This window comes from Pseudomonas nitroreducens (assembly GCF_024170165.1).
Classification (GTDB): Bacteria; Pseudomonadota; Gammaproteobacteria; order Pseudomonadales; family Pseudomonadaceae; genus Pseudomonas; species Pseudomonas nitroreducens_C.
Genome location: NZ_JALJXP010000001.1, coordinates 56596 through 170663, shown reverse-complemented (window position 1 = coordinate 170663; position 114068 = coordinate 56596). Strand labels below are relative to the sequence as shown.

The window sequence follows — 114068 nt, the reverse complement described above, 5'->3', positions numbered from 1 at the left end:
CAGCGACACAACTCATCGTGGCAATTGTGGCGGCTGCGGCTGGCGGCATCGCTGCAGCCGGAGCTCTGAGCGCTGCAGGCGCTGGAACCGTTGTCACCGGTATTGGCGTGGGCGCTGCGGGAAGTTTGGCGGGAACCGCTGGCGTCAGCTTTATCAACAACAAGGGCAACCTTGGTCAAACCCTAAGTGACACCTTTGGCAATGACAGCTTGAAGCAGGCCGCGATTGCCGGTGCTGTCGGCGGTGCCACAGCGGGTTGGTTCAACGATTGGAGCGGCGCTGACACGCACATCAAGATCGTCAACGGAAAGACCGTTGCTGATCTAAGTAGCTGGAGTGGCATAGGTAGTTTTGCGGCAAACCAGGCAATGCAGAACACCACCTCTGCTCTACTGAGTCAGGCGCTGGGACAAGGCGGTGGACTGGGCGACGCACTGCAGAACAGCCTCTACAACACTTTCGCTGCCGCCGGTTTCAACGCTGTAGGCGACTTTGGCGGCACCTATGATCTGCAGTCTGGCAGCCCCTCCATGATTGCTCTTCATGCCTTGATGGGCGGCATGGTTGCGGAAGCCAGTGGCGGTAGCTTTGCCACAGGTGCTGCAGCTGCAGGCGCCAACGAAGCTCTCGTGGCAAGCCTGGATGGGGTCTTTAAGAACTTAAGCCCAGATAATCGCGAAGCACTGGTCACCATGAGTGCACAGGTCGTAGGTGTCCTCGCCGGAGCCTTGCAGAGTCCTGATGCGGATAGCAAAACCCTTGAGAGTGCGGCTTGGGTAGCCAAAAACTCGGCGCAATACAACTACCTTGCGCACGAGCTGGAAGACTTTGAACGTGAAGCCGCAACGTGCCGAGCAAAGAACAATTGTGATGAGGTGAAGGAGAGGTTTAGGCAGCTGAGTGTCGCCAATGATGACCAGTTGGCAGCCGTCTGCTCTGTGAACCCGGGCGGATGTGTCAACGCGTTCGGCTACCTTGTCACTGAGCGGCTGGAGCTCCAACAGAAAATTGAGGCTCTGTACGTCAACGATCAGATTCCACTTGATATGAAGGCGGATCTGCATCGGTACAACATGCAGAACATCGCCGCTGTCGGGCAGTTGATCAAGGCAAGCAAGACGCTTGACCTAGAGTCCATGGGGATCTCGGCGGAAAAAGCTGATTGGGGTGCGAGCTTAGCAGCTGCTATTGTAGGTGTCGCACTAGGTAATAAGGGCGGTGCTGCAAAAGGGGCTGTAGGTGGTAAGGCTATTGAGTTTGACGGCCAGTTCTACTCAGTTGACGGACTTAAGTTCAGCAAGAGCTACTATGACCGACTGTGGGAACAAGGTAGACCTGCACCCTTTGTTCAAGCGAAAGAGGTTTTGGCAAGTAGTCCTAAAATCACTCCTGATCCGCGAGGCGCTGAAGGGTACTTCCGTTATGAAGGTGCGGGCCTGGAGATGATTTACAATCCGTCAACAGGACAGGTTGGGCACATTCAACCAATAAGGCCTAAATAATGGATATCTGGGAAGTTTTGCAGGATGAACTGGAGCGCTATAGAAGCAGCGCTCTTGCTGTTCGGCATTGCACGAATGCTTACGAAGCTAGGTGTGTGGTGCTAATTAAGGAGATTTCAAGTAAGTCTTTCGATGAGGCTCAAGGCTTTTTTGATGAGCTTTATGAAATACAGAGTAAGTTGGCAATTGCCAAGTATAAGTATGAATTCAAGCTTGCTGATAGGCTTGACGAGTTTGTGTATTGCTTTGAAAGAGATGACTCTCTCTCAAGGGAATATTGGTATAAGAATTTTAGAGCGGGGTTGGAGTGGCCCCATGAAGAATAGAGAATCTCAAAATAAGAAACCCCAGCCACCGAGCTGGGGTTTTTATTGCCTGTGATTTACCGCCGCCTACCTCGCTGCTCATGATCCGCCTGGTACAACGACTGCGCATCGGACACCAGCAACAACAGCGCGCGGCTGATCTGGAAAACGTTGCTGATGGGTATGTCATCCACATCGACCCTTTCCAGCACAGCGAGCAGGTCGAGCACGGCACCGAGCCGATCTTCCGCCGCGTCATACAAGGCCTCGGCGGGCGCATCGGTGTTCAGGAACAGCGTGGCGTCACGAAGAAAGTGACTGTGCTGTGACGCCGTTGCCAGCGGGATAAACCCGTGGACGGCGGGACGTGTGGACGGGTGTGACGTATGATTCGCGTCAGCCATGGGTCAGCTCCTAATTAGCTGCTTGTGGTTAGCGGGCCGGCGGTGTTGACGCACCGTCGGCTCGCGTCTTTTTCGTTCTGTTGAAACTCCTTTACGTGATCCGTGCCGCTCGGCAGTTCAGGATCATGCTCTGTTTATACGCCGCTGGCCGAAGAGTCGATCTTGCGATAAACGGTCGTCAACCTGCTGCGTACTTTCGAAAATATGTGGTTATTTTATCGTTTTCAGATGGCGGCTTTCTACGCCTCTGCGCGCATTCCACCGCGTCCCGCAAGGTCTTGGGAAACGGCTGACGGGTTTCCCGATTGAGTTCGCTAAGGTCGGAAATTCGTCTTTTCGATCTTTAACAACAAGAGCTTTTAAAGGGTAGGAAGCTCGGCGCAGACATCCCTGTCACAACTCCGTTGCTCGCCTGCACCCCCGGCCCCGCCATCCCTGGCGGGTCGCTCGCCGGGGCAACGCACGCGTTGCCAAACCCCGGCTCGCCCTACAAGGACAGCCTGCAGCTCTCCGTCGGCGTAGGCCTCTCCGCCGAACAGGTCGCGGCCCTGACCCACGACATCGTCTGGCTCGAAGAAGCCGAGGTGAACGGCGAGAAGGTCCTCGTCCCGGTGCTCTACCTCGCCCAGGCGGAAAACCGCCTCGGCCCCACCGGCGCGCTGATCCAGGGCCAGGACGTCACCCTCATCAGCGGCGGCGAACTCAACAACGCCGGCACCCTGCGCGCCAGCAACAACCTCAGCGCCAGTGCCAGCAACCTGAGCAACAGCGGGCTGATCCAGGCCGGCAATCGCCTCGACCTGCTCGCCGACGACAGCATCCGCAACGCCGCCGGCGGCATCATCGCCGGGCGCGACGTCAGCCTCATCGCACTGACCGGCGATGTGATCAACGAACGCAGCGTCACCCGCATCGACAGCGCGCAGAGCGCCAACCGCACCTGGACTACCAGCTTCGCCGACAGCGCCGCCCGCATCGAGGCCGCCAACAGCCTCGACATCAGCGCCGGCCGTGACGTCAGCAACCTCGGTGGCGTGCTGCAGAGCCGTGGCGACCTGTTCATCGGCGCAGACCGCGACGTCAACATCGCCTCGGTAGAAGTCACCAACGGCCAGCTCAACGGCCGCCGCTACTACAGCGAAACCACCACCCAGCTTGGCGCCGAAGCCAGCGCTGGCCGCGACCTCGACATCAGCGCCGGGCGCGACCTCAACGCCGTCGCCAGCCGCCTCGACGCTGCCCGCGACGCCGCCCTGAGCGCCGGCCGCGACGTCACCCTCGCCTCGGCGGCGGATGAGAGCCACAGCTATAGCAACACGCGCAAGACCAAGAGCAAGAGCGATCTGGTCGAGCAGCAATCCACCGTCCTCACGGCCGGTGGTGATGTGTCCCTGTATGCGGGACAGGACCTGGGCGTCATCGGCAGCCAGGTCAAGGGTGGCGCAAACGTGGCCCTGGACGCCGAGCGCGACGTCGCCATCGTCGCCGCGCAGAACGAGCAGTACGCCTACCTGTACAAGAAGAAGGAAGGGTCGTTCGGCAGAAGCAAGACCAAGACGTCCGAAAGCTATGCCGATACCAACGTCGCGTCAGTGATCCAGGCCGGTGGCGATCTCACCGTCAACGTCAGCCAGAACGCCAGCGGCGCAGTCAGCCTGAATGGCGGGCGCGACGTTACTGTCGTGGGCAGCCAGCTCAACGCCGGCCATGACCTGCTGGTCGGTGGTCAGGGCAACGTTGCACTGCTGTCCGGTAGCGAAGAGCACGGAGCCAGCAGCAGCAAGACGAAATCCGGCTTCGCTGGTCTGTCCAAGAAAGGCGAAAGCCAGCTGAAAACCAGCACCACCCAGGTAGGTAGCGAGCTGAATGCCGGGAATGATCTGGTAGTCGTCGCCGGCAAGGACATCGTCATGCAGGGCAGCACCGCACGCGCCGGCCAGGATGCTGACCTGCGCGCCGGGCTGATCGACGCTACCGGCGACATCCGCCTGGAGTCCGCCACTGAATCCAGCTACAGCCACTCCGAGGAGTATCGCAAGAAGTTCGGCTTACCCAGCATCGGGGAATCTTTGAAGGTTGGTCTGCCCTTCGTGAAGAACGACATAACCCTGGGCGAGAACAAGCAGCAGGGTAACAAAGGGGCGACCACCACCAGCGTAGGCAGTCAAGTCATCGCCGGTCGCGATGCCAACCTCAACGCAGCACGTGATATCGACCTCGTGGGCAGCAGCGTGGCCGCCGGACGCAATGCCAACCTGAATGCAGGTCGCGACGTGAATATTGTCGCGGCCGCCGACAGTGCGGAAAGCAGCAACTGGTCCAAGCGCAAGACTATCGGCATCAGTCAGGACAGTGACCGCAATGGCTTCAGCTCCTTCGCCGGTGAGGAGAAGACGCGGGATACCAACAAACAGACCAGTCAATTGGCTGCCGAAAGTGCGATCACGGCTGGCAATGACGCGAGCATCGTCGCCAAGCGTGACATCAACATCTTGGGCTCCGACGTTGATGCCGGCAGGGACATCACTCTTCAAGCGGGCCGGAACATCGCCGTCGCGGCCATGCCGGAGCTCAGCACCTCCGCCAGCACCCACAGTGTCGAGCGCAATGGCGCCTCCGGGAAGATCAGCCATAACTACGGCGATACCGTCGATGCCATCCAGGGCGCGGGCAAGGGCGACAACAACGTCAGCAAGGGTTCCAGCAGCCTCAAGGCCATCGACAGCATTGGCCAGTTCTTCAATGGCCCCACAGGGGCGGGCCATATCGGCAACGCTAAGGAGTCGTCGAGCAGCACCCAGGTAATCCAGGGCAATCGTGGTTCGAACCTGGATGCCGGGCGCGACGTCACGATGATCGCCGGCAATGATCTGCTCGTGCAGGGTGGTTCCATTCAGTCGGGGCGCGACATAGCACTGGCCGGCAACAACGTGACCATCGATGTGGCTCGCGGCAGCAACGTCACCGAGAGCCAGCAGAAGCGCAGCCAGGGCGGCATCAATGGCGGCACAAGTGGGGGTATCAAGGCCGGCATCGGCGGCAGCAGCGGCACGATCGACGATCAGGGAACCCAGGGCACGTCCTCTTCCGCGCAGCTGGCAGCCGGGCGTGACCTGCTGATCGATGCGCGCAACGACCTGACCATGACCGGCACCCAGGCCACGGCCGGGCGGGACATGACCCTCTCGGCCGGTAACGACCTCACCATCCGTGCCGCTCAGAACGACTCCAGCAGCGACAGCAACCGTCACAGCGGTGGTGGCGAGGTTGGCTTCACCTTCAGCAACGAGGGCGTAGGCGTCTACGCCAGCGTGGATGTCGGCAAAGGCAAGCTTGACCGGGACGGCGCCAAGCAGCAGCAGGCCAACTTGCAGGCCGGCGATCAACTCGCGTTCATCAGCGGCCGGGACACCACCATCGCGGGGGCAACGCTGCGCGGCGAAGACGTCATCGGCCGGGTCGGACGTGACCTCACCGTCGCTTCCGTACCCGACACCGGCAGCGCCAGCGGCCGCCAATTCGATCTCAGCGTTACCGCCACCATCGGTCCGGGCGCGGGCGTCAGCGGCTCGGTGGGTGTCGGCAAGACCACCGGCACCACCAATTGGGTCGAGCGGCAAACCAGCATCACCGCTGCCGACAAGGTGGACATCCGCACCGAAAAGCACACCCAGCTCGACGGCGCGTTGATCGCCTCCGATCGCGGCAACCTCAAGCTCGACACCGAAACCCTCGGCTACAGCGACATCGCCGGCAAGGACAAGGAGCACAGCTACTACGTCAACGTCGGTGGCAGCACCAAGGCCGCCGGTGGCAAGGAGCTCGCCCTGCAAGACAAGACCCAGGTTGGCAAGGGCGAACCTGGTGAATCCGGCTGGAGCATCAGCGGCTACGACTACGAGAAGGACCGCCAACAGATTGTCCGGGCCACCGTGGGGGATGGCGAGATCGTCGTGCGCGGCGACGCGCAGAGCGGCACCGACTCCACGGCGGGGCTGAACCGCGATGTGGATAAGGCCTATGAGGTCACCAAGGATCATGAAGAGCGGACGGACATCTATGCCAGTAAGTCTTCGCTGGAGGCGGTGGCTGATCCGGTAGGCACCGTCACTGCCTGGAAGGAGAGCGTTGAGAACACTCCGGAGCACATTGCAGAGCAGGTCAAGCAAGTGCTGGAGCCAATCGAGACGTTGACGACGGGGTTCAAGGAAGGTGTTCGCCAAGCCGAGTTGATCGACAAGTTTGCCTCGGGTACGCCTACGGAGCGTGCTGAGGCATCGCGAGAGCTTCTCAGGAACGTGACGAGGGGCGAAAGCGATACGGCAAATGGAAAAGTACTGGCCGATGCCTTGGCCAATCTTGCACAAACCAACCCTGCGGCCGCTGCCGACATTCTCGTACTTCTGGGTCAGCAGAATGGCAACGGTATTCAGCAAAACCTAACAGCGAAGGGCGGTGTAAGCGGCCTGTTCGCTGCGGTTGCAGAGGTCTTGATTGCGAGTGGCGCCAATCAGAACCGGCCATATGCTGATCCAGCCGGCGGGGACAATATTGATCCAACCACGCAGCTCCCAAGCTGGACGTCTGGAGCTACTGACGCGGCGACGCTATTCCTGGCGAAGCGGATTATCCTCACCCTGTACCCGGGACTCTACGCAAACCCGATCTTCCAGCCAGATAACTCACCGCTGACCACACCTGTCGTTGATACGACTCCTTGGGTGCCTGGGAGCAGTGGCTACGGGGCAGGTGGGAAAATAGAGCTGCCCACGCATACCGGCGGAGACCAGATTCCGCAGGTTGAGAGTGGGAATACTGGGTTCCCGGTGAGTGAGTTGCCGTCGCCGGGGATTATGCATAAAGATCAGGATGATCTTTATGCCGGAAGGAGCGATGCATTTAATTCAGCCAAGAAAGACTTAGGGATTCCACGATATAAAGAGCCAGATTCTATAGATCGGGCTTTAATGCAGGACATAAATGGCAAAAATATACTTGACGCTAATGGTAGGCCGATTTGGACTAGGGAATATACCTTTAAGAGATCTGATGGTAGCGTAGTTGTTATTCAAGAGCACTCGGCTGGCCATCAATATGGTCAAGGTGGTGTTGGGGATCAGGGGGCTCATTTTAATGTTCGGCCAATTGAAAACACTAGAACAGGATCTGTTCCTGGGACAAAGGATCATTACTCATGGTAACTGATATGAATAACTGGCTTGAATGCCTGATGAGCGATAAAGAGATTAAGGCCGTATATGGAGAGGATATACCTGATCTTAAAGGCTTAAGCTTTCATGAGGTTGCCATTAGCAGGGATGGTCCTAAAGTTTCGATTAGATTTGACTTAGGGGATTTTCCTAGTGATCCGCCTAAGAAATGGGTAGCAAACGGATTCAACTGCGTTCAAATTGTCCTAGCCTTCTCTGGTGTTACGGATTTTGAAATGAAGGGTTGGGGGTTGGATAACGTTGGGGGGATACATGTTTTTAGGGAAAATGATCTGGTGATATTGGAGTTGTTTGGGGATGGTCTGTATATGAGGCTTAGGTCTGATTTTTCTTATGTTGAAAAAATATCTGCGTATAAGAATTGAACTAACGAAATGAGGCGGTATGTAAGTCGCGGGGGTAAAGAAAGAAGGCTGAAAAGAGGCTGAAAAGGGGACAGATTTATTTTTCTACTCTAAAGCTAGATGCAGAGTCAGGATTAGAGCATCGAAAATAAATCTGTCCCCTTTTTCTTGGGTGGAGTAGCCAGAAACGAGAAAAGGGACAGATTTATTTCTCTACTCTGAAACTGGGCCCGGACTGAAAAGGGGATAGGTTTGTTTTTCTACTCTAAAGCTGTCTGGCGAGTCGGGATTAGAGTGAAGAAAATAAATCTGTTCCCTTTTTCTTCTTTCTTCTTAAAGATTACGCTTAGAAATTTCTCCACGTCTTCTCAATAAACAGGCGCCAGCTGGACTATTGATGTCGTAGATAAAGCAATTAACGGTGGTCGAACTGTGGAGATTAAGTTCAAGTGATTGAATCAATTTATAAGGCCGTATTGAAGAGTGCGTTTGGGCTTTCAATGGGTGTCATATGGCAGCATATGGCGGTTGAGTTGTCCGGCGTATCTGTCGATTACAAAAAACGAGCTGAGACTTTCTTTTCTCTTGTCGAGTGGCTCATGTCAGAGGGACATCTGAAGCTAGCGCATGATGGTGTATTCCTTCAGGGCAGCATCCAAGATCAGTTGGCTGTTCTTAAGGGAGCGTGGCCTGACAATCCTGGCGAGGATGATCTTGATGGGTTCGGTTTTTGGTTTTTAACTGAGGCCCCTGCTGGAGCGGTTTGGATAGACTCCGATGGGAAGGAGTTCTGGACATAGGGCGAAAAGGGGACAGATTTATCTTTCTACTCTAAAGCTGGCTGGCGAGTCGGGATTAGAGTGCAGAAAATAAATCTGTCCCCTTTTTTCTCTGAGGTCAGATAGTTTGACGGTGACCTATACTTTCGAGGGAAAAACTAGGACTCGGATTTTTGAAAATGAAGCCAATAGAGTTCCCAGAGAATTGTGATGGTCACTGAAGATATTGAGCTGGTTAAAGATATATTTTCTATCCTGGATGCCGGGATTGTTGAGGGATACGACACCTTCATTTTTGAGGTGGAAATAGGCGATGGCTATATTGATGTTGAATTATCTGTTGAGTTAAATGGCTCAAAGACGACCAATGCAAAAACAAACTTCAATTATTCGATTTTGTATGGGCTCGTGAAGAGGTTGCGAGCTAACGCTGATCAGCGGGGAGAGTGCTGGGACTCATTTGTCATGTCTTATAGTAAAGGCGGGCAGGTTCATACAAGTTTCAAGTATGCATAGCTGTTGTGCCCCGCCAAGGAATAGAAAAGTGGGCAAATTTATTTTTCTACTCTAAAGCTGGCTGATGAGTCGGGGCTAGAGTTTGAAAAATAAATCTGTCCCCTTTTTCTCTTCAAGCATTGTTCCGACTAGTCCAACTCCAAAATTGGTTGATTAAATGAATTTAAATATTAGAAATTCTGTGATTGTTGCTCTTGTTCAGGCGCTTTTGGGTGCTGTATCTGAAAATTTTAGAGTTGTTCTCGTAAGGTTCTCTGAAGGGCTGCACGTAGAGTTTTATATTGATCAGAAGCTTGAGGAGGATATGGAGGAGATTGACGATGTGATTACTGAATTTGATTCATTGGTCATGGGTATTTGTGCTGTTTCTATAACTTTTGAAGTGAATGTGGGTGTGGAGAAAGTGGATTTTTCTGGGGCGGATGTTGTTCCTGTATATATCCGGCGTGGATAGAGAAGTGGACGGAGGAAGGGGTGGATTTATTTTTCTACTCTAAAACGATCTAGCGGGTCAGGATTAGAGTGAAGAAAATAAATCTGTCCCCTTTTTCCTTACGGCTATGGTTCAAATGGGAAGGAGACGCGAATAAATAATGAATAAAATTGTGGAATTGAATGAAATTCTTATTGCTCACAACTGCTTGAATGAAATTAGTATTGGCATGAGTGATGATAGGATGGCCTATGATTTATATTTATCAATATCGGACTCTGAAAGAATAGGGGCTAATGTTGTGCGTATCAGATTCTCTGATGTCAGCCAATTTACGGCCCGTGATTTTGGTGGCGGACTGACCCAGTTGATGCATATGCGCGTGGATAAATTGAATTCTGGATTTGATAGGATGCGTTATCAACTGAGCGATATTGAAGATAAAAAGCTTTCATTTTATTTCTCATCATTCTCGGTTGATTAGACACCGGAAAAGACTCAGCGAAAAGAGGACAGATTTATTTTTCTACTCTAAAACTGGCTGGCGAGTCGGGATTAGAGTACAGAAAATAAATCTGTCCCCTTTTTCACTTCGCTTATTCCTGGCGCACTTCCTCCGCTAGCTCGGGGTGCGTCTTGAGGATGCCGAACAATTTGACCAGAGCGACCGGAGGCTCGGTTTCGCCACGTTCGTAACGGCTGAAAGCGTTCGGGCCGCCACCGAACAGCTCTCCCGCTTCACGCTGGGACAGGTGCAGGAGTTCCTTGCGGACTTCGCGGATCAGCGTCTGGTGGCCGGCTGCCTGATTCACCTGGCGGCGATGCTCGGCCATGGCCTGCATGACACGCTCGCTCTCGGTTGGCCCGGTGATGGACTCGCCGCAGGCGTCGCACCAGTCAGCCCCGACCTGGGGGATGGTGGTGAGCTGCCCCTTGTACGTGTAGGGCAAGTCGCGGATGGCGTGGACCAGGTCGGCCTGGCCGCAGACCGGACATAGCATGGTCACTTCTCCTTGAATGAAACGATGAGCAAGTCGCCCTGCAGGGTGAGCTTTACGTACGCCCGTTGGCCGTTCACCCACGGGTGATAGACGTCCTGCCAGATGCTGTGGTCGGCGTAGGTGGTCATGCTCTTGTAGAAGTCCGCCGAGGTTAGGCCGGTAATGACCGCCAGGACCTGTTCTGTGGACTCCAGCCCCAGTTCGAGGGCGCCTTCCAGTGCCACGCGGGTGAAGCGATATCGCCGCCCGGCAATGGCGAGCCTGATCAGCGGAAGCTTGTGGTGAGGCGTGCGCTTTTCCATCGAACGAAATTAACCTTATAGGTTAATTTCAGCCACGGCAATCCGGTCGTTTCGGAATCACCTTACCGATGTCCTAGACTGGCCCCTTCCCTTCGCAGGAGAGCCGTCATGACTACAGCCACTCCCTTCCTCATGTTCCAGGGCGGCGTCGCGCAGGCGGCGCTGGATTTGTATCTCGCTACTTTTCCCAACTCCCGCGTGGTGCACGTGGAGCGCTATGGCGCCGGGGAGCCGGGGCCGGAGGGGACGATCAAGGTGGCGCGGTTCGAGGTGTGCGGGCAGGCATTCCTGTGTTCGGACAGCCCGGTGAAGCATGACTTCGATTTCACGCCGTCCAGTTCGATCTTCGTGGAGGTCGAGTCGGGGGAGGTGCTGGAGCGGATTTTCGCGGTGCTGGCGGAGGGTGGGCGCGTGTATATGCCGTTGGGCGACTACGGCTTCAGCCCGCGCTTTGGCTGGGTGAGCGACAGGTTCGGGGTGTCGTGGCAGCTGAGTCTGGTGCGCTGAGGGGCAACCTGCAGGAGCGCCCCATGGGCGCGGTCGCGGGCATGGCCCGCTCCTGCAACGACCCCCTCTCCCAGTGGGAGAGGGGGTGTACGGTGCGAGGGGACGGCGTGGCGTCAGAGCACGCGCACGCTGGCGAAGGTGGATTCGCCCTGGGCCTGGCTGAGCGCGGAGATGGCCGAGGAGTTGGGCATGAGGGCGAGGTCCTGCGGGATGGGCATGACCATGACCGGCTGGCCGATCGGCTGGCCCTGGCGCTCGTCGCGCGGCGGGATGCCGAAGTATTCGCGGTAGCACTTGGAGAAGTGCGGGGTGGAGACGAAGCCGCAGACCGAGGCGACTTCGATGATCGACATCGAGGTCTGCTTGAGCAGCTGGCGCGCGCGGATCAGGCGCAGTTTCAGGTAGTAGCGCGACGGCGAGCAGTGCAGGTACTTCTGGAACAGGCGCTCGAGCTGGCGGCGCGAGACGTTGACGTAGACGGCCAGTTCGTCGAGGTCGATGGGCTCCTCGAGGTTGGCTTCCATCAGCGCGACGATTTCCTGCAGCTTGGGCTGGTTGGTGCCGAGCATGTGCTTGAGTGGCACGCGCTGGTGGTCCTGCTCGTTGCGGATGCGCTCGTAGATGAACATCTCGGAGATCGCCGCCGAGAGTTCGCGGCCGTGCTCGCGGCCGATCAGGTGCAGCATCATGTCCATCGGCGCGGTGCCGCCGGAGGAGGTGAAGCGGTTGCGGTCGATGGAGAACAGGCGGGTGCTCATGGCCACGCGGGGGAAGGCTTCCTGCATGGCGGCCAGGCATTCCCAGTGCACCGAGCAGTCATAGCCGTCGAGCAGGCCGGCGCGGGCCAGGGCCCAGCTGCCGGTGCACACGGCGCCGAGCTTGCGACCCAGGCGCGCCTGGGCCTGGAGGAAGGTGGTGTGTTCGCGGGTGACGCTGCGCTGGATGCCGACGCCGCCGACCACGATCAGCGTGTCCATCTGCGGGGCGCTGTCGCAGGCTGCGTCGGGGGTTATCTGCAGGCCGTCGCTGGCCCAGACCTGGCGGCCGTCGAGGCTCAGGGTGTGCCAGCGGTAGAGTTCGCGTCCGGAGAGCTGGTTGGCCATGCGCAGCGGTTCCACCGCCGAGGCCAGGGAGATCAGGGTGAAGTTGTCCAGCAGCAGGAAGCCGATGGACTGCGGAGCTCGGTTTTGCGGGGGAACTCCGGGGTTGAACGCGTTCATTCAGTCACCTCACGCTAGTCACAGTCGCCTCACGGGAGGCGTTTCTTATGCTTGTTGTTCTGTTCGGGAGTCGGCCTCGGGGTTGGCCCGGGCGGCTCCTCTGTTCTCGCTGCCTATGACAAGGCAAATGCCGTGCCTAGGTTGAATGGGCGTTCAACTAAAAAAGAAAACGGCATGGGAATGCCGTTTTTGCAGGCCTGGATTGCGACGCCTCGCAGGTCGCAAATACGCATGGATCGTGGCCTGGGGTTTTTGGTAGCACTCACCGGTCACGGGGCTGGTGGTGCTGTGCCCGGAACGGTAACGCCCGCTGTCTGGTCGGGACGGGCGTACCGCTTGCGCCATCAGGGGGCGCGCCGGGGCTGGCGTGGTCGATTGAGGGTCAGCACTCGATGATGCTGACGGCCAAGCCGCCGCGCGAGGTTTCCTTGTACTTGTCGTGCATGTCGGCGCCGGTGTTGCGCATGGTGCGGATCACCTGGTCGAGGCTGATGAAGTGCTGGCCATCGCCGCGCAGGGCCATCTGTGCGGCGTTGATGGCCTTCACCGCGGCGATGGCGTTGCGTTCGATGCAGGGCACCTGGACGAGGCCGCCGACCGGGTCGCAGGTCAGGCCCAGGTTGTGTTCCAGGCCGATCTCGGCGGCGTTCTCCACCTGTTCGGGGGAGGCGCCGAGCACTTCGGCGAGGCCCGCCGCGGCCATGGCGCAGGCGGAGCCGACTTCGCCCTGGCAGCCGACTTCGGCGCCGGAGATGGAAGCGTTCTTCTTGCACAGGATGCCGACCGCGGCGGCGGCCAGCAGGTAGTTGGTGACGTCGTCGTCGCTGGCGTCGGGGTTGAAGCGCATGTAGTAGTGCAGCACCGCCGGGATGATGCCGGCCGCGCCGTTGGTGGGCGCGGTGACCATGCGCCCGCCGGCGGCGTTTTCCTCGTTCACCGCGAGGGCGAAGAGGTTGACCCATTCCATCGCCGAGAGCGTCGAGCCGATGACGTTGGGCTTGCCGATTTCCTGCAGGTTGCGGTGCAGGCGCGCGGCGCGGCGTTGCACGTTGAGCCCGCCGGGGAGGATGCCTTCGTGGCGCAGGCCGTTTTCCACGCAGTCGCGCATGGCCTGCCAGATGCTCCTGAGGCCCTCGCGGATGTCGGTTTCGCTGCGCCACATGCGCTCGTTGGCCATCATCAGCTCGGACACGCGCAGGTTGTGGCGGCGGCAGAGCATGAGCAGTTCGGCGGCGCTGGCGAAGTCGTAGGGCAGTACGGTGTTGTCGGTGTCGAGGCTGCCGGAGGCTGCCTGTTCCTCGTCGACCACGAAGCCGCCGCCGATGGAGTAGTAGGTGTCGCTGTGCAGCACGTGATCGTCTTCGATGGCGGTCAGGCGCATGGCGTTGGGGTGGTAGGGCAGGTTCTCTTCGAGCAGGCGCATGTCGCGGACCCAGTCGAAGGGGATCGCCCGGCTGCCGGCCAGCCGCAGTTCGCCGCTGCTGCGCAGCTGCGCCATGCGCGGTTCGATCTGGCTGGGGTCGATGCGGTCCGGCCATTCGCCCATCAGGCCCATGATCACTGCGCGGTCGGTGCCGTGGCCGACGCCGGTGGCGGACAGCGAGCCGTACAGGCGCACCTCCACGCGGCTGGTGCGTTCGAGCATCTGCCGTTCGCGCAGGGCGCCGACGAACAGCGCGGCAGCGCGCATGGGGCCGACCGTGTGCGAACTGGAAGGGCCGATACCGATCTTGAACAGGTCGAACACACTGATTGCCATGCCGGACTCCGGTCGAGCTGCACGTCCATGAAAAGGGGGGATGGGCACGTCCCTGTGCCCGCGATGCCCGGCCATCATCGACCCAAGTCCGGCGCCGGCTGCGTCCATCGGCGACGCGGCCGTATCCAATAACGCCGCTGGCGCGCCCCTCCTGTGCGGGGTGCGCAGTCACCTGTTCCGGCGCCGACGAAAGCTTGCCTCTTTACGACGCGAGCGCCGCGAACCACGACCGGTCGATAGGCGCAGGCGGCTTCGCTGTTCCATGATCCGCCACCGACGAACGGCCGCGTTCGCCCGTATCCACCCCCATTCTCCGCAGTCAGAGGCTGGTCTCATGAAGAGTCTTGTGTCGTCGCTGTTGGCGTTATCCGTGGTACTTCCGGGCGTCGTGCGCGCCGCCGAACCCGAATCCTGCGCCGTGGTGCGCTTCGCCGATGTCGGCTGGACCGACATCACCGTGACCACCGCGGTGACCCGCCTGGTGCTCAGCCACCAGGGCTACCGCACGCAGGTGGTGCGGCTGTCGGTGCCGGACACCTACAAGGCGATGTCGGAGAAGAAGATCGACGTGTTCCTCGGCAACTGGATGCCGAGCATGGCCAACGACCTCAAGCCCTTCGCCGACAAGGGCCAGGTGGAAACCATGGGTGCCAACCTCGAAGGCGCCAAGTACACCCTGGCGGTGCCGCGCTATGCCTATGAGGCGGGCCTGAAGACTTTTGCCGATATCGCAAAATTCAAGGAGCAGCTGGGCGGGCGAATCTACGGCATCGAGCCGGGCAACGACGGCAACCAGCTGATCCAGAAGATGATCAAGGAAAAAGCCTTCGGCCTGGGCGACTTCAAACTGGTGGAATCCAGCGAGGCCGACATGCTGGCCTACGTCAAGCGAGCCGGGGCCTTGAAGCAACCCATCGTGTTCCTGGGCTGGGAACCCCACCCGATGAATACCCGAATCCAAATGAACTATCTGGAGGGAGGGGATTCCTACTTCGGTCCCAACTATGGCGGTGCGACGGTCTTCACCAACGTCAGAGCAGGCTATCTTCAGGAGTGCCCCAATGTCGCGCGGCTGCTGAAGAACCTGAAATTCGACCTGGCGATGGAGAACCAGCTGATGGATGCGGTGCTCAACGAGCGACGCAATCCCCGCCAGGCCGCCAAGAGTTGGCTGAAGGCCAACCCGCAGGTACTCGACGGCTGGCTGCAGGGTGTCGCTCCCAGCACATCGGGCGCGGTGCCAGGGGGCCAGAAAACCGCCGCCATGGAATGATCCGGGCCTCTGCAAGTCGCTGGAACCGGGCCTTTCCACTGGATGCGACATGCCAGGTGCTGAATACGACTTCGCCTGCACTGGATGCGACCCACCCGGTAGGCGACGAAATTTTCCTGCTCCATGATCGTTTACGAAATGACAACAAAAGGACCTGTGCCTGAGGTCCCACCAATAATTTTCAGACCGCCGCGCCCCATGCGCGCAGCGCCGTCGCCCCACCCCGCAGAGGAGTACGCTCATGAAAGGTTGCAAGTCTTTGCTGCTGGCTGCTGTGTCCGTTTGCGCACCGCTGGCGGTTCAGGCCGCTGAACCTGACTCGTGCGGCACGGTACGTTTCTCCGACGTCGGCTGGACCGACATCACCGTGACCACCGCGACTACCCGACAGGTGCTCGAATCCCTTGGCTACAAGACCAAGGTGACCATGCTCTCCGTGCCGGTGACCTACAAGTCGCTGGCGAACAAGGACCTCGACGTCTTCCTCGGCAACTGGATGCCGAGCATGGCCAACGACATCAAGCCCTACGCCGACAACGGCTCGGTGGAGACGGTGAAAGCCAACCTCGAGGGCGCCAAGTACACCCTGGCCGTCACCCAGGCGGCCTACGACGGCGGGCTGAAGTCCTTCGCCGACATCGCCAAGTTCGCCGACAAGCTCGACAGCAAGATCTACGGCATCGAGCCGGGCAACGACGGCAACCGCCTGGTCCAGGGCATGCTGGACAAGAACCAGTTCGGCCTGGGCAAGTTCAAGCTGGTGGAGTCCAGCGAGGCCGGCATGCTCTCGCAGGTCGGGCGCGCCGACCGCCGCAACCAGTGGATCGTGTTCCTCGGCTGGGAACCGCACCCGATGAACACCCGCTTCAAGATGAAGTACCTCGAAGGCGGGGACGACGTGTTCGGCCCCAACTACGGCGGCGCGACCATCTACACCAACGTGCGCAAGGGTTATGTCCAGGAATGCTCCAACGTCGGCAAGCTGCTGACCAACCTGACCTTCACCCTGGACATGGAAAACAAACTCATGGACGCCGTGCTCAACGGGGGCAAGAAGCCCGAAGAGGCGGCAAAAGCCTGGTTGAAGGACCATCCGGAACTGCTCGACGCCTGGCTCGCCGGCGTGACCACCCGTGACGGCAAACCGGCCTTGGCGGCAGCCAAGGTGGCATTCGCTAAGTAAGTGCCGAAAGCATTGCCGTTGGCCGATTCCTCAAGCTTCTGATGGGCCCGCATTATGTTTCTGACTGACCACAAGTTACCGCTGGGCGAGCATATCGCCGCCTTCGTCGACTGGCTCACGCAACATGGCGCGTCGGTGTTCGACAAGATTTCCGACACCCTCGAGTTCCTCATCCACGGCGTCACCAACAGCCTGCTCTGGTTCAACCCGCTGGCGCTGATCGCGCTGCTGGTCTTCCTGGTGTTCTACATCCAGCGCAGCTGGGGCCTTGCCGTCTTCGCCCTGGCCTCGCTGCTGCTGATCCTCAACCTGGGGTACTGGCAGGAAACCATGGAGACCCTGGCGCAGGTGATCTTCGCCACGGTGGTGTGTATTGCCGTCGGGGTGCCGCTGGGCATCCTGGCGGCGCACAAGCCCTGGTTCTACACCGGGCTGAGGCCGCTGCTGGACCTGATGCAGACGGTGCCCACCTTCGTCTACCTGATCCCCACCCTGACCCTGTTCGGCCTGGGTGTGGTTCCGGGTCTGATCTCCACGGTGATCTTCGCCATCGCCGCGCCCATCCGCCTGACCTGCCTGGGTATCCAGGACGTGCCGGCGGAACTGATGGACGCCGGCAAGGCCTTCGGCTGCTCGCGCTGGCAACTGCTGACGCGCATCGAGCTGCCGCATGCCATGCCGAGCATCGGCGCGGGGATCACCCAATGCATCATGTTGTCGCTGTCGATGGTGGTTATCGCCGCGCTGGTGGGTGCTGATGGCCTCGGCAAGCCGGTGGTCAACGCGCTCAACACCGCGGACATTTCCCTCGGCTTCGAGGCCGGTCTGGCCATCGTCCTGCTCGCCATCCTGCTCGACCGGGTGTGCAAGCAACGTTCGCTGCGGGGGAGGTAAGCACTATGTCGGCGATTCGATTCGAACATGTGGATGTGATTTTCGGCACCCACACCAAGGAAGCGCTCAAGCTGCTGGACCAGGGCCTGGGCCGTGAGGAAATCCTCAAGCGCACCGGCCAGGTGCTGGGTGTCGAGGATGCCTGCCTGGATGTCGAACGCGGCGAAATCTGCGTGATGATGGGCCTGTCGGGCTCGGGCAAGTCCAGCCTGCTGCGTTGCATCAACGGCCTCAACCGGGTCAGTCGCGGCAAGCTGCTGATCGAGCACGAAGGCCAGCAGGTGGATATCGCCAACTGCTCGCCGGCGGCGCTCAAGACCATGCGCACCAAGCGCATCGCCATGGTGTTCCAGAAGTTCGCACTGATGCCCTGGCTGACCGTGGCCGAGAACATCGGCTTCGGCCTGGAGATGCAGGGCCGCCCGGCCAACGAGCGGAAGAAGGTGATCGACGAGAAGCTGGAGCTGGTCGGCCTGTCGCAATGGCGCGACAAGCGCCCGGACTCGCTCTCCGGTGGCATGCAGCAGCGCGTCGGCCTGGCCCGCGCGCTGGCGATGGATGGCGACATCCTGCTGATGGACGAACCCTTCTCCGCACTGGACCCGCTGATCCGCCAGCAGCTGCAGGATGAACTGCTGGTGCTGCAACGCCAGCTGCACAAGACCATCGTCTTCGTCAGCCATGACCTGGACGAGGCGCTGAAGATCGGCACGCGCATCGCGATCATGAAGGACGGCCGCATCATCCAGCACGGCAAGCCCGAGGAAATCGTGCTCAGCCCGGCGGACGACTACGTGCGCACCTTCGTCGCCCACACCAACCCGCTCAACGTGCTGTGCGGCTCCAGCCTGATGCGGGGCCTGGACCAGTGCCGCCGCCAGGCCGACGAGGTGTGCTTCGACCAGGGCCGCGACTGCTGGCTGGGCCTGACCGAGTCGAACCAGATCAAGACCGCTCGCCAGGGCAGCAACATCATCGACCTGCAGCAATGGCGCCCGGGCGACCCGGTGGAGAAGCTCAAGCACGAGCCGACCCTGGTGGACGTCAACATCCGCATGCGCGACGCGCTGCAGATCCGCTACCAGACCGGCCACAAGCTGGTGCTGCAGGAGCAGAGCCGCGTCGTCGGCGTGCTCGGCGACAGCGAGCTGTACCACGCGCTGCTGGGCAAGAACCTGGGCTGATTGTTCGCCTGAATGAAAAACGCCGGCTCCCCGTGAGGGGAGCCGGCGTTTTTGTTGGGGTTGGCGACGGTATTCATCTGCTGGTGCGCCCTGCGGGCGCAATCGCGGGCGTGGCCCGCTCCTACAGGTCAGCGCCGGAGCGCTTTTGTAGGATGGGTATCGCTTCGCTCCACGCCATCCTGCGTTCAACCAACTCGGCACATCGATCAGTGCTTGAGGTCCGCCAGGCCCTTGAGCAGCGCGTCGTGGAAGCGCTTCGGGTCCTGGATCTGCGGCGCGTGGCCCATGTCGTCGAACTCCACCAGGGTGGCGTTGGGGATGGCCTTGGCGGTGGCCTTGCCCAGTTCGGCGTAGTTGCCCAGCTTGGGCTTCAGGTCGTCCGGAGCGAGGTCCTTGCCGATCGCGGTGTTGTCCCTGGTGCCGATCAGCAGCAGGGTTGGCATCTTCAGCTGGCCGAATTCGTAGACCACCGGCTGGGTGAAGATCATGTCGTAGAGCAGCGCCGAGTTCCACGCCACGCGCTCATGGCCGGCGCCGTTGAACAGGCCGGCGAGCATGTTCACCCACTTGTCGTACTCGGGCTTCCACTGGCCGGCGTAGTAGGTCGCCTGCTCGTACTGGCGGATGCTCTCGGCGCTGGTCTTCAGCTCGCGCTCGTACCACTGGTCCGGGGTGCGGTAGGGCACGCCCAGGGCCTTCCAGTCTTCCAGGCCGATGGGGTTGACCATGGCCAGCTGCTCGACCTGCTGCGGGTACATCAGTGCGTAGCGGGTGGCGAGCATGCCGCCGGTGGAGTGGCCCAGCAGGGTGATCTTGCCGATCTTCAGGTGCTCGAGCAGGGCGTGGGTGTTGGTCGCCAGCTGCTGGAAGCTGTACTGGTAGCGCTCGGGCTTGGTCGATTTGCAGAAGCCGATCTGGTCCGGCGCCACCACGCGGTAGCCGGCGTCGCTCAGCGCGGCGATGGTGGTTTCCCAGGTGCCGGCGCAGAAGTTCTTGCCGTGCAGCAGCACCACGGTGCGGCCGTTGGGCTGCTTCTTGGGCTTCACGTCGATGTAGGCCATGTGCATGTGGTGGCCCTGGGACGCGAAGCTGTAGTGACCGACCGGGTAGGAGTAGTTGAAGCGCTCCAGTTCCGGGCCGTAGGTGGGTTTGGTTTCGGCGGCGTGCAGCGGCAGGGTGGCGGCCAACAGCAAGGCGGGTAGCCAGCGGCGGGGCATCGGGGAGCTCTCCTGGTGGTGGGGCACGGGTCAGACAGCGGGAAAGTCCATAGGTTGGCAGATTTCCGGGCGCGCCGCCGCATCGGTTGGTATCGAAATCCGTACGGTCGTGAGCTTGGCGGGAGTCGCAGGTTTCAGGCCGCGCTCACGCCGCCGGTGAGCCAGTCGATGAACAGCGAGAACAGCTCCGCCTGGGAGTTGATCTCCAGCTTGGTGTAGAGGTGCTTGCGGTGCATGCGCACGGTTTCCGGCGAGATATCCAGCACCCGCGCGCTGGACTTCACCGAGTGGCCGCGCAGCAGCAGGTGGGCGATTTCCCGTTCGCGCTCGGTGAGGCGGTCGGCGCCAAAGTTCATGAACGCGGCGCGGATGTGCCGGTTCAGCGGCGCCTGGTCGTCCGGCGCGGCGACTTTCACGCCGCGCCCGGCCAGCAGCAGGTCGAGCCCGCCATTGCGCTCGAACTGGCGGAACAGCTCGCGCACCAGCGGCAGGGCGGTGGCCAGCAGGTCCAGCTGGGTTTCGCTGAAGCGCGCGCCGCTCTCGCCCTGGTACAGGCACAGCGAGACCTTGCGTGTCTCACCCAGGTCGATGATGAAGTGGCAGTCCTCGGTGCAGCCGAACTTGAGGTAGTAGGTCTTGTAGTACTCGCTGGCGAAGAAATCGTCCGGGGCGATGTCGGCCAGCGGGTAGAAGCCTTCGGTGAGGCCGTCTTCCATGGCCAGGCAGAAGGGGTCGAGCAGGTAGCCGCGGGCGTAGTAGCGGTCGACCAGCGCCTCGTGATGCTCCGGGTGGACGCCGCGGTGGTACAGCGGTTGCGGCGGCTGGCCGCGCTGTTCCAGGCCGAGCATCACCGATTCCACTGGCACCAGGCAGCCGAGGGCGTCGGCCAGGCGTTCGACGAAGACGACTTCGCCGACGCTGGCCAGGGCGCGCGCCAGCCCCGCATGCCAGGCATGCAGGGCGGGTGCGTCGGAGGTTTCGCTCAGCGCCTGGGATTCGCTCATGTCCGGCAGTCTAAAGGGCTGCCGGGGTGTAGGCAAAATCCTCGGATCGATCATCAGTGCCCCGCGTAATCACCGCTGCGCTTGAGGTCTTCGGCGGCCTCCAGGATCGACTCGCGCAGGGTGTCGACGATCTCGTCGACCTGCTCGCGGGTGATGGTCAGCGGCGGCGACATCACGTTCAGGTGCACGATCGGCCGCACCAGCAGGCCCTTGGCCTGGGCACGCAGGTGGATCTTCTCGCCGATGTTCAGCTCCTCGGGGAAGAGCACCTTGCTGCGCTTGTCGGCGACGAACTCGACGCAGGCCATCAGCTTCTGGCAACGCACGCTGCCCACCAGCGGGAGGTCGGCCAGTTCCTGCAGGCGCTGCTCCAGGTAGCCGCCGACGTCCTTCACATGCTCCAGCAGATTCTCACGCTCGATGATCTCGATGTTCTTCAGCGCCGAGACGCAGCTCACCGGGTGCCCGCTGTAGGTGAAACCGTGGGCGAAGCAGCGGCCCTTGTCGGCTTCGCCGATCACCTTCCAGATGCGGTCGGAGAAGATGCACGCGCCCAGCGGCAGGTAGCCGGAGGTCAGGCCCTTGGCGGTGGTGATGATGTCCGGCTGCATGCCGAACACGTCCTCGGAGGCGAAGAAGGCGCCGAGGCGGCCGAAGGAGGTCACCACCTCGTCGGCGACGTAGAGCACGTCGTACTTCTGGCAGACCTGCCACATGCGCTGGTGGTAGCCCTTGGGCGGGATGATCACGCCGCCCGAACCCATGATCGGCTCGGCGAAGAAGGCGGCGACCTTGTCCTGGCCCAGTTCGAGGATCTTGTCTTCGAATTCCTTGACCAGGAATTCGAGGAAGTCGCCCTCGGTCATCCCTTCCGGCGCGCGGTAGGGGTTGGGGCAGGAGATGTGGTGGATGACGTCCTTGAGGAAGTCGAACTCGGCCGGGTGGTCGGCGACCTTGCCACCGAGGGACATGGTGAGGAAGGTCGAGCCGTGGTAGGCGTTGACGCGGCTGATGATGTGCTTCTTCTCATGCTTGCCGCGGCAGTTCTGGTAGTACTGGATCAGGCGGTAGGCGGTGTCCACGGCGGTGGAGCCGCCGGTGGTGAGGAATACGTGGTCAAGGTCGCCCGGCGCCAGTTCGGCGAGCTTCTCGCAGAGCTGGATGGCGGTGACGTTGGCCATGTCGCAGAAAGGGTTGGAGTAGGCCAGCTTGCGCACCTGTTCGGCGATGGCGTCGGCCATTTCCGCGCGGCCCAGGCCGATGTTCGTGCACCACATGCCGCCCACGGCATCCAGGTAGCGATTGCCCTTGGTGTCGTAGATGTAGGCGCCCTCGCCGGCGGCGATGTTCAGCGCACCGTTGACCCGGTGATCGTCGAACACGTGGTAGCCGTGCATGTAGTGGGCTTTGTCGGCGGCGACCAGCTGCTCGTCGTTGAACTGGGCGAAGAAGGCTGGGGTTGGGGTGGTCATCTGCTTTACCTCGAAATTTCGGTTCGTCTTGCGAGTCCTTGCCCTCTCCCTGACCCTCTCCCTGAAGGGAGAGGGGACCGTTCGGAGTACTCGGCGACTACGGCGGTCATTGCGGGCCCGCTGTCAGAGGAACATCAGGAAGATGACTTCCATGAACCCTGTTGCGGGCTGCCCCCTCTCCCTTCAGGGAGAGGGCTGGGGAGAGGGGGCTCTTGAACGACTGAAACTCAGGTCCCGGTCTTCACCGCGTTCCAGGTACGGGTGATCAGGCGGGTGGCCTGGGGGTTCTGCACTTTCTGGGTGAACAGGCGGGCGCGGGTCTCGGCGTCGGGGTAGATCGCCGGGTCGTTGCGCACTTCGGCGGCCAGCAGCGGGGTGGCGGCGGCGTTGCTGGAGGCGTAGCGGATGTAGTCGGCGACGCCGGCGGCCACCTTGGGCTGCAGCATGTATTCGATGAACTTGTGGGCGGCTTCTACGTGCGGCGCGTCGGCCGGGATGTAGAAGTCGTCGAACCAGATCAGCGAGCCTTCCTTGGGCACGAAGTAGCCCAGCTTGACCTTGGCGCCGGCTTCGTCGGCGCGGGCCTGGGCGGTGGCGTAGTCGCCGGACCAGGTCATCGCCATGCACTGGTCGCCGTTGGCCAGGCCGTTCAGGTAGCTGGTGGAGTCGAACTTGCGAATGTACGGGCGGATCGATTGCAGCAGGTCCTGGGCGGCCTTGAGGTCCTCGGGCAGCGCGCTGTTGGGGTCGCGCTTGAGGTAGGTCAGGGCCAGCGGGATCACGTCGGTGGGGGAATCGATGATGGTCACCCCGCAATCGGCGAATTTCGACACGATCTTCGGATCGAACAGCATCGCCAGCGAGCCGATGGGCGCATCGGGCATGCGCTGCTTGATCTTGTCGATGTTGTAGGTGATGCCGTTGCTGCCCCAGGTGTAGGGCGCCGAGTACTTCACGCCCGGATCGTAGTGGTCCAGGTGCTTGAGCACGTCCGCATCGAGGTTGTTCCAGCTGGGCAGCCTGGACTTGTCCAGCGGCTGGAACACGCCCGCCTTGAGCAGCGGCGGCACCAGGGCGGCGTTGAGCACCACCAGGTCGTAGCCCGAGCGGCCGGGCAGCAGTTTGCCCTGCACGGTCTCGTAGGAATCGAAGGTGTCGTAGACCACCTTGATCCCGGTTTGCTTCTCGAAGTCGGCGATGGTGTGTTCGCCAATATAGTCGGACCAGTTGTACAGCCGCAGCGTCTTCGCGCCGTCGGCTTCCTCCCCGTGACCCAGTGCCGGCAAGGTCGCCAGCGCCGCGCTGAGTACTGCTGCGAGCATTTTCTGCATGTCAGTCCCACCTTTGATTTTGTTATGGATTGGAGATGTCGCGGATGAAGCCACTCTCGGCCAGCGCCTGTTCCCCGGCCATTCCCCGAACGGGTAGGTACTGGCGCCTAATCGAACAATCGTTCAGATTGGCCACCTGATTCCCAGGAGCGCAGGCATGAACGAGGAAGTCCGCTTTACCCGACTGGAGCCGGAACAGCGCAAGGCGCTGCTGATCGAGGCCACCCTCGCCTGCCTGAAACGCCATGGCTTCCAGGGAGCATCCATACGCAAGATCTGCGCCGAGGCCGGGGTCTCGGTGGGACTGATCAACCACCACTATTCGGGCAAGGACGAACTGGTGGCCGAGGCCTACCTGACCGTCACCGGGCGGGTGATGCAGCTGTTGCGCGAGGCCATCGCCGAGGCGGCGCCGGATGCCCGTGCGCGGCTGTCGGCCTTTTTCCGTGCGTCGTTCTCCTCGGAGCTGCTCGACCCGCAGCTGCTGGATGCCTGGCTGGCGTTCTGGGGAGCGGTGAAGACGGCCGAGGAAATCAACAAGGCCCACGACCATTCCTACGGTGAGTACCGCTCATTGCTGACACAGGCGCTGAACGAATTGGCGAAGGAGCAGGAGTGGGCTGATTTCGATGCGGAACTGGCCGCGATTGCCCTCAGCGCCCTGCTCGATGGCCTGTGGCTGGAGTCCGGTCTGAACCCCAATACCTTCACCCCGGAGCAGGGCGTGCAGATCTGCGAAGCCTGGGTGGATGGCCTGCAGTACGGCGGCCGGCAGCGCTTCTGTCGGGCGTCGGGAGTCTGTTGATCGATTGTTCAGCGGGCGGTAACCTGCCGCCATCTGCAGGACGGTTCCTACAGCTCTACCTCCACGCATAACAAGAATGGCCCCGCCACGAGCGGCGGCCTCAGCAGGGTATTGCGATGACTTCCCGTGTACTGATCGTCGACGACGATCCGGTGATTCGCGAGCTCCTTCAGGCCTACCTCGGCGAGGAGGGCTATGACGTGCTCTGCGCCGGCACCGCCGAACAGGCCGAGACAACGCTCGCCGAAGCCGAACAGGCCGAGCAGCCCATCGACCTGGTGATGCTCGACATCCGCCTGCCCGGCAAGGATGGCCTCACCCTGACCCGCGAGCTGCGCGTGCGCTCGGAGGTCGGCATCATCCTGATCACCGGGCGCAACGACGACATCGACCGCATCGTCGGCCTGGAATGCGGCGCCGACGACTACGTGATCAAGCCGCTCAACCCCCGCGAGCTGGTGTCCCGCGCGAAGAACCTGATCCGCCGCGTGCGCCACGCGCGCCAGCCCGCCGCCATTGCGGCGCCCGCCAGCCGGCAGAACCACAAGCGCTTCGCCCACTGGACCCTGGACCCGGACCGCCGCCGCCTGATGGACCGCGACGGCAGCGAAACCCCGCTGACCCACGGCGAGTTCCAGCTGCTCTGCGTGTTCCTGCGCAACACCGGCCATACCCTGAGCCGCGACCAACTGATGGATCAGATCCGCAACCGCGAGTGGCTGCCCAACGACCGCTCCATCGACGTGCTGGTCGGCCGCCTGCGCCGCAAGCTGCGCGACGACCCGGCCGAGCCCGAGCTGATCATCACCATCCACGGCGCCGGCTACCTGTTCACCGCCACGCCTGCCGACGCCTGAGCCAGCACGGTGATTTCAGCGGGCGCAGGACAGTCCCCTCTCCCTTCGGAGCGGGGCGCGCAGCCAGGGTTAGGGAGAGGGAAACCCTTGCTCCGATCCCTCCTGTATCTCCTGCCCCTGCTCTTCTGCACGCTCTCGCACGCCGCCCAACCCATCCGCTACTGCGACTACCCCGTCTACCCGCCCATCTCCTGGAGCGACGGCCATGAAGTGCGCGGGCTGGCGCCGCAGACCGTGCGCAGCGTGCTCGGCGAGCTGGGCTACGAGGTGCAGACCGTGGTGCTGGGCAACTGGAAGCGCTGCCTGCTGGACGCCGCCGAGGGCCGCGTCGACGTGGTGCTCGCCTACCAGACCCCGCAGCGCGACGACGGCCTGCTGTTCTCCCGCGTGCCGGTGCTGCGCGAGGAAGTCGCGATCTTCTACAACCGCCGCAAGCCGGTGCGTTTCGACCAGCTCGGCGACCTCGCCAACTACCGCGGCGGGCTGCTGTTCGGCGAGAGCTACGGGCCGGAGTTCGACCGCTTCGTCGCCGAACACGGCAACGTCGAATGGGTCTCCGATAGCCGGCAGAACTTCGGCAAGCTGATCCGCCAGCGCATCGACTTCATCGCCCACGAGCGGCGCACCGGCACCCTGTTCGTCGAGCAACTGGCCGGCGGCCAGGACATCGCCGCGCTGCCCCGGCCGCTGACCGTGGACTACCTGCGCATCGCCGTCTCCCGCCATTCGCCACTGGCCGCGCGAATGGACGAGATCGACGCGCTGCTGAACAAGCGCGTGGAGGATGGCAGCGTTGCCCGCTGGCTGCAGCAGAGCGAGCACGACTACCGCGCCATGCTCGCCGGCGACGGGGTGCCACGATGAGGCTGCCCGGCGGCCTGGCCCGGCGCCTGCTGCTGCGGGTGCTGCTGTTCAGCCTGTGCTTCACCGTGCTGGCCAGCGCGGTGCAGCTGTACTTCGAATACCGCCGCGAGATGCGCGATATCGACACCCGGCTGGAGCTGATCCGCGTCGGTTATCTGGCCAGCTTCGAGCGCAGCCTCTGGGACCTCAACCAGGAGCAGCTCAACGTGCAGTTGCACGGCCTGGCCGACTTCCCCGACATCGCCCAGGTGCGCCTGCGCAGCGCCGACTTCAACCTGGTGCAGGACGCCGACGACCCGCGCGGGCCGTTCCGCGTCGAGCGTTACGCACTGGCCTTCCAGCCGCCGGACGGCGAGCGCCGCGACCTGGGCGAGCTGGAAATCAGCATCGACCTCGGCGCCGTCTACCTGCGCCTGCTCCACGGCGGGATGACCAGCCTGCTGTGGATGGGCGTGTTCCTCTGTGGCCTGGCGGTGGCGCTGAGCTGGCTGTTCCACAGCCTGGTCACCCGCCATCTGCGCGCCATGGCCGACTTCGTCCGTGGGCTTACCGGCGGCGACCTGGGTACCGAACTGGAGCTGGCTAAAAAACGCTCAGGCGAAGAGGACGAGATCGATACCGTTGCCGATGCCCTCGACGGTTTGCGCCGGGCCCTGCGCGCCGAACTGCGCCGGCGCGAAGCCGACCGCGAAGCGCTGCAGAGCAAACGCGACGAGTTGCAGCGCCGGGTCGAGCGGCGCACCGCCAGCCTGCGCCGCGCCAAGGAAGAAGCCGAGGCCGCCAACCGCGCCAAGAGCCGCTTCCTCGCCACCATGAGCCATGAAATCCGCACGCCGCTCAACGGCATCCTCGGCATGGCCGAGTTGCTGCGCAGCGCGCCGTTGGGCGAGCAGGACCGGCGCCGCCTGCAGGCGTTATCCACAGCCGGCGAAGGGCTGCTGGCGATCCTCAACGAGGTGCTGCACTTCGCCAAGCTGGAAGACGGTGCCAGCCAGCCCGAGCCGGTGGATTTCTCCCTGCGTCGTCTGCTCGACGATGTGGTGACCCTGCTGGAGCCGCGCGCCGAGGACCACGGCACCTGCCTGCGCCTGCGCATCGAATCCGAAGTGCAGGACGGTTGCCGCGGCGCCGAGCAGTTCCTGCGCCAGGTGCTGAGCAACCTGCTGGCCAACGCGGTGAAGTTCACCGAAGAGGGCGAGGTGTTGCTGGAAGTCCTGCTGCTGGAAAGCAGCGATGCCGGGCAGCGCCTGCGCTTCAGCGTGACCGACGACGGCATCGGCATTTCCACCGAGCAGCAGGAAAAGATCTTCCAGCGCTTCACCCAGGCCAGCGACGAGGTAGCGCGGCGCTACGGCGGCACCGGGCTGGGGCTGGCGATCAGCAAGCGCCTGGTGCAGGCCATGGGCGGTGAGATCGGCGTGGAGAGCCTGGAAGGCGAGGGCAGTACCTTCTGGTTCGAGATCGTGCTGGCGCCGGGCGTGGTGCCGCCCTCCAGTACGTGCGTCGATCAGGCGCCGGCCCTGGATGTGCTGGTGGTGGAAGACGTCGCCCTCAACCGCGAAGTCGCCCAGGCCCTGCTGGAGCGCGACGGCCACCGCGTGCAGCTCGCCGGTGACGCCGAGCCTGCCCTGGCGCTCACCGCCGCGCGGCGCTTCGACCTGATCCTGCTGGACATGCACCTGCCGGGGATGACCGGCCTCGACCTGTGCCGGGCGATCCGTGCGCAGGCTGATGGGCTCAACGCGACCACACCGATCCAGGCCTTCACCGCCAGCGTGCAGCCGGGCATGGTCCGCCGCTATTTCGAGGCCGGCATGCAGGGCGTGCTGGGCAAGCCGCTGCGCCTGGACGACCTGCGCCGCGCGCTGTCCGGCGTGGCCGGGGAGCTGCTGCCCGAGGCTGTGGATAACGGCCCGCTGGATCGCCAGGTGCTCGACACCCATCGCCGCCTGCTGGGCGAGCACAAGTTGAACGAACTGCTCGCCAGCCTGTGGAAGCTGCTCGACGAGCAGTGGCCGCTGCTGCTGGATGCGTTGCGCCAGGATGATGCCGTGGAAGCGGCCAGCCTCGCGCACCGCTTGGCGGGGAGTTGCCGGTCCATGGGCTTGCGCGGGTTGGGGGATTGCCTGGGTGAGCTGGAAGCGGCGGCGCTGGTGGGCTCGTTAGCCGGTGACTGGGTGGCGCGGTTGGAGCGGGAGAGGGTGGTTGCCGCTGAACTCCTGGCAAGCTCGACGGCGTAGGGCGCATAACCTGGAACAGGTTATCCGCCGATTCCCTGACGGCGGATAACGCTGGCGCGTTATGCGCCCTACGAACACAAGTAGCAGGGAGCGCCAAACCATGTAGGAGCGAGCTTGCTCGCGAACCCGCCCAGCTTCGGCGTCTCCGTGAGTACCGTTCGCGAGCAAGGGCTAGGCGCCCCCCTCGGTCCTACGAAAAACAACTGCCTGAAAGCCCCGCCCCACAAGCCCTGCACAAAATCCTTACATCTTTCTACAACTTCGATCCTGGCGAACAACCCCGTCTTACATCGCCTTCCAATAATCCGGTGGCATCCGTGCCCGAGCCACGGCCTCTGATTGATTGGAGATAACAATAATGATCCAACGTAGAGTTCCGCTCAGCCGCGCCCGCCGTTCCCTGGAGGTGCGCCATGTCTGAGACCCATCACGCCGGCAGCGGCGAGAAGATCCAGCTTACCCGCGCGCTGAAGAGCCGCCACATCTTCATGCTGTCCCTGGGCGGCGTCATCGGCACCGGCCTGTTCATGGGCTCGGGCGTCACCATCAGTTCCGGCGGCCCCATGGGCGCCATCCTCGCCTACCTGGTCGCGGGCCTGCTGATGTACCTGGTGATGGTCTGCCTGGGCGAGCTGTCGGTGCAGATGCCCGTCTCCGGCTCCTTCCAGGCCCACGCCACGCGCTTCATCGGCCCGGCCACCGGGTTCATGATCGGCTGGGTCTACTGGATGAGCTGGGCCTCCACCGTCGGCCTGGAGTTCACCGCCGCCGGCATGCTGATGACCCGCTGGTTCCCCGAAGTGCCGATCTGGCTCTGGTCGGGTTTCTTCGTGGTCGTGCTGTTTTCCCTCAACGCCCTGGCCACCCGCGCCTTCGGCGAGGCCGAATACTGGTTCTCCGGGATCAAAGTCGCGGCCATCCTCGGCTTCATCGTGGTCGGCCTGCTGGTGATCTTCGGCGCCATCCCGCTGAACAGCGGCGCCACCGCGCCGGGGCTGTCCAACCTGGTCAGCGACGGCCTGTTCCCCAACGGCCTGTCCGCCGTGTTCGCGGTGATGATGACGGTGGTCTACGCGTTCCAGGGCTGCGAGATCATGGGCGTCGCCGCCGGCGAGACCGACCAGCCGGAGAAGAGCATCCCGCGCGCCGTACGCAATGTGGTGTTCCGCGTGCTGATCTTCTATGTGCTGGCGATTGCCGTGCTCTCCTGCATCGTGCCGTGGAAGCAGGCCGGGCTGATGGAAAGCCCCTTCGTGCAGGTGTTCGACATGGTCGGCATCCCCTACGCCGCCGACCTCATGAACTTCGTGATCCTCACCGCGATCCTCTCGGTGGGCAACTCCGGCCTTTACGCCTCCACGCGCATCCTCTGGGCCATGTCCAAGACCGGCATGGCGCCGCGCAAGCTGTCCAAGCTCAGCGCCCGTGGCGTGCCGCTCTATGCGCTGCTGATCAGCCTGGCCTTCGCGCTGCTGTCGCTGCTCACCAGCGTGGTCGCCGCCGACACCCTGTTCATGGTGCTGATGGCGGTGAGCGGCATGGCCGGCACCGTCACCTGGATCGTCATCGCCTACGCCCAGTACCGCTTCCGCCGCGAGCACATGGCCAAGGGCGGCACCGTGGCCGACCTGAAGTACGCCGCGCCCCTGTTCCCGCTGATCCCGCTGGCGTGCATCGCGATCTGCTGCTCGCTGTTCGTGTTCCTGGCGATGGACCCGACCCAGCGTCCGTCGCTGTACTGGGGCTTCGGCTTCATGGCGGCCTGCTACCTGGCCTACTACCTGCTCAAGCGCAAGCGTGGGCAGGTGCTGACCGACGAGGCGGTGCCGAGCCTCGGCTGAGTCCTTACCTGCTGCTCAGAAGCCCCGCCTTGCGGGGCTTTTTCTTTGGCTTTGCGGCCCTTCGTAGGAGCGAGCTTGCTCGCGAACCCGCCCAGCTCCAGAGCAACCGGGTAATCCGTTCGCGAGCAAGCTCGCTCCTACAGGTGCTCCACCAGCCCCATCTCTTGCTGAACGATTGTTCGAAGTTGTAACAAACCCGCCACGACTTCCCCGCAAAACCCCTCAGCCCCCGCGCCGCGCGGCCTTCCCGTCGATTGGCGGAGCGTTACAAGCCCCCCTTTCGGGTGGATTGCCGTCTTGCTGAACACTTGTTTAGTATTGGCTCCAACGCTTCATCCGCCTCAGCAAACGACTACAAGAACGAGGGCAGCATGACTCAGCCATCCCCGCTCAGCCGGGTCCAGGACGGTATCGCCTGGATCACCCTGAACCGCCCCGAGCAGCGCAACGCGCTCGACGTCCCCACGCTCAGGAACCTGCTGGCCCTGCTCGACGCCTATGAGGCCGACGAGGCCGTGCGCGTCATCGTGCTCAGCGGCGAAGGCCGCAGCTTCTGCGCCGGTGCCGACCTCGCCGAATGGGCCGAGGCCGAAGCCCGCGGCGAACTGGAAACCTACGGCTGGACCGAAACCGCCCACGCCCTGATGCGCCGCCTGCATGGCCTGGACAAGCCGACCATCGCCGCCGTCAACGGCACCGCCGTCGGCGCCGGGATGGACCTGACCCTGTGCTGCGACTTCCGCATCGCCGGCGCCTCCGCCCGCTTCAAGGCCGGCTACACCGGCATGGCCTACTGCCCGGACGCCGGCGCCAGCTGGCACCTGCCGCGCCTGATCGGCAGCGAAGCGGCCAAGCGCCTGCTGTTCCTCGACGAACTGTGGAACGCCGAGCGCGCGCTGAATGCCGGGCTGGTCGGCGAAGTGGTTGCCGACGATCAGCTGCAGGCCCAGGTCGGCGAATTCGCCGCACGCCTGGCCGCTGGCCCGACCTACGCCTTCGCCCAGACCAAGCGCCTGATGCGCGACGGCGCCGCCCGCACCCTGGCCCAGCAGCTGGAAGCCGAACAGGCCGCCGGACTGCTCTGCGGCCGCAGTGAAGATGCCGCCGAGGCGCTGCGCGCCGTGGCCGAGAAACGCTCCCCCCAATTCAAAGGCCGCTGACGGCTGCAGGTGATGTGATGGATTTCCAACTGACCCAGGAACAGGAAATGCTCGTCGAGGCGGTCAAGGCCTTCGTCGAGAAAGAGCTGCTGCCCTACGAAGAGGAAGTGGACCGCGCCGATGCGGTGTCCCCGGAGCTGGCCGCGAAGATTCGCGGCAAGGCCCTGGCGGCCGGCTTCTACGCCTTCAACATGCCCGAGGAAGTCGGCGGCGGCGGTCTGGACTACCTGTCCCAGGCGCTGGTCGAGCGCGAACTGTCCAAGGTCTCCTGGGCGCTGCACGTGTTCGTCGCGCGTCCCTCGAAGATCCTCATGGCGTGCAAGGGCGAGCAGATCCAGGACTACCTGCTGCCGGTGGTACAGGGCGAGAAGATCGACTGCTTCGCCCTCACCGAACCGGGCGCCGGCTCCGACGCCAACTCGATCAAGACCCGCGCCGTGCGTGATGGCGAGGACTTCGTGATCAACGGCTCCAAGCACTTCATCAGCCACGCCGGCCACGCCGATTTCGCCATCGTCTTCGCAGTGACCGATACCTTCGAGCGCAACGGCAAGAAGCGCAACGCCGTGACCGCCTTCCTGGTGGACAAGGGCACCGCCGGCATGACCGTGCGCCGTGGCCCGAAATGCGTGAGCAACAAGGGCTACCACACCTACGAAATCTTCTTCGACGACTGCCGCGTGCCAGCCTCCAAGGTCCTCGGCGAAGTCGACAAGGGCTGGGAAGTGGCCAACGCCTGGCTCACCGCCGGCCGCGTGATGGTCGCCGCCAACTGCGTCGGCCAGGCCCAGCGCGCGCTGGACCTGGCGCTGCAATGGTCGGCCGACCGCAAGCAGTTCGGCGCCGCCATCGGCAGCTACCAGGGCATCTCCTTCAAGCTCGCCGACATGGCCACGCAGATTCGCGCCGCCGAGCTGATGACCCTGCACACCGCCTGGAAGATGGACCGCGGCAGCATGACCGACGGCGAGGCCGGCATGGCCAAGCTGTTCGCCAGCGAAGTGCTGGGCAAGGTCGCCGACGAGACCGTGCAGATCTTCGGCGGCATGGGCCTGATGGACGAAGGCCCGGTGGAACGCATCTGGCGCAACGCGCGCATCGAGCGCATCTGGGAAGGCACCTCGGAAATCCAGCGCCACATCATTTCCCGCGAACTGCTGCGTCCGCTGCTGCGCTGATTGCGGGTGTTCTTCGGGGAGTGGCCGGCGCTGCCGGATAGACCCTCTCCCCAGCCCTGGCTGCGCGCCCCGCTCCGAAGGGAGAGGGGGCAAGAGCGATTCGGCGCCTGGGCTGACACCGTGCGTTGAAGGATGAACCCGAAAGCTCCCCTCGCCCTTCAGGGAGAGGGGCTGGGGGAGAGGGCAGAGCCCTGTACCGAGACTCGACATGAAAAGAGAAAACCTCCAGCGCCTGCTGGCGCCCCGGCACCTGGCCTTCATTGGCGGCCGCAGCATGGCGCGCGCGCTCAAGCGCTGCGCCGAAGGCGGCTTCGCCGGCCCGATGTGGCTGGTCAACCCGCAATACGACGAACTCGAAGGCGTGCCCTGCGTACGCAGCATCGCCGATCTGCCCGAAGGGCCGGACGCGGTGTTCGTCGCCACCAACCGTGACCTGACCCTGCAGGCCGTCGCCGAACTGGCTGCGAAGGATGCCGGCGGCGCCATCTGCTACGCCTCCGGCTTCGCCGAGACCGGCGCCGAGGGCGAAGCCCTGCAGCGCCGCCTGCTCGCCAGCGCCGGCGACATGGCCCTGCTCGGCCCCAACTGCTACGGCCTGCTCGACTACCTGCACGGCTCCGCGCTGTGGCCGGTGGCCCACGGCGGGCACCTGGTGGAGAAGGGCGTGGCGGTGCTGACCCAGAGCGGCAACTTCGCCTACAACCTGTCCATGAGCGACCGCTCGCTGCCCATCGCCTACATGGCCTCGGTGGGCAACCAGGCGCAGCTGGGCGTGGCCGAGCTGATGGACGTGCTGCTCGACGAGCCGCGCGTCACCGCCATCGGCCTGCACCTGGAAGGCCTGAAAAACGTCCCCGGCTTCGCCCGCGCCGCCTTCAAGGCGCTGCAGAAAGGCATCCCGGTGATCGCCCTGAAGACCGGCGTTTCCGAGATCGGCGCCGAACTCGCGCTCAGCCACACCAGCTCCCTGGCCGGCTCCGACGCGTTGTACGACGCGCTGTTCGACCGCCTCGGGGTGATCCGCGTCAGCGGCCCGGTGAGCTTCATCGAAACCCTCAAGGCTGCTGCCTGCGGCAACCTGCCGGCCGGCCCCAGCCTGGCCGCGCTGGCCTGCTCCGGCGGCGACGCCGGGCTGATCGCCGACTATGCCGAACGCAACGGCCTGAGCCTGCCCAGGCTGGTCGACGCGCAACGCGCCGAGCTGGCCCAGGTGCTGCCGGACTACGCCAATATCGCCAACCCGCTGGACTTCACCACCGCCATCTGGGGCGACGGCCCGGCGCTCGAGCGCATGCTCGACAGCGCCCTGCAGACCCCGGCCGATGCCGCCCTGCTGGTGCTGGACTATCCCGGCGAAGAAACCGGCGAGCGCCCGCAGTGCGACCTGCTGCTGGAGCTTTACTGCGCGGCACTGAAGCGTCACGACAAGGTCGGCTTCATCGCCTCCGCCTTGCCGGAATTGCTGCCCAGGCACGCCCGCGAGCTGCTGCACTCCCACGGCGTTGCCGCGCTGCAAGGCGTGGAAGATGGCCTCGCCGCCTGGGGCCGCATCGCCCACTACCGCCAGCGCCGTGACGCGCTGCTGGCCCGTGGCGAAGCCGCGCTGGTGCCGCTCTGTCCGCAGGCGCTGGACAGCGAAGGCCGGCTGCTGGACGAGTGGCAATCCAAGCAGGCGCTGAAACCCTTCGGCCTGCCCCTGCCGCGTGCTGCCCTGAGCACGCCGACCCAGGCCCGTGAAGCGGCTGCCGATGTCGGCTTCCCGCTGGCGCTGAAAGTGGTCAGCGCACAGCTGCCGCACAAGACCGAAGCCGGCGGCGTAGCACTCAACCTGCGCAACGAGGCAGCGCTGGAAGCCGCGCTGTTCGACATGCGCGAGAACATCGCCCGCCACGCCCCCGGCGTGCCCTTCGATCAGGTGCTGCTGGAGCGCATGGCCAATCCGCCGCTGGCCGAGCTGATCGTCGGCATCAAGCGCGAGAACGGCTTCGGCCTGGCGCTGGTGCTGGGCGCCGGCGGCATCCTCGTCGAGCTGCTCAAGGACAGCCGCAGCCTGCTGCTGCCGACCACTGACGCGGCGATCCGCGACGCCCTGCTGAGCTTGCGCAGCGCGCCGCTGCTTACCGGCTTCCGCGGACGCCCGGCGGTGAACCTGGAGGCGCTGGTGGAAGCCATCCGCGCCGTCGCCGACTACGCCTGCGAGCACGTGGACAACCTGCTGGAACTGGACGTGAACCCGCTGCTGGCGGACGCCGAGGGCGCCGTGGCGGTGGATGCGCTGATCCGCACCGCTGAATGACCGGCAGCAGGACCTGAAGGAAGAACACCAACGCTCCCCTCTCCCGCTTGCGGGAGAGGGGCTGGGGGAGAGGGTGGTGGGCCCGGAACTCGGTGCCACCGACAAGAGCCCCTCTCCCCAGCCCTCTCCCTGAAGGGAGAGGGAGCAAAAGCGGCGCACGCCGGAGGCTCGGCGTAGGCCTCAACGAGTAGGGCGAATAACCGCTTGCGGTTATCCGCCGAAGAACAGTTCGGGAGATCGTTCATGCAAAACGACAAAACCCTCACCGGCGGCCAGGCCCTGGTCCGCCTGCTGGCCAACTACGGCGTCGACACCGTGTTCGGCATTCCCGGTGTGCACACCCTGGAGCTGTACCGTGGCCTGCCTGGTAGCGGCATCCGCCATGTGCTGACCCGTCACGAACAGGGCGCCGGCTTCATGGCCGACGGCTATGCGCGCGTCAGCGGCAAGCCCGGCGTGGCCTTCATCATCACCGGGCCGGGGGTGACCAACGCCGCCACCGCCATCGGCCAGGCCTACGCCGACTCGATCCCTATGCTGGTGATCTCCAGCGTCAACCACACTGCCAGCCTGGGCAAAGGCTGGGGCTGCCTGCACGAGACCCAGGACCAGCGCGCGATGACCGCGCCGATCACCGCGTTTTCCGCCGTCGCCCTGAGCGCCGAAGACCTGCCCGAGCTGATCGCCCGCGCCTACGCCGTGTTCGACAGCGAGCGCCCACGCCCGGTGCATATCTCCGTGCCGCTGGACGTGCTGGCCAACCCGGTCGCCCGCGACTGGACCCACGAAGTGGTGCGCCGCGCCGGCCGTGGCCTGCCCAGCGCCGATGCACTGAAGCAGGCTGTGGATAAACTCCAGGCTGCCCAGCGCCCGATGATCATTGCCGGCGGCGGCGCGCTGCATGCCGCCGATGCCCTGGCCGCGCTGAGCGAGCGCCTGGCCGCGCCGCTGTTCACCAGTGTTGCCGGCAAGGGCCTGCTGGCGCCGGAAGCTCCGCTGTCCGCGGGCGCCACCCTGTGCACCCAGGCCGGCTGGGACATGATCGCCGAGGCCGACGTGGTCCTGGCCATCGGCACCGAGATGGCCGACACCGACTACTGGCGCGATCGCCTGCCGGTCACCGGCGAAGTGATCCGCGTCGACATCGACTCGCGCAAGTTCAACGACTTCTACCCGAGCGCCGTGGCGCTGCTGGGTGACTCCAAGGCCACCGCCGAGGCGCTGCTCGCCGCGCTGCCCAGCGCGACGCGCGACTCCAGCAAGTCGCAGTCGCGCATCGCCGAGCTGCGCGCGCAGATCGACGGCGGCCACGCGCCGCTGCAACTGATCCACAAGTCGATCCTGGAGCGCATCGCCAAGGTCCTGCCGGACAACGCCTTCATCGCCAGCGACATGACCCAGCTGGCCTACACCGCCAACTATCTGTACCCAAGCAAGGCGCCGCGCGGCTGGCTGCACCCCACCGGCTACGGCACCCTCGGCTACGGCGTGCCCGCCGGCATCGGCGCCAAGTTCGGCGCGCCGGAGCGCCCCGGCCTGGTGCTGGTCGGCGACGGCGGCTTCCTCTACACCGCGCAGGAACTGGCCACCGCCACCGAGGAGCTGGACAGCCCGCTGGTGGTGCTGCTGTGGAACAACGATGCGCTGGGGCAGATCCGCGACGACATGATAGGCCTGGACATCGAGCCCATCGGCGTCCTGCCGCGCAACCCGGACTTCGCCCTGCTCGGCCGCGCCTACGGCTGCGAGATGCGCGAGCCGCAGAGCCTGGACGAACTGGAGCGCGACCTGCGCGCCGGCTTCGCCCACCCCGGCGTCACCCTGATCGAGCTGAAACACGCCTGCGCGAAGTAAGCCCGCCGTACCCGCCGGGGCCGTGCAGGCTCCGGCGCCGCAAGGAGATTCCCATGCGCTACTCGAACTTCACCCAACGCATCGCCGGCGACGGCGCCGCCGCCTGGGACATCCACTACCGCGCCCTGGCGCGCATGGAACAGGGCGACGACATCCTGCTGCTGTCGGTCGGCGACCCGGACTTCGATACCCCGGTACCCATCGTGCAGTCGGCCATCGACAGCCTGCTGGCCGGCAACACCCACTACGCCGACGTGCGCGGCAAGCGTTCGCTGCGCGACGCCATTGCCCGCCGCCACAGCCAGCGCAGCGGCCAGGCCGTCAGCGGCGATGACGTGATCGTACTGGCCGGCGCCCAGTGCGCGCTGTATGCCGTGGCGCAGTGCGTGCTCAATCCGGGCGATGAAGTGATCGTTGCCGAGCCGATGTACGTTACCTACGAAGCGGTGTTCGGTGCCTGCGGCGCCAAGGTCATCCCGGTGTCGGTGCGTTCCGAGCACGGCTTCCGCGTGCAGGCCGAGGACGTTGCCGCGCTGATCACCCCGCGCACCCGTGCGCTGGCCATCAACAGCCCGCACAACCCGTCCGGCGCCAGCCTGCCGCGCGCCACCTGGGAAGCACTGGCCGAGCTGTGCATAACCCACGACCTGTGGATGATTTCCGACGAGGTCTACAGCGAACTGCTGTTCGACGGCGAGCACATCAGCCCCGCCAGCCTGCCGGGCATGGCCGAGCGCACCGCGACCCTCAACAGCCTGTCGAAATCCCACGCCATGACCGGCTGGCGCGTGGGCTGGGTGGTCGGCCCGCAGGAACTCTGCGCGCACCTGGAAAACCTCGCCCTGTGCATGCTCTACGGCTCGCCGGACTTCATCCAGGACGCCGCCTGCACTGCGCTGGAAGCCAGGCTGCCGGAACTGGAGGCCATGCGTGAGGCCTACCGCCAGCGCCGCGACCTGGTGCTCGACTGCCTCGCCGATTGCCCCGGCGTGCGCGCCCTGCGCCCGGACGGCGGGATGTTCGTGATGGTCGATATCCGCGCCACCGGGCTCTCCGCCCAGGATTTCTCCGACCTGTTGCTGGACCGCCACGGCGTCTCCGTGCTGGCCGGCGAAGCCTTCGGTCCCAGCGCCGCCGGGCACATCCGCCTGGGCCTGGTGCTCGGCGCCGAACCGCTGCGCGAAGCCTGTCGCCGCATCGCCCTGTGCGCCGCCGAACTGCTGAAGGAAAAACGCTATGCGTGACCGTACACAGCTCTACATCGACGGCGCCTGGGTGGCTCCGCAGGGGCAGGGCATGGCCGAGGTGCAGAACCCGGCCACCGAGGAATGCGTCGGCCGCGTGCCGCTGGGCGGCGAAGGCGACGTGAACCGCGCGGTGGACGCCGCGCGCCGCGCCTTCCCGGCCTGGTCGCAGACCCCGTCACACCTGCGCGCCGGGTACATCCGCGCGCTGGCGGAACAACTGAAGAACCGCGCCGACGAAATGGCCGCGCTGATCACCGCCGAACTGGGCATGCCGGTGCAGTGGTGCCGCATGGTGCAGGTCGACGGGCCGATCGAGGGCCTGGAAAGCTACGCCGCCATGGCCGCCCACATGGACGAAGTGCGCGAGGTCGGCAACTCGCTGGTGGTGAAGGAAGCGGTGGGCGTCTGCGCCTTCATCAACCCCTGGAACTACCCGCTGCACCAATTGATCGGCAAGCTCGCCCCGGCACTCGCCGCCGGCTGCACCGTGGTGGTCAAGCCGAGCCAGGACACCCCGCTGCACGCCTTCCTGCTGGCCGACATGGTCCACGCCATCGGCCTGCCAGCCGGCGTGTTCAACCTGGTCAGCGGCCCTGGCTCCAAGGTCGGTGAAGCCCTGGCGCGCCACCCGGACGTGGACATGGTGTCCTTCACCGGCTCCACCGGCGCCGGCGTCAAGGTCTCCGCAGCGGCGGCGCCGACGGTCAAGCGCGTGTGCCTGGAGCTGGGCGGCAAGTCGCCGTTCCTGATCACCGCCGAGGCCGACCTGGCCGCTGCCGTGCGCCATGGCGTGCAGGACGTGATGATCAACTCCGGACAGACCTGCACCGCGCTGACCCGCATGCTGCTGCCGGCCCATCGCTATGCCGAGGCCGTGGAAATCGCCCGCGCCGAAACCCTCGCGCTGAAGATGGGCGACCCGCTGGACGCCGACAGCTTCCTCGGCCCGATGTGCTCGGGGGGCCAGCGTCGCACTGTGCTCGATTACCTGCGTGTCGGGCAGGAAGAGGGTGCGCAGCTGGTCTGCGGCGGCGCCGAGCGCCCGGCTCATCTGGAGCGCGGGCATTACGTGCAGCCGACGATCTTCGCCGGGGTGAACAACCAGATGCGCATCGCCCGCGAGGAAATCTTCGGCCCGGTGCTGTGCCTGATTCCCTACGCCGACGAGGCCGAGGCGATTGCCATCGCCAACGATTCGCCGTTCGGCCTCTCCAGCGCCGTATGGGCGGGCGACCGCGAAGATGGCCTGCGTCTCGCCCGGCACATGCGCGCCGGCCAATGCTTCGTCAACGGCGGTGCCTTCAACTACCGGGCGCCGTTCGGTGGCTACAAGCAGTCCGGCAACGGCCGCGAATGGGGCGAGCAGGGCCTGCACGAGTTCGTCGAACTCAAGGCCATTCAACTCTGAGCGCCTGAACAGCACCCTCTCCCCAGCCCTCTCCCGCAAGCGGGAGAGGGGGCAAAGCGGTTCGGCGCGGCGGCGAGATTTCGCGGTGGCACGGATGGCTCCCCTCTCCCTTCAGGGAGAGGGGCTGGGGGAGAGGGCAGCCACAAGCGCCGAAGTCCGACCATCAAGGAATTCCCATGAACGTACTGATCGTCCACGCCCACAACGAACCGCAATCCTTCAGCACCGCGCTGTACCAGCTCGCCGAGGAAACCCTGCGTGGCCAGGGCCATGAGGTGCAGGTCTCCGACCTCTACGCGATGAACTGGAACCCGGTGGCCAGCGCCGCCGACTTCGGCGCCCGCGCCAACCCCGAATACCTGGTCTATGCGCTGGAACAGCGCGAAGGCGCCAAGGCCAGGACCATCGCCGCCGATATCCAGGCCGAGCTGGACAAGCTGCTCTGGGCGGACCTGGTGATCTTCAACTTCCCGATCTACTGGTTCTCCGCGCCGGCCATCCTCAAGGGCTGGTTCGACCGCGTGCTGGTCTCGGGCATCTGCTACGGCGGCAAGCGCTTCTACGATCAGGGTGGCCTGGCCGGCAAGAAGGCGCTGGTGACCGTGACCCTCGGCGGGCGCGACCACATGTTCGGCGACGACGCCATCCACGGCCCGCTGGAAGACATGCTGCGGCCGATCCTGCGTGGCACCCTGGCCTACACCGGCATGAGCGTGCTGCCGCCCTTCGTGGCCTGGCACGTACCCTACATCAGCAACGAGGCGCGCCAGGACTTCCTGCGCCAGTACCAGGACCGCCTGCAGCACCTGGAGGGCGACCAGCCGCTGGAGTTCGTGCGCCTGGAGCAGTTCGACGAGCGCCTGTATCCGCTGCCGCGCTGATTGGCTCTTCGTAGCAGCGAGCTTGCTCGCGAACCCTGCTTTACTCCGGTGTTTTCGGCCGCCCTCTCCCTAACCCTCTCCCTGAAGGGAGAGGGGACAGTTAGGTGCAGGATGAAACCATGGCGTCAGCTGGCACGATCGGCTCCCTCTCCCTTCAGGGAGAGGGCGGGGGAGAGGGAAAGCCCTGGCACGGATTTTCAGAAGAAGGCAGTTGCACCTACAGGGATACCTCAGCGCTCAAACTGCGGAAACGAAAAAGGGCGGCCATCCGAAGATGACCGCCCCTGGAGAAAGAATCAGTCGCTGCAGCGGATATGCGCGGGGGAGATAGCCGTCGATTGGTGTATCGGCGGCCGTACGATGAGCCTGGTATGCCCAACGTTGCTGCAGCGACCTGGCCGGCACTATACGTGGTAACAATCGGCAAAAAACGACCCTATACTGCGATTCAGTTTTGCGGCGCGGACAACAATGGTTGTCGTCTCCTACAGGCGCCTACGACAAGATCAACAGGCAGGGGGGAAGCATGGACGTACTTCACGCGATGCGGGCATTCGTCCGGGTGGTGGATGCCGGCAGTTTCACCGCCGCCGCCAACGCCCTGGGGTTATCCACAGCCCAGGTCTCGCGGGTGGTCTCCGACCTCGAAGCCCAGCTCGAAGCGCGCCTGCTGCACCGCACCACGAGACGCCTGGCGCTGACCGAAACCGGTGAGCGCTACCTGCTGCGCTGCCGGGAAATCCTCGCCGATGTCGATGAAGCCCAGGCCGAAGCCAGCGGCGCGCACCTCAATCCGCGCGGTCGCCTGCGCGTGCATTCGCTCACCGGGCTGGGCCAGCAGCACCTGATCCCGCTGATCTCGCGCTACTGCGAGTCCTTCCCCGAGGTCTACATCGAGCTGACCCTGGCCCAGCGCCAACCGGACATCCTCGAGGAAGGCCAGGACGTGGTGATCACCCGCGACCGCGAGCTGCCCGACTCCGAGTTCGTCGCCCAGACCCTGGGCACCATCTACAGCGTGCTCTGCGCCAGCCCCGAGTACCTCAAGCGGCGCGGCACCCCGACCAGCGTCGCCGACCTGCACCAGCACCAGTGCCTGCGCCTGCAGGACCCGACCTTCCCCGAAGGCTGGGCCTTCGAGGAAGGCAACGAGGAAAGCGTGATCCGTCCGCGCGACACCTTCATGGTCAACGTTGCCGAGGCGCTGACCGGCGCCGCCGCCGCCGGCATGGGCATCTGCCTGCTGCCCAGCTACGTCGCCGCACCTGCGCTGCGCCGGCGCTCGCTGGTACGCGTGCTGCCGCGGCACAGCCTGCATGTGCGGCAGATCTATGCGCTGTACCCGTCGCGGCGTTTCCTCGACGCGAAGATCCGCACCTGGGTGGAATTCCTCAAGGCGGAGCTGCCACGGGTCTTCGAGGAAGACGAAGCAGCGCTCAACGATCCCGTCAACTGGGCATAAGGCCAAGAGCCAGCGTGGCGGATCGTCGCAGCCGCTCTATATCGGCGTTCCCGGACGATCGGCGCGGATTGTTGCTTTTTAGGCAATGCTTTGTTGGTTAGCTAGCTATTTTTCGAGGGACTGTTGCGCCGTAACCTTTCATCAACCCCGACCAATCGGGTGTTCAGAAAGGATCACCGTCATGTCCCGTTCGCTTTATGTTGCTGCCCTGCTGTCCGTCTGCTCGCTGTCCTTCACTCAGCTGAGCTTCGCCGAAGAATCGCGCCTGATGACCGACAAGATGGTCAAGGCCAACGAAGCAGTGATTGCCCAGCAGCAGGCCCAGTCCGCCGAGCAGACCGCCAAGGCCGCCGCTGTGAGCAACGCCGATTCCTGATCGGCCGCTTCCCCCGGGAGGCCCGGAGCGTGAGCCGGGCTTCTCAACACCTTGCGCCGCATAAGACATGCGGCGTTTTTTTTGCCTGCGATTCGAGCATCGGCCAGGGGACTGTTACAGATTCTGAAACAGTCTTTCGCAGTGGCCGATCTGTATTCCTGTCCAATCGGTCAATATACTTGACCCAACAGCGCGGCTCCCGGCGGCGCTGTTACCGGCCTCACCGCCGGCAAGCTTCCCGACGTCGATTCTTGATTGCTCCAGATCGATGTCCGTCTCAAGGCCGCTGCTGTCAGCGGCCTTTTTTTATGCCGGTGGAAAAGCGCTGACGGACTGCTAGGCTGGGCGCACTCCGCGCCTCGGGCCGGATTCGACAAGGATGCCGAGATGACCACCGATAATCCCTTCGCGACACCCCATGCCCCTCTCACGGCGCAGTCCGCCGCAGCACCGTCGACCGCCGGCCAGCCCCTGCAGTTTGTTGCCGCGATGATCGTGGCGGCGGCGGTGGCCTTCATCGGCGGCAACGCCGTGCAATGGATCGGCGACCTGGGCAACTACCGCGAGCGCCTGCCGCAGTACCTGCCGATGATGCTGGGGAACTGGCTGGGCGGGCTGGTCTTCTATGCCGCGGCAGTCCTGCTGCTGGTGCACTACCAGCGCGAGCGGCACAACATCGCGCGTTTCCAGCCGATGGCCGGGTTGCTGGTGGGCTTTGGCGTGGTCTATCTGATCGCCACCATGGTTGTCAGTACGCTGGTGTCCTACCTGAGCGTGTCGTTCTATCAGTGGGCATTCGAGCAGGACACCCGGACCTTCTGGATGGCCCTGTATGGCCAGGCCACGTCGTTGATCAGCCTGGTCCTGGGTTGCCTGTTGCCGCTTTGGCTCGCCCTGTACCTGGCACGGTCCCGCTCCGTGCGCCTGGCAGCGGATCAGATCCCGCGTCTGCCGTCCTGGCACCTGTCGCTGGGCGTGGCGCTCTGCTTCAGCGCGTTGATCTACAAGGTGTTGGCCGTGCTCAGCTACGCGGTGCTTTACCTGTACAGCGGGGCAGACAGTTGGTTTCTGTTGACCGGTTGCCTGCTGCCCTTCGCCATCGTCATGGCGGCCGTGCAGACGCGCCTGCCGGCAGAGGTTTCGCGCTTCGCCGCCGGCCGGGTGCTGGCCTGCGCGCTGGTCCTGCTGGTGATGTGGGCGATTGCGATCATGCTGGTATCGACTCTGGTGGCCCTTGCCACCTACAGCTCACTGAACGCCAACCGCCTGCCGCTTTACCTGGTGCCGCCGGCGATTCTGCTGCTGGCGCTGCTCTGGCCGCTGGCGCGCTGGTGCACCGGCTGGTTCTTCGCCGAACAGCTGGCTCAGTCCTCGCCCAGGTAATCCCCGCGGCTCAGCCCGTGGCGCTGCATCTTTTCGTTGAGGGTGCGGCGCGGCAGGCCGAGCAGCTCCATCACCGCTTTGATGTCGCCCTTGCACTGGCCCAGCGCCTGGCGGATGCACTGCGCCTCGTAGGCTTCCATGCGCTCGAACAGGCCGTTGCCGGCCGGCTCTTCCGGCAGTTCTGCGCGGTCCAGGCCGAGTACGTGGCGTTCCGCGGCGTTGGCCAGTTCGCGCACGTTGCCCGGCCAGTCGTGGGCGAGCAGGCGCGCCAGTTCGCTGGCCGACAGCGGCGCGGCTTCGCGGGCGAATTTCTCGCTGGCCAGCAGTGCGTAATGCTCGAACAGCAGAGGGATGTCTTCGCGGCGTTCGCGCAGCGGCGGCAGGCGCAGTTCGGCGACGTTCAGGCGGTACACCAGGTCCTCGCGGAAACGTCCGGCGCGGGCTTCTTCGAGCAGGTCCGGCTTGGTCGCGGCGATCACCCGCAGGTCGACCTTGATGCTCTGGTTCGAGCCCAGGCGCTCCAGTTGCTGCTCCTGCAGCACGCGCAGCAGCTTCACCTGCTGGGCCAGCGGCATGCTCTCGATCTCGTCGAGGAACAGGCTGCCGCCGTTGGCATGCTCCAGCTTGCCGATGCGCTTGCCCTGGGCGCCGGTGAAGGCGCCGCTTTCGTGGCCGAACAGTTCGGTTTCGAACAGCTGCTCGGGAATTGCCGCGCAGTTCAGCGCGACGAAGGGCTTGCCGGCGCGCGGGCCGAAGTCGTGCAGGCAGCGCGCGACCAGCTCCTTGCCGCTGCCGGTGTCGCCGCGGATCAGCACGTTCACCGGCGTGCCGGCCAGCGCCATGATCTGCCGGCGCAGGGTTTCCATGGGCCGCGAGACGCCGAGCAGGCGCGATTCGATCTGGTCCTTGAGCGCCGCCTGTTCGCGCAACTGGCGGTTCTCCTGCACCAGCCGGCGTTTCTCCAGGGCGCGGCGCAGGCTGTCGAGCAGGCGCTCGGGGGTGAAGGGTTTCTCGATGAAGTCGTAGGCGCCCTGGCGCATCGCCTGCACCGCCATGGGCACGTCGCCGTGGCCGGTGACCATGATCACCGGCAGGTCGCGGTCGATCTGCTGCAGGCGTTCGAGCAGCGCCAGGCCGTCGGTGCCGGGCATGCGCACATCGCTGATGACCACGCCGGGCAACTCGCGGGAGACGCTTTTCAGGCACTCGTCGGCGCTGCTGCACAGGCGCACTTCGAAGCCGGAGAGTTGCAGCCATTGCTGCACGGCGTCGCGGATGGCGGCTTCGTCGTCGACGAAAAGAATGGTCTCGCTCATGGTCTTCTTTCTTCGCTGGCGGCCGGCAGGCTCAGGCGGAACACCGCGCCGCCGGTGGGCTGGTTGGCAGCGCCGAGGCGCCCGCCGAGTTCGTGGACGATGCCATAGGATACCGCCAGCCCCAGGCCCAGTCCTTCGCCCACCGGTTTGGTGGTGAAGAAGGGGTCGAAGACGCTGGCCAGGTGTTCTTCGTCGATGCCCGGACCATTGTCGGCGACTTCCAGGCACCAGTGCTCGCCATCGCGGCGCAGGGTCAGGCGGATCTGCGGCGGGTCGGTGCGGGACACCGCGTCGAGGGCGTTGCGGATCAGGTTGACCAGCACCTGCTCCAGGCGGATCGCATCGCCCAGTACCCAGGCGGGCAGGTCGAGGTCCTGGCTGATCTCGACGCTTTCGGCGCGGATGCGCACGGCGAGCAACTGCAGTGCCTGTTCGATCACGTGGCCCAGTTCGATGCGCTCGCGCAGGCCGCCGGGGGTCTTGCGGGCGAAGGTCTTCAGGTGGCCGGTGAGCGCGGCCATGCGTTCGAGCAGCTCGTCCACGCGCACCAGCGCGGCGCGGGCGTCGTCCTGGCGGCCGGCGTCGAGCAGCAGGCGCACGCTGGCCAGCTGCATGCGCTGGGCGGTGAGCGGCTGGTTGATTTCGTGGGCCAGCGCGGCGGACATCTGCCCCAGCGCGGCCAGCTTGGCGGCCTGCACCAGGCCGTCCTGGGCGGTGCGCAGGGCGGCGGTGCGCTGCTCGACCAGGCGCTCCAGCTCTTCCTGGTTGCGCTGGCGCAGCCGCGCCAGGCGGCGGCGTTGCTGCAGCCAGAGCACGAGGAACACCAGCGCCAGCCAGACGCCGGCGGCGGCCAGCCGTGCGCTGGTGACGTCGGACTGCACGCCGTGGGGATTGCGCAGCAGGTGCAGGGTCCAGTCGTCTTCGGGCAGGCCGACCGATTGCCAGAGGTAGTCGCCGCTGATGTCCTGGCCGTCGACGCGGACCATGCGTGCGTGTTCGCCAAGGCTTTCCAGCGTCCGGTGCGGCAACGCGCTGAGCGGCTGCTTGTGGTACTGGCGGGTGTCGGCCATTTCGGCGCGGGCCACGGCGTCCAGCGGCATCAGTTCGCGGTAGCGCCAGCGCGGATGGTTGGCGAGGAACACCACGCCCTTGCTGTCGCTCACCAGCACCACGTCCGGGGTCTGGCTCCACTGCCGTTCCAGGTCGGGGAATTCCAGCTTGACCACGATGGCGCCGAGGAAGGTGCCGTCGTCGTCGCGCAGGGCGTTGGACAAAAAATAACCAGGAATTCCGCTGGTCACGCCGACCGCGTAGAAGCGCCCGGCGCCCTGGGCGATGGTCTGGCGGAAGTAGGGGCGGAAGCCGTAGTTGTGGCCAACGTAGCTGACCGGCAGGTTCCAGTTGCTGGCGGCCACGGCGAGGCCGCTGTGATCCAGCAGTTCCAGGGTCGAGGAGCGCGCGGCGCCATTGATCTGCTGCAGCTTGAGGTTGAGCCGGTGCTGCAGCTCGCCGGTCACCGGGCCGCGCATGGCGGCGCGCAGTTCCGGGTCCAGCGCGAGGACGGCGGGAATGCTGCGGAAGCGCTCGATCAGGGTGTGCAGGGAACTGGCGTAGAGGCCCAGTTGCTCGTGGGCGGCTTCGGCTTCGGCGAGCAGCGCGCGCTGCCGCGCCTTCTCGCCGGCCCAGAACACCGACAGCACCAGCCCGGCCAGCAGGAGCAGGCAGATCAGCAGCAGGCGAAGGGGGCGGGCAGGCGACATGTTCGACGGGGTTCGACCAACGGTCGGCGACAATAGCACGACCGCGCGCTGGTCCGGCGCCCTGCCGCCTCGCTACACTGCCGGCATCCCGATGGAGAGCTTCGATGCAGTTGTCGTCCTGGACCCACGAAGGGTCCGCCGGTTTCACCCTGCGCGGCTGGCGCAGCGAGCCCAGCGGCAAACCGTTGCTGCACTTCCTGCATGGCAACGGTTTCTGCGGCCGCGCCTACGAGCCGATGCTGAAAGTCCTGGCGCAGGATTTCGACCTCTGGCTGTGCGACGTGCAGGGCCATGGCGACAGCGACCACGGCGGGCGTTTCCACGGCTGGAACCGCAATGCCGAGATGGCGGTGGAAGCCTTCCAGGCCGGCAGCAAGGTGTTCGGTGACGTGCCGCATTACGCCGCCGGGCACAGCTTTGGCGGCGTGCTTACCAGCTTGATCCTCGGCCGTCATCCCGGGCTGTTCCGCCGCGCCGTGCTGCTCGACCCGGTGCTGTTCACCCCGGCGATGATCGGCGTGATGGCGCTCTCCGAAGTGCTCGGCCTGCACAAGCGCCGCACCATGGTGCAGAAGGCGCGCTCGCGGCGCAGCCAGTGGCCGGACCGCGAGGCGGCCTATGCCGGCCTGCACGGCCGCGGCATCTTCAAGGGCTGGACCGACGATGCGCTCTGGGCCTACGTGGAGAACGCGATGAAGCGCACCGAGGCGGGCGTCGAGCTGAAATGCCGGCCCAGCCGCGAGGCGGAAATCTTCAGCTCGTTCCCCAAGCGCCTGTGGCCGTCGCTGACCAAGGTGGTGACCCCGACCCAGGTGCTGTTCGGCGAGCGCACCTACCCGTTCGTGCCCAAGTCGGTGGCGCGCTGGTGTGCAGTGAACACGGTGGTGAGCGGCCAGTGCGTCGATGGCGGCCACTGCTTCATGCAGGAATTCCCCGAAGACAGCGCCGCGCGCGTGTCGCGCTTCCTGCTGGGCCACGAATGAACGACCCGGCCCGCGAGTCCGTCTGGCTGGCGCTGTCCGAGCTGTGGCTGGATAGCGAGCCGAGCGAGACCGATCTCAACTACATCGCCCGCACCCTGGCGGTCAGCGATTTTCCCCTGGGCGAGCTGGAAGCCATCTATCGCCTGGAGGTGGTCCCGGTGGTCTACCCCAACGCCCTGGCGACCGCGGGCGAGTGGACCGGCTTTGATCCTGACTGGCTGTTCGAGAAATGCCGGCGCAATCAGCAGCGCCGCGCATCCTTCCTCTATCGCTGGCGTTGCCGACTGTTGAGCAGGACTGTTGGTGCGCTGATGAACGCGCCACTGCAGCAGGTGCTGGCGCGAGTCGTCGAATTGCGTGAGCTGACTGAAGACGAAACGAGCTGAAGCCGCTCAGTCGCCGACCTTCTTGCCCTGGTGCGCGCGGCGCCATTCGTCCAGGCGCACCACTTCGCCACGGGGGCGCGGCGGCGGAGTGTCGTCGAACACCGCGTCGACGATTTCCTCGTCCACCGGGGCGGCGGCGGGATGGAAGGTGGCGACCGGGGAAACCGGTGCGCGCTGCTCGGGCTCCATGCGGAACGGCGCCAGCTCGACGCGGCCCAGGTGCTGGCCGAACATGGCGATGCTGCCGGCGTAGCGTTCCTGCCCGGTGGCGGTGAACTCGAAGGCGTATTCGCGGGCCAGGCGCAGGTTGCCGCGGCCGTCGCGCTGGAAGCGGAAGCGCTGCAGGGCCATGGCGTCATCCAGCAGCTCCACGCCCTCGCGCGCGCAGTGCTGCTTGGCCAGGACCAGCGCACGCTCGCGGATGCCATGGGCACGCCACCACCAGGCGGCGCCGGCAATGACCAGCATGAAAATGAATAGATTGCCCAGGTCCACTTCGGCTTCCTCGGAATCGGTGCACCAGCTTACTCACTCCGCCGGCGGGCGGCGAGGGGCGGATGTTCACAGCGTGTGAATTGCGCCCCATACTGGCCCATTCTGCAACAGGACACCGTTATGCCGCGCACTCCCCACGTTCTCGCCATCCAGTCCCACGTCGTCTTCGGCCACGCCGGCAACAGCGCTGCCGAGTTCCCCATGCGCCGCGTCGGGGTGAACGTCTGGCCGCTGAACACCGTGCAGTTCTCCAACCATACCCAGTATGGCCACTGGACGGGCCAGGTGCTGCCGCCGGAGCAGATTCCCGCGCTGGTGGATGGCATTGCCGCCATCGGCGAGCTGGGCAACTGCGACGCGGTGCTCTCGGGCTACCTGGGCAGCGCAGCGCAGGGCCGTTCGATCCTCGAAGCGGTGCGCCGCATCCGCGAGGTCAACCCGCGCGCGGTGTACCTCTGCGACCCGGTGATGGGCCATCCGGAGAAGGGCTGCATTGTCGCTCCGGAAGTCGGCGAGTTCCTGCTCCATGAAGCCGCCGCCGTGGCCGACTACCTGTGCCCGAACCAGCTGGAACTGGACAGCTTCTGCGACCGCCAGCCGACCTCGCTGGAAGACTGCGCCGCCATGGCCCGTGGCCTGCTGGTGCGCGGCCCGAAGGCGATCCTGGTGAAGCACCTGAACTACCCGGGCAAGCCGGCGGATGCCTTCGAGATGCTGCTGGTGACCCTCGACGAAACCTGGCACCTGCGCCGCCCGCTGCTGGCCTTCCCGCGCCAGCCGGTGGGCGTGGGCGACCTGACTTCCGGACTGTTCCTCGCCCGCCTGCTGCTGGGCGATGACCTGCGCACTGCCTTCGAATTCTGCGCCGCGGCGGTGCACGAAGTGCTGCTGGAAACCCAGGCCTGCGGCAGCTATGAGCTGGAACTGGTGCGCGCCCAGGACCGCATCGCCCACCCGCGGGTGAAGTTCGAGGCGGTGAAGCTGGGGGTGATCTGAGCCGCACATCGGCGTTCCCCTGTAGGAGCGCGCCATGCGCGCGATCGCGGGCATGGCCCGCTCCTACAGGGGGCTCGGTGTCAGAGCATGTACTTGCCCAGCAGCAACCCGCCCACCACCATCGCGGTGAGCACGCCGAAGGCCAGGCCGAGGCGTTTCTCGATGACCTCGCGCAGCGCAGGTCCTGCCCAGAACAGCAGGGCGCAGGTGGCGGCGAAGCGCAGGGTGCGCGCCACGATGCTCAGGCCGATGAACAGCCAGAGGTCCAGCTGGGTCACGCCGCTGGTCAGGGTGATCAGCTTGTACGGCAGCGGGGTGAAGCCGCCGCCCAGCAGCACCATCAGCCAGCCGAGCTCGTTGTAGCGCTCGGCGACTTCGGCGAAGTTCTCCTGCAGGCCGTAGAAGCCGAGGATGGCCTGGCCCACCGTCTCGAACAGCAGCAGGCCGATGAAGTAGCCGGCAATGCCGCCCAGCACCGAGCTGATGATGCAGATCGCCGCGTAGCGCCAGGCCTTGGCGCGGTTGGCCAGGACCATGGGCACCAGCAGCGCGTCCGGCGGGATGGGGAAGAACGAACTCTCGGCGAAGGTCACCCCGCCCAGCGCCAGCTCCGCCCGCGGATGCCCCGCCAGGCGCATGGTCCAGTCGTAGAGCCGGCGCAGCATGGTGTCAGGCCGACTGCGGCAGGTGGTCGTCGTTCGGCGCCGCCGCAGCACCTTCGCGTTCGACCCGCTCGACCATGCCGCGGGCGATTTCCCGCTCGCCCATGATCACCAGGCTGGCGCCGTTCTGCTCCAGGTAGTCCACCTCGGCGTCGAAGTGGGCGCGGGCGATGATGTCCAGGTTCGGATTGATCGCCCGTGCATGGCTGGCGATGGTCCCGGCCTCGAAGCCGTTGGGGATGGCGATCAGCAGCCAGCGCGCCGAGGTGATGTTGGCCTGGTTCAGGACATCGGGATTGGCGGCATTGCCGACCACCACGCAGAGCCCATGCTCGCGCAGTTCGGCGGCCTTTTCGCGCTTGTCCTCGATCACCACCACCGGGACCTTGTCCTTGCGCAGGCGCTCGCTGACCAGCGCGCCGACGCGGCCGTGGCCGATGAGGATCGCGTGGTTCTCTTCCAGCACCGGCGGCGGCAGGTCCTGGGCTTCCACCTGGACCACGCCGGGGTCGCTCTCGGCTTTCTGCTCCTGGCGCGCCTGCAGGCGGTCGATGGCGATGAACAGCAACGGGTTGACCAGGATCGACAGGATCGCGCCGGCCAGCACCAGGTCACGGCCGGCTTCTGGCAGCAGGTTCAGGGTCACGCCGAGGCCGACCAGGATGAAGGAGAACTCGCCGATCTGCGCGAGGCTCGCAGCGATGGTCAGCGCGGTGCTGTTGGGGTGGCCGAACATCCGCACGATGACGTAGGCCGCCACCGACTTGCCGAAGACGATGACCAGGAAGGTCGCCAGCACCGGCAGCGGCTCGTGGATCAGGATCGCCGGGTTGAACAGCATGCCGACGGAGACGAAGAACAGCACGGCGAAGGCGTCGCGCAGCGGCAGCGAGTTTTCGGCGGCCTCGTGGCTTAGCTCGGACTCGTTGAGGATCATCCCGGCGAAGAAGGCGCCCAGGGCGAAGGACACGCCGAAGATCACCGCCGAACCGTAGGCGATGCCCAGGGCGATGGCCAGTACGGCCAGGGTGAACAGTTCGCGCGAGCCGGTCTTGGCCACGCGCTCCAGCACCCAGGGTACGAAGCGGCGACCGCCAAGGATCATCACCGCGACGAAGGCGGCGACTTTGCCCAGGGTCAGCAGGATCGGCATCAGCAGGCCGCCGTCACCGCCGTCGGAGGTGCCGCCCAGCGAGCCGGCCAGCGCCGGCAGCAGCACGAGCGTGAGGACCATGGCGAGGTCCTCGACGATCAGCCAGCCGATGGCGATGCGCCCGCGCTTGGTGTCGATCAGCTGGCGCTGCTCCAGCGCCCGCAGCAGCACGACGGTACTGGCCACCGACAGGGCGAGGCCGAAGACCAGGCCGCCGCCGAAGTTCCAGCCCATCATCCAGGCCAGGCCCAGGCCGAGCAGGGTGGCGACGCCGATCTGCACCACCGCACCGGGGATGGCGATGGCTTTGACCGACAGCAGGTCTTTCAGCGAGAAGTGCAGGCCGACGCCGAACATCAGCAGGATCACGCCCAGTTCGGCGATCTCCGTGGACAGCGCCTGGTCGGCGACATAACCGGGGGTGAAGGGGCCGGCCAGCACGCCGGCGAGCAGGTAGCCCACCAGCGGCGAGATACGCAGGCGGTTGGCCAGGGCGCCGAGGACGAAGGCCAGTACGAAGCCGACGGCGAGGGTGGTCAGTAATGGGGTGTGATGCATGGTCTGGGCTCCGGGCACTCAGGGAGCGACCGGACTGCGCATCAGCACCGGGTCGCTCGACGGTGGGTCACGGGGGCAAACCCGCGTATGAAAAGTCTAGGCGTAGTAATCGATTCCTACCTTGCTTTCACGCAAGGGTAACCTGTTGACGCATTGGGAAATTTCCACGGCACGAGGGATTTCTTTTCAGGAAATGTCGTGAACGTCCGTCATTCGTGGCGAAGCTCGGCGTAGCGCTGTTCCAGCTCCTGGCGAATCTGCCGACGCTGCTGGGCCTGGGCAAAACGACGTTTCTCGTCCTTGGTCTGCGGCACCAGTTGCGGCACCTCGATGGTCTTGCGGTCATCGTCCAGCGCCACCATGGTGAAGAAGCAGCTGTTGGTGTGGCGCACGGATTTCTCGCGGATGTTCTCGGTGACCACTTTCACGCCGATCTCCATGGAGGTGCGGCCGGTGTAGTTCACCGAGGCGAGGAAGGTGACCAGCTCGCCGACGTGGATCGGCTGGCGGAAGATCACCTGGTCCACCGACAGGGTCACCACGTAATAGCCGGCGTAGCGGCTGGCGCAGGCGTAGGCGACTTCGTCGAGGTACTTGAGCAGGGTGCCTCCGTGGACATTGCCGGAGAAGTTGGCCATGTCGGGGGTCATCAGGACGGTCATGCTGAGCTGGTGGTTGCCAGGTTCCATGGAATTCTCTTCGGAATTGTCTTGGGAAAAGGAAAGGGCCTAACTCTGGACAACCAAAGCGCGGCAGGCGACACAGTTTTTTCTATACCGCCGATTGGCGTCACGCACCAGTAGACCCTTCTCCAGTGGCGCATCCGTCGTTCGATCAACGCCCCGCAACGAAAACGGGCGACCCCTGGCCGCCCGTTCGTTTACCTGTCGGCTCAGCGCCCGGCGGAGAGGCCGAAGTCGATGGCCAGGTCCGCGCCGGTGATGGCTTCGGATTCCGGTTTGCACAGGTACCAGACCAGCTCGGCGACTTCCTCGGGGCGGATGAAGCGCGACGTCTTGCCCTGTGGATAATCCTTCAGCAGGGCGCGCTTGTAGCTGTCCGGGTTGCCCTGGCCATAGCGCTCGGCCTGGTAGTCGAGCATCGGCGTGGCGATATCCGCCGGGGAGATGGCGTTGACCCGCACGCCGGACTCGGCCAGTTCCAGCGCCAGGGTGCGGGTGAGCATGGTCAGCGCCGCCTTGCTCGCGCAGTAGGCTGCGGAACCGCGGTAGGCCTGGCGGCCGGAGTCGCTGGAGATGTTGACGATGCAGCCGTGGTTTTCCTTCAGATACGGCGTCGCCGCCTGGCACATGTAGAACGCGGCCTTGAGGTTCACGCCCATCACCAGGTCGAAGTCGTCTTCATTGAAGTCTTCCACCGGGCCTTCGCGCCAGACGCCGGCGGCGTTCACCAGGGCGTCGAGGCGGCCGGTGCGGGCGAGGATGTCGGACATCAGGCTGTGGCAGTTGTCGGCGCGGCGCAGGTCGCCGACGGCGGTGGCGTCCAGCGGGACCTGGGCGTTGAGCGCGTGCAGGCCGGCCTTGTCCACGTCGGTCGCGGCGATGCGCCAGTGGCTTTGGGCGAAACGTTTGGCGATGGCTTTTCCGAGGCCACCGGCGGCGCCGGTGATCAGTACGACAGGAGTGCTCATTGTCTACGGGTTCTCCCTGCCTGAGAGAGGACGGCGGCCGGCAGGCAGTACCGGCGGCGCCGCTTTGACCACGGGGCGCATCTGCGCCCCGTGCAATTACAGACCAAGAAAAGACCAGAATCTTCACTCTGCCAGGATAAATTTTCCGTAGAACCTATGCGTGCCGCTGGGTCCGCTGAACTTGTCGCGCCCAGGACAAGAGCAAGGGCACCTCACCCGGCCCGGTTATCCCGCGTTCGCTGTTTTCACGGCGAGACCGTTCATCCTGTTCTCACCGTAGGCAAGCAGCGGCCGTTCGAACCACCGGTACGAGGCGAGGCCGACAACAACGCAGGCCAGCAGCGTGAGCACGACGAAGCCAACATGTTGCCAAGGCTCCACATTGAATGGCGTCATGCGCCACAGCCGACCCAAAGCGGAAATGACGAAGATATGCGATAGGTACAGGGAGTAGGAGCTGTCGCCAACCGACAGGATCCACGCGGGAATCGAGGGACGGTGGGATGTTTCCCATGCCACCGCCCCAGCGACGATCAGGGTGCCGGCCACTCCGAAGATCGGCACGCGATACATGTTGCCATCGAGCAGCCATTTCAGATGATCCAGTACCGGCATTGCGCCAACGAAGAGGCAGACTCCCGTCAACAACAGCGGGAGGCCCCATGCTGCAGGGATTCTGTGCCAGTACAGTGCCACGCAGGCGCCTGCAATGAACTCCCAGCTCATGGGTGAAAACACCGTGGACATGACCGGCGAGGCCATATCGAGGACTGTCCATCCCATCGCCACGATTGCCGCCCACAGCATCAGGAAAATCGGGAGAAGGCGCTCGGGCAGGAAGGCAATGGCCACCGCCATGACCAGATAGAAGTAGGCTTCGTAGACCAGCGTCCAGCCAACGATCAACACGGGTGGGGTGGTTTGAGGCCATAGCAGGTACGAAGCCAGCACGCTCTGATTCTGAAATGAGGCGCTGACCGTATGGGGGGCAATGGTTATCACTGCGACCACGACGGTGGTGTAGAGCCAGTAGGGTGGCAGAACTCGCCAGGCGCGCTTCCGAAGGAAATGGATCGCCCCGCTCACAGATCCGTAACGACCTCTTGCAATGGTCGCCATCACGAAACCCGAGATCACGAAAAACAGATCGACGCCGGCGTATCCAAGGTTCAGCCAGCCGGGAATCCATGTTTCGCCTGCGCCAAACTTGCCCTCTACGGTGCGCAGGTGGTAGACGACGACCAGCACGGCAGCTAGCCCACGCAAAGCCTGGATAGACAGATAAGACGGCCGCTTTACCATTGTCTATGCTCCTGATGGGGGGAGCGACTTTGCTGGGGAGGGGGCTTCACGCGGGGGGCAGACCATCCCGGTCGGTCTTCGTCCGATTGACGACGGTGGCCCGGGGGACTGCGCTCAGTGCTGGGGCGATTGACCCAACCCAGGGATGTCGGCAGCTGGCTGCACGGTGGTTTCGCGTACAACATGAGGCAGCAATAGTCCGAGCGGTCGCCCAGCCGTCCAAGGCAACAGTCAATGAATGGCGCCAAAGCAGTTCGGCAGGTACTTCCGGCGAGACATCCACCCTAGTTGGCGGCAAGGCTACGGTGATCGCACCGGGCAAGCTCCTTGGCAACTGGGCCTCAGGAGTAGGAAAGGCACGGCGGGGAAGTAACCTTCAACTTGGGCACGGTACAGCCATGCGCAAGCCAGCACGCAGGTTGCCGTCGCCTTCGATGCGTCTGATGGTGATGGTGTGATCGTGTGCACGAGCGCTGTGGCAGTCGAGGGGATGCGAGTGATCGCACAGCCTGTGCGGCCCTTCCATCGGGAATGTGGTTACCGGAACCTTCATGCCCGTAGTGCAAGCATGGCCGCCAGCGCCATCGGTCCATGAAGCTGCGACTATGGCCGCCGACAACTCCCGTTACACCGGTTTGTGGGCGAGCATCGGTGTCTTGCTCCTTGTCGACACCCTGGCCATTGAATGCCGACGCGATTACGGCCCCCTCATCAAAAGTGAAAACCACGCCTTCGGGAATGTCGAACTCGATCCCGGCTTGCCCGTGGGCGATGACATGCGTGCCAGCGGCGATGGGATGCCGGGCTGCTGGTCGGGTCGGCCAGGGCTTTCCGTCAACACTCACGGCGCAGCCGTTCTGGTCGTCGACGATCAGTAGATAGGTTCTGCCGTCCGCGCTGTCGGCGATTCTCCCTCGCAGGCTGCCGTCATCGCAGCCTGCCAGGCAGACCAGCAACAGCGCGGCTGCTCCTGGTCGTCCTGGCATCCGAGTCTCTGCGGCCGTCAGGCGTGATGCAGATACCAGCGCCAGTCCTGCTCGCCCACCTCGCCCATGAACTGGCGGAACTCCTCCCACTTGATCGCCAGGAACACCTTGAGGAACTCCTCGCCCAGCGCCTCGCGGGCCCAGGTGGAGGCTTCCAGTGCGCGCAGCGCGGTGAGCCAGTCGGTGGGGAGGAACTCGGTGGCCTGCTCGTAGCCGTTGCCGACGATGGGCGCGCCCGGATCGAGCTGTTCGCGGATGCCTTCGTGGATGGCCGCGAGGATCGCCGCCGCCGCCAGGTACGGGTTGGCGTCGGCGCCGCAGATGCGGTGCTCGATGTGCCGGCTCCTGGCCGGGCCGCCGGGCACGCGGAACGACACGGTGCGGTTGTTCACGCCCCAGCTCTTGGCCAGTGGTGCATAGCTGTTGGCCTGGAAGCGGCGGAAGGAGTTGGCGTTGGGGCAGAAGATCGCCAGGGAATCCAGCAGGCGCGCCATCATGCCGCCGATGGAGTGGCGCAGCAGCGGCGTGCCATGGATGTCTTCGCTGGCATAGAGGTTGTTGCCCTGTTCGTCGGCCAGGCTGACGTGCAGGTGCATGCCGGAGCCGGCGCGGTCGCCGAATGGCTTGGCCATGAAGCAGGCCTGCAGCCCGTGCTTGTTCGCCACGCCCTTCACCAGGCGCTTGTAGCGCACGCCTTCGTCGATGGCCTGCATGACGTCGAAGCGGTGCTCCAGGGTCAGCTCGACCTGGCCCGGCGCGTATTCGGAGATGGCCGTGCGCACCGGCAGGCCCTGGACTTCACACGCAGCGTAAAGGTCGTCGAGGAAGGGCTGCAGCTGCTCCAGCTCATAGACGCCATAAACCTGCGGCGCTTCCGGGCGGATGCCGTTCATCTGCAGAGCCGGCTGCGGGCGGCCGTTGGCGTCGCGCTGCTTGTCCAGCAGGTAGAACTCCAGCTCCACCGCCATCACCGGATGGAAGCCGTCGGCCTTCAGCCGCTCGACCACGCGCGACAGTGCCTGGCGCGGGTCGGCCGGGGTGGCGGGCAGGCCCTGGGTCGGGTGCATGCTCACCTGCAGCTGGCCGGTGGGGCTGGCGCGCCAGGGTTGCAGGGTCAGGCTGCCGGGCAGCGGGTAGGTCCAGCAGTCGGCGTCGGCCACTTCCCAGACCAGCCCGGTGCCTTCGACGTCCTCGCCCTGCACGGTCAGCGCGAGGATCGAGCTGGGCAGCGGGCGGCCGTTGTCGTAGACCGCCAGCAGCTCGTCGCGGTGCAGCAGCTTGCCGCGCGGGATGCCGTTGGAGTCGATGATGAACAGTTCGATGCTGCGCACGTCCGGGTGGGCGGCGAGGAAGGCTTCGGCTTCCTGTCGATCGGCGAATTGCATGGTGTTCCTCGGTGGCGCGGTGCGCCGGAGTATTTGCTCTTCGTAGGAGCGAGCTTGCTCGCGAACCCGCCTCCGCTGCGGACCCGCAGGAGAGTGTTCGCGAGCAAGCTCGCTCCTACAGGGTCAGGCCGCGCGCGCGCCGGGGATCGCCAGCAGCTCGGTGATGCCGGCATCGAGGGTCTCGATCAGGCGATCCACGTCTTCGGCGGTGGTGTCCGGGCAGCACAGGGTCATGTTGTGGAACGGCGTGATCAGGATGCCGCGGTTGATCAGGTACAGGTGCAGGGCCATCTGCAGCTCGTCGTGGAAGGCCGCTTCGGCCTCGGCGCCGGTGCGCGGGGAGACGGGGCAGAACTGGAACTCGCTGCGCGCGCCCAGTTCGGTCACCGACCACTTCAGGTCGTGCTTGGCGATCAGGCGGCGGAAGCCGTCGGCCAGGCGCTTGGCCAGTGGCAGCATGTGGTCGTAGGCGGCCTGGGTCATCACCTGCTCCAGGTTGGCGCGCATGCAGTGCATGGCCAGGGCGTTGGCCGAGAGCGTGGTGCCCATGCCGCTGTGGCCGTGACCGTGGCTGTCTTCCTGGGCGCTCTGGCGCGAGGCGGCCATGCGTTCGGCCATCTCCGCGCTGCAGCCGAAGATGCCGCAAGGCACGCCGCCGGCAATCGGCTTGCCGACCACGAAGAAGTCCGGGTCGAGGTTCCACAGCTTCGTGCAGCCACCGATGTTGGTGGAGATGGTGTGGGTTTCGTCGATGATCAGCAGCGCGCCGTATTGGCGCGTCAGCTCGCGGCACTTCTGCATGAAGCCCGGATCGGGCAGGACCATGCCGATGTTGGTCATCGCCGGCTCGCACAGCAGGGCGCAGACGTCGCCCTGGGCCAGCGCGGCTTCCAGTGCTGCGACGTCGTTGAAGGGGATCGAGCGGCTGTGCTGGGTCAGGTCGTAGGCCTGGCCGACCAGGCCGGAGCGGTGCACGGTCTCGCCGTCGCGGTAGCGCACCATCACGTCGTCGACGGTGCCGTGGTAGCAGCCGTCGAACACCAGCAGGGTCTTGCGTTTGGTCACCGCGCGGGCCCAGCGCAGCACGTAGCGGTTGGAGTCGGTGGCGGTGGCGGTCACCTGCCAGTAGGGCAGGCCGAAGCGCGCGGCGAGCAGCTCACCGCAGACCACGGCGTCTTCGCCGGGGAGCATGGTGGTCAGGCCGCGTGCGCCCTGTTCGGCGAGTGCGCGGGCGATCGGCGCCGGCGAATGACCGAACATGCTGCCGGTGTCGCCCAGGCAGAAGTCCACGTAGTCATGGCCGTCCACATCGTAGAAGCGGGCGCCCTGGGCACGTTCGACGAACAGCGGGCAGGGCGTGGACCAGTCGGCCATCCAGTGCATCGGCACGCCGGCGTACAGCGACTTGTGCGCGCGCTCGGCAAGGGCGACGGACTTGGGATTCTGTTCCAGGAAGCGCTGGCGCTCGCGGGCGGTGAAGAGATCCACGGCCTGTTGGGCGATTCCGCTGGCGGTCATGTTGCACACCTCGTTTGTTATTTCGCACATCTTCCATTTGTGATCACAAAAATGTCAATACAGCGGATCGACTGCCTGATAATCTGCCCTGTAACGAATTCTGTGATCACAGATCAAGAAGCTATCCATGAGCGATGTCACGAACAAGTCCGACTGGGCCGGCCAGGTCGCCCTGGTCAGCGGCGCCGGCAGCGAGTCCGGCATCGGCTTCGCCAGTGCCCGCCGGCTGGCGCGCAACGGTGTGAAGCTGCTGCTCACCGCCAGCAGCGAGCGCATCCTGCAGCGGGCCGAGGAGCTGTGCGCCGAGGGCTTCGAGGCCCGCGCGCTGCCCGCCGACCTGACCTGCGAGGACGACGTCCGCATCCTGGCCGAATGGGCACAGGCGCAATGGGGAAGGGTAGACGTGCTGGTGAACAACGCCGGCATGGCCATGCAGGGCAGCCCGGAACCCTTCGCCGAACTGGCGGCGATGGACCTGGCCAGCTGGAACCTGTCGCTGGCGCGCAACCTCACCAGCGCCTTCCTGCTCACCCGCGCACTGCTGCCGGGGATGCTCGAGCGCGGCTACGGGCGCATCGTCAATGTCAGCTCCACCACCGGCGTGCGTGCCAGCAATCCGGGCGAATCGGCTTACAGCGCGGCCAAGGCCGGGATGCTCGGCATGAGCATGGGGCTGGCGCTGGAAGTGGCGCGCCGCGGGGTGACGGTGAACAGCGTGGCGCCGGGCTGGATCGCCACCGGCTCCAGCAGCGAGGAAGAACTCCAGGCCGGACGGCGCACGCCGCTCGGCCGTTCCGGGCGACCGCAGGAGGTGGCCGCCGCCATCGCCTTCCTGGCCTCCCCCGAAGCCAGCTACATCACCGGCGAAGTGCTGGTGGTGGACGGTGGCAACTGTCTGATCGAGAACAAGGGATAAGCAAGATGAAGCACGACTGCAGCCTGACCTTCGCCCAACTGCCGGCGCCGCCGGCCGGCCGGGAGTGACTCGCGATGGCCGACAACCTTCAGGAACAGCTGTACCAGAACCTGCGCCAGGCCTTGCTGAGCGGGCGCTTCCAGCCCGGCGAGCGGCTCAAGATCCGCGACCTGGCCGATGAGTGGGGCACCAGCCCGATGCCGGTGCGCGCGGCCCTGCAACGGCTGGTGGCCGAGGGCGCGCTGGAGGGCGAGCCGCAGCGCTCGTTACGGGTGCCGGTGATGACCCGCGAGCGCTACCTGCAGATCCTGCAGGTGCGGCAATCCCTCGAGGGACTGGCGGTGGAGGACGCGGCCAGGCACCTGAAGCCCGCCGACCTGGCGCTGCTGCGCGATTGCACCGAGCGCATGGAAATCGCGCTGAACGCCCGCGACGTCCACGGCTACCTGGAAGCCAACAGCCTGTTCCACCTGACGCTCTACCGTGCCTGCGGCAACCCCACGCTGCTGCGCATGATCGAGGCGCTGTGGCTGCAGGTCGGGCCCTTCTTCAACCGGTTGTTCACCGAGGCCGACCTGTCGCTGCGCCTGAACGACTTCCACGAAGACACCCTGCAGGCGCTGGAACGTGGCGATGGCGCAGGCGCGCGCAAAGCCATCGAACAGGACCTGGGCTACTGCGGCCAGTACCTGCTCAACCTGCTGGAGCTGGAAAGCGGGGGAAGGCTCGGGGCGCGCTAAGGCGCCCTTCACGGGGTCTTGATGAAGCGGACGTTGTCCTTCTTGATCAGGATCGTCTCGCCGTTGAGTTGCTCGAACTCGTAGTAGTCATTGTATTTGTCGTAATCGGAGTGATCCTTCACCAGGATTTCGCTGCCATCCTGCAGCGTCACCACGGCCTTGTCGGCGCATCCGGCGAGGCCGAGCAGCAACAGGCAGGTGAACAAGGCTTTCAACTTCATAGTTTCTCCACGGGGCATCGTACCCGCCCGGGCAGCAAGGGCTGGAGGTACGCTGGGTTGCCTGTGTGACCATGGAAGTTTCAGGAAATTCCGACACCGGGCTTCAAGTATCGAGCCATACGTCGCGTGCCCAGGTCCAGACCGAGTCCCAGGTTTCCTCGGTGAGCTCGCCGTCGGCCCAGAGAATCACCTCGCCGTCCTCGGCGACCGCGTAGTAGTCGTCACCATCGGCGCAGAGCGGAATCAGCTCGCGCGGCAGGCCACTGGCCCAGGCCACGGCGGCCACTTCCGGCAGGTAGGTGTGGGACTGCGGATCGGCCACGGTGACCGGTTCCAGGCGCCCGTAGATGACGTCGCTGACCAGCAGGAGGAACTCACGGAATTCCGATGGAATGCCGATCAGCAGGGCTTCTTCGATTTCCACCAGCAGTTCTTCGTCGGGCAGTTCCAGCGGTACCGGAACCGGCTCGTTCGCTTCACGCAGTTTCTCGATCACATCTTCCACAGGCGGGGCCTCTTTGAATTCGACGAATGGCGCGCTTTATACAGTAGTAGCCGGCCGTCCGTGCAAGACCACTGCGTCGGCGCCGTCCAGACGAGCGGCGGACCCGCAGGGACCTGGCTGATGCATCGGCGAGGCGGACGACGGAAACGAAAAAGCCCGGCGATTGCCGGGCTTTTTCAGTGTTGCGCGCAGGATCAGTTCTGACGGATGCCCGCCACCAGCCAGGGCTGGTTCTCGCCCTGCGGGCGCTCCATGCGCCAGCTTTCGCTGAAGGGCTCGCCCTGGTCGAAGCGCGAGGACTTCGACACGCCGCTGAAGGTCAGGGTGGCGATGGTCTTCTCGGCCTGGTCGTCCACGCCCTCGAGCTGTACATCGAGGTTGTCGATGTAGGTGGACTGGTAGCCTTCGCCCAGGTCAGCGCGCTCCTGCTTGAGGAACTGCAGCATCTGCGGGGTGACGAACTCGGCGATCTTGTCCATCTCGTTGGCGTCCCAGTGCTGTTGCAGGGACATGAAGTGCTCGCGGGCGGCACCGATGAAACGGGTTTCGTCGAACCAGCTCGGCGCGTTGATCACCGGGCGGCTGTCCATCACCGGACGGGACGCGCCACCGAAGATCGACGGCGGGGCGGCCGGCATTTCACGCTGCATCGGCGCGTGTCCACCGGCCATGGCGGGCTGGTGGCCCTGCTGCTGGCGGCGACGCGAGGCGATGAAGCGGAAGGCGATGAACGCGATCAGCGCGATGATCAGGATGTCGAGGAACTGCATGCCCTGGAAGCCGTCGCCCATGAACATGGAGGCGAGCAGGCCGCCTGCGGCGAGGCCGGCCAGCGGGCCGAGCCAGCGCGAAGCACCGCTCTTGGCAGCGGCGCCGGCAGCGCCTGCGGCGGCACCGGTCGCGGCGGGACCTGCGGCTGTCGGGGAGTTCGGCGCGGCATTGGGTTGCGCCTGGCGGGTCTGGTGGCTTGGCGCCGAGCCCATGCTCTTGCCACCACCGAAACGCTTGGCGGCGTTGACGTCGAGGCTGAGCGTCACGGCGACACAGAAGGCCATGGCAAGGCTGAGAAAGCGCTTCATGGTTGTCATTCTCTTGGTTGGTATACGACGCACGTCATGTTGCCGACCGATGTCCGAGAGGGCCAGTCGGATTTTGTTTCGTGCTGTTGCCCTGCGCGGGCTCGCCCCCTGATATGGGGCCGGATGAATCCCTTTCCAAATCAGTCTGTTACTGATTCTTTCAGAACCGCCTGTCGGATGACTCGGGTGGTAGGCTTCGCTGAGCGAGGCCGTCAGCCGCGCGATCCCCCTGACCAGCCCGCCGCGAGGACCGCCGACCATGCATGCCATCGACTTCATCCAGGACCTCGCGGTGATCATGCTGATCGCCGGTTTCGTCACCATCCTCTGCCATCGCTTCAAGCAGCCGGTGGTGCTGGGTTACATCATCGCCGGGGTGATCATCGGCCCGCACACCCCGCCGTTCGCCCTGGTGCACGACGAAGAGACCATCAAGACCCTCGCCGAGCTGGGGGTGATCTTCCTGATGTTCTGCCTGGGGCTGGAGTTTTCCCTGCGCAAGCTGTTCCAGGTCGGCGCCACGGCGTTCATCGCCGCGTTCCTGGAAATCACCCTGATGATCTGGGCCGGCTTCGAGATCGGCCGCCTGTTCGACTGGAGCACCATGGATTCGCTGTTCCTCGGCGCGATCCTGGCGATGTCCTCCACCACCATCATCATCAAGGTCCTGGGCGACCTGAAGATGAAGAACGAGCGCTTCGCCCAGCTGATCTTCGGCGTGCTGATCATCGAGGACATCCTCGGCATCGGCATCATCGCGCTGTTCTCCGGCATCGCCGTGAGCGGCACGGTGGAGGCCGACCAGGTGTTCTCCACGGTCGGCAAGCTCAGCCTGTTCATGGTCGTCGCGCTGGTCGTCGGCATCCTGCTGGTGCCGCGCCTGCTGGCCTACGTGGCGAAATTCGAAAGCAACGAGATGCTGCTGGTGACGGTGCTGGGCCTGTGCTTCGGCTTCTGCCTGCTGGTGGTGAAACTGGAATACAGCATGATCCTGGGCGCCTTCCTGATCGGCGCGATCATGGCCGAGTCGCGCCAGCTGATCCAGATCGAGCGCCTGATGGAGCCGGTGCGCGACATGTTCAGCGCGATCTTCTTCGTCGCCATCGGCCTGACCATCGACCCCAAGGTGCTGGTGGACTACGCCGCGCCGATCCTGGTGATCACCCTGGTGGTGGTCGCCGGCAAGCTGCTGTCGTGCGGCGCTGGCGCCTTTATCGCCGGCAACGACGGGCGTACTTCGATGCGCGTGGGCATGGGCCTTTCGCAGATCGGCGAATTCTCCTTCATCATCGCCGCGCTGGGCATGAGCCTGGGCGTGACCAGCGACTTCCTCTACCCGGTGGTGGTCGGCGTGTCAGCCATCACCACGCTGCTGACGCCCTACCTGATCCGCTCGGCCGACCCGCTGGCGCTGTACCTCGGCCGCAGCCTGCCGTCGCCCATGGTGCGGGTGTTCAGCCTGTATGGCGAATGGCTGCGCAGCATCAAGCCACGCGGCGACAAGGCGATCCTCGCCGGGATGATCCGGCGCATCCTGCTGCAGGTCGGGGTCAACCTGACCCTGGTGATCGCGATCTTCTTCGGCCTGGCATTCTTCGCCGACCGTCTGTCGCAGTGGCTGGCGCAGTTCGTCGAGCACGACGCGCTGCACAAGGCGCTGATCTGGGGCGCCGCATTGTTGCTGTCGCTGCCGTTCCTGATCGCGGCCTACCGCAAGCTCAAGGCGCTGGCGATGCTGCTGGCGGAAATGGGCGTGAAGGCGGAGAGCGCCGGGCGCCACACGGCCCGCGTGCGCCGGGTGATTTCCGAGCTGATTCCGCTGCTGTCGCTGGGCGGCATGATGCTGCTGCTGGCGGCGCTCAGTTCGAGCATCCTGCCGCCGGGCGAGCTGCTGGTGGTGGTGGCGCTGATCGCGGGATTGGTGATCGCGGTGTTCTGGCGCTGGTTCATCCGCGTGCATTCGCGGATGCAAGTGGCGCTGATCGAGACCTTCGAGCAGAACGGTGGCGGGCATCACTGAGGTTTATCGGTAGGAGCGAGCTTGCTCGCGAACCCGCCCCCGCTGTGGAGGCTGTTCGCGAGCAAGCTCGCTCCTACGAAGAACAAAAGCCTGCGTCAGCGCGTCAGATCGCTTCCAGCTTCGCGTAACCCATCATCAGCCACTTGCTGCCCTCGCTGTCGAAGTTCACCTGCACCCGTGCCTGGGCGCCGGAGCCTTCGAAGTTGAGGATCACGCCGTCGCCGAACAGCGGGTGGCGCACCGACTGGCCGAGGCTGAACGGGGTGTCCGGCACGCTGGCGCCGCTGAACAGGTTGCCGCTGCGCTGGTTGCCCGACAGCGGGCGGCTCACCGAGTTGGACAGGCGCACTTCCTGGATCAGGCTCGGCGGGATTTCGCGGACGAAGCGCGAGACCTTGTTATAGGTCTCGCTGCCGTAAAGGCGGCGGGTTTCCGCGTAGGTCATGACCAGCCGGTGCATGGCGCGGGTGATGCCGACGTAGGCCAGGCGGCGTTCCTCTTCCAGACGGCCGGGTTCTTCCAGGCTCATCTTGTGCGGGAACAGGCCTTCTTCCACGCCGGCGAGGAACACCAGCGGGAACTCCAGGCCTTTGGCGCTGTGCAGCGTCATCAGCTGCACGCTGTCCTCGAAGGCGTCGGCCTGGGTGTCGCCGGACTCCAGCGCGGTGTGGTCGAGGAAGGCCACCAGCGGCGGGGTGTCCTCGTCGTCCGGGGTCTCGAAGGCGCGGGCGGCGCTGACCAGTTCTTCCAGGTTTTCCACCCGGGCGTGGCCTTTCTCGCCCTTTTCTTCCTTGTGGTAGGTGATCAGGCCGGACTGCTCGATGACGATCTGGGTCATCTGGTGCAGCGGCATGCCCTCGACCTTCACCGCGAGCAGGTCGACGGTCTCGAGGAAGCCGTTCAGCGCGCTGGCGGCGCGGCCGGCCACGGCCTTGGCGGCGATCACGTCGTTGATCGCGCGCCACATCGAGGTACCGTTGTGGCGCGCGGCGTTACGGATCGCTTCGACGGTTTTCTCGCCGATGCCGCGCGGCGGCACGTTGATCACCCGCTCCAGCGCGGCGTCGTCGTCGCGCAGGCGGATCAGGCGCAGGTAGGCCAGGGCGTTCTTGATCTCGGCGCGTTCGAAGAAGCGCTGGCCGCCGTAGATGCGGTAGGGGATCTTCTCGCGCAGCAGCGCCTCTTCCAGCACGCGGGACTGGGCGTTGGAGCGGTAGAGGATGGCGATTTCGCTGCGCTTGAGGCCGTCCTTGCGCAGGGCGTCCTCGATGGTTTCGACGATGTAGCGCGCCTCGTCGTGCTCGTTGAAGCCGGAGTAGAGGGTGATCGGGTCGCCGTCGACGCCGTCGGTCCACAGCTCCTTGCCCAGGCGCCCGCTGTTGTTGGCGATCAGCGCGTTGGCGGCCTTGAGGATGGTGCCGGTGGAGCGGTAGTTCTGCTCCAGGCGGATGTCCTCGGTGCCGGCGAAGTCATCGCCGAACTGCTGGATGTTCTCGATCTTCGCGCCGCGCCAGCCGTAGATCGACTGGTCGTCGTCGCCCACCACCATCAGGCTTTCGCCGCCCTTGCCGAGGAAGCGCAGCCAGGCGTACTGCACCGCGTTGGTGTCCTGGAACTCGTCCACCAGGATGTGGCGGAAGCGCCGCTGGTAGTGCTCCAGCAGGCCCGGGCGGTCGCGCCAGAGGTCCAGCGAGCGCAGCAGCAGCTCGGCGAAGTCGACCACGCCGGCGCGGGCGCAGGCGTCTTCGTAGGCCTGGTAGACGCTGACCATGGTCGCCAGGTACAGGTCGCCGCCGGCCTGGATGTTCTGCGGGCGGTTGCCCTCGTCCTTCTGGCCGTTGATGAACCACTGCGCCTGGCGTGGCGGCCAGCGCTGCTCGTCGAGGCCCAGCTCGCGGACCACGCGCTTGACCAGGCGCAGCTGGTCGTCGCTGTCGAGGATCTGGAAGTTCTCCGGCAACCCGGCTTCCTGCCAGTGCGCGCGCAGCAGGCGGTGCGCCAGACCGTGGAAGGTGCCGACCCACATGCCGGCCGGGTTGATCCCCAGCAACTGCTCGATCCGCGCGCGCATCTCGGCGGCGGCCTTGTTGGTGAAGGTCACGGCCAGGATGCTGTGCGGCGAGGCATTCTCGACCTGGATCAGCCAGGCGATGCGGTGCACCAGCACGCGGGTCTTGCCGGACCCGGCGCCAGCGAGCACGCGCTGGCGCCCCAGCGGCGCGGCCACGGCCTGGCGCTGCGGGTCATTGAGGGAGTTGAGCAGGTAGGAGATGTCATCGTTCATGGGGCGGCATTCTACCGACGGGCGGTTTTCCCCGGCAAACCCGCCCGCTGTCCGGCGTCTTCCCGACGAAAGTTGGGCGGGCACGCAGCCAATTGCCATCATCCTGCTTGGGTGGGGCTACCTCCTCGGGTATGCTCCGCCGACGCCTAGGCCTGACACCTACAAGAAAAACGCCTATGACCGCTTATGTAGAGCCTTCGGCGATCCCGGTGAGCCATGCCGAGATCCGCCAGCAGTACGCTCACGAAATTGCCGTCGAACGCACCCGACTCCTGTACCAGGGCTCGCGGGTGCCGACCCTGCTCATGCTGCTCAACGGCCTGGCCTGCGCCGGGCTGCTGTGGGATTACGTCAAGCCGGGGCTGCTGGCCGGCTGGCTGATCTCGCTGGTGTTGCTGGCCGTGCTGCGGCTGATCCAGGTATCCGCCTTCAATGCCGCCTCGGCCGAGCGCCAGGCCAGCCCGCACTGGCAGCGCACCTTCCTGTTCGGCGCCGGCGCCTCGGGGCTGACCCTGGCCTTCGCCGCCATCGCCCTGGTGCCACCGGACGCCTTCCTCCAGCAATCGCTGGTGTTCGGCCTGATTGCCGCGGCCATCCTGTCCGCCAGCGTCGCCTACGCGGTGAGCCTGCCGGCCTTCCTCACCTTCGCCCTGCCCTGCCTGTTCCCGTCCATTGCCTATTTATTGATCAGCGATAACCCGCTGCAGCAAGGCTGGGGTGTGCTCGGGGTGATCCTGCTGGCAGCGCTGCTGGTGGTGGCCTGGCAGATTCACCGGGTGGTGCACGTCGGCCTGCTGCGGCGCTTCCAGGCCCAGGCGCTGGTGGCGCACCTGGAGCGCGCCAAGGCGCAGACCGAGGCGCTGAACCAGGACCTGGAGCGCGAAGTCGAGCAGCGCCGCCGCGCCGAACGTGAACTCTGCCGCGCCCGCGATGCCCTGCAGGAGCGGGTCGAGGCGGGCAGCGCCCAGCTCAGTCATACCGAGGCGCGCCTGGCCCTGGCGCTGGAGGCCAGCGAGCTGGGCCTGTGGGACTGGAACCTGCTGACCGACGAAGTGCACCACTCGCATCTGGAAGAAATCTTCGGGCTGACCCAGGCGGCGGTGAAGAGCGTGCGCAACGACCTGCGCCCGCGCCTGCATCCCGACGACCTGCCGTTGCTGCGCCGTGCCCTGGTCGAGCACCTCAAGGGCCGCACCGACGGCTACCGCATCGAATACCGCGTGCGCCACGCCGCGGGCCACTGGGTCTGGGTGGAAGACCGTGGCCGGGTGATGGAGCGCGACGGCCGCGGGCAGGTCACGCGGATGGTCGGTACCCGCGCCGACATCTCCCCGCGCAAGCTGCGCGAGGAAGAACAGCGCCTGGCTGCCACCGTGTTCGAGGCCGCCAGCGAAGGCATCATCATCCTCGACCCGGATTACCGGCTGATCGCCCTCAACGAAGCCTTCACCCGTCTCACCGGCTACCGCCGCGAGGAAGTGCTGGGGCACAACGTCGCGCGCCTGATGGGCTCCTCCGAAGCCCTGCGCCGCTATCAGTCGATCCGCGCCGACCTGGAGCGCCTGGGCACCTGGCAGGGCGAGCTGATCGAGACGCGCAAGAACGGCGAGCTGTACCCGCAGTGGCTGCAACTGAACGTGGTGCGCGACGGCCGTGGGCAGGTCGCCCATGTGGTCGGCTTCTTCGCCGACCTCACCGCCCGCCGCGACGCCGAGGAGCGCCTGCGCTACCTGTCGCACTACGACGAACTCACCGGGCTGGCCAACCGCACGCTGTTCAAGGAGCGTCTGCATGAGGCCAGTCAGCGCGCGCGCCAGGAAGGCCGTACGGCGGCGCTTCTGCTGATCGACCTGGACCGCTTCAAGCTGCTCAACGACAGCCTTGGCCATGAGGTCGCCGACCAGCTGCTGCGGCAGATGTCGCGGCGCATGACCCAGACCGTGCCCGAGGCCGATACCATCGCCCGGCTGTCCGGCGACGAGTTCGCCGTGCTGATCGACTCCTACGCCAGCCTCGCCGCGCTGGCGCGGCTGTCCAGCCGGTTGCTCGCCAAGCTGCGCACGCCGATGACGGTGGGCGGCCATGAGCTGGTGGTCAGCGCTTCGGTGGGCATCAGCCTGCTGCCGGAAAACGCCTGGGAAATCTCCGCGCTGATGAGCCAGGCGAACATGGCCATGCAGCATGCCAAGCACCTGGGGGGAAACACCTTCCAGTTCTTCACCGACAACCTGCAGGCCTGCACCCTGGAGCGCCTGCAGCTGGAAACCCGCCTGCGCAAGGCCATCGACGAAGGCCAGCTGGACGTGCACTACCAGCCCAAGCTGAACCTTGCCAACGAACGCCTGGACAGCGCCGAAGCCCTGGTGCGCTGGCGCCACCCGGAGATGGGCATGGTCCCGCCCGGCGATTTCATCGGCCTCGCCGAGGAGACCGGGCTGATCGGCGCCATCGGCGAGTTCGTCCTGCGCCGTGCCTGCCAGCAGGCCCGCGCGTGGCAGAAACAGGGGCGCGAGTTGCGGGTCTCCGTGAACCTTTCGGTGCACCAGCTGCGCACCGGCAACCTGGTCGACCTGGTGCGCACCGTACTGGAGGACACCGGCCTGCCCTCGCACCTGCTGGAGCTGGAACTCACCGAGAGCCAGTTGCTGGACAACGTCGAGAGCGTCACCACGACCTTCCGCCAGCTGCGCGAAATGGGCGTAAAGCTGGCCATCGACGACTTCGGCACCGGCTATTCCTCGCTCAGCTACCTCAAGCGCTTCCCGGTGGACTACGTGAAGATCGACCAGACCTTCATCCGCGATCTGTCCGAGCGTGGCGAGGACGCGGCTATCACCCGCGCGATCATCGCCATGGCGCACAGCCTGGACTTGAAGGTGGTGGCCGAAGGCGTCGAGCAGGCCGAGCAGTTGCGCTTCCTGCGGGCCCACGGTTGCGACGAGATTCAGGGCTACCTGATCAGCCAGCCGGTGCCGGCGGATGCCTGCCTGGCGCTGCTGGAGCGAAGCGACCGGCTAACTCAGTGATGCAGGTGATCGCCGGAAACGCCCTGCAGCACACTCTGGTCGATTTCGCCGAAGCGCAGCACCTGCCCGCCCTCGGCGTTGGCCATGTGCTCCGCGTCCGCCCGTTCGGCGAATGAGGCCAGGGTAGCGCCCATGGCGCCTGGGCGTTTCACCCCGACCACGTAGAAGGCGCTGGTCGCATCGATCAGGTGGCGATCGTCGGGATGATTCCAGTCGCTGCGGGCCATGTCGTGCACATACAGGCGTGCGCCGCTGTGCTGGTTTTCCGGCTGCAGCCACCAGCCCAGCAGCTCGGCGGTGGAGCAGAACTTGTGCACGGCGCCGGGGGCGACGGCTTCACCCTTGGGGCCGGCGAAGTCGCTGATGACCATGCCGCAGACGTGGCACTCCTCGCCGTTCTGGAAGGGCACCGGGCCCAGGTTCGCGGTCTGCCGGGCAGCGTCGTCGCAGCCGCCGAGCAGCAGGGAGAAAAGCCCGGCGGCGAGGCCGAGGCGAAGGGGGCGGGACAGCAGCATGGGGGCTCCTTGAGTCAGATCGGGCGTCGGCGGAACAGCGCATAGGCCAGCGCCAGTGCGGCCAGGGTCCAGGCGCAAAGCGCCAGCCAGAGGCCGGCGACGGGAACGGCGAGGTCATGGCCCAGGGTCAGCACCCCGCCCAGCTCGGCGCCGAAATCGGGCAGGTTGATCAGCCGGTACAGGTCGGTGGGGTTGAGCAACAGCAGCCAGGGCAACAGGTTGGCGCTGAGCTGACCCTTGCCGATCACCAGCAGGGCGAGTAGCGCCAGGTCGAACAGCAGCACGAAGAAGAACCACACGCCCAGCGCCAGGCCGGCGGCAGTGGACTTTTCGCTGACCCGGGCGCTCAGCGCGTAGGCCATGGCCAGGAAGGTCCAGCCGAGCAGGCAGGACGACAGGATGAAGCGGGCGAAGGAGCCCAGCAGTTGCCCCAGGGGGATGCCCGGTACCAGCACGGCGATGGCCAGGGCAGCAGCGGAAAAGCCCAGCAGCGTGGCGAGGCCGAGGATCAGGCCGTGGCCGAGGAACTTGCCGATCAGCAACTGCCCGCGCCCCAGCGGGTAGGTGAGCAGGAGCAGCAGGGTGCCACCTTCTTCTTCACCGACAATGGCGTCGTAGGCCAGCAGCAGGGCGATCAGCGGCATCAGGAAGGTAGCGAGGCTGGTCAGGCTGGCCAGGGTCGCCGGCAGTGAAGTGAAACCCACCTGACCGCTGGCGGCAGCGCCGAGCCAGGCGATGCCGACTGCCAGCAGGGCGAACAGCAGGCTGATGGCGAGCAACCAGCGATTGCGCAGGCCATCGGCCAGTTCCTTGCGCGCGATGTACCAGATCGGGTTCATGCCGGGGCTCCCGCGTGCGCGCTCTGCATGTGGTGGCGATAGAGGTCCTCCAGCGAAGGGGGTAGCACTTCGAGCTCCTGCGCCTGCTCGGCAAGCAGCACGCGGAGCACTTCGTGCTGGCGCCCTTCGCCAACCCGCAGTTCCAGGCGCCTGCCATCCAGGGCGGCGACTTCATGGCCGGCGGCGCGCCAGTGTTGCGGCCAGTCGCCGTCGGGGTTGCTGGCGTAGCGGATACGCACTGGCAGACCGGCATCCCGGCGCAGTTCGGCAAGACTGCCGGAGGTGAGCAGTCGGCCCTTGGCGAGAATCGCCGCGCGGTCGATATGCGACTCCACGCCGGGCAGCACGTGGGAGCAGAGGATGATGCCGGTGCCCTGCTCGCGCAGGCGATCCAGCCACTGGTAGAGCTCGATGGTGGCGAGCGGGTCGAGGCCGACCGTGGGCTCGTCGAGCAACAGCAGTTGGGGCTGGCCGAGCAGAGCCTGAGCGAGGCCGAGGCGCTGGCGCATGCCCTTGGAGTAGGTTTTTACCCGGCGCTGTGCGGCGTGGCTGAGGCCGACCTGTTCGAGCAGTTCGCCCACTTCGGCGGGGCGGGCTCCCTTGAGTCGGGCGAAATGTTGCAGGGTTTCGCGGCCGGTCAACTGCGGGTAGAAGGTCACGTTTTCCGGCAGGAAGCCGATGCGCCGACGCACTGCGGCATCGCCCGGCGATTGGCCGAAGACTCGCACCGAGCCTTGTGTCGGGCGCAGCAGGCCGAGGATCAGCTTGATCGTGGTGGTCTTGCCGGCGCCGTTGTGCCCGAGCAGGCCGAGGACTTCGCCGGCCCCCAGTTGCAGATCGAGGCCGTGCAGGGCGGTGAAGCCGCCGTAGTCCAGGGTTGCGTTGCGGATGTCCACGGGATTCATGGTTGCGCCTGCAGTTCAGGGGCGAGCATCAGCGGGAAGCTGTCGCGCACGCCGGGCGGACGGGTGACGGGAAAGGCGCGCTGGACCCAGCGCAGCAGTTCGATGGCGGGACTGGTCATCAACAGCTGCACCTGCGGGTACAGCCACAGCAACTGGTCGACCTTGTCGTTGGGTTCGTAGACGACATCGCCGATGCCGTCGGCATTGCGGTCCCAGCCCAGGTAGTCGCTCCAGTAGTTGCCGCGCCCGTCGGCGGACCATTCCTGTGTCCGGCTGGCGACGTACTTGACCTGCTGGCGGTTGCCGACAAAGGCGTTGCCGCTGATGCGGTTGTCTTCGGAGCCGGCGGTCAGGTGGATGCCCAGCGCGCTGCTTGCGAAGCGGTTGTCCTCGATGCGGTTGAACAGCGAGTTGTAGATGAACAGGGCCTTGCCCTCGGCGCCGGCGATCATCGAGTCGCCGCCGCCATCGCCGCTGCGCACGGCTTCGACGCGGTTGCCGGTGAGGGTGGAGTAGGTGATGTAGTTCATCAGGATGCCGTAGTTCTGGTCGTCCACCGAACGGTTGCCGACCACGGTGAGCTTGCGGCTCTGCATCAGCGCGTAGCCGGTGCGGGTGTGCCGGGTGGTGTTGCCGATGACGCGGCTGTTGTGGGTGAACATGTAGTGCACGCCGTAGCGCAGGTCCTCGAAGAGGTTGTCTTCGATGCTGCTGTCGTTGGAGGTGTCGATGTAGACGCCGTCGCGGGTCTGGCGGACCTGGTTGCCGCGCACCAGGGCGTTCTTCACCGCATACAGGTGGATGCCGTTGCCGCGGTCCTGGGAACGCACGCTGGGGTCACCCTGGATGCGGTTGTCGAGCACCTGCACGTCGGCCGTCGCGTCGAGCCAGATGCCAAAGCCGGCGCCTTGCAGGTCATTGCCGCGCACCACGGTGCCGCGCGCGGCCTTGTCGATGAAGATCGCCGCGTCCATGGCGGTCAGGTCGCGGCCCCAGTTGCGCAGGGTGCAGCCCTCGATGACGACGCCGGGCACCCGCACGTGCAGCGTGCTGCCGGTTCCCTCGCCGTCGAACAGGGCGCCAGGCGCGCAGCGCAGGTGCAGCGGATGGTCGATGGTGAAGTTGCCGCTGTAGGTACCGGCGGGCAGTGTGCGGATGTCTCCGTCACCCTGCAGTGGCAACTGGTCGATGGCTTGTGGTTGCGCCTGGGCGCTCGCCGCGAGCAGCAGCGACAGGGCAAGGCCAGGCCTGGTGAGTCCCATGCAACACCTTCTCGTCGATACCCCGCCGGCGCGTGCCGGCGGGGGCAGGTGCCTGCTCGTCAGGCTTTTTCCACCAGCATGCGGCCGACCATTTCCATGTGCAGCGCATGACAGAACCAGCTGCAGTAGTACCAGTGCAGGCCGGGCTTGTCGGCGGTGAAGGTGATGGAGGAGGTCTGTTGCGGGCTGATCTCCATGCTCACGCCGTGGTTGACCACGACGAAGCCGTGGGTGACGTCCTCGATCTCGTCGAGGTTGGTGATGGTCACGGTGACCTCGTCGCCCTGCTTCACGGTGAACTCGGTGAGGCCATAGGTGGGTGCGGAGGAGGTCATGTAGACGCGCACCTTGTTGCCGTCGCGGATGACCTTGTTGTCCTGCATCAGGTCGATGCCATCGCGCTTGGCAATGGCCACGGTCTCGGCGAAGAACGGGTCCTTGCGGTCCCAGATCTTGCGGGTCTTGATCTGGTCGCGGCGGGCGAGGATGCAGTCATGCGGCTCGGCGAAGGTGGGGCCGTCGTGGACCAGCTTCATCTCGTCGCCGGAGATGTCGATCAGCTGGTCGTTCTCCGGGTGCAGCGGGCCGGTGGGCAGGAAGCGGTCCTTGGAGAACTTGCTGAGCACGACGACCCACTTGCCGTCAGCTTCCCTGGTCTCGGTCAGCGACGCGTGGTTGTGGCCCGGCTGGTACTGCACATCGAGCTTTTGCTTGATGTAGTCGACCTTCTCGCCCTGGTAGGCGCGAATCGCGTCGGCGATGTTCCACTTCACCAGCTGGCTGTCGATGAACAGCGTGGTATAGGCGTTGCCGCGGCCGTCGAAGGTGGTGTGCAGCGGGCCCAGGCCCAGTTCCGGTTCACCGACGATGACGTCGCGCGGGTCCTTGAGCTTGCCGGAGAACAGGTCGGGCAGCTTGTCGATGGCGATGATGCTGCAAGTGGGGGAGAGCTTGCCGTTGGCAATGAAGTACTTGCCGTCCGGCGAGGTATTGAGGCCGTGGGGGTTCTTCGGCACCGGGATGTAGCGGGTGACGACGCTGTCCTTGCCGTCCTTCTTGCGACCGTCGACTACCGGCACCTTGCTGTCGCCCAGGGTGATGAAGCGCTTGGCCTTGATCTCCTTCTCGATTGCAGGGACGTCGAACACCACCACCCAGTCGCGCTCATTGCGCATCATGCCGGCGAGGTCGGTGGCCTTCTCCGAGTTGTAACAGGTGGAGGCGGTGAAGCGGCCGGTGTAGTCCATGTCGCTGTTGTCGAGGTTGCCGTCGACGATCACCTGCCAGGCCACTTCCATGGTCTCGGCGTCCAGCGCGTTGTACATCGTGAAGGCGTTGTCGCCGGAGATGTCGAAGCTCGTCCCGTCATTGGGGTGCGGGATGATGAACTCGGCGTTGCAGAACACGTACTGGGTGTGCGGTACCTTCTGCAGGCGAAGGCCGTGGATGGCCTGGACGTTGGGGATGGTGGTGATCTTGTCGCACTTCATGATGTCCAGACGGATGCGCGCGACGCGGCTGTTGGCCTTGTCGTTGATGAACAGGTACTTGCCGTCGTACTTGCCGTCGGTCATGGAGATGTGCGGGTGGTGGCAGTCGCCGTTGTGGAAGCGCGCACTGTCGCCGAGGATGCGCTTGCTCTCGTTGGTCAGGCCCCAGCCGGTGGCCGAGTCGACGTTGAACACCGGGATGCGCATCAGCTCGCGCATCGATGGAATGCCCAGCACTCGCACTTCGCCCTGGTGGCCGCCGCTCCAGAAGCCGTAGTACTCGTCCAGCTCACCGGGGGCGACGTGGATCTTGTCCTGGGCCGACTTGACCGCGTCCGCCCAGGCTTCGCGAGAGGTGAACGCGCCCATGGAGCCTGCGGTGACCAGCGCTGCTGCGCCGGTGACCGCGGAGGCACCGAGGAAGCCCCGCCGGCTGAGCCCGGCGATCTCGTCGTGCTGCTGTTTCTTGTCAGTCATTTCCTGCTCCTTCCTGAAGGCAAATGGTCAGATCTGTTGCACCGCAATCAGCTGGTCGTCGTCGCTGGCAGTGGCCCGCTTGCCGCGCTTCTTGCGCTTGTTCACCAGCGGCGGGCACTTGTTCTCGTTGTGGTAAGTCATCTGGCAGTCGAGGCAGTAGTGGCACTCGTTGGCGTTGATCCTTCCATCGGGGTGGATGGCCTGGATCTCGCACTCCTTGGCGCACAGCTGGCAGGGCTGGCCGCACTCCTTGCGTCGTTTGAGCCAGTCGAACAGGCGCGCCTTGCCGGGAATCGCCAGGGCCGCGCCGAGCGGGCAGACGTAGCGGCAATACACCTTGCGGGTGAACAGGTTGAGGACCAGTAGCAGCGCCACGTAGGCAACGAACCACCACTGGCGGTCGAAGTGCAGGGTGATGGCGGTCTTGAACGGCTCGACCTCGGCGAAGCGCTCGGCGGTGGAGAGCGACTCCAGGGAGAGGCCGAACAGCACCAGCAGGATGATGTACTTGATCGCCCAGAGCCGCTCATGGACGGCGAAGGGCAACTCGTACTGCGGCACCTTCAGCTTGCGAGCCGCCTCGTTGAGCAGCTCCTGCAAGGCGCCGAACGGGCACAGCCAGCCGCAGAACACGCCACGGCCCCAGAGCAGGAGGCTGGCGGCGGTGAAGGTCCAGAGGATGAACAGCACCGGATCGATGAGGAACAGTTCCCAGCGGAAGCCTTCGAACAGCGAATGGACGAAGGTCAGCACGTTGACCACCGAGAGTTGCCCCAGGCAGTACCAGCCGATGTAGGTCAAGGTGAACAGCAGGTAGCCCCGGCGCAGCCAGTGCAGCAGTTGTGGCCGACGGGTGAGGCTGTCCTGCAGGAACAGGATCACCGCGAGCAGCCCCAGAGCGGCGAGCAGCACGCCGATCTGGAAGCTCTTCTGGTACCAGACGCGCAGCCACATCGGCCGCTTGGCGTCTTCCAGCGCCTCCAGCTCCGCGGCGGTCGGTTGTGGCCGGTCGAGGTAGCCTTCCGGCGTCTGGTAGCCCAGGTTGAAGGTAGTGAACAGGCTGTCCACCGGGCCGGTCTGGCGCCGCACCAGCAGCTCCAGGTCCCACGGAGTGCCGGGGTCGAAGCGCTGCGCGGCGCGGACGATGAAGATCGCCATCTCGCTGAAGTGCGGCATGCCCTCGGCGTAGGTGTCCGACAGGCGCTGGTAGTCGAGGTCGCGGAAGCTGAGGATGTCGCCGAACTGGCGGAGCTGCACCCGGTCGAAGATGCCGCCGCGCACGTAGCCCGAGCCCTTGAACGAGTACTGGCCGTTGCCCAGTACGACGACCGCGTGCTCGCCGGGTTTCAGCGATTCGCGCAGCTCGTTGTATTGCCTGTCGCCCAGCAGGTTGCGGCCGATGGCGGGCGCATCGAGCAGTGCAGTGTACAGATCGATGAAGGTCTCTTCCCGCTGGCTCGCGTCCTGGGCCTGGTTGACCTTTTCCGCGGCGGTGCCCTTGAAGGCATCGTCGATCTGCCCACGGCTCAGCTTCAGCTGGCGGATCGCGCCATTGCCCAGCAGCTCACTCCAGCTCGCCGGCTGATAGGCGTCGGCGCGGACGATGGCGGGCTTGGGCCGCACCTGGCCGTCATCCTTGATCAGCTTGAGCGAGACCGCCACGGTGCGGGCGGCGCGCATGATGATCTCGTTGACCACCATGACGGTCACGGTGGCGCCGGCGACGGCATCCACGGTGACCGTCTGCGGATCGCCGGAGCGCCCGACGGCTACCCGCTGGTCGGCGCGCAGCCCGGAGTAGCCGGCGGTGAAGGCGTGGAGTTTCTCTTCGGGAATGCCGATCAGCAGGATCGGCTCGTGGTGTTCGAGGACGTAGCTGTCGCGGATCACCGCCTGCGGATCGAGGATGATCTGGACGTTGATCGGCTTGCCGGAATACGCCGGGATGCGGGTGACGCGGATGCTCTGGAAGGCATAGCCCAGCAGCTCTTCGCCGTGGGACAGGCGACGCACGCCATACTCGCCTTCGGGCTCGCCGATGCGATCGGCCTGGGGAATCACCTGCTGGATTCGCGTTCGCTCCAGGTCACTGAGGCCGGCTTCCTGGGCTGCCGCGCCAGTCGCCAGCAGAAGCCAGCCCAAGAGGACCCAGAACGGATTGCGAACGCCGAGCATGGGGACTCCTTCCTCCATTGGCTGCCAGCAGATTGCACCGGGGCCGATGACGACCGGCCCCGGGCGACAGGGTTACTTGAGGGTGACGATCCACTCGGCGAGGGTCTTGGCTTCTTCCGGGCTCACGGCGTTGGCGGGCATCGGAATCGGCCCCCAGACGCCTTTGCTGCCGGTCTTGATGCTGTTGGTGATATGGGCGACACCATCGGCCTGCGTGCCGTACTTGGCGGCGACTTCATGGAAGGCGGGGCCGACGAGCTTCTTGTCGACCGAATGGCAGGCTACGCAGGCCTTCGCCTTGAACAGCTCCTCGCCGGTGCTGGCCATCGCGGTTGTCTGGACCAGCAGGCCGCCGAACAGCAGGGCTACCAGGGCTTTGTTCATGAACGTCTCTCCTCACAGGCTTGGCGTTTCGAGGCGCCGATCGTTTTCGCCGGCTTCCCGCCCGGCGTCTGTGGCGATTCTAGGAGGGGCCCGTGCGGCTTTCGCTTGATGCCAATCAAGAACTTACGGCGCTGCGCTTGAGGCATTCCGTCGCGCTGGATAGCTTGCTAACCGAAACTTCCTACCGAGATTTGCCTGTCATGAATGCCCCTGCGCAGAACGATCCGCCGCTCTTCTACCAGCCGTCCGGCAACGAGGTGGCGCTGTTCACCCACGCCTCTGCGCAGGGCATGCCGGTGCTGATCAAGGGGCCGACGGGTTGCGGCAAGACCCGCTTCGTCCAGCACATGGCACAGCGCCTGAACCTGCCGCTGTATACCGTGGCCTGCCACGACGACCTGTCGGCGGCGGATCTGGTCGGTCGCCACCTGATCGGTAGCGACGGCACCTGGTGGCAGGACGGCCCGCTGACCCGCGCGGTACGCGAAGGCGGCATCTGCTACCTGGACGAAGTGGTGGAGGCGCGGCAGGACACCGTGGTGGTGCTGCACCCGCTGGCGGACGACCGCCGCGAACTGTTCATCGAGCGCACCGGCGAATCCCTGGTGGCGCCGCCGGGCTTCATGCTGGTGGTGTCCTACAACCCCGGCTATCAGAACCTGCTGAAAGGCATGAAACCCAGTACCCGCCAGCGCTTCGTTGCCCTGCGATTCGATTACCCGACGCCGGATGTCGAAGCCGGCATCATCGCCCGCGAGGCCGGTGTTTCTTCCGAGCTGGCGCAGCGCCTGGCGCAACTGGGCGTGGCCCTGCGCCGGCTGGGCCGGCAGGAGCTGGAAGAGGTCTGCTCGACGCGCCTGCTGGTACTCACCGCACGCCTGTTGCAGGCCGGCGTGGCGCCGCGCGACGCCTGCCGCGCCGGGCTCGCCGAACCGCTATCGGACGACGAGGCGACGGTTGCCGCGCTGATGGACCTGGTCGATGTCCATTTCGCCTGAAGCGCCGCTCAGTGCGCGGCGCCTGCCGGGCGACCTGGCGATGTGGTTGTTCATCCTCGCCGAGCTGACGGTCTTTGCCATCCTCATCATCGTCTTCGCCGTGACCCAGCACCTGGACGTCGAAGGCTTCCGTGCCGGACGCGCGCAGCTGGACCTGTCTACCGCCCTGGCGCTGACCCTGACCCTGCTCACTGCCGGCTTCTGCGCAGCCCTGGCCGTGGAGCAGGTGCGCCACGGCCGGCAGCGCCGAGCGGCGGCCCTGCTGGGCGTTGCCGTGCTGCTGGGGCTGGCCCACGTGGTGCTCAAGTCCGGCGAATACCATCACCTCGCCTCGCGCGGGCTGGACCTGGAATACAGCACCTTCTTCACCCTGTTCTGGCTGATCACCGGCTTCCACTTCCTGCACGTGCTGCTGGGGTTGGTGATCCTCGGCTGGATGACCCTGCGCTGCCTGCGCGGCGCCTACCGCAGCGACGCCCTGGGCGGGCTGGAGTCCGGCGCGTTGTATTGGCACATGGTCGACCTGGTCTGGGTGGTGCTGTTCCCGCTGGTCTACGTGCTGGCGCCTGGCTCATGAAGACGTTGCTGCTCGCCTGGCTGCTGATGCTGCCGATGTCCGTCGCCTCCGTCTGGCTCGGTCACCACGCACCCGACGTGCTGCTGCCGGTGGCGGTGATCCTGCTGCTGGGCCTTGGCAAGGCCTGGCTCATCGCGCTGCGCTTCATGGAGCTCAGCCACGGACCACGGCTGTGGCAATCGCTGCTGCTCGGCTGGCCGCTGGTGCTCACCGGCGTGATCCTGGCTTTGCACGCAACTCACTGATTTTTCTTTGGAAAAATACCTGACTGGAAGCATTGGTCTTTCTTGATTGCCATCAAGCAAGGCGCCTGGGGACGGTTCCTACAATGGCACCGACCGTGACCTAGGAGGGCCCCATGTCAGAGACATTTACCAAAGGGATGGCGAGGAACATCTACCTGGGAGGAGGCGTTTTCTTCTTCCTGGTGTTCCTCGCGCTGACCTATCACACCGAAACCACCTTCCCCAAGCGCACCAACCAGAGTGAACTCACCGAATCGGTGGTGCGCGGCAAGCTGGTGTGGGAGCAGAACAACTGCGTGGGTTGCCACTCGATCCTCGGTGAAGGCGCCTACTTCGCGCCGGAGCTGGGCAACGTAGCGGTCCGCCGCGGCGGTGACGCGGCCTTCGGCAGCTTCCTCGCCGCCTGGATGAAGATGCAGCCGCTGGGCGTGCCCGGTCGCCGGCAGATGCCGCAGTTCCACCTGAGCGACCAGGAGGTCACCGACCTCGCGGCGTTCCTGCTGTGGACATCGAAGATCGACACCAACAAATGGCCGCCGAACAAGGAGGGTTGAGCATGAACCCGGGCAATCCCTATCTGAAATTCGCCTCGCAGTCGGTGGCCAAGCCGTACTTCGTGTTTGCCCTGATGCTCTTCGTCGGGCAGATCGTCTTCGGGCTGATCATGGGCATGCAGTACGTGGTCGGTGACTTCCTGTTCCCGGCGATCCCCTTCAACGTCGCGCGGATGGTGCATACCAACCTGCTGATCGTCTGGCTTCTGTTCGCTTTCATGGGCGCGGCCTACTACCTGATCCCGGAAGAGGCCGACCGCGAACTGTACAGCCCGAAGCTGGCCATCGTGCTGTTCTGGGTGTTCGCCATCGCCGGCGTGCTGACCATCCTGGGCTACCTGCTTGTGCCCTACGCGGGCCTGGCGAAGATGACCCATAACGAGCTGCTGCCGACCATGGGCCGGGAGTTCCTCGAGCAGCCGACGATCACCAAGATGGGCATCGTGGTGGTGGCGCTGGGCTTCCTCTTCAACATCGGCATGACCCTGCTCAAGGGCCGCAAGACCGCCGTCAGCGTGGTGATGATGACCGGCCTGGTGGGCCTGGCGGTGTTCTTCCTGTTCTCCTTCTACAACCCGGAAAACCTGGCCCGCGACAAGTACTACTGGTGGTGGGTCGTGCACCTGTGGGTGGAGGGCGTGTGGGAACTGATCATGGGTTCGATGCTGGCCTTCGTGCTGATCAAGATCACCGGCGTCGACCGCGAGGTCGTGGAGAAATGGCTCTACGTGATCATCGCCATGGCCCTGATCACCGGCATCATCGGCACCGGCCACCACTACTTCTGGATTGGTGCGCCGCAGGTCTGGCTGTGGCTGGGTTCGATCTTCTCCGCGCTGGAGCCGCTGCCGTTCTTCGCCATGGTGCTGTTCGCCTTCAACATGGTGAACCGTCGTCGCCGTGAGCACCCGAACAAGGCCGCCGCGCTGTGGGCCCTGGGCACCACCGTGACCGCCTTCCTCGGCGCCGGCGTGTGGGGCTTCCTGCATACCCTGGCTCCGGTGAACTACTACACCCACGGCTCGCAGCTCACCGCCGCCCACGGCCACCTGGCCTTCTACGGCGCCTACGCGATGATCGTCATGACCATGATCAGCTACGCCATGCCGCGTCTGCGGGGCATCGGCGAAGCGCCCGACGCCCGTGCGCAGAGCCTGGAGATCTGGGGCTTCTGGCTGATGACCATCTCCATGCTGCTGATCACCCTGATGCTCACTGCCGCCGGCATCGTCCAGGTCTGGCTGCAACGCATGCCCGCCGATGGCGCCGCGATGCCGTTCATGGCCACGGTCGACCAGCTGAAGATCTTCTTCTGGCTGCGCCTGTACTCCGGTGTCGGTTTCTTCATCGGGCTGATCTGCTACCTGCTGAGCTTCCGCCAGCGCGGTCGCGTGGCCGTTGCCTCCGGCGCGGCGCAGGTGAGCTGATCGATACCGTCAATCCGGGCCCGTCCGCTTTGCGGCGGGCCTTTTTTCATGATGGGAGTTATCGGGAGGCAGGCACTTTCCAGCCACTCGGATAACTCCCTCTCCCTTCAGGGAGAGGGCGGGGGAGAGGGACTCGCCCAGCGCCGGAGTAGCCGGTGGCACCCTCTCCCTAACCCTCTCCCTGAAGGGAGAGGGGACTGGTTCGGTGATCTGATGTGACACCGAAGCCAGATCCTACCTTCTCCCTGGAGGCGCCATGACCATCCACCTCGAAATCGAAGAAAGCTTCGGCCGTGTCTGGCACCGCTTCATCACACGCCGCGCCAGCCCGGAGTTCGAAGAGGCGGCGGTCAACCTGGATGAAGTACGCCGCAGCCTGCTGCTGCTGTTCCGCGGTACCGGCGGCGAGGCCGGGGTCGGTGTGGAGGCGGCCAGCGCCCGCGAACTGCTGGTGCGCCGCAGCCTGCTGCAGCAGGTGGCCGGTACCTGCCAGCAACTGCCGGTGGCCTGGTTCGACGCCGATTCCCTGCGCCTGCCCGCGCAGCTGGCGGTGTACCCCGACGCCGAAATGAATCGCGAACTCTACCGCTGGCTGGCGCTGCTCGCGGCCCACAGCCAGCCGATGCGCCATTGGGCGCGGGACAACCAGGTCTGGACCTGCGCAGTGCTGGAGCGCTACCCCTTGCTGCGCCCGCGCTACCGCCGGCTGGTGGAGGCGCTGCTCGGCCTGCGGCCCGACCCCGCTGATCTGCCACCGGCGGAAGCGCAGCTGGAGCTGGCGCTGCAAAAGGCGCTGCGTGATCCGGGCAGTGTCGAGCGCCTGCCGCGCAGTGAAAAGGCGCCGTGGCCGGTGCCGTTGTGGCTCTACCCGCCACAACGACTGGCCGCGCCGCAGCACACCGACCTGATCGACGGCGACGAGCACGGCCGCTCCGCCCACAGCGAAGCCAAGGGCCTGGCACGCAAGCGCGCCGAGCGGGTCGGACAGGACCCCGGCCGCGGCGGTCTGCTGCTGTTTCGCCTGGAGAACCTGTTCAGCTGGTCCGAGCACATCGAACTGGACCGCGCCGGCGACGACAGCGAGGACCTCGATGCGGCAAAGGTTGCCGACGACCTCGATCACCTGAGCCTGTCCCGACAACGGCAGAAGAAGGGCGGCGGGCTGAAGCTCGACCTCGACCTGCCGGCCGCCGACTTCGATGACGTGCCGCTGGGCGAGGGCATCCGCCTGCCGGAATGGGATTATCGTCGCCAGCAACTGATCGACGATCACGTCTGCCTGCAACCGATGCTGCCACGCGATGCCGTGCCGGCACCGCTGCCGGATTCCCTGGCGTCGATCGCGCGGCGACTGCGCCGGCAGTTCGAGAGCCTGCGCCAGCAGCCACAGTGGCTGCGCCGGCAACCCCAGGGAGCGGAACTGGACCTGGAGGCTTGGCTGGACTTCAACGTCGAACGGCGCCTCGGCGCGTGCAGCGAGCCGGGTTTGTTCCTTGAACGCCGGCAGACCCGCCGCGATCTCGCGTGCCTGTTGCTGGCGGACCTGTCGATGTCCACCGACGCGCACATCGACAACGAACACCGGGTGATCGACCTGATCAGCGACAGCCTGCTGCTGTTCGGCGAGGCGCTGCAGGCGGTGGGCGATCGGTTCGCGCTGTACGGCTTTTCCTCGCTGCGTCGCCAGCAGGTGCGCCTGACCCAGCTGAAGACCTTCGACGAGCGCCACAACGATGTGGTGCGCGGACGCATTCGCGCGCTGCGGCCGGGCTACTACACGCGCATGGGCGCGGCGATTCGCCGGGCCACGCAGCTCCTGCTGGAGCGCAAGGAGCGCCAGCGCGTGCTGCTGATCCTCACCGACGGCAAGCCCAATGACCTGGACTTGTACGAGGGCCGCTACGGCGTCGAGGATACCCGTCAGGCCGTGCTCGAAGCCCGCCGCGCGGGGCTGGTGCCGTTCTGCATCACCATCGACCGCGAGGCGGCCGATTACCTGCCCCACCTGTTCGGCAGCCAGGGCTACCTGCTGATCAACGATCCGGCGCAACTGCCGGTGCAACTGCCGCAGCTCTACCGGCAGCTCACCCGCCGGCAGGGCTGACTCACTGTAGGAGCGGCGTCAGATCGGTGACGTAGGGCGAATGAAGCGGAACGCTTCATCCGCCGTGGCGGATAACGCCTGGGGCGTTAAGCGCCCTACGAGGTATCGGTGGGAAGCGGGAAATCAGCGCGGCAACCAGACCATCATCACCCCGCAGAACACCGCGAGGATGGCGCAGTACCAGGCGAAGCGCCGCAGCCGGCGCTGCTTCCCCAGTTCCTGCTGCACCGGCAGGGGCATCCCGCACTGCGGGCAGTCCGCAGCGTCCTCGGGGCTCTCGTGCTGGCAGTACAGGCACTGACGCATGGCTTACTCGAACTGTTCCAGCCGCGAGACGTCGAGGACCTGAACGGTGCGGCCGTTGAGGTCGATGATGTGCTCGTCGATGAGTCGCCGCAGCACGCGGGAGAAGGTCTCCGGCTGGATCGACAGGTGCCCGGCCACCAGCTGCTTGGCCATCGGCAGTTCGAAGCGCTGGTCCGCGTTGCCATGGCGGTTGAGCTGGGTGATGAGGTAGCGCACCACGCGGTGGGTGGAATTCTTCAGCGACAGCGTCTCGATCTCGTTGATCCGCCGGTGCAGGCGCACGCAGAGGGTGGCGAGCAGCGAGAAGGGCAGCTGCGGGTTGCTGTGCAGCAGCTCCATGTAGGTGCGGTTGGCGAAGCGGTAGACCTGCGTGGGCTCCAGCGCCTGGGCCGAGGCCACGTAGTCGGAGGTGTCCATCAGCATCATGGCTTCGGCGAAGGTCTGCCGGCTACCGACCACCTCCAGCACCTTTTCCTGCCCCTCTGGGGTCAGGCGGTAGATCTTCACCGCGCCGGAAATCACGAAATAGAAGGCGTGGGCCGGCTCGCCCTGGAGGAACAGCTTGTCGCCCTTCTCCAGGTTGAGCAGCGTGCTGGTGGCGAGCAGCTGCTCCAGCTGTTCTTCGTTGAGCACGTTGAACAGGTGGTGGCCGCACAGAATCTGGTGGTGGACGCGATGCGCGAGCATGGCGGAGCGCTCCTGGGCGGGGACATTCCCGCCAGTATGCGCGATGCCGTCAGGCAGCGTGGTGAGACAAGCTGTCACTGGTCGCCCTCCTGGCTTCCGGTCCGGCACTCAGGCCGGGTGGTTGGCGCCCAGGAACAGCAGGTTGTTCTCCAGGTGGATGTGCTGCATGAGGTCGCGGCGCAGTTCTTCCAGGCCGCTGTAGAGGCGACGCCAGCTGTTGCAGCCATCCGCCGGCACGGTGAGGTCGTCGGTCAGGTCGGCCAGCGCGGCGAGGGACTGCGAGTGTTCGTCGTGCTCATGGCGCATCACGCCGATCGGGCCCTGCACGTGGGTCAGCGGGATGCCCTGGCGCAGCCAGGGGAACAGCACGCTTTCCTCCTTGCACATGTGCCATTCCAGTTCTTCCTGCATCTGCTTCAGGTGCGCGGTCAGCCCGGCCGGGCATTGCGGATGGGCGGCGTGGGTCTTTTCGACGCGCTCGGCCAGCGGGATCAGTGCCGGCAGCTGTTCGCGGTGAACCTTGTGGTAGCGCTCGAGGATGTGGTCGATCAGTTGGTCGTTGCTGGTCAGGCGCCAGTCGGTCTGATCGTTGGCGGGGGGCAGCGCCTGCAGTTCGGCGGCAATGCGCTGGGCGTCGAGGCCCTGTTCGCTGGCGGCTTCGCCCAGGCTGCGCTGGCCGGCGCAGCAGAAGTCGAGTTTGTAGTCGTGGAACAGTGCGCAGCTGCCCGGCAGGCTGAAGGCCAGGTCGCTCAGGGTACGCTCGGTGAGGTTGTCGTTCATGGCGGGCCTCGGGGGGAGTGGGGTACGGCGGCCGCAGTCGTCGTGGCGGTGGGTGGTGAGTCTAGGGAAACAGGAGCGGCGGTCTCCTTGACTGCAGTCAAGCGCCCTCGTGCGCCACTTCCCGCTCGTCGCCACCGGCCACCCGCATCAGTTGCTGCGGATCGCACACCAGCAGCTTCTGCCGGCCGCCGACCACCAGGCCGCGGTCTTCCCAGGCACGGAGGATGCGCGAAACGGTGTGCAGGGTGGTGCCGGTCATCTCGGCAATGTCCTGGCGGGTGACCGGGAAGTCGATGCGGATACCGTCGGCTTCCGGTCGTCCGGACTGTTGCACCAGGCGCAGCACGGTGTGGGCGACGCGCCGCTCGACCTCTTCGGTGGCCAGTTCGCAGAAGCGTACGTGGGCTTCCTGCAGGCGCTCGCCGATGGCCTGCACGGTGTTCAGGGCGAAGCCGGGGTGACAGGCGAGCAGCGGTTCCCACTGGCTGGTGGGCCAGGCCAGGACCAGGCTGTCCTGGCTGGCGGTGGCGGTCGCCGGATAGTCGCGCCGGCCGAGGGCGCGGACGAAGCCGAACAGATCACCCGGATTGACCACGCGCACCAGCACGCGTTGGCCGTCGCCGGTGAGCTGGGTGGCTTTCAGCCGGCCGTGCACCAGCAGGTAGAAACTGGTCGCCGGCGAGCCTTGCTCGAACACGGCCACGCCGCTGTTCAGGCGCAGGATGCTGGCCTGATGGAGGATGTCGTCCTGTTCCTCGCGGCTGCTGTTGGCGAAGGGCGGCAAGCTGCCCAGCCAGGCGCGGTTGAGGGAGAGATTGGCGGTCACGTCAATGATTCCCGGAGGTCCCGCCGCAGCATAACGGTTATGCGTGGCGGCGAAACTTGAGGGGAATCAAGGGATCTCCCTGACCAGGCGGAAACCGAGGTTGTCCGGTGGCTGCCCGGCGCTGCAGCCGCCGCCGCGGGCGTCGCGGACGAAATCGTTGATAGCCGCGCGGTGGCGGCCTTCGGCGATGCGGATCGAGCAGTACTCGGCGCGGTGGGTCTGGGCGCCCTGAGCGTCGAGGTTGACCCGCTGGTGGCAGCTCTGGGTCCACTCCCAGACGTTGCCGCCCAGGTCGGCCACGCCGTACTCGTTCAGCCCGTGGTTGCCTCGTGCCTGGGGTAGCGCCGAGGCGCTGGTGCGGGTCTCCGCTTCCAGGCGATAACGCGCCAGCCAGCGCCGGGCGGGGTTGCTGCCATCGTCGTCTTCGATGCGCAGGGCATCGTCGGCCCAGCGCGAACCAGCGAAGAAGGCCCACTCGCGGTCGGTCGGCAGCCGCCATTGCTGGCCGGTGCGTTTGGACAGCCAGTCTGCGTAGAGCTGCGCGTCCAGCAGGCTGGCGCCGGTCAAGGGCAGGTCGTCGCGGGGAGCGCTGTTGTCCAGCGCCAGGCAATCGCCTTCGACCACGCAGCGGGCGTACTCGCCCTGGCTGACCTGGAATTTCATCACTTCGAAGCGCGGGGCGAGGTGTTCACGCTGCGACGGCGCATCCACGGCCTGCTTCTCCAGCCAGTAGTCGCCCGCCGGGCGGAAGTCGAAGTCGCGGGGTTCGAGTCTCACGGTTTGCGGAGCGAGTTCCGGTGCGTACTGTGGCCGCAGCAGGAGGAAGGCCCCGCCCAGCAGCAGGGTGACGGGGATGCCGATCAGAATGGTCTTGCGCATGGTTTGCCCGGTCGCCGGTATCGATTACTGGGAAGGGCCGGCCCGGATGAGCCGGCCTCAGGGCTTACTTGATCGCGGTCGGCGGCTGGATCTGGCTCATCAGGTCGTTGTTCCATTTGCCTTCGACCTGAATGTGCGCCGCGGCACCCAGCAGTACAGCCTCGATGAGGTTGTGGTTGAGGTAGGTGTACAGGCCCGGCTGCAGGAAGGTGTACAGCGCCGCCCCTGCCGCGCCGCCCGGGATGAACCAGGTTTCCAGGTCTTCCTCCGGCGGGTTGTGGAACTTGCCGGTGGCCCAGACGTGGTCGCCATGGCCGCCGATCAGGTGCGGACGGGTATCGCGGTTGGCCTGGGAGTGGATGATCAGCAGGGTCTCGCCGACATTCGCGGTAAGCGCGTTCTTGCCAGTCAGGGCGCCGACCTTGCCGTTGAACACGATGTGGCTGGGGATCAGCCCCTTCATGACTTCCTGCATGTCGTTGTAGCTTTCCATCGGCGTGCCGTAGCGCTTGAACTTGCCGTCCTTGTCGCGCGGGACGTAGTAGTCCTGCTCGCCGATGTAGACCACCTTGTCATATTTCAGGGCCTTGCCTTCGCGGTCCTTGAGGCCGTCGCGCGGCAGCACCATGATCGCGCCGTTCATGCCCGAGACCACGTGCCACGGGATCATCGCGCCGCCCGGTGCGCAGTGATAGACGAACACGCCGGGGCGGGTCGCCCTGAAGCGCAGCTTCACTTCCTCGCCGGGCTGAATGATGGTCAGTGCGCCGCCACCCAGGGCGCCGGTGGAGGCGTGGAAGTCGATGTTGTGGGTCAGGGTGTTGGTCGCCGGGTTGACCAGGGTGAGCTCCAGGTAGTCGTCCTGGTGCACCACCATCATCGGCCCGGGCACCGAGCCATTGAAGGTCATGGCGTGGATCTCGGTGCCGTCGTCGTCGATGACCAGCTTCTTCTCCTCGATCACCATGCGGAACTGCACGACCTTGGGCTTGCCCTTGGCGCGCTGTTCGTGAGCATGCACGAAGGGCGGAGCGACCAGTTCGACCTGGACGTGCTCCAGCTTCGAAAGGTCCAGGGCCGGCCCCATGTCCTTCGGTGCTGCCTCCCCGTCGGCCATGGCCTTGCCGCTGCCGAGCATGCTGCCGGTAACGCCCAGTACCACGGCGCCGGCCAGCAGGGTGCGGCGGGAAAGCGAAATCTCTTCCTGATCAAGCATGGGTATCTCTCCGTAATCGACGAACTGTCGTTGGCTTCAGAAATACCCGGTTGGCAAAAGCCTTCTTTGAGCCGGAACAAAGAAGGGCCCAGCTGGACAACGTGTCGCAGGCTCTGTTGTGCGGTAGATCGCGTTTACAGTCTTGTACCCACGCGGACGGGCAAGACCGGGCGCAGCGAGGTAAGATTCTTCCTGCTCTGATTTCCGGCCCGGCGTGCGGGCTCCAACGGACAAGGATCATTCATGCGTCTGTACGGACTGACCCTGCTGGCCCTGATCACCGGCTGCCTTGGCGTGCAGGAAGCGCGCGCGAGCAGCGACGACTCTTGCTACCCGAGCTGGAACCTCAAGCGCGACTCGCTGGACGTGTGCAACAGCCTGCCGTTCCTCAGCCCGGGCAACGACAGCCGGGTCAACCTGCAGCTGCTGCTGGCCGACGCCGGCCAGGCCAGTATTCCCAACCGCGCGCTGACCGATGACGAGCAGCAGTTGGGCTACGGTCAGGTGCCTTTCCCGCTGGCGCGCTGGCTGGAAGGTGCAGCGCCGGGGGAGTCGACCGACAGCTCCGGCGCTGCCAGCACCGCGCCGCTGGCCGACCTCGCCGCGCGCATCGGCCTGCCGGCGGATGCCGTGCAATCCGCCGCCGACAGCTTCGCCAGTGGTGAAGGCAGCCGCTGCCGCAGCAACAATGCCGCTACCGCCCAGGACTTCCTCAGCCAGCTGTTGCTGGTCGACAGCCTTTCCGCCAGCGAACGCCAGGGCCTGGCGCGGGCACGCCTGACCCTCCTGAGCGCCTGCCAGTGGGACGAAACCCAGCTCAGCGTGCTGCTGCCGGGTGACCTGCAGAGCGCGCCGGCCAAGGCTTACCGCAGCTACCTGAAGGGCGCCGCGGACTTCTACAGCGGGCGCTTCGGCGACGCGCTGAAATCCTTCCGCGCCCTGCTGGACAGCGACCAGCCCTGGTTGAAGGAAAGCTCGCGCTACATGGTCGCCCGCACCCTGCTCAACCAGGCGCAGCAGAACGCCTTCGACGAGATGGGCTACCCAGACCTGCGCAAGGTCGACAAGAAGATCCTCGCCCAGGCCGAAACCGCGCTGGGCGACTACCTCAAGGCTTATCCACAGGGCCGGTACAGCGCTTCGGCCAAGGGGCTGAAGCGTCGCGTCTACTGGCTGATGAGCGACGAAAGCCGGCTGGCTGGCGAGTACTCCGCGTTGTTTGCCCGCGAGGATGCTGACGATCTCGGCCAACTGGTGCAGGAAGTCGACAACAAGCTGCTGGTCACCGCCCACCCGGCCGACGTGCGCGACGCACGCCTGCTGGCGGTGCTCGACCTGATGCAGATGCGCCACCACGAGCCCAACGAGCCTCGCGCCCTCGACGCCGCCGGCCTGGCCGCGCAGAAGGACCTGTTCGCCAAGTACCCCGGCCTGCACGACTACCTGACCGCGGCCTACCAGCTGTATGTCGAGGAAAAGCCCGGGGAAGCGCTCAAGTCCCTGCCCGAGGAGCTGCCGGCCAAGCTCGACTACCTCGCCTTCAGCCAGCAGACCCTGCGGGGCTTCGCCCTGGAAGCCGGCAACGACTGGATCGCCGCCGAGAAGCTCTGGCTGCGCCTGCTGCCGCTGGCCGAGCAGCCGCTGCAGCGCGAGCAGCTGGAGCTGGCGCTGGCCTTCAACTACGAGCGCAGCGATCGGCTGGTGAAGGTCTTCGCCGAAGGCTCGCCAGTGCATACGCCGATCATCCGCGAGATTCTCCTGCGCCACGTCGCCGGCCCCGACCTGCTGCGCCAGCAGGCGAAATCCGCCAGCGTGTCGGTAGAGGAGCGCGATACCGCATTGTTCGCGCTGCTCTACAAGGACCTGCTGCATGGGCAGTACCAGGCCTATATCGACGACCTCGCCCTGTTGCCCACCGACGGCAGCGGCAAGCCGCTGGGCGCCAGCATCGGCTACCTCTACGGCAGCATGCCGCTGTCGCTGTTCCAGTGGCCGGGCGGCAAGAACGACACCGGCTACGAATGCCCGGCCATCGTCGACGTCGCCCGCGACCTGCTGCAGAACCCGCAGCCGCCCAAGGCGCTGAACTGCCTCGGCGAGTTCATCCTGCGCAACGGCCTGGACGGCTTCCCCCTGGATACCCAGCCCAGCGAGCGCGAGCTGGGTGGCGGTGAATCGCTGTTCCCCGGCACGCCCTATTCGCGCATGGACGGCTACCTCAAGGTCATCGCCGACAAGCAGGCCGTGGAAGAGGACCGCGCCTACGCGCTGTTCCGCGCCATCAACTGCTTCGCGCCCAGCGGCTTCAATGGCTGCGGCAGCCAGGACATCGCCCCGTCGCAGCGCAAGCAGTGGTTCCGCACCCTCAAGGGCCAGTACTCCGCTACGCCCTGGGCGAAGTCCCTGAAGTACTACTGGTAAGCCCCGTGCGGCGCGTGCTGGCCCTGGTGCTGGCGTTGCTCGCGGGCAATGCCCCGGCAGCCGGCGTGGACGCTGCGGACCACGATGCCTTCTGGCTCTGGAGCGGTGTTACGCCCCAGCCGGTGCTGGCCCAGGCACGAACGCTCTACGTGCTGCAGGGGCAGGTCAGCGCATCGCGCCACAGCGACGGGCGCGCCCGCCTGATCGCCCAGGGCATCGCCATCCCGCGCCTGAAGCAGGGCGAGGTTTGGGTGGTCTACCGCGCCCACACCCTGCGCTGGAACGAGGACATCTACCGCACCCTGCTGTCCCAGCTGCGTCGCTGGCGCGCCGCGGGCAATCCGGTGGTGGGCGTGCAGATCGACTTCGACGCGCGCACGCGTTACCTGAACGAGTACGTCGACTTCCTCCAGGACCTGCGCACGCGCCTGCCTGAAGGCTGCAAGCTGAGCATCACCGGGCTGATGGACTGGGGCAGCAACGCCGCGCCGGAAACCATCAACCGCCTGGCCGGCGTGGTGGACGAGGTGGTGGTGCAGACCTACCAGGGGCGCCAGACCATTCCCAACTACCAGGCCTACCTGCCGCGCGTGGCGCGCCTGCAACTGCCTTTCCGCATCGGCCTGGCGCAGTACGGGGAATGGCAGGCACCGGCCTATCTGGCGAAGAGCCGGTGGTTCAGGGGGTATGTGGTGTTCCTGCAGAACCCTTAGCGGCGCAGGTCGGAATCGGGTAGGGCGCATAACGCCTCGGGCGTTATCCGCCCTACGGTCTGAACCCATTCGAGCTGGGTCGGAGGCTCTAGGTAGGATGGGTGGAGCGGAGCGATACCCATGCTGATGGTGCCGGTGATCGATGGGTATCGCTTTGCTCCACGCCATCCTACGTTCGTGCCCGCAGGATGTTTCGGTAGGAGATTGGGGGGATTTGGGGCTCAGACGCCGCCACACCCGCACTTGCCGCAATCGCTCCCGCAACCGCCGGCCGCCGCCGGTTCCCGTGCATCGCGGGTGCTGCCGCCATTGAGGTTGCGCATCAGCAGCGCGTACTGCAGGTCCAGCTCCTCGGGCACCGGCAGGTAGACCACATGCCCATCACCGGGCGCGACACCGATGGCTTCGCCGCGGCTGTTCTCCAGCGCATGCAGACGGAAAGTGCGGTTGCCGGCCGGCGTCATCAGCTCGACGCTGTCGCCGACCTCGAAGCGGTTCTTCACCCGCACCTCGGCCAGGCCGTGGCGCCGCTCGCCGGTGAACTCGCCGACGAACTGCTGGCGCTCGGAGAGGGAGTGGCCGTATTGGTAGTTCTGGTACTCATCGTGCACATGGCGGCGCAGGAAGCCCTCGGTGTAGCCGCGGTGGGCGAGGGACTCCAGGGTATCCATCAGGCCGAGGTCGAAGGCGCGCCCGGCGACGGCATCGTCGATGGCCTTGCGGTAGGCCTGGGCGGTGCGCGCGACGTAGTAGTGCGACTTGGTCCGGCCCTCGATCTTCAGCGAATGCACACCCATCTGCGTCAAGCGCTGCACGTGCTGGATGGCGCGCAGGTCCTTGGAATTCATGATGTAGGTGCCGTGCTCGTCCTCGAAGGCCTCCATCAGCTCACCGGGGCGGTTGGCTTCTTCGAGCAGGACGATTTCCTGGCTCGGCGCGCCGATGCCCAGGGTTGGTTCGACGTTGCGCACCGCGTGGCCCAGTTCATCCTCGTGGGCGGCGTGGGTCTGGTACTCCCAGCGGCAGGCGTTGGTGCAGGTGCCCTGGTTGGGGTCGCGGCGGTTGATGTAGCCCGACAGCAGGCAGCGCCCGGAATAGGCCATGCACAGCGCGCCGTGGACGAAGACCTCCAGTTCCATGCCCGGCACGCGCTCGCGGATCTCGCCGATTTCCTCCAGCGACAGCTCGCGGGACAGGATCACCCGCTTGAGTCCCTGCTGGCGCCAGAACTCCACGCTGGCCCAGTTCACCGCGTTGGCCTGCACCGAGAGATGAATATCAACCTCGGGAAAATGCTGGCGAACCAGCATGATCAGGCCGGGATCTGACATGATCAGCGCATCGGGTCCGAGGGCGATCACCGACTCCACGTCCTGCAGGAAGGTCCTCAGCTTGGCGTTGTGCGGGGCGATGTTGACCACCACGTACAGGCGCTTGCCCCGGGCGTGGGCTTCATTGATGCCGGTGGCGAGGTTGGCGTGGTCGAATTCGTTGTTGCGCACCCGCAGGCTGTAGCGTGGCTGGCCGGCGTAGACGGCATCGGCGCCATAGGCGAAGGCGTGGCGCAGGCTCTTCAGCGAGCCGGCGGGGCAGAGCAGTTCGGGGGAAAATGGCGTGGGGGACATGGCGGCGCAGCGGGTAGTGGGAAAAAGGCCGCCACTCTAGGAAATCCGCGGGCTGCGCGTGCTGAGCGAAGTCAACGGATGGCATCGCGCTCCGGTAAATCCGACATGCGTAGGAGCGGACTCTGTCCGCGATGTGCCGCCGGCTGGCTCGGAGTGGCCGGAAAGCGATCGCGGACGAAGTCCGCTCCTACGCCAGGCACGTCTCTCCGGTGAATCGGCGTACAACCGCGAACGGTTGTACGCCCTGCGCGTTCACTCCAGCCATTTGCGGCCCTGCAGCTCCAGCAGCGTCTGCGCCTGTTCCGGTCCATTGCTGCCGGCGGGGTAGGGGCGCGGGCTCAGGTAGTGTTCGTGCCAGCCCTTGATGATCGGGTCGATCCAGCTCCAGGCCGCTTCCACCTCGTCGCGGCGCATGAACAGCGTCGAGTCGCCCTCGATCACGTCCAGCAGCAGGCGTTCGTAGGCGTCCCAGCGGCGCTTGTTGGTGCTGAAGGCCTGGGCGAGGTTGAGGTCCAGTTCCACCGGCTCCAGCTGCATGCCCTTGCCGGGGGTCTTGGCCATCAACTGCACGCTGATGCGCTCCTCCGGCTGCAGTCTTATCCACAGGCGGTTGGCCGCGCCGGCGCCGCTGCCGATCAGGCTGTTGGGCACCGGCTTGAACTGGATGACGATCTCCGAGCATTTCTTCGCCATGCGCTTGCCAGTGCGCAGGTAGAACGGCACGCCGGCCCAGCGCCAGTTGTCGATCTCGGCCTGAACGGCGACGAAGGTCTCGGTATCGCTGTCGTTGTCGACATTTTTCTCGAACCAGTAGGCCGGCACTTCCTGCCCGCCGATGTGCCCGGCGGTGTATTGGCCGCGCACGGTCTTGTCCTGCACGTCCTGCCCGGAAATCGCCCTGAGCGCCTGGAGGATCTTCACCTTCTCGTTGCGCACCGCCTCGGCGTCGAAACGCACCGGCGCCTCCATGGTCACCAGGCAGAGCAGTTGCAGCAGGTGGTTCTGCACCATGTCGCGCATGGCGCCGGCATGGTCGTAGTAGCTGCCGCGGTTTTCCACGCCCAGGGTTTCACTCACGGTGATCTGTACGTGGTCGATGTGCCCGTTGCGCCACACCGGCTCGAACAGGGTATTGGCAAAGCGCAGGGCCATCAGGTTCTGCACGGTTTCCTTGCCCAGGTAGTGATCGATGCGGAACACCCGCGACTCGTCGAAGACTTCACCGATCGCCTGGTTGATCGCCACCGCCGACTCCAGCGAATGCCCCAGCGGCTTCTCCAGCACGATGCGCGCCAGCGGCCCGGCGAGGCCGGCGATCTTCAGGTTCTGGGCAATCGGTGCGAACAGGCTCGGCGCGGTGGCCAGGTAGTGCACCAGCACACGGCCCTCCGTGCGCTTGAGGGCCTTGGCCACACGACCGAAGTCGGCGCTCTGGGAAGCGTCCATCGCCACGTATTCCAGGCGCTGGGCGAAACTGCGCCAGGCCTCGGCGGAAAAGTCGCTGCGTGCCACCTGGGCGCGGCAGTTGCGTTCGGCCAGGGCGAGGTAGGCGGCGTTGTCGCGCTGGCTGCGGGCGAGGGCGAAGATCCGCGTGTCGGCCGGCAGGCGATTCTCCCGGTGCAGGTGGTACAGCGCCGGCAGCAGCTTGTGCAGCGCCAGGTCACCACTGCCGCCGAACACCAGAATGTCGCAGGAGCTGGGAAGACTAAGGCTGGCGGGCGTATTCAAGACTTATTCCCTGGGCGTGGCGGTTAGTTTTGTAGTATAACTACAACAAGACTACATAAATTTCAGACAACTATCACCGAGCCTATCCCTGTGAACCTTTTGCAGCACATTGCCCAGTCGCGTCATCTGCTCCGCAAGTCGGAGCTCAAGGTTGCCGATCACGTGATGCAGGACCCTGCATCGGTCATGCACAGCTCCATGGCCGACCTCGCCCATAGCGTGGGCGTCAGCGAGCCGACCATCGTGCGCTTCTGCCGCGCCATCGGTTGCAGCGGCTTCCAGGACCTCAAGCTGAAGCTGGCGCAGAGCCTGGCCGCCGGCGCCAGCTTCGGCCAGTTCTCGATCAACGAGAGCGACTCGGTGGCGGACTTCAGCCTGAAGATCTTCGACACCACCCTGCACTCGCTGATGGAAGTGCGCGAGAACCTCGACACCCACGCCCTGGAGCGCGCCATCGCGGCCATCGCCCATGCCCAGCGCGTCGAGTTCTACGGCTTCGGCGCCTCCGGCGCGGTGGCGGCGGACGCCCAGCACAAGTTCTTCCGCCTGCTGCTGTCGGCGGCGGCCTACTCCGACCCGCACATGCAGGCCATGTCGGCGGTGACCCTGAAGCCCTCGGACGTGGCGATCTGCATCTCCCAGTCCGGCCGCTCCAAGGACCTGCTGGTGACCGCCAACCTGGTGCGCGAGGCCGGCGCCACGCTGATCACCCTGTGCCCCAGCCAGACCCCGCTGGCGGACCTGGCTACGGTGAACCTGGCGGTGGACGTGCACGAAGACACCGATATCTACACCCCGCTGACCTCGCGTATCGCCCACCTGGTGGTGATCGACGTACTGGCGATGGGCGTGGCCATGGCCCGTGGCCCGGACCTGGTGAATCACCTCAAGAGCGTGAAGCGCAGCCTGCGCAGCCTGCGCCTGTCGCCGAAGGTGGTGAAGAACCACGAGGAGCGCCCGGAAGAGGCGTCCTGACCCGTCCCTGACGGTGCCGCCGACCGCCCGTCGGCGTCACCGGCGCTTCACCACCACGTCGTCAAACGGTCATCCGTCGTCAGCATGCTGGCGTCTCCAGCCCTTAGGCCTTGGGAGATGCGAGATGCCCCGCCATATCGACGACACCCAGCTCCAAGTGGATAGCAAGACCCGCCGCAAGCTCGAAGACCAGCGCCGCATGCAGTTCCGTCGCGCCATCGAGGACCGCGTGGAGGCCCAGCGCCTCGCCCTCGAAACCTCCGATTACCCCGATCTGATCGCCGCCGCCTACCTCACTTCGGCGAAGCAGGGCCGGCGAAGCGCTCGGCCAGCTGGCTGATCAGCGCCCGCTCTTCACGGATGAAGGCGACGAACGCCTGGGCCACCGGGCTCAGGCGCTTGCCGCGGGCGTGTACCAGACACCAGCTGCGGTAGAGCGGCAGCTCTTCCACCGGCAGTTCGTGCAGCAGCCCTGACTGCAATTCGCGGCTCACCGCGTGGCGCGGCAGCAGCGCCAGTCCCAGTCCCGCCAGCACCCCTTCGCGTGACCCTTCCAGCGAGGCGAACTCCAGCGTCTGCGGGAAGTGCGCGCGCTTCTGCTGGAAATGTTCCTCGCAGGCCTTGCGCGTGCCCGAGCCGGGCTCGCGGATCAGCAGTGGGTAGGGCTCCAGGTCCTTCAGCGACAGCTTCGCGGCGTTGCACAGCGGGTGGTCCGGCGGTGCCACGGCGACAATCGGGTTGTTCAGGAAGGGCAGGAATTCCAGCGCCATGTCCTGAGGCACCAGGGACATGATCACCAGGTCGTCGCGGTTGTCCGACAGGCGCTTGATCACCTGGGCGCGGTTGACCACCGTGAGGTTCAGGCTGACGTCCGGGTGCTGCGCGTGGAAGGCGGCGAACAGGTGCGGGGTGATGTACTTGGCGCTGGATTCCACCGCCAGGCGCAGCTGGCCCTGCAGCGAGCCCTTGAGGTCGGAGAGGTTCATGTCCAGCACTTCCAGGCGCTGGAAGATGTCGGTGGTGGCGCGCAGCAGGGCGTCGGCGGCATCGGTCTGGTAGAGCTTCTTGCCGATGTACTCGAACAGGGGCTGGCCGACCAGTTCTTCCAGCTGGCGGATCTGCAGGCTGACGGCCGGCTGGGTGAGGGCCATTTCCTCCGCGGCGCGGCTGTAGGAACGGCTTTCGCACACCGCACGGAAAACCTGCAGTTGGCGAAGGGTCATACGCATCAATGACTTACGCATAGAACACGGCCTGATCGCGACATTTCCGCTCAACTATAAAGCATTCTTTATGGCTACCCCAATAATTATTGATTTTGGTTAATCCTCCCTCCCGCGCTAGGGTAAAAACACGCCGGAACCCGCTCCGGCCCAGCAATAGCCACAAGAGAAGCCAGCTGCCGTCAGCGGCGCTGCCGATGGGTTTTTACGCCGGGGTCCAAAAGGCCCGGGCCGAGGGAAAGCCGCAGTGATCAAGAAAATCCTGATCGCCAACCGTGGGGAGATCGCTGTCCGGATCGTGCGCGCCTGCGCCGAGATGGGCATCCGTTCGGTGGCCGTCTATTCCGATGCCGACCGTCACGCCCTGCACGTCAAGCGCGCCGACGAAGCCCACAGCCTGGGCGCCGATCCGCTGGCGGGTTACCTGAACCCCCGCGCCCTGGTGAACCTGGCCGTGGAAACCGGCTGCGACGCTCTCCACCCGGGCTACGGCTTCCTCTCCGAGAACGCCGAGCTGGCCGATATCTGCGCCGAGCGCGGGATCAAGTTCATCGGCCCGTCGGCGGAAGTCATCCGCCGCATGGGCGACAAGACCGAAGCGCGCCGCAGCATGATCGCCGCCGGCGTGCCCTGCACCCCCGGCACCGAGGGCAACGTCGCCGACCTGGCCGAAGCGCTGTCCGAAGCCGAGCGCATCGGCTACCCGGTGATGCTCAAGGCCACTTCCGGCGGTGGCGGCCGCGGCATCCGTCGCTGCAACAGCCGCGAAGAGCTGGAGCAGAACTTCCCGCGGGTGATCTCCGAGGCCACCAAGGCCTTCGGCAGCGCGGAAGTCTTCCTCGAGAAGTGCATCGTCAACCCCAAGCACATCGAAGCGCAGATTCTCGCCGACTCCTTCGGCAACACCGTGCACCTGTTCGAGCGCGACTGCTCGATCCAGCGCCGCAACCAGAAACTCATCGAGATCGCCCCCAGCCCGCAGCTCACCCCCGAGCAGCGCGCCTACATCGGTGACCTCTCCGTGCGCGCGGCCAAGGCCGTGGGCTACGAGAACGCCGGCACCGTGGAGTTCCTGCTCGCCGATGGCGAGGTGTACTTCATGGAGATGAATACCCGCGTGCAGGTGGAACACACCATCACCGAGGAAATCACCGGCATCGACATCGTCCGCGAGCAGATCCGCGTGGCGTCCGGCCTGCCGCTCTCGGTCAAGCAGGAAGACATCATCCACCGTGGCTTCGCGCTGCAGTTCCGGATCAACGCCGAAGACCCGAAGAACAACTTCCTGCCGTCCTTCGGCAAGATCACACGCTACTACGCCCCCGGCGGCCCCGGCGTGCGCACCGACACGGCGATCTACACCGGCTACACCATCCCGCCGTACTACGACTCGATGTGCCTGAAGCTGGTGGTCTGGGCGCTGACCTGGGAAGAGGCGCTGGACCGTGGCCTGCGCGCGCTGGACGACATGCGCGTGCAGGGCGTGAAGACCACCGCCGCCTACTACCAGGAAATCCTCAAGAACCCGGAATTCCGTAACGGCCAGTTCAACACCAGCTTCGTCGAAAGCCACCCGGAACTGACCCAGTACTCCATCAAGCGCACCCCGTCGCACCTGGCCATCGCCATCGCTACCGCCATTGCCGCCCACGCTGGCCTGTGAGGAATTCGTTCATGACCGTTTCCAAGAAAGTCACCGTCACCGATACCATCCTGCGCGACGCTCACCAGTCGCTGCTGGCGACCCGGATGCGCACCGAAGACATGCTGCCGATCTGCGACAAGCTCGACCAGGTCGGCTACTGGTCGCTGGAAGTCTGGGGCGGCGCCACCTTCGACGCCTGCGTGCGCTTCCTCAAGGAAGACCCGTGGGAGCGCCTGCGCAAGCTCAAGGCCGCGCTGCCCAACACCCGCCTGCAGATGCTCCTGCGCGGGCAGAACCTGCTCGGCTACCGCCACTACAGCGATGACGTGGTCCGTGCCTTCGTCGCCAAGGCGGCGGTCAACGGCATCGACGTGTTCCGCATCTTCGACGCGATGAACGACGTGCGTAACCTGCGCGTCTCCATCGAAGCGGTGAAGGCCGCCGGCAAGCACGCCCAGGGCACCATCGCCTACACCACCAGCCCGGTGCACACCATCGACGCCTTCGTCGCCCAGGGCAGAGCCATGGCCGACATGGGCGTGGACTCGATCGCCATCAAGGACATGGCCGGCCTGCTGACCCCCTACGCCACCGGCGAGCTGGTCAAGGCGCTGAAGGATGCGCTGCCGCTGGACGTGGTGGTGCACTCCCACGACACCGCCGGCGTCGCCAGCATGTGCCAGCTGAAAGCTGTGGAAAACGGCGCCGACCGCATCGACACCGCCATCTCCAGCATGGCCTGGGGCACCAGCCACCCGGGCACCGAATCCATGGTTGCCGCCCTGCGCGACACCCCGTTCGACACCGGCCTGGACCTGGAGCTGATCCAGGAAATCGGCATGTACTTCCACGCCGTGCGCAAGAAGTACCACCAGTTCGAGAGCGAGTTCACCGGCGTGGATACCCGCGTGCAGGTCAACCAGGTACCGGGCGGGATGATTTCCAACCTGGCCAACCAGCTCAAGGAGCAGGGCGCGCTGAACCGCATGGCCGAAGTGCTCGCGGAAATCCCCAAGGTGCGTGAAGACCTCGGCTTCCCGCCCCTGGTCACCCCGACCTCGCAGATCGTCGGCACCCAGGCGTTCTTCAACGTGCTGGCCGGCGAGCGCTACAAGACCATCACCAACGAGGTGAAGCTCTACCTGCAGGGCCGCTACGGCAAGGCGCCGGGCAAGATCAACGAAGCGCTGCGCCGCCAGGCCATCGGCAACGAGGAAGTCATCGACGTGCGCCCGGCCGACCTGCTCAAGCCGGAGCTGAACAAGCTGCGCGAAGAGATCGGCAGCCTGGCCAAGTCCGAAGAAGACGTGCTGACCTTCGCCATGTTCCCGGACATCGGCCGCAAGTTCCTCGAAGAGCGTGCCGCCGGCACCCTGAAGCCCGAAGAGCTGCTGCCGATCCCCAACGGCAAGGGCGTCGCCGCTGCCGGCGGTGAGGGCGTACCGACCGAGTTCGTGGTCGACGTGCACGGCGAAAGCTACCGCGTGGACATCACCGGCGTCGGCGTGAAGACCGACGGCAAGCGCCACTTCTACCTGTCGGTGGATGGCATGCCCGAAGAAGTGGTGTTCGAGCCGCTCAACGAGTTCATCGGCGGCGGCGGCAACAAGCGCAAGCAGGCCAGCGAGCCGGGCCACGTCAGCACCACCATGCCGGGCAACATCGTCGATGTGCTGGTCAAGGAAGGCGACAGCGTGAAGGCCGGCCAGGCCGTGCTGATCACCGAAGCGATGAAGATGGAGACCGAAGTGCAGGCGGGCATCGCCGGCACCGTGAAAGCCATCCACGTAGCCAAGGGCGACCGGGTCAACCCCGGTGAGATCCTGGTTGAAATTGAAGGCTGACCAAGGACAGACGGGTCTTTAAGGTTCAGTCCCACGGGGGAGCACGATGCTCCCCCTTTTTTTGTCCGCAGGATTTGCCGCTTTGCTTGATCTGCGTCGGAAACTTCCTTCAGAAACCCACTAGCGTCGACGCTGGGAAAACTGACCAGGGTATGGCGATGGGAAGAGTCGTTCTGTTGTGGATGCTGTTGTGCGCCAGTGCGCAGGCATCGGAGATGATGGATCGGCTCGCCGCGCTGGAGCAGGACCCGGCCAAGCGCGAGCAGGCCTATGCCGCCGCGCAGGAGCGCATCCTGCTGTGCAGCAAGTGCCACGGCAAGGATGGCAACAGCAAGCGCGACTATATCCCCAACCTGGCCGGGCAGAACCCGCAGTACCTCTTCGACGCCTTCGAGAAATACGTCGACGGCCAGCGTACCGACTTCGTGATGAACCAGGCGGCCAAGCTGTTGACCCTCAACGAGCGGGTCAACATCGCCTACTACTTCAGCCAGCAGAAGGTCCTGCCACGGGCGGAAACGGCACCGGACAAAGTGCTGGTGGAGCAGGGCGCGCAGCGCTTCGCCACCGTCTGCGTGACCTGCCACGGCGAGAACGCCATGGGGCACGACGGCTTTCCGCGCATCGCCGGACAGCCGCAGGTCTACCTGACCCACGCCCTGCAACGTTACCGCGACAAGGACCCGAGCCGCGCGGACTCGCCGATGCTGGCGGTGGCGGCACTGCTCAATGATGACGACATCACCTCACTGACCGCCTACCTCAGTCAGCTGCAGCCCTGAAAGCAGCCAGCCGCCCGGAGGCGGCTGGCTGCTTTGCCGGGTGGCGGATGCTTACTGCTGCTTGTCGTCGGCCGGAGTGGCTGCTTCGGCGGCCGGCTGGGCCGGAGCAGCGGCTTGTTCGGCCGGGGCAGCCTGTTCCACCGGCTTGGCATCCGGCTGAACCGCAGGCTTGGCGTCCTGCTGGGTGGCCGCTGCGGGGACGGCAGTCTTCGAGGCTTGCTCTTCTTGCTTGTCGCAGGCAGCGAGAACGGCACAGGCGGCGATCAGGAGGCAAAGCTTTTTCATGGGAGTGCTCACTCTAAAAGGTTGGGGCGGATGCCGGTCGCTGACCGGGGCAGCAAGCTTTGCTGTCGGCGCCCGATGAGGCCATGTGTCGATCTCCGAGACGGGGCGGGAAATTTCCGAATTTCTCGTCTTAACCTCCGCCAATGAAAAAGCCCGGCGGATGCCGGGCTTTTTCAGCGTTCGCTCCGGATCAGAACGCCATTTGCCACTGGGCGATCAGCGCGTGGTTCTGCGCGTTGCTGCCCATCTGCCCGCTGTAGCCCAGGCCGATGGTGTTGCGCGCCGACACGCCGACATCGAAACCGACATCCAGCAGCAGGCTGTTGCGGTCCAGCGCGGTGCCCTGGACGCTGAAGGCGTCGCCGCCGGCGATGAAGGACTGGCGGGTCTCGCTGTCGATGTCGCCGAAGGTGTGGCGCCAGCCCAGGCCCAGGCGCGGGGTGAAGCTCATGCCGTTGCTCAGGGTGTCGAGGCGTGCGATGCGCAGGCCGAGGGTGCTGCTCAGGTTGTCCTGGTCCTGGGAGTCGACGTGCAGCGCGGCGGCGCCGCCTTTCTCGTCGTAGGAATCGCGCTCGTAGCGCTGGTAGTCCAGGCGTGCGTAGGGTTCGGCGCTCAGGCGACCGCTGCCCATGGCGTAGCCGGTCTCGGCGAAGGCCTGCCAGCTGTCGGCGTCGTAGTCGCCCTTCGGACGATCACTGAAGCCGTCGAACTCGACCCGGCGTTTGCTCTCGCCGTCGTGGCTGCTGTAGGCCGCGCCCAGGCGCACGGCCAGCGGGCCGCTCTGGTGCAGTGCGTAGGCGCCCAGGTGCCAGCTGTCGATGTCGCCGGAGACGCCACCGCTGCCGTCCAGGTCGGTGTGCGAGTAGCCGCCGAGCACGCCCAGGCGCCAGTCCGGGGTTATTGCCCAGTCGGCGCCGAGCAGGGTGCCGCCGGTGTTCTGTTGCAGGTCGCCACTGCCGTCGTGCTCGTCGAGCTTGCCGTGGCTGCCGATACCCTGAATCCACAGGCGGCCGGTGGCGTTCGGGTCGTTCAGGTTGCGCGCTTCGCTGGGCACGCCGGTGGCGGCGAGCATCGGTGTATCGCTGCGCTCGGTGGCGGCCAGCAGGCTGCTGCTGCCCAGCTGGCGCACCGCATTGAGCATGGCGCTGCCGACCTGCTGGCTGCCGGCGATGGTCGCCGCCGCGAGGCTGGCGTTGCTGGCGCCGGCCAGTTGCTCCAGGGCCGCCGTGGCGTTGCCCGCGTCGCTGGTGATCAGCGCGTTGTACAGCGCGCCGCCGTTCTGGCTCTGCAGGGCGGAGGCGGCGTTGCGGCCGTTGCCGCTGCTGGCCAGGTCGCCGAACTGCACGTCGTTGCGGGTCAGTTGCAGGTCGACGCTGTTGGCGCTGTAGCTCAGGGTCGGGGTGAGGAAGGCGAAGTTGCTCTTCACGTCGGCGAACTGGCCGCTGACACCGCCGGTGGAGCTGATCACCTGCACGCTGCTCTGCCACGGCCAGTTGCCGCTGCCGGCCTGCACCGCCAGGTGCGAGCCAGCGATGCTGGTGCTGCCGTCCACCTGCACAGTGGCGTGGGCGCCGCTGGGCTCCACGCCGAAGACCAGGGTCGAGCCGCTCTGCAGGTTCAGGTCGCCAGCCACATGGGCGGCGCCGCTAGCCGGCGAGGCAATGAGGGTGCCGGCGACGTTCAGCCCGCCAACGCTGCCGCTGCCCGAGTAGGTCGCGCCCTGGTCAATCTGCAGGGTGCCGAGCAGGCTGCCGGTGTTGTTCAGGCTGGCGCCGCTGAAGACTTCACCGCCTTCGCTGAAATCGTCGGTGCTGGAGAGTGTCCAACTGCCCTGTTTCACGTCCAGCCATTCGAAGTTGGCGCTGTTGCCGAAGCTGCCGCCAGCGGCATCGTCGAGGGTCACGCTATCGCGGCCGCTGCCGCCGTCCACCAGGCCTTCGAAGCGGCTGCCGGAGAGCAGTAGCAGGCTGTCGTTGCCGCCGCCCATTTCCAGGGCCACGCCGTTGCCGCCGTGGATCAGACCGTCGTTGATCACGGTGTCGTCGAGGTCGCCGGACAGAGTCACGCCGGAGAGCTTCTCGCCGGAAATAGTGCCGTGGTTCTCCAGGTAGGTGGAGCTGAAGCCGCTGTTGCCGTTGCCGTCGTCGACCAGGATGCCGCGGTCGACGCTGCGGATCACCGCGCCGGCGTAGTTGATGATGGTGCCGCCACCCATGGCGATGCCTTCGCTGCCGTTGGGCGAGCCGTCTTTCTCGCCGGCAGCGCCGAGGCCTTCGATGATGCCGTGGTTCTCGATGTGGCCGGTGTAGTCGATGTCCACGCCATCGCCGTCGCCGTTCTCCACCAGGCCGTTGTAGGCGCCGCTGATGCGACCGTAGTTGATCACCGTGCCGTCGCCATCGGAGCCGAAGCCCGAGCCGTTGCGGCCGATGATCACGCCATCGGCGTAGTTGATCAGGGTGGCGCCGACATCGGTGGTGATGCCGTGGCGGCCGCCGCTGATCAGGCCGTGGTTTTCCACGTAGCCGCCCGAAGCGCCCTGGAAGTCGATGCCGTCGTTCTTGGTGTCGGCGGTGATCATGTCCGAGCTGCTGATCTCGCCGTAGTTGGTGATCGTCGCATTGCCGCCGGGACGAATGCCGTCGTTGCCATCGCTGTGGATGACGCCGCTGGCGCGGTTGATGAGGGTGACGGTCGCGGCGCTCTGCAGCTTGTCGAAGTCCAGCGCCTGGCCGGTGGCCGAATAGATGCTGCCGGCGTTGTCGACCAGCACGTTGCCGGCGCTGAACGGGTTGTTCATGCGGATGGCGTCGTCGTAGCCGAGGATGCGCCCGCCTTCGCGGTTGATGATCTGGTAGAAGCGCGTGGTGCTGTCGCTGCCGGAAGTGTCGAACACACGGCCGGTGGTGGACTGCATCAGGCCGCTGTTGTCGATGACCACGCCGGTGCCGGTGGCTGCGCCCTTGAGGTCCACGCTCTTGCCGCTGGTGACCAGGCTGCCGGTGCTGGTAACGGTCAGGGTGTCCTGGTTGGCCAGGGTCCGGCTGCCAGTCTGCGCGTCGCTGATGATGGGCGACACCGGAACGGCAGCGGCGGTTTCAGCGGCGAGGCTCGCCAGCACCAGGGCGATGCTCAGCGCGAGCGGGGAGGGCTTGTGCAGCATGGCGTGGCGTCCTTTTTCTTATCGAAGAGGCCGCCTTTTATAGCGATGGATTATGAATGTTCTGTAACGGTGCTGGCGCATTGCCGCTCTTTGCCAACGGGGTCGCCGGGCAGGAAAGGGAGAAACCTTATATACTCTGCGGTCTTTTTACCGCTTTCATTGTGAGAATCGCCGTGAGCCAGCTGCCGCCCTGCCCCCAATGCAACTCCGAATACACCTACGAGGACGGCACCCAGCTGGTCTGCCCCGAGTGCGCCCACGAGTGGTCCGCTGACGGCTCGGGCGAGGCCGACGGCGATGCCCGCGTGATCAAGGACGCGGTCGGCAACCTGCTGCAGGACGGCGACACCGTCAGCGTGATCAAGGACCTCAAGGTCAAGGGCTCGTCCCTGGTGGTGAAGGTCGGCACCAAGGTGAAGAACATCCGCCTGGTGGACGGCGACCACGACATCGACTGCAAGATCGACGGCATCGGCGCGATGAAGCTGAAGTCGGAGTTCGTGAAGAAGGTCTGAGCCTTCTCAGCGCTAACAAAAAGCCCGGCCATGTGCCGGGCTTTTTCATCTTTGTTTCCTTCGCCCCCAATCAGCGACCTCTTCGAGCAGCATCTGCAGGGACTCTCGGTAGTCAGCGTTGGCCGCAGACGATCTGTCCGCGAGCTTCTGCAACTCGGGCTGGTACTCCGGCTCGGACAGCATTTCCACCAGTTCGACATTCCAGTACAGGTTTGCCTCCAGTGCCGAGGGCAAAAGTTCCAGCACACGTATGTCCCGGCGCTTTGCCAGACCGGCGAGGGCTTCCCCACGTATTTCGTCGACTTGGTCTGAGTAGCCGAGCCAGAGCGCTTCGCGCACTTCCGGGGTATCCAGATCCCACAGTGAGCCCAGGCCGAACATCGCCCAATTGCGGACGTCGTCGTCTGCATCCTTCGCCAGCGCCAGCATGGTCGGTATGGCTTTGACGTCCTGATTCTTCCCCAGCCCGAATGTCGCTGCAAAGCGCAGCTCACAATCAGGATCGGATGCCAGTTCGATCAGCCGGCTCAGGCACTTCGGACATTCGCGATGACCTGCGGCGAATGCTGCGGCAGCGACAACCCCACTGTGTGGATCAGCGAGAGCGGCCTGGATCAGCTCGCGGGCGATGTCCTGCGCATACTCCCGATGATCCGGAAATTGCAGCTGGCAGATTACATTCACTGCCAAGGCCCGCTTGCGCCAGTTCTTCGAGGCGAATAGGCGCTGGCAGCGTCGGACAGTTTCCTCTTCGGGACGAAAGCGAAGAGCAAAGATAGCGTCCCAGGAAGACGTGCTGTCCCGTTGCTGTAGCGCCATACCAACCAGGCTCTTGCTAGTCAGGTTCTGGTGTCTTGGCACAGTGATCATCCCTGATGCCATCTCGGCGATTACTCCTTGTAGTAAACCACCTGATTGCTGGTCGCCAGCAGCGCGCCGGACTGGCTCCACAGCTGGGCGCTCTGGTCGAAGAAGCCGTTGCGGAATTCCTGGGCGCGGGCGTCGCCCAGCAGGTAGCCCGCGCCGACTTCGGCCATCTGCGCGGCGTCGGTGTGGAAGTAGGTGGTGATCGACACGGTGCCGGCCGGCACCGGGGTGGCGCGGCGCAGCCAGATGCGCGGGTAGAAGATGTCGCTCATCGCCGCCAGGGACAGGAAGTCCAGCGGGCGGTCCTGGGCGTCGCGCAGCCAGAGCTGGCTGCGGCTGGTCTCGCCGCTGCCGTCCCATTGGGTGGGGAAGGCGCCGGAGACCGGGCGCATCTCGTACTGCCTGGGCCAGGCCACGCCCTTGGCGGCGGGGCTCATCGGTTCGAAATCGCTGGGCGGGGCGAGGTCCGGCGCGGGGAGGTCGGTCAGGCTCCAGGTCTCGCGACGCAGCGCGGTAACCAGGGTGGCGGTGGTGGTGACCTGCTGCTCGCCGGCTTCATCGGCCTGGGTCAGTTGCAGCAGCCAGTGCTGGGTGCTGCGGTTGGTGCGCACCGGCACGGCTTCGACCTGGAAGGCGCCGGCGACGACCGCCGCGGCGTAGTTCACCGTCAGCGACACCGGGCTGCCGAGCAGCTGCGGATGGCGCAGCGCGCCCTGCAGCAGGACCGCGGCGGTGACGCCGCCGAAGGGGCCGACCATGTTCCAGTAGTCCTGGCTGGTGTGGCCTTCGTAGAGGTTGGGCTGGCCGGCCACGGGTTGCAGGGCCACGGCGCGGTCGAACGGATGCAGGGCGGTATCAGTCATGACTCTCTCGGCGCTTTTTGTTCTGGGGAGAGGGTCTTGTAGGGGAAAGCGCCGAGTCGGGTCAAGGATACCGAGCGGTCAGGGCGTGACCTCGAACCGGAGCGTACCGATGACTTGCCCGGCTTCCGTGAGCACCTGCACCTGCCAGTCGCCGCTGGGGTCGGTGGGGAAGTTCTGCTTGTGCGTCCAGGCGCGGTAGCCGGCTTCGCGGCCGCCCTTGATGTCGAGGGCGATGCGGTCGACTTCCTGGCCGTTCAGCCGCCAGGCGTGGTAGATGCGCTCGTTCAGCCCGCGCGGAGCGTTGATCGCGGTGTAGGCGTAGAGGCCCTGACTCTTGATCTGCGCGACGCTGACCGTCTCCAGGCTGTCGCCGGGGGTGCGCTGGGCGTTGTCGAAGCTCTCGGTCACCGCCATCTCGGTCATCCACAGGGTCGACGGCGGCACCCAGGCGCGAGCGAACCAGCCCACTGCGCCGATGGACAGGGTCAGGCCGACGAGGGCGAACCAGCGCCACCATTTGTGGATCTTCACCGTCACCGCCAGGCTCGGGAAGGACAGCAGCACGGCGATGCCCAGCGCCGCCTGGTAGCTCTGCGGGGTGCTCAGGTGGAGGATGATCGGCAGCGCGGTGAGCAGCACCGCGAACAGCGTCAGGGTGTGGTAGCCGAGGAAGGTCCAGCGCCGCACCGACAGCCACTTGTAGTAGACCGGGTCGGTGATCGCCGCCAGCCCGGCCAGCGCCAGCACGCCGGTGAACAGGGCCTGGCCGCTGTTCCAGGTAGTGGTGACGAAGAAGAACGGCAGGCAGAAGAACAGGCTTTCCTGGTGGATCAGCTGGGTCGCGTAGCGCAGCAGGCCCGGTGGCACTTCCCAGCCGAAACGGCGTTTGAAGCGGTCGGTGAGCAGGTTCTCCAGCATCAGCCAGATCCAGCTGACCAGCATGACGATGGCCATGGCGCGGGCGAAGCCGGCGCGGTGGCGGTCCACCATGATGAAACTGAAGACGCCGGAGCAGAAGCCGAACAGGGCGATGACGCGCGGGTAGCGTTGCAGCAGGCCGAGGACGAGGGTGATGAGGCGCTGCACGCGCTCTTTCCAGATGAGCATGGGTGGGGAGGCATTGCGAATTGGGGGCGAGATTGTAACCCCGGATGTCGGCGCGGGGCACGGGGAGTGACGGGAGGGGGTTGGGTGCTTGGGCATGGACCCTCTCCCCAGCCCTCTCCCTGAAGGGAGAGGGAGCCGTACTCTGCATCAAGTAATTCTGGAGTCAGCCGGCGAGCGCTGATCTTTCAGCGTACGCCGAACAGTCCCCTCTCCCTTCAGGGAGAGGGAGAGGGAGAACACCGCGCCGAAGCTTGTTCGCGAGCAAGCTCGCTCCTACGAAAAGCGAAAAGCGAAAAGCGAAAAGCGAAAAGCGAAAAGCGAAAAGCGAAAAGCAGCCTCAGTGCTTCCCGCTCAACTCCTCCCGCGCATAGTCGACGAACAGCTGCGCCGGCTTGGTCAGCTGGGCGCGCTTGAGCCAGGCGGCGACCAGGCCGGAGGCGCTGACGTCCTCGGCGATGTTCACCATCACTACCTTCTTGCCGTCGTAGGTGCATTCGGAGTGCGGGCGGGTCACCAGCACCGAGAAGCCGAAGCCCTGGCCGACCATGCCGCGCACCATCTCGATCGACGGCGAGCTGAAGGCGATGTGCGGGTTCAGCCCCAGTTCCTCGAAGATGCGCACGAAGTAGGTGCGGCTGGGCTGCACGTCCAGCAGAATCATCGGTTCCAGCACCAGGTCGCGCAGGGAGACCTTGTCCTGCTTGGCGAAGCGGTGGTTCTCCGGCAGCAGCGCATAGGGGCGCTGGGCCGGCATCAGCGGGTCGGTGGCGATGGTGGCGTCGAGGTCGTGCTCGTAGAGCAGTGCCAGGTCGAAGCGGCCGCCGGTCAGGCCCTGCACCAGTTCCTGCTGCTCGCCGTCGCTGATGCGGATTTCCACGCCGGGGTAACGCTCGCGGAAGCCCGAGATCAGGCGCGGCAGGTAGAGCGGGGCGACGGTCTCGAAGCAACCGATGTCGATCTGCCCGGCCACCACGTCGTTGTCGGCGAGGGCGTTCTGCTCGAATTCGTGGGCCATGCGCAGCAGTTCCTGCGCCTTGCGGTAGAAGCGCGCGCCGCTGGGGGTGAGCGACACGCCCTGGGCGTGGTGGCGGATGAACAGCTGCACGCCGAAGCTCTCTTCCAGCCCCTTGATCGCCGTGGAAATGGACGGCTGCGCGATGTACAGCTTGCGCGACGCCTCGGCCACGCTGCCGCATTCCACGGTGGTCACGAAATACTTCAATTGCCGCAAGGTATAGGAAGCCACTGCACGCCTCGTTGATGCTTTTTTATACAAGATACCGCGTCGGGCTGGCCGGCGGGGGCGGCCCATGGCGAAGATTTTCCTCGCCGGGGACCACATTTTTCATGGCCTTGGCCGCCTGCTGCGACCCTCCGGGCGCGGGCATACTCCAGCGCAGCGGGTGAAAACGCCCTGCAAATCCCGTACACGCAGCCTGGAGTAAAGCTCATGCGCATGGCCCTTTGGCAAACCTGCGGCCGCCCCGGCGATGTCGCCGGCAACCTCGACCAGCTGGAGCGCCAGGCCGGGGCCGCCGCCGCTGCCGGCGCGCAACTGCTGCTTTGCCCGGAACTTTGGCTGGGCGGCTACAACGTGCCGCAACGGATGAACGCGCTGGCCGAAGCCGCGGACGGCCCGTCTGCCCAGCACATCGGCGAGCTGGCGCAGCGCTTCGGGCTGGCCATCGCCTACGGCTACGCCGAGCGCCATCCGCAGGGCGGCAAGCCGTACAACTCGGTGCAGGTGATCGGCCCGTGCGGCAGCGCCCTGGGCCACTACCGCAAGGCGCACCTGTTCGGTGCCATGGAGCGCGAGGTGTTCAGCGCCGGCGACCTGCTGGAAGCGCCGTTCGACTATGCCGGCTGGCGCATCGGCCTGCTGATCTGCTTCGACGTGGAGTATCCCGAGGCGGTGCGCACCCACGCGCTGAACGGCGCCGGGCTGGTCCTCATTCCCACCGCGCTGACGCCCGAGTACGGCGCGGTGCCTGGGGTGATAGTCCCGGCTCGGGCGGTGGAGAACCAGCTGTTCGTCGCCTACTGCAACCACTGTGGCGTGGAGGACGGGCTGGCCTTCCTCGGCGGTTCCTGCATCGTCGCGCCGGATGGCGAGCGCCTGGTTGCCGCCGGGCCCGCGGAGAGCCTGCTGATCGTCGATCTGGACCCGCAGCAGCGCGCCCGCCAGGCCGGCACTTTCCCCTACCTGCCGTGCCGTCGCCCCGAGCTTTACGAGGCGCTGACCCGCTGAATACGGGCCCTGCAGCGGTGCGCAGACGCGCACCGTGGTGGTGCGCAATGCTCCGGGCCGGTGCGTGGCTGCCCAGCTTTTTCATATACCCCGAAGACAAATTTAATAATTTTCCTTGGCAAGGCCTTGGGCGACCATCCAATCCACATTCGAACAACAACGTCCCTCGAGGGCGAGCGAAGCAGGAGTGCCCTGGTGTACGAGCTCAACGATTGGCGGCAGCGTGCTGCCCGGCAGACCTTCATCGACAGCGCGCTGATCGGCGGCCGCCGCGTGGCGGCGCAGGATGGCGCGACCTTCGCGGCCATCGACCCGGCGACCAATCGCCTGCTGGCCAATGTCGCCGCCTGTGGTGCAGCCGAAGTCGACGCCGCCGTGCGGGTCGCCCGCCAGGCCTTCGAGACCGGCCCCTGGGCACGCATGGCGCCGCGTGAGCGCAAGGCCGTGCTGCAGAAACTCGCCGAGCTGATGATGGCCCACCGCGACGAGCTGGCCCTGCTCGACACCCTGAACATGGGCAAGCCGGTGATGGACGCCTGGAACATCGACGTGCCCGGCGCCGCTGGCGTGTTCTCCTGGTACGCCGAAAGCCTCGACAAGCTCTACGACCAGGTCGCGCCGACCGCGCAGAACGCCCTGGCCACCATCACCCGCGCGCCGCTGGGCGTGATCGGCGCCGTGGTGCCGTGGAACTTCCCCCTCGACATGGCTGCCTGGAAGCTGGCGCCCGCGCTGGCCGCCGGCAACTCCGTGGTGCTCAAGCCCGCCGAGCAGTCGCCGTTCTCCGCCCTGCGCCTGGCCGAGCTGGCGCTGGAAGCCGGCATCCCCGAAGGCGTGCTGAATGTCGTGCCGGGCCTGGGCGAAACCGCCGGCAAGGCGCTGGGCCTGCACCCGGACGTGGATGCCCTGGTGTTCACCGGTTCGACCCAGGTCGGCAAGTACTTCATGCAGTATTCCGCGCAATCCAACCTCAAGCAGGTCTGGCTGGAGTGCGGCGGCAAGAGTCCGAACCTGGTGTTCGCCGACTGCCGCGACCTCGACCTCGCCGCCGAGAAGGCCGCCTTCGGCATCTTCTTCAACCAGGGCGAAGTCTGCTCGGCCAACTCGCGCCTGCTGGTGGAGCGTTCGATCCACGACGAGTTCGTCGAACGCCTGATCGCCAAGGCCCGCGACTGGACCCCGGGCGACCCGCTGGACCCGGCCAGCCGCGCCGGCTCCATCGTCGACAACAAGCAGACCGCCGGCATCATGGCCTGCATCGACCGCGCCCAGGGCGACGGCGCCAAGCTCGCCTGCGGCGGCCGCCAGCTGAGCTTCAACGGCTCGGACAACTTCATCGAGCCGACCATCTTCACCGGCGTGCGCCCGGAGCAATCCCTGGCCCGCGACGAAGTGTTCGGCCCGGTGCTTGCAGTCATCCCCTTCGACAGCGAAGAAGAAGCCGTGCGCCTGGCCAACGACAGCATCTACGGCCTCGCCGCTTCCCTGTGGAGCGACGACCTGCACCGCGCCCACCGTGTAGCGCGCAAGCTGAACGCCGGCACCGTGTCGGTGAACACCGTGGACGCGCTGGACCCGGCGATTCCGTTCGGTGGTGGCAAGCAGTCCGGCTTCGGCCGCGACCTCTCGCTGCACTCCTTTGACAAGTACACGCAGCTCAAGACCACCTGGTTCCAGCTGCGCGACTGAATGAAAGACAGGCCGCCGGGGTCGCGCCCGGCGCCTGAGCAACACCCGAATTCCTAACCGAACCGTTCGAGACGGCCGGTGAGACTGCCTAGGTAAGTCCGTCGCCCTCGATCCCCTGAAGACCCCTCAGGCCGGCTGCCGGAGCACCGCCGAGGGATAGAGGAGAAAGTCGATGACCGACAACACCCGTGCGCCCCGCGACACCCGCGAATACCAGAAAGCGGACGCGGCCCACCACATCCATGCCTTCCTCGACCAGAAGGCGCTGAACGCCGAAGGCCCGCGCGTGATGGTGCGCGGCGAAGGCCTGCACCTCTGGGACAACGACGGCAACAAGTACATCGACGGCATGTCCGGCCTGTGGTGCACCAACCTGGGCTACGGCCGCAAGGATCTGACCGCCGCCGCCACCGCCCAGCTGGACGAACTGCCGTACTACAACATGTTCTTCCACACCACCCACCCGGCGGTGATCGAACTCTCCGAGACCCTCTTCAGCCTGCTGCCCGACCACTACAGCCACGCGATCTACACCAACTCCGGCTCCGAGGCCAACGAGGTGCTGATCCGTACCGTGCGCCGTTTCTGGCAGATCGAAGGCAAGCCGCAGAAGAAGATCATGATCGGCCGCTGGAACGGCTACCACGGCTCCACCCTGGCGGCCACCGCGCTGGGCGGCATGAAGTTCATGCACGAGATGGGCGGCCTGATCCCGGACATCGCGCACATCGACGAACCCTACTTCTTCGCCGCCGGCGGTGACCTGACCCCGGCCGAGTTCGGCCGTCGCTGCGCGCTGCAGCTGGAAGAGAAGATCCTCGAGCTGGGCGCCGACAACGTCGCCGGCTTCATCGCCGAACCCTTCCAGGGCGCCGGCGGCATGATCTTCCCGCCGGAAAGCTACTGGCCGGAAATCCAGCGCATCTGCCGTCAGTACGACGTGCTGCTGTGCGCCGACGAAGTGATCGGCGGCTTCGGCCGCACTGGCGAATGGTTCGCCCACCAGCACTTCGGCTTCCAGCCTGACACCCTATCCATCGCCAAGGGCCTGACCAGCGGCTACATCCCCATGGGCGGCCTGGTGCTGAGCAAGCGCATCGCCCAGGCGCTGGTGGAAGAGGGCGGTGTGTTCGCCCACGGCCTGACCTACTCCGGCCACCCGGTGGCGGCAGCGGTAGCCGTGGCCAACCTGCGCGCGCTGCGTGACGAGGGCTGGGTGAATGCGGTGAAGAACGACACCGGCCCGTACCTGCAGCAGTGCCTGCGCGAGGTCTTCGGCAACCACCCGCTGGTGGGCGATATCCAGGGCACCGGCTTCGTCGCCGCGCTGCAGTTCGTCCAGGACAAGGCCACCCGCAAGCGCTTCGACAACGAGAACGACATCGCCTGGCGCTGCCGCACCATCGGCTTCGAGGAGGGCGTGATCATCCGTTCCACCCTCGGCCGCATGATCATGGCCCCGGCGCTGGTCGCCGGCCGTGCCGAGATCGACGAGCTGGTCGACAAGACCCGCCGCGCGGTCGACCGCACGGCCCAGGAAATCGGCGTGCTGTAAGCCGCCGGAGCCACCTGTAGGGCGCATAACGCGCCAGCGTTATCCGCCGTGGATTGACCGGCGGATAACCCGTTCCGGGTTATGCGCCCTACGGCTCCACGAACACCTGATAACAACGCCGCGAGCGCGAAGACGCCCGCGCGATGGAACCCTTTTGTCCGGCTTCTGGCCGGGAGTACTGCCCAGCAACACAACAACGCCAATCCGGCTGTGGGAGTCGTTCCATGAAAGTGTCCTTGCTCACGCGTGTCTCCATCACCTGTGCCCTAGCTGCCGCTGTCGGCAGTGTCCAGGCGCAGTCCCAAAGCATCACCGTCATCTCCTTCGGCGGCGCCACCAAGGCGGCCCAGGAGCAGGCCTACTTCAAGCCCTTCGAGGCCAGCGGCGCCGGCAAGATCGTCGCCGGCGAGTACAACGGCGAGATGGCCAAGGTGAAGGCCATGGTCGATGTCGGCAAGGTCACCTGGGACGTGGTCGAGGTGGAAAGCCCCGAGCTGCTGCGCGGCTGCGAGGAAGGCC

At 65.4% G+C, this 114068-nt stretch carries 99 protein-coding genes (2 of these 99 only partly in view); 54 read left to right on the top strand and 45 right to left on the bottom strand.

Translation table 11 applies throughout. The annotated features are described in order from the left end of the window. Both J2T47_RS00735 and J2T47_RS00730 read left to right on the top strand, forming a co-directional pair. On the top strand, positions 1–1502 hold the end of the coding sequence (locus J2T47_RS00735; protein ID WP_253441557.1) for a two-partner secretion domain-containing protein. 8503 nt of this gene lie to the left of the window's left edge; 1502 of the gene's 10005 nt are visible here — the last part of the coding sequence; its start codon lies off the left edge, out of view; its stop codon occupies positions 1500–1502. Further along, positions 1502–1828: a hypothetical protein gene (locus J2T47_RS00730; protein ID WP_253441556.1), complete on the top strand. Its 327-nt coding sequence runs from the start codon at positions 1502–1504 to the stop codon at positions 1826–1828. The genes J2T47_RS00735 and J2T47_RS00730 overlap by 1 nt, the downstream gene beginning before the upstream one ends. A 56-nt stretch (positions 1829–1884) precedes the next feature. Here J2T47_RS00730 and J2T47_RS00725 read toward each other — a convergent pair whose 3' ends face one another. Next, positions 1885–2211: a hypothetical protein gene (locus tag J2T47_RS00725; protein ID WP_253441555.1), complete on the bottom strand. Its 327-nt coding sequence runs from the start codon at positions 2209–2211 to the stop codon at positions 1885–1887. Between the two features lie 404 nt (positions 2212–2615). Between J2T47_RS00725 and J2T47_RS00720 the strand changes: the two genes are divergently transcribed. The 6 genes from J2T47_RS00720 (at position 2616) to J2T47_RS00695 (ending at position 9998) form a co-directional block, all read left to right on the top strand. Beyond that, a complete protein-coding gene (locus tag J2T47_RS00720) occupies positions 2616–7412 on the top strand; it encodes a hemagglutinin repeat-containing protein (RefSeq protein WP_253441554.1) in 4797 nt (1598 codons plus the stop codon). Further along, positions 7406–7807 (top strand): Imm50 family immunity protein, encoded by a 402-nt coding sequence (locus tag J2T47_RS00715; protein WP_253441553.1) that lies wholly within the window; start codon positions 7406–7408, stop codon positions 7805–7807. The genes J2T47_RS00720 and J2T47_RS00715 overlap by 7 nt, the downstream gene beginning before the upstream one ends. A gap of 428 nt (positions 7808–8235) precedes the next feature. Next, positions 8236–8586 (top strand): DUF596 domain-containing protein, encoded by a 351-nt coding sequence (locus J2T47_RS29305; protein ID WP_253441552.1) that lies wholly within the window; start codon positions 8236–8238, stop codon positions 8584–8586. Between the two features lie 189 nt (positions 8587–8775). Further along, positions 8776–9081 (top strand): hypothetical protein, encoded by a 306-nt coding sequence (locus J2T47_RS00705; RefSeq protein WP_253441551.1) that lies wholly within the window; start codon positions 8776–8778, stop codon positions 9079–9081. A 157-nt stretch (positions 9082–9238) separates the two neighbouring features. Next, positions 9239–9535, top strand: a complete 297-nt coding sequence (locus tag J2T47_RS00700; RefSeq protein ID WP_253441550.1) for a hypothetical protein — start codon at positions 9239–9241, stop codon at positions 9533–9535. Between the two features lie 139 nt (positions 9536–9674). Beyond that, entirely contained in the window at positions 9675–9998 is a 324-nt protein-coding gene (locus J2T47_RS00695; RefSeq protein WP_253441548.1) for a hypothetical protein, read from the top strand. Positions 9999–10110: 112 nt separating this feature from the next. Here J2T47_RS00695 and J2T47_RS00690 read toward each other — a convergent pair whose 3' ends face one another. Next, positions 10111–10515, bottom strand: coding sequence for a type II TA system antitoxin MqsA family protein (locus J2T47_RS00690; RefSeq protein WP_253441547.1), 405 nt, complete (start codon positions 10513–10515; stop codon positions 10111–10113). A 2-nt stretch (positions 10516–10517) separates the two neighbouring features. Beyond that, complete coding sequence (locus J2T47_RS00685) at positions 10518–10817, bottom strand: type II toxin-antitoxin system MqsR family toxin (RefSeq protein WP_253441546.1); 300 nt, start codon at positions 10815–10817, stop codon at positions 10518–10520. Positions 10818–10925: 108 nt separating this feature from the next. Between J2T47_RS00685 and J2T47_RS00680 the strand changes: the two genes are divergently transcribed. Continuing rightward, entirely contained in the window at positions 10926–11324 is a 399-nt protein-coding gene (locus tag J2T47_RS00680; RefSeq protein WP_253441544.1) for a VOC family protein, read from the top strand. A gap of 113 nt (positions 11325–11437) precedes the next feature. Here J2T47_RS00680 and J2T47_RS00675 read toward each other — a convergent pair whose 3' ends face one another. Together J2T47_RS00675 and J2T47_RS00670 are read right to left on the bottom strand one after the other, a co-directional pair. Next, positions 11438–12544 (bottom strand): GlxA family transcriptional regulator, encoded by a 1107-nt coding sequence (locus J2T47_RS00675; RefSeq protein ID WP_024766695.1) that lies wholly within the window; start codon positions 12542–12544, stop codon positions 11438–11440. Positions 12545–12926: 382 nt separating this feature from the next. Continuing rightward, positions 12927–14303 carry an L-serine ammonia-lyase gene (locus J2T47_RS00670; protein ID WP_253441542.1) on the bottom strand — a complete coding sequence of 459 codons (1377 nt, stop codon included), beginning with the start codon at positions 14301–14303 and terminating at the stop codon, positions 12927–12929. Between the two features lie 334 nt (positions 14304–14637). Between J2T47_RS00670 and J2T47_RS00665 the strand changes: the two genes are divergently transcribed. The 4 genes from J2T47_RS00665 (at position 14638) to choV (ending at position 18837) form a co-directional block, all read left to right on the top strand. Then, positions 14638–15576 (top strand): choline ABC transporter substrate-binding protein, encoded by a 939-nt coding sequence (locus J2T47_RS00665; protein WP_253441540.1) that lies wholly within the window; start codon positions 14638–14640, stop codon positions 15574–15576. Between the two features lie 241 nt (positions 15577–15817). Next, positions 15818–16759 carry a choline ABC transporter substrate-binding protein gene (locus J2T47_RS00660; protein ID WP_253441538.1) on the top strand — a complete coding sequence of 314 codons (942 nt, stop codon included), beginning with the start codon at positions 15818–15820 and terminating at the stop codon, positions 16757–16759. 54 nt (positions 16760–16813) lie between these two features. After that, positions 16814–17653, top strand: coding sequence for a choline ABC transporter permease subunit (gene choW, locus J2T47_RS00655; protein ID WP_045213875.1), 840 nt, complete (start codon positions 16814–16816; stop codon positions 17651–17653). Positions 17654–17658: 5 nt separating this feature from the next. After that, entirely contained in the window at positions 17659–18837 is a 1179-nt protein-coding gene (choV, locus tag J2T47_RS00650) for a choline ABC transporter ATP-binding protein (RefSeq protein ID WP_045213877.1), read from the top strand. 206 nt (positions 18838–19043) lie between these two features. Here the strand turns inward: choV and J2T47_RS00645 are convergent, their stop codons facing one another. The 4 genes from J2T47_RS00645 to J2T47_RS00630 form a co-directional block, all read right to left on the bottom strand. After that, positions 19044–20054 (bottom strand): alpha/beta fold hydrolase, encoded by a 1011-nt coding sequence (locus J2T47_RS00645; RefSeq protein WP_253441536.1) that lies wholly within the window; start codon positions 20052–20054, stop codon positions 19044–19046. Positions 20055–20188: 134 nt separating this feature from the next. Continuing rightward, entirely contained in the window at positions 20189–21058 is an 870-nt protein-coding gene (locus J2T47_RS00640) for a helix-turn-helix transcriptional regulator (protein ID WP_253441534.1), read from the bottom strand. A gap of 53 nt (positions 21059–21111) precedes the next feature. After that, positions 21112–22530, bottom strand: a complete 1419-nt coding sequence (locus tag J2T47_RS00635) for an aminotransferase (RefSeq protein WP_253441532.1) — start codon at positions 22528–22530, stop codon at positions 21112–21114. Between the two features lie 227 nt (positions 22531–22757). Then, entirely contained in the window at positions 22758–23861 is a 1104-nt protein-coding gene (locus J2T47_RS00630) for a polyamine ABC transporter substrate-binding protein (protein ID WP_253441531.1), read from the bottom strand. A 157-nt stretch (positions 23862–24018) separates the two neighbouring features. Here J2T47_RS00630 and J2T47_RS00625 point away from each other — a divergent pair, with 157 nt between their 5' ends. The 15 genes from J2T47_RS00625 to J2T47_RS00555 all read left to right on the top strand — a co-directional run bounded on the left by J2T47_RS00625 (position 24019) and on the right by J2T47_RS00555 (position 43713). After that, on the top strand, positions 24019–24666 hold the full coding sequence (locus J2T47_RS00625) for a TetR family transcriptional regulator C-terminal domain-containing protein (RefSeq protein WP_253441530.1): 648 nt from the start codon (positions 24019–24021) through the stop codon (positions 24664–24666). A 110-nt stretch (positions 24667–24776) separates the two neighbouring features. Further along, positions 24777–25523 (top strand): response regulator, encoded by a 747-nt coding sequence (locus tag J2T47_RS00620; RefSeq protein WP_253442684.1) that lies wholly within the window; start codon positions 24777–24779, stop codon positions 25521–25523. 87 nt (positions 25524–25610) lie between these two features. After that, positions 25611–26387, top strand: coding sequence for a substrate-binding periplasmic protein (locus J2T47_RS00615; protein WP_437180942.1), 777 nt, complete (start codon positions 25611–25613; stop codon positions 26385–26387). Further along, a complete protein-coding gene (locus J2T47_RS00610; protein ID WP_253441529.1) occupies positions 26384–28627 on the top strand; it encodes an ATP-binding protein in 2244 nt (747 codons plus the stop codon). Before J2T47_RS00615 ends, J2T47_RS00610 begins: the two co-directional genes overlap by 4 nt. A 413-nt stretch (positions 28628–29040) precedes the next feature. Next, positions 29041–30468, top strand: a complete 1428-nt coding sequence (locus J2T47_RS00605) for an amino acid permease (RefSeq protein ID WP_253441528.1) — start codon at positions 29041–29043, stop codon at positions 30466–30468. 371 nt (positions 30469–30839) lie between these two features. Beyond that, the gene (locus tag J2T47_RS00600) at positions 30840–31628 is read left to right on the top strand and encodes an enoyl-CoA hydratase/isomerase family protein (protein ID WP_253441527.1); all 789 of its coding nucleotides are present in this window, start codon (positions 30840–30842) and stop codon (positions 31626–31628) included. A gap of 17 nt (positions 31629–31645) precedes the next feature. Continuing rightward, positions 31646–32806 carry an acyl-CoA dehydrogenase family protein gene (locus J2T47_RS00595; protein WP_138213566.1) on the top strand — a complete coding sequence of 387 codons (1161 nt, stop codon included), beginning with the start codon at positions 31646–31648 and terminating at the stop codon, positions 32804–32806. Positions 32807–33014: 208 nt separating this feature from the next. Then, on the top strand, positions 33015–35102 hold the full coding sequence (locus J2T47_RS00590) for an acetate--CoA ligase family protein (RefSeq protein WP_253441526.1): 2088 nt from the start codon (positions 33015–33017) through the stop codon (positions 35100–35102). Between the two features lie 243 nt (positions 35103–35345). Continuing rightward, positions 35346–36956, top strand: coding sequence for a 5-guanidino-2-oxopentanoate decarboxylase (locus tag J2T47_RS00585; protein WP_253441525.1), 1611 nt, complete (start codon positions 35346–35348; stop codon positions 36954–36956). A gap of 53 nt (positions 36957–37009) precedes the next feature. Next, positions 37010–38200, top strand: a complete 1191-nt coding sequence (locus J2T47_RS00580) for a pyridoxal phosphate-dependent aminotransferase (protein ID WP_253441523.1) — start codon at positions 37010–37012, stop codon at positions 38198–38200. Beyond that, complete coding sequence (locus tag J2T47_RS00575) at positions 38193–39611, top strand: aldehyde dehydrogenase family protein (RefSeq protein WP_253441521.1); 1419 nt, start codon at positions 38193–38195, stop codon at positions 39609–39611. The genes J2T47_RS00580 and J2T47_RS00575 overlap by 8 nt, the downstream gene beginning before the upstream one ends. A gap of 176 nt (positions 39612–39787) precedes the next feature. Beyond that, positions 39788–40492, top strand: a complete 705-nt coding sequence (locus J2T47_RS00570; protein WP_253441519.1) for an NAD(P)H-dependent oxidoreductase — start codon at positions 39788–39790, stop codon at positions 40490–40492. Between the two features lie 526 nt (positions 40493–41018). Beyond that, a complete protein-coding gene (locus J2T47_RS00565; protein WP_081519060.1) occupies positions 41019–41954 on the top strand; it encodes a LysR family transcriptional regulator in 936 nt (311 codons plus the stop codon). 181 nt (positions 41955–42135) lie between these two features. Further along, positions 42136–42330, top strand: a complete 195-nt coding sequence (locus tag J2T47_RS00560) for a hypothetical protein (RefSeq protein ID WP_253441517.1) — start codon at positions 42136–42138, stop codon at positions 42328–42330. A gap of 387 nt (positions 42331–42717) precedes the next feature. Continuing rightward, the gene (locus J2T47_RS00555; protein WP_253441515.1) at positions 42718–43713 is read left to right on the top strand and encodes a hypothetical protein; all 996 of its coding nucleotides are present in this window, start codon (positions 42718–42720) and stop codon (positions 43711–43713) included. On the opposite strand, the gene J2T47_RS00550 is transcribed toward J2T47_RS00555, so the two are convergent. Both J2T47_RS00550 and J2T47_RS00545 read right to left on the bottom strand, forming a co-directional pair. After that, positions 43695–45029, bottom strand: coding sequence for a sigma-54-dependent transcriptional regulator (locus J2T47_RS00550; protein WP_253441513.1), 1335 nt, complete (start codon positions 45027–45029; stop codon positions 43695–43697). The genes J2T47_RS00555 and J2T47_RS00550 overlap by 19 nt on opposite strands. Next, on the bottom strand, positions 45026–46789 hold the full coding sequence (locus tag J2T47_RS00545) for an ATP-binding protein (protein WP_253441512.1): 1764 nt from the start codon (positions 46787–46789) through the stop codon (positions 45026–45028). Before J2T47_RS00545 ends, J2T47_RS00550 begins: the two co-directional genes overlap by 4 nt. 104 nt (positions 46790–46893) lie before the next feature. Between J2T47_RS00545 and J2T47_RS00540 the strand changes: the two genes are divergently transcribed. Together J2T47_RS00540 and J2T47_RS00535 are read left to right on the top strand one after the other, a co-directional pair. Continuing rightward, positions 46894–47772, top strand: a complete 879-nt coding sequence (locus J2T47_RS00540) for an alpha/beta fold hydrolase (protein WP_253441510.1) — start codon at positions 46894–46896, stop codon at positions 47770–47772. Further along, a complete protein-coding gene (locus tag J2T47_RS00535; protein ID WP_253441508.1) occupies positions 47769–48158 on the top strand; it encodes a DUF7079 family protein in 390 nt (129 codons plus the stop codon). Before J2T47_RS00540 ends, J2T47_RS00535 begins: the two co-directional genes overlap by 4 nt. A gap of 6 nt (positions 48159–48164) precedes the next feature. Here J2T47_RS00535 and J2T47_RS00530 read toward each other — a convergent pair whose 3' ends face one another. Further along, on the bottom strand, positions 48165–48653 hold the full coding sequence (locus tag J2T47_RS00530) for a DUF3301 domain-containing protein (protein ID WP_253441505.1): 489 nt from the start codon (positions 48651–48653) through the stop codon (positions 48165–48167). 120 nt (positions 48654–48773) lie between these two features. Between J2T47_RS00530 and pdxY the strand changes: the two genes are divergently transcribed. Then, positions 48774–49649: a pyridoxal kinase PdxY gene (gene pdxY, locus J2T47_RS00525; protein WP_253441503.1), complete on the top strand. Its 876-nt coding sequence runs from the start codon at positions 48774–48776 to the stop codon at positions 49647–49649. An 80-nt stretch (positions 49650–49729) separates the two neighbouring features. Here the strand turns inward: pdxY and J2T47_RS00520 are convergent, their stop codons facing one another. The 5 genes from J2T47_RS00520 to J2T47_RS00500 all read right to left on the bottom strand — a co-directional run bounded on the left by J2T47_RS00520 (position 49730) and on the right by J2T47_RS00500 (position 54975). Then, positions 49730–50314: a YqaA family protein gene (locus J2T47_RS00520; protein ID WP_253441501.1), complete on the bottom strand. Its 585-nt coding sequence runs from the start codon at positions 50312–50314 to the stop codon at positions 49730–49732. Positions 50315–50318: 4 nt separating this feature from the next. Beyond that, positions 50319–52022: a YbaL family putative K(+) efflux transporter gene (ybaL, locus tag J2T47_RS00515; RefSeq protein WP_253441499.1), complete on the bottom strand. Its 1704-nt coding sequence runs from the start codon at positions 52020–52022 to the stop codon at positions 50319–50321. Between the two features lie 209 nt (positions 52023–52231). After that, the gene (locus J2T47_RS00510; protein WP_081519069.1) at positions 52232–52711 is read right to left on the bottom strand and encodes an acyl-CoA thioesterase; all 480 of its coding nucleotides are present in this window, start codon (positions 52709–52711) and stop codon (positions 52232–52234) included. Between the two features lie 203 nt (positions 52712–52914). Next, positions 52915–53673, bottom strand: a complete 759-nt coding sequence (locus J2T47_RS00505; RefSeq protein ID WP_253441497.1) for an SDR family NAD(P)-dependent oxidoreductase — start codon at positions 53671–53673, stop codon at positions 52915–52917. Between the two features lie 225 nt (positions 53674–53898). Beyond that, positions 53899–54975 (bottom strand): acyltransferase family protein, encoded by a 1077-nt coding sequence (locus J2T47_RS00500; RefSeq protein WP_253441495.1) that lies wholly within the window; start codon positions 54973–54975, stop codon positions 53899–53901. A gap of 605 nt (positions 54976–55580) precedes the next feature. On the opposite strand from J2T47_RS00500, the gene J2T47_RS00495 reads away from it, so the two are divergent. After that, entirely contained in the window at positions 55581–55853 is a 273-nt protein-coding gene (locus J2T47_RS00495; RefSeq protein WP_253441492.1) for a hypothetical protein, read from the top strand. A gap of 125 nt (positions 55854–55978) precedes the next feature. Here J2T47_RS00495 and J2T47_RS00490 read toward each other — a convergent pair whose 3' ends face one another. After that, positions 55979–57346: a glutamine synthetase family protein gene (locus J2T47_RS00490; RefSeq protein WP_253441490.1), complete on the bottom strand. Its 1368-nt coding sequence runs from the start codon at positions 57344–57346 to the stop codon at positions 55979–55981. Positions 57347–57469: 123 nt separating this feature from the next. Beyond that, positions 57470–58864, bottom strand: coding sequence for an aspartate aminotransferase family protein (locus J2T47_RS00485; protein ID WP_253441488.1), 1395 nt, complete (start codon positions 58862–58864; stop codon positions 57470–57472). 127 nt (positions 58865–58991) lie between these two features. Here J2T47_RS00485 and J2T47_RS00480 point away from each other — a divergent pair, with 127 nt between their 5' ends. Together J2T47_RS00480 and J2T47_RS00475 are read left to right on the top strand one after the other, a co-directional pair. Next, a complete protein-coding gene (locus tag J2T47_RS00480) occupies positions 58992–59780 on the top strand; it encodes an SDR family NAD(P)-dependent oxidoreductase (protein WP_253441486.1) in 789 nt (262 codons plus the stop codon). A 74-nt stretch (positions 59781–59854) separates the two neighbouring features. Continuing rightward, the gene (locus J2T47_RS00475; RefSeq protein ID WP_301295325.1) at positions 59855–60520 is read left to right on the top strand and encodes a GntR family transcriptional regulator; all 666 of its coding nucleotides are present in this window, start codon (positions 59855–59857) and stop codon (positions 60518–60520) included. Between the two features lie 8 nt (positions 60521–60528). On the opposite strand, the gene J2T47_RS00470 is transcribed toward J2T47_RS00475, so the two are convergent. The 3 genes from J2T47_RS00470 to J2T47_RS00460 all read right to left on the bottom strand — a co-directional run bounded on the left by J2T47_RS00470 (position 60529) and on the right by J2T47_RS00460 (position 62325). Next, a complete protein-coding gene (locus J2T47_RS00470) occupies positions 60529–60741 on the bottom strand; it encodes a YgdI/YgdR family lipoprotein (protein WP_017521498.1) in 213 nt (70 codons plus the stop codon). 103 nt (positions 60742–60844) lie between these two features. Beyond that, entirely contained in the window at positions 60845–61246 is a 402-nt protein-coding gene (locus J2T47_RS00465; protein WP_081519074.1) for an SMI1/KNR4 family protein, read from the bottom strand. Positions 61247–61440: 194 nt separating this feature from the next. Further along, a complete protein-coding gene (locus J2T47_RS00460) occupies positions 61441–62325 on the bottom strand; it encodes a Tim44 domain-containing protein (RefSeq protein WP_253441484.1) in 885 nt (294 codons plus the stop codon). Positions 62326–62584: 259 nt separating this feature from the next. Here J2T47_RS00460 and J2T47_RS00455 point away from each other — a divergent pair, with 259 nt between their 5' ends. Continuing rightward, on the top strand, positions 62585–64345 hold the full coding sequence (locus J2T47_RS00455; RefSeq protein ID WP_253441482.1) for a cation:proton antiporter: 1761 nt from the start codon (positions 62585–62587) through the stop codon (positions 64343–64345). A gap of 103 nt (positions 64346–64448) precedes the next feature. Here the strand turns inward: J2T47_RS00455 and uvrD are convergent, their stop codons facing one another. Then, positions 64449–66629, bottom strand: a complete 2181-nt coding sequence (uvrD, locus tag J2T47_RS00450; RefSeq protein ID WP_253441479.1) for a DNA helicase II — start codon at positions 66627–66629, stop codon at positions 64449–64451. 176 nt (positions 66630–66805) lie between these two features. Here uvrD and J2T47_RS00445 point away from each other — a divergent pair, with 176 nt between their 5' ends. Beyond that, positions 66806–69655: a putative bifunctional diguanylate cyclase/phosphodiesterase gene (locus J2T47_RS00445; protein WP_253441477.1), complete on the top strand. Its 2850-nt coding sequence runs from the start codon at positions 66806–66808 to the stop codon at positions 69653–69655. Here the strand turns inward: J2T47_RS00445 and J2T47_RS00440 are convergent. From J2T47_RS00440 to J2T47_RS00410, 7 genes are all read right to left on the bottom strand, one after another. Next, positions 69649–70170, bottom strand: a complete 522-nt coding sequence (locus J2T47_RS00440) for a nitrous oxide reductase accessory protein NosL (RefSeq protein WP_253441475.1) — start codon at positions 70168–70170, stop codon at positions 69649–69651. The two genes, J2T47_RS00445 and J2T47_RS00440, sit on opposite strands and share 7 nt — an antisense overlap. A 14-nt stretch (positions 70171–70184) precedes the next feature. Next, complete coding sequence (locus J2T47_RS00435) at positions 70185–71009, bottom strand: ABC transporter permease (protein WP_253441473.1); 825 nt, start codon at positions 71007–71009, stop codon at positions 70185–70187. Next, on the bottom strand, positions 71006–71914 hold the full coding sequence (locus J2T47_RS00430) for an ABC transporter ATP-binding protein (protein ID WP_253441471.1): 909 nt from the start codon (positions 71912–71914) through the stop codon (positions 71006–71008). Before J2T47_RS00430 ends, J2T47_RS00435 begins: the two co-directional genes overlap by 4 nt. After that, positions 71911–73176: a nitrous oxide reductase family maturation protein NosD gene (locus J2T47_RS00425; protein ID WP_253441469.1), complete on the bottom strand. Its 1266-nt coding sequence runs from the start codon at positions 73174–73176 to the stop codon at positions 71911–71913. The genes J2T47_RS00430 and J2T47_RS00425 overlap by 4 nt, the downstream gene beginning before the upstream one ends. A 59-nt stretch (positions 73177–73235) precedes the next feature. Further along, positions 73236–75143 (bottom strand): TAT-dependent nitrous-oxide reductase, encoded by a 1908-nt coding sequence (gene nosZ / locus J2T47_RS00420; RefSeq protein ID WP_253441466.1) that lies wholly within the window; start codon positions 75141–75143, stop codon positions 73236–73238. Between the two features lie 27 nt (positions 75144–75170). Further along, the gene (gene nosR / locus J2T47_RS00415) at positions 75171–77318 is read right to left on the bottom strand and encodes a transcriptional regulator NosR (protein ID WP_253441464.1); all 2148 of its coding nucleotides are present in this window, start codon (positions 77316–77318) and stop codon (positions 75171–75173) included. A 72-nt stretch (positions 77319–77390) separates the two neighbouring features. Next, on the bottom strand, positions 77391–77702 hold the full coding sequence (locus J2T47_RS00410; RefSeq protein WP_253441462.1) for a c-type cytochrome: 312 nt from the start codon (positions 77700–77702) through the stop codon (positions 77391–77393). Positions 77703–77902: 200 nt separating this feature from the next. Between J2T47_RS00410 and J2T47_RS00405 the strand changes: the two genes are divergently transcribed. From J2T47_RS00405 to J2T47_RS00380, 6 genes are all read left to right on the top strand, one after another. Further along, entirely contained in the window at positions 77903–78700 is a 798-nt protein-coding gene (locus J2T47_RS00405) for a CbbQ/NirQ/NorQ/GpvN family protein (RefSeq protein WP_253441461.1), read from the top strand. Then, on the top strand, positions 78684–79277 hold the full coding sequence (locus tag J2T47_RS00400; protein ID WP_253441460.1) for a cytochrome c oxidase subunit 3: 594 nt from the start codon (positions 78684–78686) through the stop codon (positions 79275–79277). Before J2T47_RS00405 ends, J2T47_RS00400 begins: the two co-directional genes overlap by 17 nt. Then, positions 79274–79522: a cytochrome C oxidase subunit IV family protein gene (locus J2T47_RS00395; RefSeq protein ID WP_253441459.1), complete on the top strand. Its 249-nt coding sequence runs from the start codon at positions 79274–79276 to the stop codon at positions 79520–79522. The genes J2T47_RS00400 and J2T47_RS00395 overlap by 4 nt, the downstream gene beginning before the upstream one ends. A 113-nt stretch (positions 79523–79635) precedes the next feature. Then, positions 79636–80076, top strand: coding sequence for a c-type cytochrome (locus tag J2T47_RS00390; protein ID WP_045213987.1), 441 nt, complete (start codon positions 79636–79638; stop codon positions 80074–80076). Between the two features lie 2 nt (positions 80077–80078). Next, a complete protein-coding gene (locus tag J2T47_RS00385) occupies positions 80079–81503 on the top strand; it encodes a cbb3-type cytochrome c oxidase subunit I (protein ID WP_253441458.1) in 1425 nt (474 codons plus the stop codon). A 256-nt stretch (positions 81504–81759) separates the two neighbouring features. Beyond that, on the top strand, positions 81760–83607 hold the full coding sequence (locus tag J2T47_RS00380; RefSeq protein ID WP_253441457.1) for a nitric oxide reductase activation protein NorD: 1848 nt from the start codon (positions 81760–81762) through the stop codon (positions 83605–83607). A 123-nt stretch (positions 83608–83730) separates the two neighbouring features. Here the strand turns inward: J2T47_RS00380 and J2T47_RS00375 are convergent, their stop codons facing one another. The 6 genes from J2T47_RS00375 to nirK all read right to left on the bottom strand — a co-directional run bounded on the left by J2T47_RS00375 (position 83731) and on the right by nirK (position 88301). After that, complete coding sequence (locus J2T47_RS00375; RefSeq protein ID WP_253441456.1) at positions 83731–83913, bottom strand: protein DnrP; 183 nt, start codon at positions 83911–83913, stop codon at positions 83731–83733. 3 nt (positions 83914–83916) lie between these two features. Further along, positions 83917–84600: a Crp/Fnr family transcriptional regulator gene (locus J2T47_RS00370; RefSeq protein WP_253441454.1), complete on the bottom strand. Its 684-nt coding sequence runs from the start codon at positions 84598–84600 to the stop codon at positions 83917–83919. 108 nt (positions 84601–84708) lie between these two features. Continuing rightward, complete coding sequence (ytfE, locus tag J2T47_RS00365; protein WP_253441452.1) at positions 84709–85380, bottom strand: iron-sulfur cluster repair protein YtfE; 672 nt, start codon at positions 85378–85380, stop codon at positions 84709–84711. Between the two features lie 97 nt (positions 85381–85477). Further along, entirely contained in the window at positions 85478–86206 is a 729-nt protein-coding gene (locus J2T47_RS00360) for a Crp/Fnr family transcriptional regulator (protein WP_253441450.1), read from the bottom strand. A 66-nt stretch (positions 86207–86272) separates the two neighbouring features. Further along, positions 86273–87085: an SUMF1/EgtB/PvdO family nonheme iron enzyme gene (locus tag J2T47_RS00355; protein WP_253441448.1), complete on the bottom strand. Its 813-nt coding sequence runs from the start codon at positions 87083–87085 to the stop codon at positions 86273–86275. Between the two features lie 64 nt (positions 87086–87149). Beyond that, the gene (gene nirK, locus J2T47_RS00350; protein WP_437180941.1) at positions 87150–88301 is read right to left on the bottom strand and encodes a copper-containing nitrite reductase; all 1152 of its coding nucleotides are present in this window, start codon (positions 88299–88301) and stop codon (positions 87150–87152) included. Between the two features lie 243 nt (positions 88302–88544). Here nirK and J2T47_RS00345 point away from each other — a divergent pair, with 243 nt between their 5' ends. Both J2T47_RS00345 and J2T47_RS00340 read left to right on the top strand, forming a co-directional pair. Further along, positions 88545–90722: an outer membrane assembly lipoprotein YfiO gene (locus tag J2T47_RS00345; protein ID WP_253441446.1), complete on the top strand. Its 2178-nt coding sequence runs from the start codon at positions 88545–88547 to the stop codon at positions 90720–90722. A 5-nt stretch (positions 90723–90727) separates the two neighbouring features. Continuing rightward, positions 90728–91435 (top strand): DUF3142 domain-containing protein, encoded by a 708-nt coding sequence (locus tag J2T47_RS00340; RefSeq protein ID WP_253441444.1) that lies wholly within the window; start codon positions 90728–90730, stop codon positions 91433–91435. A 221-nt stretch (positions 91436–91656) separates the two neighbouring features. Here the strand turns inward: J2T47_RS00340 and trhP are convergent, their stop codons facing one another. After that, positions 91657–93060 (bottom strand): prephenate-dependent tRNA uridine(34) hydroxylase TrhP, encoded by a 1404-nt coding sequence (gene trhP, locus J2T47_RS00335; RefSeq protein WP_253441442.1) that lies wholly within the window; start codon positions 93058–93060, stop codon positions 91657–91659. Positions 93061–93312: 252 nt separating this feature from the next. Continuing rightward, on the bottom strand, positions 93313–94788 hold the full coding sequence (gene zwf / locus J2T47_RS00330) for a glucose-6-phosphate dehydrogenase (protein ID WP_253441441.1): 1476 nt from the start codon (positions 94786–94788) through the stop codon (positions 93313–93315). A gap of 90 nt (positions 94789–94878) precedes the next feature. Here zwf and hexR point away from each other — a divergent pair, with 90 nt between their 5' ends. Further along, positions 94879–95763 carry a transcriptional regulator HexR gene (gene hexR, locus J2T47_RS00325; RefSeq protein ID WP_138213612.1) on the top strand — a complete coding sequence of 295 codons (885 nt, stop codon included), beginning with the start codon at positions 94879–94881 and terminating at the stop codon, positions 95761–95763. Positions 95764–95887: 124 nt separating this feature from the next. Then, on the top strand, positions 95888–96103 hold the full coding sequence (locus tag J2T47_RS00320) for a PA3496 family putative envelope integrity protein (RefSeq protein WP_253441439.1): 216 nt from the start codon (positions 95888–95890) through the stop codon (positions 96101–96103). On the opposite strand, the gene J2T47_RS00315 is transcribed toward J2T47_RS00320, so the two are convergent. Beyond that, a complete protein-coding gene (locus J2T47_RS00315) occupies positions 96057–96992 on the bottom strand; it encodes a LysR family transcriptional regulator (protein ID WP_253441437.1) in 936 nt (311 codons plus the stop codon). The two genes, J2T47_RS00320 and J2T47_RS00315, sit on opposite strands and share 47 nt — an antisense overlap. 241 nt (positions 96993–97233) lie before the next feature. Between J2T47_RS00315 and J2T47_RS00310 the strand changes: the two genes are divergently transcribed. The 3 genes from J2T47_RS00310 to J2T47_RS00300 all read left to right on the top strand — a co-directional run bounded on the left by J2T47_RS00310 (position 97234) and on the right by J2T47_RS00300 (position 101257). Then, positions 97234–98649 carry an acetyl-CoA carboxylase biotin carboxylase subunit gene (locus tag J2T47_RS00310; RefSeq protein WP_024766119.1) on the top strand — a complete coding sequence of 472 codons (1416 nt, stop codon included), beginning with the start codon at positions 97234–97236 and terminating at the stop codon, positions 98647–98649. A gap of 11 nt (positions 98650–98660) precedes the next feature. Further along, a complete protein-coding gene (gene oadA / locus J2T47_RS00305; RefSeq protein ID WP_253441435.1) occupies positions 98661–100475 on the top strand; it encodes a sodium-extruding oxaloacetate decarboxylase subunit alpha in 1815 nt (604 codons plus the stop codon). Between the two features lie 215 nt (positions 100476–100690). Then, positions 100691–101257 (top strand): c-type cytochrome, encoded by a 567-nt coding sequence (locus J2T47_RS00300; RefSeq protein ID WP_367399493.1) that lies wholly within the window; start codon positions 100691–100693, stop codon positions 101255–101257. Between the two features lie 51 nt (positions 101258–101308). Here J2T47_RS00300 and J2T47_RS00295 read toward each other — a convergent pair whose 3' ends face one another. Next, positions 101309–101542: a hypothetical protein gene (locus J2T47_RS00295; RefSeq protein WP_253441433.1), complete on the bottom strand. Its 234-nt coding sequence runs from the start codon at positions 101540–101542 to the stop codon at positions 101309–101311. Between the two features lie 190 nt (positions 101543–101732). Continuing rightward, positions 101733–104705, bottom strand: coding sequence for an autotransporter outer membrane beta-barrel domain-containing protein (locus J2T47_RS00290; protein ID WP_253441430.1), 2973 nt, complete (start codon positions 104703–104705; stop codon positions 101733–101735). 173 nt (positions 104706–104878) lie between these two features. Here J2T47_RS00290 and J2T47_RS00285 point away from each other — a divergent pair, with 173 nt between their 5' ends. Then, positions 104879–105220 (top strand): zinc ribbon domain-containing protein YjdM, encoded by a 342-nt coding sequence (locus J2T47_RS00285; protein ID WP_253441428.1) that lies wholly within the window; start codon positions 104879–104881, stop codon positions 105218–105220. A 45-nt stretch (positions 105221–105265) separates the two neighbouring features. On the opposite strand, the gene J2T47_RS00280 is transcribed toward J2T47_RS00285, so the two are convergent. The 4 genes from J2T47_RS00280 to J2T47_RS00265 all read right to left on the bottom strand — a co-directional run bounded on the left by J2T47_RS00280 (position 105266) and on the right by J2T47_RS00265 (position 109303). After that, on the bottom strand, positions 105266–106090 hold the full coding sequence (locus J2T47_RS00280) for a HEAT repeat domain-containing protein (RefSeq protein WP_253441427.1): 825 nt from the start codon (positions 106088–106090) through the stop codon (positions 105266–105268). A 20-nt stretch (positions 106091–106110) separates the two neighbouring features. Beyond that, positions 106111–106950, bottom strand: coding sequence for an acyl-CoA thioesterase (locus J2T47_RS00275; protein WP_253441425.1), 840 nt, complete (start codon positions 106948–106950; stop codon positions 106111–106113). A 78-nt stretch (positions 106951–107028) separates the two neighbouring features. Beyond that, positions 107029–108057 (bottom strand): DUF5924 family protein, encoded by a 1029-nt coding sequence (locus J2T47_RS00270; protein WP_253441423.1) that lies wholly within the window; start codon positions 108055–108057, stop codon positions 107029–107031. Between the two features lie 337 nt (positions 108058–108394). Beyond that, positions 108395–109303, bottom strand: coding sequence for a LysR substrate-binding domain-containing protein (locus J2T47_RS00265; protein WP_184595080.1), 909 nt, complete (start codon positions 109301–109303; stop codon positions 108395–108397). Between the two features lie 204 nt (positions 109304–109507). Between J2T47_RS00265 and J2T47_RS00260 the strand changes: the two genes are divergently transcribed. From J2T47_RS00260 to J2T47_RS00245, 4 genes are all read left to right on the top strand, one after another. After that, positions 109508–110305: a carbon-nitrogen hydrolase family protein gene (locus J2T47_RS00260; RefSeq protein WP_253441422.1), complete on the top strand. Its 798-nt coding sequence runs from the start codon at positions 109508–109510 to the stop codon at positions 110303–110305. A gap of 195 nt (positions 110306–110500) precedes the next feature. Continuing rightward, positions 110501–111994, top strand: coding sequence for an aldehyde dehydrogenase (locus J2T47_RS00255; RefSeq protein ID WP_253441420.1), 1494 nt, complete (start codon positions 110501–110503; stop codon positions 111992–111994). A gap of 172 nt (positions 111995–112166) precedes the next feature. Continuing rightward, positions 112167–113549: an aspartate aminotransferase family protein gene (locus J2T47_RS00250; protein ID WP_253441418.1), complete on the top strand. Its 1383-nt coding sequence runs from the start codon at positions 112167–112169 to the stop codon at positions 113547–113549. 224 nt (positions 113550–113773) lie between these two features. Next, a protein-coding gene (locus J2T47_RS00245) for an ABC transporter substrate-binding protein (protein ID WP_253441415.1) crosses the window boundary here: on the top strand, positions 113774–114068 show its 5' portion. The gene runs 752 nt beyond the window's last position; 295 of the gene's 1047 nt are visible here — the first part of the coding sequence; its start codon is at positions 113774–113776; the stop codon falls past the right edge of the window.

Excerpts from the sequence above, each read along its gene's own strand:
- J2T47_RS00730 (WP_253441556.1), top strand. The coding sequence starts at position 1,502 with ATGGATATCTGGGAAGTTTTGCAGGATGAACTGGAGCGCTATAGAAGC.
- J2T47_RS00725 (WP_253441555.1), bottom strand. The coding sequence starts at position 2,211 with ATGGCTGACGCGAATCATACGTCACACCCGTCCACACGTCCCGCCGTC.
- J2T47_RS00715 (WP_253441553.1), top strand. The coding sequence starts at position 7,406 with ATGGTAACTGATATGAATAACTGGCTTGAATGCCTGATGAGCGATAAA.
- J2T47_RS00705 (WP_253441551.1), top strand. The coding sequence starts at position 8,776 with ATGGTCACTGAAGATATTGAGCTGGTTAAAGATATATTTTCTATCCTG.
- J2T47_RS00700 (WP_253441550.1), top strand. The coding sequence starts at position 9,239 with ATGAATTTAAATATTAGAAATTCTGTGATTGTTGCTCTTGTTCAGGCG.
- J2T47_RS00695 (WP_253441548.1), top strand. The coding sequence starts at position 9,675 with ATGAATAAAATTGTGGAATTGAATGAAATTCTTATTGCTCACAACTGC.
- J2T47_RS00690 (WP_253441547.1), bottom strand. The coding sequence starts at position 10,515 with ATGCTATGTCCGGTCTGCGGCCAGGCCGACCTGGTCCACGCCATCCGC.
- J2T47_RS00685 (WP_253441546.1), bottom strand. The coding sequence starts at position 10,817 with ATGGAAAAGCGCACGCCTCACCACAAGCTTCCGCTGATCAGGCTCGCC.
- J2T47_RS00680 (WP_253441544.1), top strand. The coding sequence starts at position 10,926 with ATGACTACAGCCACTCCCTTCCTCATGTTCCAGGGCGGCGTCGCGCAG.
- J2T47_RS00675 (WP_024766695.1), bottom strand. The coding sequence starts at position 12,544 with ATGAACGCGTTCAACCCCGGAGTTCCCCCGCAAAACCGAGCTCCGCAG.
- J2T47_RS00670 (WP_253441542.1), bottom strand. The coding sequence starts at position 14,303 with ATGGCAATCAGTGTGTTCGACCTGTTCAAGATCGGTATCGGCCCTTCC.
- J2T47_RS00665 (WP_253441540.1), top strand. The coding sequence starts at position 14,638 with ATGAAGAGTCTTGTGTCGTCGCTGTTGGCGTTATCCGTGGTACTTCCG.
- J2T47_RS00660 (WP_253441538.1), top strand. The coding sequence starts at position 15,818 with ATGAAAGGTTGCAAGTCTTTGCTGCTGGCTGCTGTGTCCGTTTGCGCA.
- choW (WP_045213875.1), top strand. The coding sequence starts at position 16,814 with ATGTTTCTGACTGACCACAAGTTACCGCTGGGCGAGCATATCGCCGCC.
- choV (WP_045213877.1), top strand. The coding sequence starts at position 17,659 with ATGTCGGCGATTCGATTCGAACATGTGGATGTGATTTTCGGCACCCAC.
- J2T47_RS00645 (WP_253441536.1), bottom strand. The coding sequence starts at position 20,054 with ATGCCCCGCCGCTGGCTACCCGCCTTGCTGTTGGCCGCCACCCTGCCG.
- J2T47_RS00640 (WP_253441534.1), bottom strand. The coding sequence starts at position 21,058 with ATGAGCGAATCCCAGGCGCTGAGCGAAACCTCCGACGCACCCGCCCTG.
- J2T47_RS00635 (WP_253441532.1), bottom strand. The coding sequence starts at position 22,530 with ATGACCACCCCAACCCCAGCCTTCTTCGCCCAGTTCAACGACGAGCAG.
- J2T47_RS00630 (WP_253441531.1), bottom strand. The coding sequence starts at position 23,861 with ATGCAGAAAATGCTCGCAGCAGTACTCAGCGCGGCGCTGGCGACCTTG.
- J2T47_RS00625 (WP_253441530.1), top strand. The coding sequence starts at position 24,019 with ATGAACGAGGAAGTCCGCTTTACCCGACTGGAGCCGGAACAGCGCAAG.
- J2T47_RS00610 (WP_253441529.1), top strand. The coding sequence starts at position 26,384 with ATGAGGCTGCCCGGCGGCCTGGCCCGGCGCCTGCTGCTGCGGGTGCTG.
- J2T47_RS00605 (WP_253441528.1), top strand. The coding sequence starts at position 29,041 with ATGTCTGAGACCCATCACGCCGGCAGCGGCGAGAAGATCCAGCTTACC.
- J2T47_RS00600 (WP_253441527.1), top strand. The coding sequence starts at position 30,840 with ATGACTCAGCCATCCCCGCTCAGCCGGGTCCAGGACGGTATCGCCTGG.
- J2T47_RS00595 (WP_138213566.1), top strand. The coding sequence starts at position 31,646 with ATGGATTTCCAACTGACCCAGGAACAGGAAATGCTCGTCGAGGCGGTC.
- J2T47_RS00590 (WP_253441526.1), top strand. The coding sequence starts at position 33,015 with ATGAAAAGAGAAAACCTCCAGCGCCTGCTGGCGCCCCGGCACCTGGCC.
- J2T47_RS00585 (WP_253441525.1), top strand. The coding sequence starts at position 35,346 with ATGCAAAACGACAAAACCCTCACCGGCGGCCAGGCCCTGGTCCGCCTG.
- J2T47_RS00580 (WP_253441523.1), top strand. The coding sequence starts at position 37,010 with ATGCGCTACTCGAACTTCACCCAACGCATCGCCGGCGACGGCGCCGCC.
- J2T47_RS00575 (WP_253441521.1), top strand. The coding sequence starts at position 38,193 with ATGCGTGACCGTACACAGCTCTACATCGACGGCGCCTGGGTGGCTCCG.
- J2T47_RS00570 (WP_253441519.1), top strand. The coding sequence starts at position 39,788 with ATGAACGTACTGATCGTCCACGCCCACAACGAACCGCAATCCTTCAGC.
- J2T47_RS00565 (WP_081519060.1), top strand. The coding sequence starts at position 41,019 with ATGGACGTACTTCACGCGATGCGGGCATTCGTCCGGGTGGTGGATGCC.
- J2T47_RS00560 (WP_253441517.1), top strand. The coding sequence starts at position 42,136 with ATGTCCCGTTCGCTTTATGTTGCTGCCCTGCTGTCCGTCTGCTCGCTG.
- J2T47_RS00555 (WP_253441515.1), top strand. The coding sequence starts at position 42,718 with ATGACCACCGATAATCCCTTCGCGACACCCCATGCCCCTCTCACGGCG.
- J2T47_RS00550 (WP_253441513.1), bottom strand. The coding sequence starts at position 45,029 with ATGAGCGAGACCATTCTTTTCGTCGACGACGAAGCCGCCATCCGCGAC.
- J2T47_RS00545 (WP_253441512.1), bottom strand. The coding sequence starts at position 46,789 with ATGTCGCCTGCCCGCCCCCTTCGCCTGCTGCTGATCTGCCTGCTCCTG.
- J2T47_RS00540 (WP_253441510.1), top strand. The coding sequence starts at position 46,894 with ATGCAGTTGTCGTCCTGGACCCACGAAGGGTCCGCCGGTTTCACCCTG.
- J2T47_RS00535 (WP_253441508.1), top strand. The coding sequence starts at position 47,769 with ATGAACGACCCGGCCCGCGAGTCCGTCTGGCTGGCGCTGTCCGAGCTG.
- pdxY (WP_253441503.1), top strand. The coding sequence starts at position 48,774 with ATGCCGCGCACTCCCCACGTTCTCGCCATCCAGTCCCACGTCGTCTTC.
- J2T47_RS00520 (WP_253441501.1), bottom strand. The coding sequence starts at position 50,314 with ATGCTGCGCCGGCTCTACGACTGGACCATGCGCCTGGCGGGGCATCCG.
- ybaL (WP_253441499.1), bottom strand. The coding sequence starts at position 52,022 with ATGCATCACACCCCATTACTGACCACCCTCGCCGTCGGCTTCGTACTG.
- J2T47_RS00510 (WP_081519069.1), bottom strand. The coding sequence starts at position 52,711 with ATGGAACCTGGCAACCACCAGCTCAGCATGACCGTCCTGATGACCCCC.
- J2T47_RS00505 (WP_253441497.1), bottom strand. The coding sequence starts at position 53,673 with ATGAGCACTCCTGTCGTACTGATCACCGGCGCCGCCGGTGGCCTCGGA.
- J2T47_RS00500 (WP_253441495.1), bottom strand. The coding sequence starts at position 54,975 with ATGGTAAAGCGGCCGTCTTATCTGTCTATCCAGGCTTTGCGTGGGCTA.
- J2T47_RS00495 (WP_253441492.1), top strand. The coding sequence starts at position 55,581 with ATGGCCGCCGACAACTCCCGTTACACCGGTTTGTGGGCGAGCATCGGT.
- J2T47_RS00490 (WP_253441490.1), bottom strand. The coding sequence starts at position 57,346 with ATGCAATTCGCCGATCGACAGGAAGCCGAAGCCTTCCTCGCCGCCCAC.
- J2T47_RS00485 (WP_253441488.1), bottom strand. The coding sequence starts at position 58,864 with ATGACCGCCAGCGGAATCGCCCAACAGGCCGTGGATCTCTTCACCGCC.
- J2T47_RS00480 (WP_253441486.1), top strand. The coding sequence starts at position 58,992 with ATGAGCGATGTCACGAACAAGTCCGACTGGGCCGGCCAGGTCGCCCTG.
- J2T47_RS00475 (WP_301295325.1), top strand. The coding sequence starts at position 59,855 with ATGGCCGACAACCTTCAGGAACAGCTGTACCAGAACCTGCGCCAGGCC.
- J2T47_RS00470 (WP_017521498.1), bottom strand. The coding sequence starts at position 60,741 with ATGAAGTTGAAAGCCTTGTTCACCTGCCTGTTGCTGCTCGGCCTCGCC.
- J2T47_RS00460 (WP_253441484.1), bottom strand. The coding sequence starts at position 62,325 with ATGAAGCGCTTTCTCAGCCTTGCCATGGCCTTCTGTGTCGCCGTGACG.
- J2T47_RS00455 (WP_253441482.1), top strand. The coding sequence starts at position 62,585 with ATGCATGCCATCGACTTCATCCAGGACCTCGCGGTGATCATGCTGATC.
- uvrD (WP_253441479.1), bottom strand. The coding sequence starts at position 66,629 with ATGAACGATGACATCTCCTACCTGCTCAACTCCCTCAATGACCCGCAG.
- J2T47_RS00445 (WP_253441477.1), top strand. The coding sequence starts at position 66,806 with ATGACCGCTTATGTAGAGCCTTCGGCGATCCCGGTGAGCCATGCCGAG.
- J2T47_RS00440 (WP_253441475.1), bottom strand. The coding sequence starts at position 70,170 with ATGCTGCTGTCCCGCCCCCTTCGCCTCGGCCTCGCCGCCGGGCTTTTC.
- J2T47_RS00435 (WP_253441473.1), bottom strand. The coding sequence starts at position 71,009 with ATGAACCCGATCTGGTACATCGCGCGCAAGGAACTGGCCGATGGCCTG.
- J2T47_RS00430 (WP_253441471.1), bottom strand. The coding sequence starts at position 71,914 with ATGAATCCCGTGGACATCCGCAACGCAACCCTGGACTACGGCGGCTTC.
- J2T47_RS00425 (WP_253441469.1), bottom strand. The coding sequence starts at position 73,176 with ATGGGACTCACCAGGCCTGGCCTTGCCCTGTCGCTGCTGCTCGCGGCG.
- nosZ (WP_253441466.1), bottom strand. The coding sequence starts at position 75,143 with ATGACTGACAAGAAACAGCAGCACGACGAGATCGCCGGGCTCAGCCGG.
- nosR (WP_253441464.1), bottom strand. The coding sequence starts at position 77,318 with ATGCTCGGCGTTCGCAATCCGTTCTGGGTCCTCTTGGGCTGGCTTCTG.
- J2T47_RS00410 (WP_253441462.1), bottom strand. The coding sequence starts at position 77,702 with ATGAACAAAGCCCTGGTAGCCCTGCTGTTCGGCGGCCTGCTGGTCCAG.
- J2T47_RS00405 (WP_253441461.1), top strand. The coding sequence starts at position 77,903 with ATGAATGCCCCTGCGCAGAACGATCCGCCGCTCTTCTACCAGCCGTCC.
- J2T47_RS00400 (WP_253441460.1), top strand. The coding sequence starts at position 78,684 with ATGTCCATTTCGCCTGAAGCGCCGCTCAGTGCGCGGCGCCTGCCGGGC.
- J2T47_RS00395 (WP_253441459.1), top strand. The coding sequence starts at position 79,274 with ATGAAGACGTTGCTGCTCGCCTGGCTGCTGATGCTGCCGATGTCCGTC.
- J2T47_RS00390 (WP_045213987.1), top strand. The coding sequence starts at position 79,636 with ATGTCAGAGACATTTACCAAAGGGATGGCGAGGAACATCTACCTGGGA.
- J2T47_RS00385 (WP_253441458.1), top strand. The coding sequence starts at position 80,079 with ATGAACCCGGGCAATCCCTATCTGAAATTCGCCTCGCAGTCGGTGGCC.
- J2T47_RS00380 (WP_253441457.1), top strand. The coding sequence starts at position 81,760 with ATGACCATCCACCTCGAAATCGAAGAAAGCTTCGGCCGTGTCTGGCAC.
- J2T47_RS00375 (WP_253441456.1), bottom strand. The coding sequence starts at position 83,913 with ATGCGTCAGTGCCTGTACTGCCAGCACGAGAGCCCCGAGGACGCTGCG.
- J2T47_RS00370 (WP_253441454.1), bottom strand. The coding sequence starts at position 84,600 with ATGCTCGCGCATCGCGTCCACCACCAGATTCTGTGCGGCCACCACCTG.
- ytfE (WP_253441452.1), bottom strand. The coding sequence starts at position 85,380 with ATGAACGACAACCTCACCGAGCGTACCCTGAGCGACCTGGCCTTCAGC.
- J2T47_RS00355 (WP_253441448.1), bottom strand. The coding sequence starts at position 87,085 with ATGCGCAAGACCATTCTGATCGGCATCCCCGTCACCCTGCTGCTGGGC.
- nirK (WP_437180941.1), bottom strand. The coding sequence starts at position 88,301 with ATGCTTGATCAGGAAGAGATTTCGCTTTCCCGCCGCACCCTGCTGGCC.
- J2T47_RS00345 (WP_253441446.1), top strand. The coding sequence starts at position 88,545 with ATGCGTCTGTACGGACTGACCCTGCTGGCCCTGATCACCGGCTGCCTT.
- trhP (WP_253441442.1), bottom strand. The coding sequence starts at position 93,060 with ATGTCCCCCACGCCATTTTCCCCCGAACTGCTCTGCCCCGCCGGCTCG.
- J2T47_RS00320 (WP_253441439.1), top strand. The coding sequence starts at position 95,888 with ATGCCCCGCCATATCGACGACACCCAGCTCCAAGTGGATAGCAAGACC.
- J2T47_RS00315 (WP_253441437.1), bottom strand. The coding sequence starts at position 96,992 with ATGCGTATGACCCTTCGCCAACTGCAGGTTTTCCGTGCGGTGTGCGAA.
- oadA (WP_253441435.1), top strand. The coding sequence starts at position 98,661 with ATGACCGTTTCCAAGAAAGTCACCGTCACCGATACCATCCTGCGCGAC.
- J2T47_RS00300 (WP_367399493.1), top strand. The coding sequence starts at position 100,691 with ATGATGGATCGGCTCGCCGCGCTGGAGCAGGACCCGGCCAAGCGCGAG.
- J2T47_RS00295 (WP_253441433.1), bottom strand. The coding sequence starts at position 101,542 with ATGAAAAAGCTTTGCCTCCTGATCGCCGCCTGTGCCGTTCTCGCTGCC.
- J2T47_RS00290 (WP_253441430.1), bottom strand. The coding sequence starts at position 104,705 with ATGCTGCACAAGCCCTCCCCGCTCGCGCTGAGCATCGCCCTGGTGCTG.
- J2T47_RS00280 (WP_253441427.1), bottom strand. The coding sequence starts at position 106,090 with ATGATCACTGTGCCAAGACACCAGAACCTGACTAGCAAGAGCCTGGTT.
- J2T47_RS00275 (WP_253441425.1), bottom strand. The coding sequence starts at position 106,950 with ATGACTGATACCGCCCTGCATCCGTTCGACCGCGCCGTGGCCCTGCAA.
- J2T47_RS00270 (WP_253441423.1), bottom strand. The coding sequence starts at position 108,057 with ATGCTCATCTGGAAAGAGCGCGTGCAGCGCCTCATCACCCTCGTCCTC.
- J2T47_RS00260 (WP_253441422.1), top strand. The coding sequence starts at position 109,508 with ATGCGCATGGCCCTTTGGCAAACCTGCGGCCGCCCCGGCGATGTCGCC.
- J2T47_RS00250 (WP_253441418.1), top strand. The coding sequence starts at position 112,167 with ATGACCGACAACACCCGTGCGCCCCGCGACACCCGCGAATACCAGAAA.